We start from the raw sequence: 112,449 nt of genomic DNA, 5'->3' as shown, positions 1-112,449 counted from the left end.
CCACGCCGCTGTTTCTCGCCCTGCTGCTGATCGAGCTGGCCGACCTGGTGTTCGCCGTGGACAGCGTGCCGGCGGTATTCGCCATCACCCAGGACCCGTTCATCGTCTACACCTCGAACATCTTCGCCATCCTCGGCCTGCGCTCGCTGTATTTCGCCCTGGCGGCGCTGATGCACCGCTTCATCTACCTGAAATACGCCCTGGCGCTGGTGCTGATCTTCATCGGCGGGAAGATTTTCCTGCACGGCCTGATCGGCAAGATTCCCGCCCTGCTCTCCCTTGGCGTAACCTTTGGCCTGCTGGCGGGCGGCGTGCTGCTGTCATTGCTGAAAACCCGCGACCGGCCAGAGGATCAGGAGAGTGAACGCTGATGGCGGATGTACGTATCGAAACCCTGCAACACCAGGGCCGCACGCTGTGGCAGGTACAGGTCGGGCGCCGTGCCCTGACCTTCCACGAGGAATTGGCGGCGCGCACCTTCGCCGCCCAGTTGCACCAGCGCCTGCAGTGGCTGGGCCAGCTCGCCGTCAGCGACGGCCAGGACAGCCGCCCCCGCTAGCCGAGCGGCGTTGACGCGGGAGCGATTCTGCAACGACCCGCTAGCAGCCGGCGAGAAAGGTGTCCAACGGCAGCGGCATCTGCACGCCGTAGCCCTGCACATAGTCGATGCCCAGTGCCGCCAGGCGCTGGCGGATGCTGTGACTCTCGACGTACTCGGCAATGGTCTTGCGCCCCAGCACATGGGCGATCTCGTTGATCGACTTGACCATGGCCAGATCGCTGGGCGAGCGCTCGATTTCCTTGACGAAGCTGCCGTCGATCTTCACGTAATCCACCGGCAGGCGCTTGAGGTACTCGTAGGACGAGAAGCCCGTGCCGAAATCGTCGATGGAGAAGGTGCAGCCGAAGCGCTGCAGGTAGCGCACCAGGTCGGCGGTCTTGGTCAGGTTGGCCACGGCGGCGGTTTCGGTCAGCTCGAAGCAGATCTTGTGCGCCGGTACCGCATAGTCCTCGAACAGGGCCTCGATGAACTCGAGCATCTTGTCGTCATTCAGGCTGCTGCCGGACAGGTTGACCGACACCCCGCTGCAGCGCGCCCAGATCCCCGGATGCTGCGCCAGCTCGGTGAACACCCGCTTGAGCACCCAGCGATCGACCTTGGTCATGCGGTTGTAGCGCTCGGCGGCGCTGATGAAGTCCAGCAGCTTGAGTTCGTTCTCCATCACCAGCAGCACTTCATAGTGCGGCAGCTGCGTATCGCTCACGGCGGCCGGGGCGATCTGCTGCACGCGCAGGCTGAGTTCGCCGCGTTCGACTATGTCGTCCACCCGCCCGGCGATGGCCATCAGGCCCGTGCGGGCGCCGTCGATCTCGTCGGTGTAGATGTGCGTGCGGTTGCGGCCGAACTCCTTGGCGGTATTGCAGGCGATCTGCAGGTCGCGGAACAGGTTGATGACATCGTGGCATTCGCTGGTCAGCACGATGCCCAAACTCATGGTCACCCCGTGCGAATGGCCCTGCCACTCCAGCGGGTTGGCCTCGATGGCGGCGCGCAGCTGCTCGGCCAGCTGGCTGGCCCGTGCCTGGTCGGCCTGCGGCACGACCACGGCGAAATCCACCCCGCCGACACGGGCCAGGGTCGCCGTCGCGGGCAGCTGCTCGGCCAGCAGGCTGGCGGTCTGCTTGAGGTAGGTGTCGCCGGCCAGCGGGCCGAAGCTGGAGTTGAGCACGCTGAACTGGTCGATATGGCCGTAGATGAAGGCGCAGGGCTCATTGCTGGCCAGGGCCTGCGCCACCGTCGCCTCGAAGCTGCTGCGATTGAGCAGGCCGGTCAGTTCGTCGTGGCTGCGGGCATAGGCGATATCGCGGTACAGCTTGCCGACGATATTCTCCAGGTGATCCTGGATCACCCCCTGGCCTTCGGGCGCGGAGCTGCCGATCCAGCCGGCGGCCAGCTGCTTGGTCAGCTCGTGGGCGGTGAAGCTGCCGGCTTCGCGCCCTTGGCGGTCGACCAGCACATAGTGATCGCTGGCCGCATTGGCCCACACCAGCTGCAGGTGCTGCCCGCGCTGGGTCACCAGCCAGTCGCCTTCGCCGAGCTGCTGCACCCGCTCGCGCCAGCGCTGCAAGGCCGGATCCGGGCTCTGCGGCGTCGGCTCGGGCGCCGGCTCGGCCAGGCCAACCAGTTCAACCGCCTGCTCGCCCGCCAGCTGCCGCTGCAGCTGCTTGAGCACCGGCGTATGCCGGTACTGGCCCGGCTGGAAGTTCTCCATGCGCTGGCGCAGTTGCTCCAGCAGCGGGGCCGATTCGCCGCCCTTGGCAGGCGCGCGCAGGCTGTCATTGAGCTGGCGGATCAGCGCCAGGTCGTCCCGCCATTCGGCGCCGTCCTGGCCATGGCGGATCAGTTCATGCACCAGCAGGTCGCGCCAGCCCGCCTCCAGCCAGTCGAGCAGCACCTGGGGCGCCTGCTCGCCGAACAGCCCCGCCAGCTCGCGCCCCACCTGCTCCCGCGCCTGCTGCAAGGCATCGCGGCCACGGTTGTACTGGCGCACGCGCTCGGCGTTGTTGTGGTAGGCGCGCTGCTGCACGGCCAGCAGCTGTTCAAGCTCGTCGTGGCAGCGGTTGAACACCGCGCTGTCGCCCTGGTAATCCTCGACGATCCCCTCGATCAGCTGCTGTACGCGCTGCTCCAGGGCGTGATTGGGCGGATCGGAGAACTCGCAGAGGCGGATCAACTTGTCCAGGGTCGCCCGCACCGGATGGGTGGCATCGGCAAAGGCGGCGGGTTCGAGCATGGCCGCCTGGGCGACGGGCGCCATCAGGCGACGCAGCGCCGGCTTGATCTCTGCGGCGATGCCCTGCTCCTGCTCGATATGCTGGAACAGCTCGGCCACCACCCCGGCGTCGTCGCGCTGGCGGGGTGACAGCGCGGCCCCGGCGGCGCCCAGTTCGTGCAGAAAATCCTCGGCCGACCAGCCTTGCGGCGGGAGACTGAGGCCTTTGACCTGGGCCATCGCCTGTTGCAGCAAGGCGCCATCCAGCGCCGGCAGCGCCACCGCAGCGTTCGCCGCCGGCGCTGCGGCCGCGCCGCCCGTGCCGGTGCCCACCGCGCGCAGCTGCTGGATCGCCTGATAGGGGGCGTCCGGCGCCTTGTTTTGGGGGCGCGAACGTTGTCGTTCCTCGGCGGGATGCACGGCCGGGTCGATCCACGGCTCGATCTGGAATTCGCTGAAAACCGTATCCAGCTGCTTGAAATAGGCGTGCAGCACGTGTCCCAGTTCCTTCGCCGCCACCGCATAGAACAGCTCGCGCACGGCCGGCAACTGCTCGCGCAAGTGCAGCTGCGCCTGCAGTTCGCGCACCATGAACTCCAGCGACAGCGGGCTTTCGCGGTCCTTGGCCGCCGCCCCGGTCAGGCTGTTCAGCCTGGCGCAGCTGCGCCACTCCATGACACCCAGGGACTCGCGCAGCTGGCGCACCAGGCGGCGCGCCTCGAGCATTTCCTCCACCTCGGCATCATCGACCAGGTGCCACTCGCTCTCGTTGGTGGGCGCCACGGCCTGGGGCGTGATGCCTGCGGGCAGCAGCGCCAGGATGGCCTCGACGGTTTCCAGGATGACACGCTCGCGCAGCGCGCCGCACAGGCGCAGGAGATCCTCGCAGCCCTGGGCCTCATAGTTGCTGCGCGCCGCCAGGCGCTGTTCTTTCAGTGCTCGAATAGAGGCATCGATCAAGGCCTCCAGGCAGGGGGCCAGATGAGTATTCACCGCTTGGCACAAAGCACTCATGACTGCAGTGCGCTGTTGCATCAACATACGCCCCCTACATCCTGTAATGACTCTGCTACTGCTCTACCACTATAGCCAGCAGTTGGAATTACGCAGGCGGTCCAGGCATTGTGTCTGCAGCAGAAACACCAAGGCCCGCAGTGGCGGGCCTTGGCGTGTGCGGTCAGGGTGCGGCGCGGCCGGCTCAGCGGCTGCTTTTCATCGCCTCGCGCGGCACGTACTTGCCGATCTCGAACTTGCCGATGGCCATGCGGTGCACTTCGTCCGGGCCGTCGGCCAGGCGCAGGGTGCGCTGCATGGCGTACCAGTAGGCCAGCGGGAAGTCGTTGGAGACGCCGGCACCGCCGTGGATCTGGATGGCGCGGTCGATCACCTTGAGCGCCACGTTCGGCGCCACCACCTTGATCTGGGCGATTTCACTGGCGGCGACCTTGTTGCCCACGGTGTCCATCATGTACGCGGCGTTGAGGGTCAGCAGACGCGCCATGTTGATTTCCATGCGCGAGTCGGCGATGTGGTCGATGTTGCCACCCAGGCGCGCCAGCGGCTTGCCGAAGGCGGTGCGGCTGACGGCACGCTTGCACATCAGTTCCAGGGCGCGCTCGGCCATGCCGATGGAGCGCATGCAGTGGTGGATGCGGCCTGGGCCGAGGCGGCCCTGGGCGATCTCGAAGCCGCGGCCCTCGCCATAAATCACGTTTTCATAGGGCACCCGCACGTTGTCGAACAGCACTTCGGCGTGGCCGTGCGGGGCGTCGTCGTAGCCGAATACCGGCAGCGGGCGCAGCATGGTCACCCCCGGCGCATCCATCGGCACCAGGATCATCGAGTGCTGCTGGTGGCGCGGCGCGTCCGGGTTGGTCAGGCCCATGAAGATCATCACCTTGCAGCGCGGGTCGCAGGCGCCGGAGGTCCACCACTTGCGGCCGTTGATCACCCACTCGTCACCTTCGCGGCGGGCGTTGGCTTCCATGTTGGTGGCGTCGGATGAGGCCACGCCCGGCTCGGTCATGGCGAAGGCGGAACGGATGCTGCCGTCCAGCAGCGGCTTGAGCCACTGTTCCTTCTGCGCCTCGCTGCCGTAGCGCACCAGCACTTCCATGTTGCCGGTGTCAGGCGCGGCGCAGTTGAACGGCTCCGGGCCGATCAGTGAGCGGCCCATGATCTCGGCCAGCGGCGCGTATTCGGTGTTGGTCAGGCCGGCGCCCAGCTCGGAGTCCGGCAGGAACAGGTTCCACAGGCCTTCGGCCTTGGCCTTGGTCTTCAGCTCTTCCATGATCGCGGTGGGCTGCCAGCGATCGCCCTGGCTGACCTGCTGTTCGAACACGGCCTCGGCCGGATAGACATGGGCTTCCATGAACGCGGTGACACGTTCACGCAGTTCCTGGACTTTGGGGGAGTAGGCGAAATCCATGGGCAGCTACCTTTTGACGGTACGGGGCAAGGGTGTGGTTTCAATCTGCAAATGATGCTAGAACAGGGTCCTGGATTTATCTAACCTATTTTCATGGCTTATTAACATTCATCACCGATATATGATCCGGCGCCCTGGATCGGCATGACGAGAGCCCGCAATGAATCTGAACAAGGTCGACCTCAACCTGTTTATCGTCTTCGACGCCATCTACACTGAAGCCAACCTGACCCGCGCCGGGCAGATCGTCGGCATCACCCAGCCGGCGGTATCCAACGCCCTCGCCCGCCTGCGCGAAACCTTCAACGACCCGCTGTTCGTGCGCACCGCCCAGGGCATGGTGCCCACGCCCATGGCGCAGAACATCATCGGCCCGGTGCGCAACGCCCTGCAGCAGCTGCGCGTGTCGGTGCAGGAAAGCCGCACCTTCACCCCGCAGCAGGCCAGCAAGACCTACCGCATCAGCATGACCGACCTCACCGAGGCGGTGATCCTGCCGCCGCTGTTCCAGCGCCTGCGCCGCCTGGCGCCGAACGTGCAGATCGAGAGCTTCCTGTCCAAGCGCCGGGAAACCACCAAGGAGCTGGCCGCCGGCCGCCTGGATTTCGCCGTCGATGCGCCGCTCAACACCGACCCGCAGGTGCGCCACGTCAAGCTGATGGAAGACCGCTACGTCTGCGCCCTGCGCCAGGGCCACCCGCTGGCCAAGGACAAGCTCAGCCTGGACGAATACCTGTCGCTGACCCATATCCAGATCTCCAGCCGGCGCAGCGGCCTCGGCTATGTCGACCTGTCGTTGGGCAAGATGGGCCTGCAACGCAAGGTCGCCCTGCGTTCGCAGCACTACATGATGGCCTCCACCGTGCTGCAGAACACCGACATGGCGATGACCGTGCCCGAGCGCTTCGCCCGCCGCCACGGCCTGCACTACGGGCAACTGCCGGTCAACGATGTGCCGTCCCTGGAAACCCACCTGTACTGGCACGAAAGCACCGACCAGGACCCGGCCAACCGCTGGATGCGCGAGCAGATCATCGAGATCGCCCAGCAGATCAGCACTCAGGAGAAGAAGCTCGAGAGCGAAGCCAAAGCCTGAGCAAAGTCTGCTAACCGATTGAATTTAAAGCCCTGCATTCGCAGGGCTTGTTGTTTACGGCAGCCATGCACAATTTTACGTTGACGTTAACGTCAACCAGCCTTACGTTTACGTAAAGCCACCTGCGCAGAGCCCATTGCATGGCCGCCAACTACAGTATTTCCGACCTGGCCCGCGAGCTGGACATCACCACCCGTGCCATCCGCTTCTACGAGGAGCAGGGCATGCTCGCCCCCGAGCGCCGTGGCCAGGAACGCGTCTACAGTGCCAAGGACAAGGTCACTCTCAAGCTGATCCTGCGCGGCAAGCGCATCGGCTTCTCCCTGGCCGAGTGCAAGGAGCTGATCGAGCTGTACGACCCGAGCGGCGGCAACCGCAAGCAGCTGGAGACCTTCATGGCCAAGATCAGCGAGCGCCGAACCCAGCTCGAACAACAGCTGCTGGACATCCAGCAGATGCAGCTGGAGCTGGATACCGCCGAGGAGCGCTGCCTCGCCGCGCTCGAACAAACTCAAGCCTGAACAAGCAGTTATCTACCAAACCTAATAAAGACAATCACAGGTGGAACCATGAGCTACCCCTCCCTGAACTTCGGCCTCGGCGAAACCATCGACATGCTGCGCGACGCGGTCCACCAGTTCGCCCAGGCCGAGCTGGCCCCGCGCGCGGCGCAGATCGACCGCGACAACGCATTCCCCATGGACATGTGGCGCAAGTTCGGTGACATGGGCCTGCTCGGCATGACCGTGGCCGAAGAGTACGGCGGCACCGACATGGGCTACCTGGCTCACGTGGTGGCCATGGAGGAAATCAGCCGCGCCTCGGCGTCGGTCGGCCTGTCCTACGGCGCCCACTCCAACCTGTGCGTCAACCAGATCCACAAGAACGGCACGCACGAACAGAAGGCCAAGTACCTGCCCAAGCTGTGTTCCGGCGAGCACATCGGCGCCCTGGCCATGAGCGAGCCGAATGCCGGCTCCGACGTGGTGTCGATGAAGCTGCGCGCCGACAAGCGCGGCGACCACTACGTGCTCAACGGCAACAAGATGTGGATCACCAACGGCCCGGACGCCCACACCTACGTGATCTATGCCAAGACCGACGTCGCCGCCGGCTCCAAGGGCATGACCGCCTTCATCGTCGAGCGCGACTTCAAGGGTTTCTCCCGCCACCAGAAGCTCGACAAGCTGGGCATGCGCGGCTCCAACACCTGCGAACTGGTGTTCGAGGACGTGGAAGTGCCGGCGGAAAACATCCTCGGCGCCGAAGGCCGTGGCGTGGCGGTGCTGATGAGCGGCCTGGACTTCGAACGCACCGTGCTCTCCGGCGGCCCCACCGGGATCATGCAGGCCTGCATGGACGTGGTGGTGCCCTACGTGCACGAACGCAAGCAGTTCAACCAGTCGATCGGCGAATTCCAGCTGATCCAGGGCAAGCTGGCCGACATGTACGCCGGCATGAATGCCTCCAAGTCCTACCTGTACAACGTGGCCAAGGCCTGCGACCGCGGCGAGGAGTCGCGCAAGGACGCCGCCGCGGTGATCCTCTATACGGCCGAGATGGCCACCAAGATGGCCCTGGATACCATCCAGATCCTCGGCGGCAACGGCTACACCAACGAGTACCCGGCCGGCCGCCTGCTGCGCGACGCCAAGCTCTACGAGATCGGCGCCGGCACCAGCGAGATCCGCCGCATGCTGATCGGCCGCGAGCTGTTCAACGAGACCAAGTAAGACTGTCGCCTGACGTAGGGTGGAAAACCGCGAAGCGTTTTCCACCAAAGCCGGTGGATCGGGAAAGCGCCCGCTACGCGCCCCGCTCCATCCTACGGATCGAACCGGAGCCAATTCGATGGCCATCCTGCATACCCAGATCAACCCCCGCTCGCCGGAGTTCGCCGCCAACAGCGCGGCCATGCTCGAACAGGTCGACGCCCTGCGCGCCCTGCTCGCCCAGGTCCACGAAGGCGGGGGCGCCAAGGCCCAGCAACGCCACACCTCGCGCGGCAAGCTGCTGCCGCGCGAACGCATCAACCGCCTGCTCGACATCGGCTCGCCGTTCCTCGAAATCAGCCAGCTGGCCGCCCATGGCGTGTACGGCGAGGACGTGCCGGCCGCCGGGGTGGTCGCCGGCATCGGCCGGGTCGAAGGCGTCGAGTGCATGATCGTGGCCAACGACGCCACGGTGAAAGGCGGCAGCTACTACCCGCTGACCGTGAAGAAGCACCTGCGCGCGCAGACCATCGCCCAGCAGAACCGCCTGCCGTGCATCTACCTGGTCGACTCCGGCGGCGCCAACCTGCCGCGCCAGGACGAGGTGTTCCCGGACCGCGAGCACTTCGGGCGGATCTTCTTCAACCAGGCCAACATGAGCGCCATGGGCATCCCGCAGATTGCCGTGGTGATGGGTTCCTGCACCGCCGGCGGCGCCTATGTGCCGGCGATGAGCGACGAGACCATCATGGTGCGTAACCAGGCCACCATCTTCCTCGCCGGCCCGCCGCTGGTGAAGGCCGCCACCGGCGAAGTGGTGAGTGCCGAGGAACTGGGCGGCGCCGATGTGCACTGCAAGACCAGCGGCGTGGCCGACCACTACGCCGAGGACGACGAACACGCCCTGGCCATCGCCCGGCGCAGCATCGCCAACCTCAACTGGCGCAAGCAGGGCGTGCTCAACAGCCGCGCACCGATCCAGCCGCTGCACGCGGGCGAGGAGCTGTACGGGGTGATCCCGGCCGACGCCAAGCAGCCGTTCGACGTGCGCGAGGTGATCGCACGGATCGTCGACGGCAGCGAGTTCGATGAATTCAAGGCGTTGTTCGGCACCACCCTGGTCTGCGGCTTCGCCCACCTGCATGGCTACCCCATCGCCATCCTGGCCAACAACGGCATCTTGTTCGCCGAAGCGGCGCAAAAAGGCGCGCACTTCATCGAGCTGGCCTGCCAGCGCGGCATCCCGCTGCTGTTTTTGCAGAACATCACCGGCTTCATGGTCGGCAAGAAGTACGAAGAAGGCGGCATCGCCAAGCACGGCGCCAAGCTGGTCACCGCCGTGGCCTGCGCCAGGGTGCCGAAGTTCACCGTGATCATCGGCGGCAGCTTCGGCGCCGGCAACTACGGCATGTGCGGCCGTGCCTTTGAGCCGCGTTTCCTGTGGATGTGGCCCAACGCGCGGATCGGCGTGATGGGCGCCGAGCAGGCTGCCGGCGTGCTGGTGCAGGTCAAACGCGAGCAGAGCGAGCGGGCCGGCCAGCCGTTCAGCGCCGAGGAAGAGGCGCGCATCAAGCAGCCGATCCTCGCCCAGTACGAACAGCAGGGCCATCCCTACTACTCCAGCGCCCGGCTGTGGGACGACGGCGTCATCGACCCGGCGCAGACCCGTGACGTGCTCGGCCTGGCCCTGTCCGCCGCGCTCAACGCGCCGATCGAGCCGACCCAGTTCGGCGTGTTCCGCATGTAACTCATTACCGTGGGAGCGGCTTCAGCCGCGATGCCTTTCGCGGCTGAAGCCGCTCCCACGAAGAACGGATAACTGCCATGACCGACTTCACTACCGTACAGCTGGAACAAGACCCGCGCGGCTTCGCCACCCTGTGGCTGAATCGCCCGGAGAAGAACAACGCCTTCAATGCGGCGATGATCCGCGAGCTGATCCGCGCCCTCGAAGTGATCGCCGCCGACCGGAACCTGCGCTTCCTCCTGCTGCGCGGGCGCGGCAGGCACTTCAGCGCCGGTGCCGACCTGGCCTGGATGCAGCACTCGGCGACCCTCGACTACGACGCCAATCGGAGTGATGCCCACGAGCTGGCCGAGCTGATGTACAGCCTGCATGCCCTGCAGATCCCCACCCTGGCCGTAGTCCAGGGCGCGGCCTTCGGTGGCGCGGTCGGTTTGGTCAGTTGCTGCGACATGGCCATCGGCGCAGATGACGCGCTGTTCTCCCTGTCCGAAGTACGCATCGGCCTGGCTCCGGCGGTGATCAGTCCCTTCGTGGTGCAGGCCATAGGCGAGCGCGCCGCACGCCGCTACGCGCTGACCGCCGAGCGTTTCGACGGTGCCCGCGCCCGTGAACTGGGCCTGCTCGCCGAGTGCTACCCGGCCGCCGAGCTGGACGCCCAGGTGGACAGCTGGGTGGGCAACCTGCTGCTCAACAGCCCGCAGGCCATGCTCGCCAGCAAGGACCTGCTGCGCGAAGTCGCCAGCGGCGTGCTCAGCCCGGCCCTGCGTACTTACACCGAGAACGCCATCGCGCGCATCCGCGTCAGCGCCGAAGGCCAGGAAGGCCTGAATGCCTTCTTGCAGAAACGCACCCCGGCCTGGCAGGAGCCCCAAGCATGAGCCACCAGCAGATCACCACCCTCCTCGTCGCCAACCGCGGCGAGATCGCCTGCCGGGTGATGCGCACCGCCAAGGCCCTGGGCCTGAAGACCGTGGCCGTGCACAGCGCCATCGACCGTAACGCCCGCCATGTCCGCGAAGCCGATCTGGCCGTCGACCTGGGCGGGGCCAAACCGGCCGACAGCTACCTGCTTATCGATAAGATCATCGCCGCGGCCAAGGCCAGCGGCGCCCAGGCCATCCACCCGGGCTATGGCTTCCTCTCCGAGAACGCCGGCTTCGCCCGCGCCATCGAGGCCGCCGGGCTGGTGTTCCTCGGCCCGCCGGCCAGCGCCATCGACGCCATGGGCAGCAAGTCGGCGGCCAAGGCGCTGATGGAAAACGCTGGCGTGCCGCTGGTGCCCGGCTACCACGGCGAGGCCCAGGATCTGGCGACCTTCCGCGGCGCGGCCGACACCATCGGCTACCCGGTGCTGCTCAAGGCCGCCGCCGGCGGTGGCGGCAAGGGCATGAAGGTGGTCGAGCGCGAAGCCGAGCTGGCCGAGGCCCTGCAGTCGGCCCAGCGCGAGGCGCAGTCGGCCTTCGGCGACTCGCGCATGCTGGTGGAAAAGTACGTGCTGCAGCCGCGCCACGTGGAGATCCAGGTGTTCGCCGACCAGCACGGCAACTGCCTGTACCTCAACGAGCGCGACTGCTCGATCCAGCGCCGCCACCAGAAGGTGGTCGAGGAAGCCCCGGCCCCGAGCCTGACGCCCGAACTGCGCCGCGCCATGGGCGAGGCGGCGGTCAAGGCCGCCCAGGCCATCGGCTATGTCGGCGCCGGCACCGTGGAGTTCCTGCTGGACGCCCGCGGCCAGTTCTTCTTCATGGAAATGAATACGCGGCTCCAGGTCGAGCACCCGGTCACCGAGGCCATCACCGGTCTCGACCTGGTGGCCTGGCAAATCCGCGTGGCCCGCGGCGAGGCGCTGCCTATTACCCAAGCCGAAGTGCCGCTGAATGGCCACGCCATCGAGGTGCGCCTGTACGCCGAGGACACCGAGCAAGACTTCCTCCCCGCCTCCGGCGACCTGCTCCTGTACCGCGAGCCGGCGGCCGGGCCCGGACGCCGGGTCGACAGCGGCGTAGCCGAAGGCGACAGCGTGTCGCCGTTCTACGACCCCATGCTGGCCAAGCTGATCGCCTGGGGCGAGGACCGCGAGCAGGCCCGCCTGCGCCTGCTGGCCATGCTCGAGGAAACCGCGGTGGGCGGCTTCAAGACCAACCTGGCCTTCCTCCGTCGCATCCTCGCCCACCCAGCCTTTGCCGACGCCGAGCTGGACACCGGCTTCATCGGCCGCCACCAGGCCGAGCTGTTGCCGGCCGCCGGCGAACTGCCCGAGCGTTTCTGGCAACTGGCCGCCGCGGCCTGGGTGCAGAGCGAGCCGCTGCGCCCGCGCCACGACGACTATCATTCGCCGTGGAGCGCCCGCAGCGGCTGGCGCGCCGGCCTGCCGGCGGAAACCGAGCTGCACCTGTGCAGCGGTGCGACTGAGCACAAGGCTCGCCCCTGCGCCAATGCGCGGCTGCAAGGCCAGAGCCTGGTGTACCGTGACGGCGAGCTGCAGCGCCGCCTGCAGGCCATCCGCCAGGGCGACAGCCTGTACCTGGAATGGCACGGCGAGCTGCACCCGGTCAGCCGCTTCGACCCGATTGCCGCCGCCGAAGCCAGCCACAGCCACCATGGCGGCCTGACCGCCCCCATGAACGGCAGCATCGTCCGCGTGCTGGTCGAACCCGGCCAGGCCGTCGAGGCCGGCACCGCCCTGGTGGTGCTGGAGGCGATGAAGATGGAGCACAGCATCCGCGCGCCGCAGGCCGGCACGGTCAAGGCGCTGTACTGCGGCGAAGGCGATATGGTCAGCGAAGGCGCGGCGCTGGTGGAGCTGGAGTAAACCGCTCCTCGCGGCGTAGCCTATGCCCTAGCGTAGGGTGCGCGGGGCCGCCTAGGCCGTGCGCACCACTGAACACCACGGTGCGCACGGCGCACCCTACGGAGCAGCAGTAATGAACTTACCCAAACACGTGCGCCTGGTCGAAGTCGGCCCGCGCGACGGTTTGCAGAACGAGAAACAGCCGATCAGCGTGGCCGACAAGGTGCGCCTGGTCGATGAACTGAGCGCCGCCGGCCTCGGCTATATCGAGGTCGGCAGCTTCGTCTCGCCCAAATGGGTGCCGCAGATGGCCGGCAGCGCCGAAGTGTTCGCCCAGATCCAGCGCAAAACCGGCGTGATCTACGGCGCGCTGACGCCCAACATGCAGGGCTTCGAGGCCGCCGTGGCCGCCGGGGTCAGGGAAGTCGCGGTATTCGCCGCCGCCAGCGAGGCCTTCTCGCAGAAGAACATCAACTGCTCGATCAGCGACAGCCTGCAGCGCTTCGTGCCGGTCATGGAGGCCGCCCGCCAGCACGGCATCAGCGTGCGCGGCTATGTCTCCTGCGTGCTCGGCTGCCCCTACGAGGGCGACGTGGCACCGCAGCAGGTGGCCAGCGTGGCCGCCGAGCTGTTTGCCATGGGCTGCTATGAAGTGTCCCTGGGCGACACCATCGGCACCGGCACCGCAGGCGCCACCCGCCGCCTGTTCGAGGTCTGCGCCGGCAAGATCCCGCGCGACAAGCTTGGCGGGCACTTCCACGACACCTATGGCCAGGCCCTGGCCAATGTCTACGCCAGCCTGCTGGAAGGCATCAGCGTATTCGACAGCTCGGTCGCCGGCCTCGGCGGCTGCCCCTACGCCAAGGGTGCCACCGGCAACGTCGCCACCGAAGACGTGCTCTACCTGCTCAATGGCCTGGGCATCGACACCGGCATCGACATGCACCGGCTGATCGCCGCCGGCCAGCGCATCTGCGACGTGCTCGGCCGGGCGAATGGCTCGCGGGTGGCGCGCGCCACCCTGGCCAGCCGCTGACCACTAGCCGAAAGCCAGGTACCAGGCGCGCCCGGCTAGCGGTTAAGCTGCCCTCCTCCCTATCGTCGAGAACGCCGATGAAAGACGCCAACACCCTGAGCGACTACCAGCACGTACGCCTGCTGGCGATCCGCTCACTGTTCGAGATCATCGAGCAGTCCAGCGAAGGCACGGTGATAGTCGACAAGGACGCGCGCATCGTCTGGATGAACGAGCGCTACGCCCGTCGCTATGGCCTGGAGGATGCCGCCCAGGCCATCGGCCTGGAGGTGGAGAAGGTCATTCCGTCCAGCCTGCTGCGCCAGGTGGTGGAGACCGGCCAGCCGATCCTGCTGGACATGCTCGACACCCCAGGCGGCCCGCTGGTGGTGATGCGCCTGCCGGTGCACGACGACGCCGGCGCGGTGATCGGCGCCATCGGCTTCGCCCTGTTCGATCAGTTGCAGAACCTGGCTCCGCTGGTGACTCGCTTCACCCAGATCCAGAAGGAGCTGGCCTCGACGCGCTCGCTGCTGCAGGCACGCCAGGCCAAGTACAACTTCGCTCACTTCATCGGCGCCAGCGCCGCCAGCCTGGAGGTCAAGCGCCGTGCCCGGCGTGGCGCGGCCAGCGAGTCGCCGGTGCTGCTGCTCGGCGAGACCGGTACCGGCAAGGAGCTGCTGGCCCACGCCATCCACAGCGCCTCGCCACGGGCCCACAAGCCCTTCGTCAGTGTCAACTGCGCGGCCATTCCGGAGACCCTGCTGGAGGCCGAATTCTTCGGCACCGCGCCGGGTGCCTTTACCGGCGCCGACCGCAAGGGCCGTCCCGGCAAGCTGCAGATCGCCCAGGGCGGCACGCTGTTCCTCGACGAAATCGGCGACATGCCGCTGACCCTGCAGAGCAAGCTGCTGCGCGTGCTGCAGGAAAAGGAGTTCGAACCGGTCGGTTCCAACGAGGTACGCCGCAGTGACGTGCGCCTGATCGCCGCCACCTCGCTGGACCTGGAAGCCGCGGTGCAGGAAGGCCACTTCCGCGCCGACCTGTACTACCGACTGAACGTGCTGCCAATCCAGCTGCCGCCGCTGCGCGAACGCCTGGACGACCTGCCGGCGCTGTGCGAGGCAATCCTCGACGAACTGCCCGGCCACCACGAACTGGACACCGAAGCGCGCGCCCTGCTGGCCAGCCATGCCTGGCCCGGCAATATCCGCGAGCTGCGCAATGTGCTGGAACGCGCCGCCCTGCTCGGCGATGAGCCGCTGCTGGGCGCCGCCGCGCTGCGTTCGGCCATCGGCCGCCTGTGCCCGCTGCCCAGCTCCGTCGTGTCCGCAGCCCTGCCGACAGTGACTGGCGACTTCCATAGCGCCCGCGAAGCCTTCGAGCGCCAGTTGATCCAGGCGGCGCTGGCCGAGCAAGCCGGCAATGTGCTCGAAGCCGCCAAACGCCTGGGGCTGGGCCGCTCGACCTTGTACAAGAAGATGGTCGCCCTGGGCCTTTCGTCTTGATTTATAGACAAGTCTCTATTCTGAGACCTTCCAAGAAGCCCAGGAATCCTGGGCTTTCGGCTCGAAAAACGATACTGCCAGTCTCCAACGAGAGACTGAGGCATTGGCAAAGCACCGTCTTTTTACCAATAAATCCTTATAAATCAATCTCTTGTGTTGTTGGCATGGAACTGGCTAAAGGCCTTGCGCGGCCAGACCGCAGCCGAAATAACAACAATACCGCTGCACGTAGCGCGAACTTTGCTCCTGGGACGCCCCGGCACCGTCCTCGTTCGCCACGGCGCCGCGCCAGGAGACACCCGATGAGCCAATCGCTCAGCCATGCCGTCGCTCTAGCCGCCCTCGGCGGTGCCGTTTGCCTGCCTAGCCAGGCAGCCTTCCTCGAAGATGGCAAGGCCACTCTGGAACTGCGCAACTTCTACTTCAATCGCGATTTTCGCCAGGCCGACGCCAGCCAGTCGAAGCAGGAGGAATGGGCCCAAGGCTTCCTTCTGCGCTACGAGTCCGGCTTCACCGAAGGCACCATCGGCGTCGGCATGGATGCCCTCGGCATGCTCGGCGTCAAGCTCGACTCCAGCCCGGAACGTGCCGGCTCCGGCCTGCTGCCGCGCGACAAGGAGAAGGTCGACGGCGCTCAGGACGAATACGGCGAGCAGGGCCTAACCGCCAAGTTCAAGGCCGGCGCCAGCGTGCTCAAGGTCGGCACCCTGCTGCCCAAGCTGCCCACCGTGCTGGCCAACGACTCGCGCCTGCAGCCACAGACCTTTCGCGGCGCCCACCTGAACTCCACCGATATTGCCGGTCTGACCATCGATGCCGGCCAGTTGCGCCAGGTCAGCCAGCGTGACTCCTCGGACAGCGAGGACATGGGCCTGACCACCGGCGGCGCCAAGGGCATAGTCGCCAGCGCCAGCAGCGACCGTTTCGACTTTGCCAGCCTGGCCTACAAGTGGAGCGACCAGCTCAGCAGCTCGTACAACTACGCCAAGCTCGACCGCCTGTACGACCAGCACATCGTCAACCTGACCCACCTGTTGCCGCTCGGCGCGGGCCAGTCGCTGAAGAGCGATCTGCGCTTCGCCCGCTCCGACGACGACGGCCGCAGCAACGTCGATAACCGCGCGCTCGGCGCCATGTTCACCTACGGCCTCGGCGGCCATGCCTTTGGCCTCGGCTACCAGCACATGAGCGGCGACACCGGTTTCGCCTATATCGGCGGCACCGACGCCTTCCTGGTCAACTTTGTGCAGATCGGCGACTTCGCCAACGCCGAGGAGCGCTCCTGGCAGGCGCGCTACGACTACAACTTCGCCGCCGTCGGCATCCCCGGCCTGACCTTCATGACCCGCTACCTGTCCGGCGACAACATCGATCTGGGCGTCGGCAAGCCCGACGGCAAGGAGTGGGAGCGCAACACCGATATCGCCTACGTGTTCCAGGACGGTCCATTGAAGAACCTCGGGGTCAAATGGCGCAACGCCACGCTGCGTTCCAGCCACTTTGGCAACGACCTGGACGAGAACCGCCTGATCCTCAGCTACGTGCTGCCGCTCTGGTAATGAACCGGACCGCCCACCACCTGGCCAACAACAATATCGCTGCGCGTGGCCGCGCCTCCCGCCACGCCGCAGTACAGGAGATAGCTCAATGAGCGTAATCATCGCCCTCGCGGCCCTTGCCCTGCTGATGCTCGCCGCCTACCGCGGCTACAGCGTCATCCTCTTCGCCCCGATCGCCGCCCTCGGCGCCGTGCTGCTCACCGACCCGTCCGCCGTGGCGCCCGCCTTCACCGGCGTGTTCATGGAGAAGATGGTCGGCTTCATTAAGCTGTACTTCCCGGTGTTCCTGCTCGGCGCCGTGTTCGGCAAGCTGATCGAGCTGTCCGGCTTCTCGCGTTCCATCGTCGCGGCGGCCATCCACCTGCTCGGCACCCGCCAGGCCATGCTGGTGATCGTGCTGGTGTGCGCCCTGCTCACCTACGGCGGCGTATCGCTGTTCGTGGTGGTGTTCGCCGTGTACCCCTTCGCCGCCGAGATGTTCCGCCAGAGCGATATTCCCAAGCGCCTGATCCCGGCCACCATCGCCCTCGGCGCGTTCAGCTTCACCATGGACGCCCTGCCCGGTACCCCGCAGATCCAGAACATCATCCCCACCACCTTCTTCGGCACCACCTCCTGGGCGGCGCCGTGGCTGGGGGTGATCGGCACCCTGTTCGTGTTCAGCGTCGGCATGCTCTACCTCAGCCGCCAGTTGAAGAAGGCCCAGCGCAGCGGCGAAGGCTACGGCACCGAGCTGCGCAACGAGCCGGAAACCGCCGAGGACATCGCCCTGCCCAACCCCTGGTTGGCGCTGTCGCCGCTGGTGCTGGTGGGCGTGGCCAACCTGCTGTTCACCCGCTGGATTCCCGAGCTGTACGGCAAGACCCACAGCCTGCAGCTGGCCGGCATGGCGCAGCCGGTGACCAGTGAAGTGGCCAAGCTGACCGGCATCTGGGCGGTGCAGGCCGCGCTGCTGCTGGGCATCTTGCTGGTGCTGATCTGCGGCTTCCGTGCGATCAAGGCCAAACTGGCCGAAGGCACCAGGACCGCGGTCGGTGGCGCCCTGCTGGCGTCGATGAACACCGCCTCGGAATACGGCTTCGGCGCGGTGATTGCCTCGCTGCCCGGCTTTCTGGTGCTGGCCGATGCGCTGAAAAGCATCCCCAACCCGCTGGTCAACGAGGCGGTCACCGTAACCCTGCTGGCCGGCATCACCGGCTCGGCCTCGGGCGGCATGAGCATCGCCTTGGCGGCCATGTCCGACACCTTCATCGCCGCCGCCAATGCCGCCAACATCCCGCTGGAAGTGCTGCACCGGGTGGCCTCGATGGCCTCCGGCGGCATGGACACCCTGCCGCACAACGGTGCGGTGATCACCCTGCTGGCGGTCACCGGCCTAACCCACCGCGAGGCCTATAAGGACATTTTCGGCATCACCCTGATCAAGACCCTGGCAGTGTTCGTGGTGATCGGCACCTTCTACGCTACCGGCATCGTCTGACCCTGAGGCGGGCGCAACCCCAGCTACGGCTGCGCCCACCCTATCAAGGTCGCCCAGGCGGCCCACGCAACAGGAGAATTCCATGAATCTGCAAGGCAAGACAGCACTGGTCACCGGCTCCACCAGCGGCATCGGTTTAGGCATAGCCCTCAAGCTGGCCGAGGCCGGCGCCAACCTGATCCTCAACGGCTTCGGCGAAGTCGACGCAGCCCTGGCCGCCGTCCGAGCCAAGGGCGTCAAGGCCGGCCACCACCTGGCCGACGTGGGCAAGCCCGAGGAAATCGCGACGATGATCGCCTACGCCGAGGAACAGTTCGGCGGCGTCGATATCCTGGTCAACAACGCCGGCATCCAGCACGTGGCACCGGTGGAGGAATTCCCGGTGGAACGCTGGGACGCAATCATCGCCATCAACCTGTCCTCGGTGTTCCACGCCACCCGCCTGGCCCTGCCCGGCATGCGTCAACGCGGCTGGGGGCGGATCGTCAACATCGCCTCGGTGCACGGCCTGGTCGGCTCGGTGCAGAAAGCCGCCTACGTGGCCGCCAAGCACGGCGTGGTCGGCCTGACCAAGGTGGTGGCGCTGGAAACCGCGCAAAGCAACATCACCTGCAACGCCCTGTGCCCGGGCTGGGTGCTGACTCCGCTGATCCAGAAACAGATCGAGCTGCGCGCCACCGATGGCGACTTCGACCGCGCCCGCCGCGAGCTGCTGGCGGAGAAACAGCCGTCGCAGGACTTCGTCACCCCCGAGCAGCTCGGCGAGCTGGTGCTGTTCCTTAGCAGCCAGGCCGCCAGCCAGGTACGCGGCGTGGCCTGGACCGTGGACGGCGGCTGGACCGCCCAGTGAACCCTACAATCAACAAGAAACCGCACTCTCAGGATGTCGTCATGAATCAACCGCTCTGGGCCCCTTCCGCCGACCGCATCGCCGCCACCCGCATGGATGCCTTCCGCCGCTACGTCAACCAGCGCCATACCCTGCAGCTGGCCGACTACCCGGCCCTGCACGCCTGGAGCGTGGCTGATCGTGAAGCCTTCTGGCAGGCCATCGTCGACTTCTTCGAGATCCGTTTCAGCCAGCAGCCCGCGTGCGTGCTGCGCGAAGGCAGCGCCATGCCCAGCGCCCACTGGTTCCCCGGCGCCACCCTGAACTTCGCCGAGCACCTGCTGCGCCGCCGCGACGATCACCCGGCCCTGGTCGCCATCGGCGAAGACGGCAACCGCGAACAGCTGAGCTACGCCGAGCTGGCCGCCCAGGTCGCCGGCCTGCAACGCAGCCTCAAGGCCGCTGGAGTCGGTGTCGGCGACCGCGTGGCCGCCTTCATGCCCAACACCTGGCAGACCGTGGTCGGCATGCTCGCCAGCGCCAGCCTCGGCGCCACCTGGTCGAGCTGCTCGCCGGACTTCGGCACCCAGGGCGTGATCGACCGCTTCGGCCAGATCGAACCCAAGGTGCTGATCGCCGCCGCCGGCTACCGCTACGCCGGCAAGAACCTCGACCTGACCGCCAAGCTCAACGAAATCCTCGAACGCCTGCCCACCCTGCAGCAACTGGTGGTGGTGCCCTACTCCAACCCCGACGCCAAAGCTGGCGACTTCAAGACACCGGCCCAGGTCGCGCTGTGGGGCGACTTCTACCAGGCCGGCGGCGAGCCCGTGTTCACTCCGGTGCCTTTCGAGCAGCCGCTGTACATCCTCTATTCCAGCGGCACCACCGGCGTGCCCAAGTGCATCGTCCATGGCGTCGGCGGCACCCTGCTGCAGCATGTCAAGGAACTCGGCCTGCACACCGACCTGACGGCCGACGACAGCCTGTTCTACTACACCACCTGCGGCTGGATGATGTGGAACTGGCTGGTCTCGGGCCTGGCCCTGGGCGCCACCTTGGTGCTGTTCGACGGCTCGCCCTTCCACCCCGGCGCCGAACGCCTGATCGACCTGATCGACGCTGAGAACATCAGCCTCTTCGGCACCAGCGCCAAGTACCTCGCCGCCCTGGAAAAGGCCGGCGCCAAGCCCGGCAAGACGCACAGACTGCAACGCCTGAAGGCCATCCTCTCGACAGGCTCACCGCTGGCCCACGAGGGCTTCGAGTACGTCTACCGCGACATCAAGGCCGACCTGTGCCTGTCCTCCATCTCCGGCGGCACCGACATCGTCTCCTGCTTCGCCCTCGGCAACCCGGTGCTGCCGGTGTGGCGCGGCGAGCTGCAATGCAAGGGCCTGGGCATGGATGTGCAGGTGTGGAACGACGCCGGCCAGGCGGTGCGCGGCGAGAAAGGCGAACTGGTCTGCGCCCGCCACTTCCCCAGCATGCCGGTCGGTTTCTGGAACGACCCGCAGGGCGAGAAGTTCCAGGCCGCCTACTTCGACACCTTCCCCGGCATCTGGGCCCACGGCGACTACGCGGAAATCACCGAACACGGCGGCCTGGTCATCCACGGCCGCTCGGACGCCGTGCTCAACCCAGGAGGCGTGCGCATCGGCACCGCCGAGATCTACCGCCAGGTGGAAAAGGTGCCGCAGGTACTGGAATCCATCGCCATCGGCCAGGACTGGGACGGCGACGTGCGCGTGGTGCTGTTCGTGCGCCTGCGCGAGGGCGTAACGCTGACCGACGAGCTGCAGGCGCAGATCCGCCAGGTGATCCGCGCCAACACCACCCCGCGCCACGTGCCGGCCAAGATCATCGCCGTGACCGACATCCCGCGCACCATCAGCGGCAAGATCGTCGAACTGGCGGTACGCAACGTGGTGCACGGCAAACCGGTGAAGAACACCGACGCCCTGGCCAATCCGCAAGCATTGGAGCTGTACCGCGACCTGCCACAACTGCAGGACTGACACGCGCCATCAACGGCCAACACCGCAAAAACCGCAAAAACCGGCACCATATTGAGCAATGTGCCGGCATTGGGGCAGACTGCTGACCGGGCACTCTGCCCTTCTTGCCCAGGTGACGATATGGACGTTGTCAAAACCCTCAAACCCGGTAGCAACGGCACCAAACGCCTGGTGCAACGCTATGGCGAGCAACTCCTTGCCGTGCGCTACCGCCTCGACCGCGAAAAGCAGCTCAGCTACACCACGGTTGAACTGATCATCGAGACAAAACCAGCCCCGACTCAGGGCCTGAACCTCACCGCCGACCGCCTTCAGCAAAACCGCCAACAGATTGCCCTGCGCATCCACCACGAAGAGCGGGATCTACAACGCCTGGTCAAAGCAGCAGGCGGCAAATGGGACGTTGACCACAAGATCTGGCGCATCAGTTACGGCGAGGCCATCAGGCTCGGCTTGAAAGAACGGATCATCGAAAAATGATGGTCAGATATAGACACCTGATGCCTACATATGGAGACATGTATCCAGATATGGGAACATTCCCAGATGTAGGCATGTCGCCTATTTATAGTTAGGCAGCCTCCGGAAATTCATCTCTGATTTGTTTTAATCGCAACACCGCGTCGCCTGTAGGTCGCCATAGTTATTGGCATTATCAAAGGGAATTGGTTTATGCCGGGCACCGTAACAATTAACTTACCGCGCTCCCCTTCCAATCCGGCGGCGTCAGCCTTTTCTTTCTGCGTTGCGGCGGCTACCGTGTCGGACCAGAAAGGCCTAACAACTGCTTCAAGTCGTTCGCTGCGCTCACTTGGACGGGCTAAAGCCCGCCCCTTAACCAAACGTTATGCCCCACTACATTATCCGGTGAAAATTTGTGAAAGATGAGTTGAGCGATTTCAGAACTTCTATTGACAATGATGAGGGCCTGCAATCCAAACGGAAGCTTTTAGTTATGGCTTGCATAATATTCCTGGCTTTAAACTTAACCGGAGCAACTCTTGAAGAAGCCAACACATTCTTATTCAAAATAAAATTCACGAATTACGTCGGACTAAGCTACTTATTTTTGGCTGCAATAATTTTTCTAACAATACGGTATTACTCATACGCTCAAGAACACCACTCAAAACTGTATAACTATTGGAGTCAGCGACTGATAGATAACTACAGAATCCTGTATTACAGTCACGAAGATGATGATCCGAAAGGATTACTGGGAAAAGCCATTGATGTCTATATTCGCGACGAGCCAGGTATCAGCAAGGCTAAGTACTGCGTGAGCGGGATATTTAAAAGATCAATTTCATACACAAGCCCGGGCTTTGATGAAACAGGTGTACAGTGCTATTTCACAAAATATATACCCCTAACAAACTTTGGGGAAAAATGGAAGCTCCGCCACTATCTATGGTTGTTGTGGTACGAACTTGCATATCAGTCAGAGGCTACCTTTAAATACCGAGAAAACCTTGATTTACTAGCCCCATACCTTTTAAGCACCATCGCTATTTCGTCATTTATCTTTAAATTTGAAATATTGAATCTCTTGCAACATGGCACATAACTAGTGGTTCAAGTCGTTCGCTTCGCTCACTCGGGACCGGCTAAAGCCGGCCCCTTAACCAAACGTTAGCAACCCGCCTAGGTCGGCGCCAAATGAACATTGATCCCGAAGCAAAAAATATCTTACTGTCAGTATTATTTATACTTTCAATTTTCACATTGTTTGTCTTGTACGTGGTAGAGGCAATTCAGGCATCGCAGTTTACAAAATCCAAGGGAATATTCTTTTATGATGCAACTTGGTTTCTAAGTCCAAAAAAATTCCCAGGCGGCGAGCGGCACTGCAAAAACGCATTAATCTATTCAATTTTGATGGCTGCGCTAATCGGATCACTATATTTTCTCTAAGCACGTTAGGGCTGCTAACAACTGGTTCAAGCCGTTCGCTCCGCTCACTCGGGACCGGCTAAAGCCGGCCCCTTAACCAAACGTTATACGTAGTTCGCGCACAGGAGCTATGAAGTGAGAAGGAATACATTGAAACAATATGCAATGTGGATATTATTCGCCGCTTCAATAGCGCTTATAACCCCAACAAGCTTAACCTATATCCCTGCCTCGCTATATCTTCTCATGGGGATACCTGAAGCTCCCGGCTTAGCTTTATTTATACCACTCGCAGGTTATGGGATTTATTGCTCATGGTGCATCGCGCTGAACCTAGAAGATTACACTCAATACGGAGCACCATTCCACGTATACATGGGAATTGCAGCAGGAACTATTGCATTACTCATAATCACCAGTATGTTCGGCATCCACAAATCAATAGAACAAATAATGGAGCGACCACTTTCAGCAATAATTATCGGCTTCGGCCCTCTTATTTCCTCGTACACATCACTTATAGTTATTTTTATCATTCGACTCAGCGTTATCAACCACTCAGAGCAGGTATAACAATAGGTTCAAACCGTTCGCTTCGCTCACTGGGACCGGCTAAAGCCGGCCCCTTAACCAAACGTTATACCCCGGAGGAAACTTGTCGAATACCATACAAAACCCGACTCCGGAATTTATTCGCCAGTATTTAAGCGAAAACTCCACAGAGGAGTTTTTTGGCGCAGAGTCTGCACTAGGGAAACTATTCAAAATGTTTCCATCAAACAAAAACTTCGATGAAGTACTTCTTAAAGTCACGTGCCTTAACGACCTTTACCAAACCAACGTTTACGCAACCTATCGATTAGCCAAGAATATTCACGGAATGAACATAGACTCTAGGTTGAAGAAAGGTGATTTATCACTAGTCACAGACATAGAGAAAAATGGCTTAGGCAATCGGCGCGTATATTCATTCGCCACAAAATATTGCAGCTGGCACAATCAAGACGCATACCCAATATACGATAAATACGCAGCAAATCTTCTGCACTATTACTTGAAATCTGTTACCGCAAACAGAGCCACAAAGAAAAGCCTTCTCAATTACCCCGATTATGTATCAGGAATACTGGCGCTTAAAGAACACTACCGACTCAAAAAAATAAGCATTAAGAAGCTCGATAAATTCCTCTGGCTGTATGGAAAGCAGAGTTTCCCGTAGCACGTAGGTATAACAATTGGTTCAAATCGCTCGCTTCGCTCACTGGGACCGGCTAAAGCCGGCCCCTTAACCAAACGTTAGCCATCATGAAAAAAACTCTACTGCTAGCCCTCATTATCTCCACTGCGGCTTCTGCACAAGATGAGCAGAATTTAGGCCCGGACAAATGGCCCACGACAGTGGAAGCAACTGTCGCAGATATTCTGGCTTCCCTATCTGCCGAGGACAAAGAGATGCTGCGTAAAAACAAGAAAGATGAATTAATTATGTACCACCATGGCTGGGGAACCGGAATTCGTAACTACTATGGTTTATGGAGAGGCAACGAAAAACTCATCGAGTCCGCATGCGGAAAAGGGTGCCATCCAGATGAAGCCTCCATGGTAATAATCAAAGCAGTCTGGTCATCCCTGCAACACGAAGGCTAACAATGCGCTCAACTACCGCTCACTTCGTTCGCTGGACGTCCAAAAGCTGCGCTTTTGGCCGCCCGTTAGCTTAATCGTTAGAAACCATCATGGATAACTGGTACAACACCATCGAATACCAAACCCATGTAGCCGAAAAACTAGAGGCACTTGGAGAAACAAAGTACGACCGCGAGGCTTATGAATTCGCGCTAGAGGCATACCAGTATGCGCCTGAATATCATGAAAATATTCCCACGCCGCCTCCCAATCTTGGGCTCGCGTACCATGTAAGCGCCTTCAACTTTGCACACTGCTATGTACTTCACGCTAAAGAAGTGTTTGAAGCTCCAAAAGACACACTGAGCTCCTGGGGCGTATTTTCCTCAACGGACATTGGTGAAATTGTTTATGGTTTAGTCCGTATTGGCTTGCTGGACCAAGGCCCCGAAGACAAAAAAGAGCAGTTTGAAGGGTTGTTTTTAATCACCGACGTGCTGTGATGTCTTCTAACTACTGGTTCAAGTCGTTCGCTTCGCTCACTCGGGACCGGCTAAAGCCGGCCCCTTAACCAAACGTTAGATTTTTATGCCAACCCAGAAGAAACTTGATTCATATAAAGGCAAATTATCTGCATCAGAAATTGCAGCCGGCATGAACGCAGCCAACGCAAACGCCATGCGTTTAGCTAACGATGCTCAGAAGCTGCTGGAGACAGGAAGCTTTCCAACTGCGGCATCGCTCGCAGCCCTATCGATTGAGGAGTCCGGAAAGGTTTCAATCCTACGTCAACTCTCAACGGCCAGTACCGCAGAAGAAATCAAAGAAAGTTGGAAAAACTATCGCTCTCATACCAGCAAGAATGCGCAGTGGTTACTTCCTGAGCTTGCAATAAAAGGGGCAAGGAAACTAGAAGACCTTCGCCCTCTCTTCGATGAAGATGCAGAGCATCCCTTCATCCTTGATCAGCTAAAGCAATTGGGCTTTTATACGGATTGCCTAGGAAATAAAAACTGGTCAATACCTACTGTTGTCGTCAACGAAGAGCTCTCCAAATCACTTGTTCAAACAGCAAAACTCCTTGCAGGCAAGAGCGAAGTTACTACAAAAGAAATTGAGTTATGGATTGAACATGTCGGCAAAGCTTCGAAAACCGACTTTAATGCCATGAAAGAGGCCTTGATCACATGGTATGCAGCAATGCAGGATGCTGGGCTTAAAGAAGGCGGGGGCAATTCAATGAAAAATTTTATTGATAACGGCGTAGCATTCCCAAAAATCTAACAAGTGGTTCAAATCACTCGCTTCGCTCGCTGGGACGGGCTAAAGCCCGCCCCTTAACCAAACGTTAGCGCCATGATGAAATCAAAATTCAGCATATACGCATTATTAGCAGCACTTATTTTCTTCAGCCATAAGGCATTAGCAGAGAAGCAGCCCTCCGAAAAGGTTGCACTAAAGTCTTTTGAGTTCCTTGGCTGCAGTGGCGACTGGACAGAAGAAAACCATCAGCCTGAAATCTGGAAAATGGGTTCTGATAACGGATTAACATTTCTAGTTCGCCACCCATCATCTTGCGGATCAGACGCAGGCAGAAATCCATCTTTCAACATTGAGTCTGGCAATTTAAATTTAGCTTACGAACCATATTCAACCATCGACATGTACGCTTTTTGCGAGTGTGAATTCTGGGCCAAGTTCACGTTCGCAGAAAACTTACCCACAGTGAAGTCAGCCACTTTCAAAAATGAAAAATCACGCCTTAAAGGCGAGTGGCCTGAACGCTAACAAACGGTTCAAGCCGTTCGCTACGCTCACTCGGGACGGGCTAAAGCCCGCCCCTTAACCAAACGTTAGAGCTCACAACTTAATCGCTCCAAATTTTGACATTAAAACTACGAAGCTACTTTTCAGTAAAATTGCTAGAGACTCATGACATGGCAAGCGATCTATCGTTGGACCTCTCAAGGTACCTCAGCCAAAGTGCAGCAACTGAATTGCTTTCCCCAGAGACGACTAGCGCTGATTGGATGCTCTGGGTTACCGCAGGAATGCTTTTCGTTGCTGTAATTCAAGCAGGCTTCTTTTTCATACAACTCCAACTCATGAAGCGCTCAATGCGAGTGGCGGAAACAGCCACAACCGCCACAGAAAATAGCGTTAATATCATGCGCGATACGGCAGCCCGACAACTTAGAGCATATATTGCAGTTGAGCGAGCCTGGATTGAATTCCCCGAACCAGGCATACCCAAAGTAACAGTCATTGTAAAGAATGCAGGACAAACTCCAGCACACAATTTACGGCACTGGATTCACCAATGGATCGAGAGATATCCGTTATCAATTGAGCTGCCCGAGCCTCCTGAGGATTTTGTTATGTCCTCAAGCATACTCGGCTCTGGCGCCACGCATGAGATGCAAATAACCCACCCGCAACAGATAATCAACCCATGCTGTATTCATGAGATTGGCACCCCAGAGGGTACTATTTACGTTTATGGCGCAGTAACCTATCAAGATATTTATGGAAACGAACATTTTATGAAATATCGCCTTATGCATGGAGGCAGCACTCAGGCTCGTCCAGGTTATCTTTCACCATGCGAGGCAGGAAATGAGGCTTCATAGCCTCCTGCCAACAGGCTCTAACAACTGGTTCAAGTCGTTCGCTTCGCTCACTCGGGACCGGCTAAAGCCGGCACCTTAACCAAACGTTAGGCGGCCAGGCAAACGCCACATCAACTCCGGAAGCAGATTAAATGTTTAATAAGCCACTGATAACTCTTTTGCTCTGCATTCCCTTAACTAGCCAAGCCGCCCCAGACTCTACTGAAGGAGAAACCACACTTTATGCTGCGATACATAATCACCTAATTCAGTCTAGCCTCTGCGCAAACCATAGAGAGTGTAATAAAATTGCTCCCATGTATGGTCGCAACGAAAAAACTGTCGAGTTAAACTTATACTCGGCAACAGACCCAAAGGTGGTAAGTGCAGTATTTGGCTTCGTTGCTGCAAACGGGCTTCAAATAACAAAGGGAAAGCCCGTTGCTCTTGGTGCTTTTCCTAAGCCGAAAGAAGCATATGTAAATAGTATCAGCGGATTTATTGCCAATAGAAAGCCTATTGCGTCGCTTCGCTTGGAATCTCCGTAACGCCTAACAAGTGGTTCAAGTCGTTCGCTACGCTCACTCGGGACCGGCTAAAGCCGGCCCCTTAACCAAACGTTAGGTAACACAAGGAGGTTATGTGCCGGCGTACCAAGGAAGCTGCCACTGCGGCGCAATAAAATTTCAGTTTGAAGCCCCTGTTATTGAAAGCGGCTTACGCTGCAACTGCTCCATCTGCCAAAGAAAGGGAGCATTGATGAGTGCATTTACAGTGGCTCCGTCTGAGCTAGCCATCACCGCCACTCCCGGCGCGCTATCAACATATGAATTCGGCAGTTGTGTTGCAAAGCACCACTTCTGCAGCAAATGTGGAATCTATCCATTTCATCAAACGGTGAAAAAGCCAGGTCATTACCGCATCAACCTTGGCTGCCTCGAAGGCATCGATACATCCTTGGTCCCGTTTGAAGTATTTAATGGCGCAGCTATCGAGGTGTAACCTAACAATTGGTTCAAGTCGTTCGCTTCGCTCACTCGGGACCGGCTAAAGCCGGCCCCTTAACCAAACGTTAGGCATCAGGAAGGTTTATGCCAAGCCGATACATAATCGATACCAGCGTTCTGCTCCAACACCCACAGATATTGTCTAGGGCTGGAAATCGGAAGATTGTTATTCCAAGAGCAGTAATGGAAGAGCTTTCCCACAGAGGAAAAGGAAGCAAATGGGCAGATATCGCTGAGCTAGTAAATTCATCTATTTCGTCCGGGGTGAAAATAGCCGATGCTCCTGCAAAACTTAAAAACGACCTTATTCAATCAGACAGAAACGCTCAGCGCCTAAGTGGCGCGGATTTTGACATTGCACGAATAGCTATTGCTTATGCTGAGCAACAGGGTGCGGATGCGCCCTGTGTGGTAACAAATGATAAATCCTTGGCTTATTTTTTATCTAGCCGAAACATAAAATCCATCACTGGCACTGAATTTATCGGCGAAAGCAAAGGTGATTCTTTAAATAAGGATATTGAAGATAAGGCCGAGAAGGTTGTTTCCTCTCAGAAACGTTACCTTATCACCAGCTTTGCTCTTGGCGCGCTCGCTTCTGCTGCCGGCAACATCATCTATTCCAATATAAATCTGCTCGTTTCAACAATCACTGTTTGGGGAACAATGATTGGACTGCCTGCTTTAGGTCTAGCGCTGTTCTGGTACAGAGAGAATTTTCGTCTTTCGTACGGTTCTTTCGAGTTTTGCGTCGGAGTAATCATGTCTTACTACGTCTTCTTTCCGACTTTTAGTTATTCTGGCCTCGGAGTTACCGAGGGGATCCAAGTCCTAGGCGGTTTATATGTCATGGTTCGTGGTCTAGATAATATTGGCAAAGGTGTAATCGGCACGAGACTTGAGGCGCTATGGGCAAAATTGTTTAGCGCCAAAAATGCCTAACAACTGGTTCAAACCATTCGCTTCGCTCACTGGGACGGGCTAAAGCCCGCCCCTTAACCAAACGTTAGGGATCAACATGGTTCGTGCTCTCAGCATAATTCTCTTACTGATCAGTCATGCCGCGCTAGCTGATGAGCCGCAGTATCTATGCAAAGACGATGAAAACCTTATTTTCGGGTGTGAGATAAAAGGCAAATTCATATCTATATGCTCATCTAAAAATCTCAGCAAGACAGTTGGATATACACAGTACCGTTTCGGAAAACCTGACAAAGTCGAATTCCTATATCCAGCATCAAAAAAACCACCAGAAGGTATATTTTTCCTGGGGAGCACTGGCTATTCGGGCGGCGGAGCAAACATAGTGCGCTTCAATAACTCTGGTTACGAGTACCTAGTTTTTGACAGCATGATAAGAACTAATTTTGCACCAGGCGAGCCAAACAACCCGGAGTTCAAAGCTGGCATAGTTACGCGGCACAACGGGAAAATAACTTCCACTCGTTTGTGCACAGATAATGCGGCAAGTATACGAGCCTCAGCATTCGAAGCATTTGAGAGAGAGGGTTTTGACTATGAAGTTATACCCTAACTAGTGGTTCAAGTCGTTCGCTGCGCTCACTCGGGACCGGCTAAAGCCGGCCCCTTAACCACACGGGGTCCAGCCAGCTCTTCGACGCGATCAAAGACATGAGATCCAGGTTCCTGCCGCGGTAAATTACTTCACACTTTATTTCACATTCAAAAATAATGGAACACTGCGTGGATAAAGGCTTCCACTAACAAAATGGAACGCAATACAGCCGGCTAGCTTCACATTTATTTTCACATTCTCTGCGGCGCCATCAGTTCGCCGCACGTGGGCATGCAGGACATGCCGGTGCTGGCGAATCAGGCTGGCAATACCAGCCCCCGTTGTTTACTGTCCCCGGCGGAGCCCCGCGCCTTCTGCCGGGGCCGGTAGCCAGCCACGCTACGCTGACTGGAGCCTGACAGCGGCCAGTTCAGGGGCTCTCTTGATAGAGCCTCAGGCCTGCTCAGCAGCCTTGCTAAACCGTCGTCATGAAAGGAACTCAGCCATGCAGCAGCCTGCCCGCATCCTCATCGCCACCGCCCTGCTCGCCCTCTGCGCCCCGCTCACCCAGGCCGCCAGCGTTGCCGAAGTGTTCAACGGCGACATGCTGGGCACCAACCAGCGCTACTTCGAGTCCATCGCCGGGATTCCACGCGAGTCTTCTGGCAACCAGCACCTGTTCCGCGTCAGTGGCTGCAACATCACCGCCACCATCCAGAACAACAGCGTCACCGCCCTGCGCCTGGAGCTGACACCCAGTTGCCAGGCCGACCTGACCAGCTTCCTCGGTGAATCCTTCGCCCCGCCAGCCGGCCAGCCGCTCACTGTCGGCGGCTTCCAGCAGGCCGCCGGCGACCTGAGCTTCTACTCCGACTGCCTGACCCTGTGCGGCAATGCGGCCGACCCTTCTGCCTACGCCCACTGGGAAGGCCCGCATGCGGTGAACTTCCGCGAAGTCATGCTGGAAGTGGTGCTGGCCGGCGATGCCGCCCTCGAAGCCTCCAACCGCTGGCAACAGCAGATGACCGCCGCCAAGGGCGAAGACTGGGTGATGGCAACCCGCTTCAACTGCGAGCGCGACTTCGACGGCCAGGCGCAGCAGAGCTTTGCCGCTGTTGCGGTGGATGCCATCAGCATCGGCAGCGGGCTGGTCAAACCCGGCTGCTAAGCCAGCTTGAAGCAGGGCCTGAGCCGGCGCCTCGGCACGGCACGACCGAGGCGCTGGGTATCGACGCCCGCGCCACTTCACTGACCTGGCGCAAGCCGGCGTGACAAATTGCGCCGGGGCGCTTGGCAAGGCCGCGAGGAAGCGGGTACATAAAGGCATGTTCCCAGCGAAGCAGCCCCATGAGCCTCTCTTCCGACGCCACCGCCACCGAGAAACCGCCCGTGCGTCTGAAGCTGCGCCGGGTCGCCATCGACACCTACCGGGAAAACGTCGCCTACCTGCACCGTGACTGCGCGGCCTGCCGCGCCGAGGGGTTCCAGGCCCTGGCCAAGGTGGAGATCCGCGTCAACGGCAAGCGCATCCTGGCCAGCCTCAACCTGGCCGATGACCCGGCGATTGTCGGCTGCGACGAGCTGGGTCTGTCCGAAGACGCCTTCGCCCAGCTCGGCGCCGAGGCCGGCGAGCTGGCCTCGATTGCCCAGGCCGAACCGGCCGCGTCGATCCCCGCCCTGCACCGCAAGATCGCCGGCGAGCGCCTGCAGCGCGAGGACTTCCAGGCCATCGTGCGCGATATCGCCGAGCACCGTTATTCGAAGATCGAGCTGACCGCCTTCGTGGTGGCCTGCAACCAGGGCGAGCTGGACCGCGAGGAGGTGTACTTCCTCACCGACGCCATGGCCCATGTCGGCCGGCGCCTGGACTGGCGCGAGCACCCGGTGGTGGACAAGCACTGCATCGGCGGCATCCCCGGCAACCGCACCTCGATGCTGGTGGTGCCGATCGTCGCCGCCCACGGCATGCTCTGCCCGAAGACCTCCTCGCGGGCGATCACCTCGCCCTCCGGCACCGCCGACACCATGGAGGTGCTGGCCAATGTCGAGCTGCCCTTCGAGCGCCTGTGCGAGATGGTCCGCGAACAGCGCGGCTGCCTGGCCTGGGGCGGCGCCAGTGACCTGTCGCCGGCCGACGACGTGCTGATCTCGGTGGAGCGGCCGCTGTCCATCGACTCGCCGGGGCAGATGGTCGCCTCGATCCTGTCGAAGAAGATCGCCGCCGGCTCCACCCACCTGCTGCTCGACATCCCCATCGGCCCCACCGCCAAGGTGCGCTCCATGGCCGAGGCGCAGCGCCTGCGCAAGCTGTTCGAGTTCGTCGCCTCGCGCCTGGGGCTGACCATCGACGTGGTGATCACCGATGGCCGCCAGCCGGTCGGCAACGGCATCGGCCCGGTGCTGGAGGCACGCGACGTGATGCAGGTGCTGCAGAACGACCCGCGCGCGCCCAATGACCTGCGCCAGAAGGCCCTGCGCCTGGCCGGGCGCATGCTCGAATTCGACCCGGACGTGCGCGGCGGCGACGGTTATGCGATTGCCCGCGACATCCTCGATTCCGGCCGCGCGCTGAACAAGATGCAGGCGATCATCCAGGCCCAGGGCGCCAAGGCCTTCGACCTCAACCAGCCGACGCTGGCGGCGCTGACCTTCGAGGTGCTGGCCGAGCACGACGCGGTGGTGACCGGCATCGACAACCTGCAGCTGGCGCGCATTGCCCGCCTGGCCGGCGCGCCCAAGGTGCAGGGCGCCGGCGTCGACCTGCTGCGCAAGCTCGGCGAGGCGGTCAAGGCCGGCGATTGCCTGTACCGCGTGCACGCCGACTTCCCCGCCGACCTCAGTTTCGCCCGCCAGGCCTGCGAGCGGGCCAACGGTTTCAGCCTCGGTCGCCCGGACCAGGTGCCCAATGTATTCGTGGAGTTCTGATGCAAAGCCTGCTGCTGTATTTCGATGATGAACGCGCCGCCGCCCTGCGCCTGGCCGCGGCCTGTGGCCTGGAGGCCGCCGCCATCGAGCGCCACCGCTTCCCCGACGACGAGTTGCGCCTGCGCCTGCCGCTGGATAGCGCGGCGCGCCTGCCCGAGCAACTGGTGATCTACCGTGGCCTCGACCACCCCAACGAGCGCCTGGTCGAGCTTCTGCTGCTGGCCGGGGAAGCCCGCGCCCTGGGCGCCCGGCGCCTGCTGCTGGTGAGCCCGTACCTGGCCTACATGCGCCAGGACATCGCCTTCAACCCCGGCGAGGTGGTCAGCCAGCGCATCATCGGCCGCTTCCTCGCCGAGCATTTCGACGGCCTGATCACCGTCGACCCGCACCTGCACCGGGTCGCCAGCCTGAATGAAGCGGTGCCGCTGGCCGATGCCGTGACCCTGTCCGGCGCCCCGGCCCTGGCCGAGCTGATCGCCCGGCAGCGGCCGCAGGCGGTGCTGATCGGCCCGGACGCCGAATCCGTGCAGTGGATCGAAGTGGCTGCCGGCAGCCATGGCTTCGCCCACGGCGTGTGCCAGAAGGTGCGCCACGGCGACCGCGACGTCACCATCGAGTTGCCCGACATGCCGCTGGCCGGCCGTCAGGTGGTGCTGCTCGACGATATCGCCAGCTCCGGGCATACCCTGGCCCAGGCCTGTCGCCAACTGCTGGCCGCCGGCGTCCGCTCGGTGGACGTGGCGGTGACCCACGCGCTGTTCGCCGGCGACGCCCTTGAGACCATCCGCGCCGCGGGAGTCGAGCAGGTGTGGAGCACCGACTGCATCGCCCATCCGAGCAACGCCGTGTACATGGCGCCCTACCTGGCCGCGGCCCTCAAGCCGCTGCTGCGCTGAACCGGGGCAGCGATCCTTAGAATCTGTTTAGGAGCTTTTGAGCTAGAGCCAGGCAAGGCGAAATTGGGCGAGGACGCGGAGTTTACGAGGTGTAAATGAGCAGTCCGAGCCCGATTTCAACGCAGCATGGCCGACGATCAAGAGATCCGAGACAGGTTCTTAGCTCAGGCGACCCGGATCCTCTGCCGGCTCATCCTCGGGCAAGGCTTCCAGTTTCAACTCCCAGCTGCCGGCGGCGGCTGGCGCGGCGGCAACCGGAGCTGGCGCGGCGGCCGCTGCGGCCGTGGCGTTGGCCGGGTTCTCGCGGTGCAGCTTGAGCTTGAGGCGCACGTTGTTCGCCGAGTCGGCGTTCTTCACCGCCTCCTCCTCGCTGATGCTGCCTTCGTGGACCAGGTCGATCAGGGCCATGTCGAAGGTCTGCATGCCGAGGTTCTTCGACTTCTCCATGGTCTCCTTGATCTCGGAGAAGTCGTTGCGCTTGATCTGGTCGCGGATGGTCGGGGTGCCGAGCAGCACCTCAACCGCCGCGCGGCGCTTGCCGTCGACGGTCTTGACCAGGCGCTGGGAGACGAAGGCCTTGAGGTTGTTGCCCAGGTCGTTGAGCAGCTGTGGCCGGCGCTCTTCGGGGAAGAAGTTGATGATGCGGTCCAGCGCCTGGTTGGCGTTGTTGGCGTGCAGGGTGGAGATGGCCAGGTGCCCGGTATCGGCGAAGGCCAGGGCATGCTCCATGGTCTCGCGGTCGCGGATCTCGCCGATCAGGATCACGTCCGGCGCCTGGCGCAGGGTGTTCTTCAGCGCGGCGTGGAAGCTGCGGGTATCCACGCCGACCTCGCGCTGGTTGATGATCGACTTCTTGTGCCGGTGCACGTACTCCACCGGGTCCTCGATGGTGATGATGTGGCCGCCGCTGTTGCGGTTGCGGTAGTCGATCAGCGCCGCCAGGGAGGTCGACTTGCCCGAGCCTGTGCCACCGACGAACAGCACCAGGCCGCGCTTCTCCATCACGCTCTTGAGCAGCACCTCGGGCAGCTTGAGGTCTTCGAACTTGGGGATTTCCATCTTGATATTGCGCGCGACGATGGAGACTTCGTTGCGCTGCTTGAAGATGTTGATGCGGAAGCGGCCGATGTTCGGCAGGGAGATCGCCAGGTTCATCTCCAGCTCGCGGTCGAAGTCGGCGCGCTGCTCGGCGTCCATCACGCCGGCGGCAATCGCGGCCACGTCGCCCGGTTTCAGCGGCTCGTTGCTGAGCGGCTTGAGTACGCCGTTGAACTTGGCACAAGGCGGCGCCCCCGTGGACAGGTAGAGGTCGGAGCCATCCTGGGTCGCCAGGATTTTCAGCATTGCGGAGAGGTCCATGGGTAGCGCTTCCGTCGGTGAAGACTTAATAAGGTAGGCCAAGATCGGCGCGGCAATTGCCAGGCGAAAGGCCTGGAAACTGGCGTCATTCTGCTGGCGCAGCAAATACTGGCACAATAGCGGCCCAAGCAAAATGAGGACCCCGTCATGGCAAAGGCAATGGCCCGCCATATTCTGGTCAAGACCGAGGCCGAAGCGGCCGCCCTGAAGAAGCGTATCGCCGCCGGCGAAGCCTTCGACGTACTGGCCCGCAAGTATTCGACCTGCCCGTCGGGCAAGCGCGGCGGCGACCTGGGCGAGGTGCGCCCCGGGCAGATGGTGCGCGCCATCGACCAGGTGATCTTCAAGAAGGAGCTGCGCACCGTGCATGGCCCGGTGAAGAGCCAGTTCGGCTACCATCTGGTCCAGGTCTTCTTCCGCGAGTGACGCCCAGATGACGCCCGAACAGATCGCCGCCTTCTGCCTGAGCCTGCCGGGCGCCCGCGAGGACATCAAATGGGGCGGCGTGCGGGTGTTCTCGGTGGCGCAGAACAAGATGTTCGCCCTCTTCCACCTGAGCAGCCGCGACGGCCTGGCCTTCAAGGTCGACAGCGACCTGTTCCTCGGTTACTGCGATCGCCCCGGTATCCGCCCCGCGCCGTACCTGGCCCGCGCCCACTGGATCAGCATGGCGCAGCCCTGCCCGCTGGGCGACGCCGAGCTGCGCGAGCTGCTGACCCGCTCGCACCAGCTGGTGGTGAGCAAGCTGCCCAAGCGCCTGAAGCTCGGCCTGCTGCTCTAGCTAGCCGGCGCGCAAAGCGCCCCATCCGTCCCGCCGACTGCCTTTCTAGCGCCTAAACCGCTACAATCGCGCCCTTTTGCGCATCCGCGCCCTCGCTCTTCGGGATTCCAGTCGTGATTTCTACCGCCAACATCACCATGCAGTTCGGCGCCAAGCCGCTGTTCGAGAACGTTTCCGTCAAGTTCGGCAACGGCAACCGCTACGGCCTGATCGGTGCCAACGGCTGTGGCAAGTCGACCTTCATGAAGATCCTCGGCGGCGATCTGGAGCCTTCCGGCGGCCAGGTGATGCTCGAGCCGAACGTGCGCCTGGGCAAGCTGCGCCAGGACCAGTTCGCCTACGAAGAATTCAACGTGATCGACACCGTGATCATGGGCCACGAGGAGCTGTGGAAGGTCAAGGCCGAGCGCGACCGCATCTACTCGCTGGCGGAGATGAGCGAAGAAGACGGCATGAAGGTTGGCGAGCTGGAAGGTGAGTTCGCCGAGATGGACGGCTACACCGCCGAATCGCGCGCCGGCGAGCTGCTGCTCGGCCTGGGTATCCCGCTGGAGCAGCATTTCGGCCCGATGAGCGAAGTGGCGCCGGGCTGGAAGCTGCGCGTGCTGCTGGCCCAGGCGCTGTTCTCCGATCCGGAAGTGCTGCTGCTGGACGAGCCGACCAACCACCTGGACATCAACACCATCCGCTGGCTGGAAAACATCCTCACGGTGCGTAACAGCACCATGATCATCATTTCCCACGACCGCCACTTCCTCAACAGCGTGTGCACGCACATGGCAGACCTGGACTACGGCGAGCTGCGCCTGTTCCCCGGCAACTACGACGAGTACATGACCGCCGCCACCCAGTCGCGTGAGCAGCTGCTGTCGGACAACGCCAAGAAGAAGGCGCAGATCGCCGAGCTGCAGACCTTCGTCAGCCGCTTCTCGGCCAACGCCTCGAAAGCCAAGCAGGCCACCAGCCGCGCCAAGCAGATCGACAAGATCCAGCTGGCCGAGGTCAAGCCGTCCAGCCGGGTCAGCCCGTTCATCCGCTTCGAGCAGACCAAGAAGCTGCACCGCCAGGCGGTGACCGTGGAGCACATGTCCAAGGGTTTCGACGGCAAGACCCTGTTCAAGAACTTCAGCTTCACCGTCGAAGCCGGCGAGCGCGTGGCCATCATCGGCCCCAACGGCATCGGCAAGACCACCCTGCTGCGCACCCTGGTCGGCGAACTGGCGCCGGATGCCGGCGCGGTGAAATGGACGGAAAGCGCGGAAGTCGGCTACTACGCCCAGGACCACGCCCACGACTTCGAGGACGACGTCAGCCTGTTCGACTGGATGGGCCAGTGGACCCAGGGCGAGCAGGTCATTCGCGGCACCCTGGGGCGCATGCTGTTTTCCAACGACGAGATCCTCAAGTCGGTCAAGGTCATCTCCGGTGGCGAACAGGGCCGCATGCTGTTCGGCAAGCTGATCCTGCAGAAGCCCAACGTGCTGGTGATGGACGAACCGACCAACCACCTGGACATGGAATCCATCGAGGCGCTCAACCTGGCGCTGGAGAACTACCCGGGCACGCTGATCTTCGTCAGCCACGACCGCGAGTTCGTCGGCTCCCTGGCCACCCGTATCATCGAGCTGAGCGACAACGGCGTGACCGACTTCAGCGGTACCTACGACGACTACCTGCGCAGCCAGGGCGTCATCGTATAGTGCACGGATTCGCTGCGCGTCGGCCAGGCGTTGTTGGCCAAGGGCCTCGGAAAGTCGCTTGCGACTAACGCACGTTAGGGCGGCCCGAAGGGCGAGCAGAGCGAGTACTGCTCATTTACGGTATGTAAACTCCGCGCCCTCGGCCCTTGTCCGCCTAGCCTGACTCTAGCTCGCGATATCCCTAAGCTTCGGCGAAAACCAAAAGGCATCCCTCGGGATGCCTTTTTCGTTTCACTCACAGGCTCAATGCCCGCCGAGATAGGCGTTGCGCACCTCCTGGTTGCCCAGCAGTTCCTCGCCGGTGCCGCTCAGGCGGATCTCGCCGGTGACCATCACGTAGGCACGATCGGACAGGCGCAGCGCGTGGTTGGCGTTCTGTTCCACCAGGAAGATGGTCATGCCGGTGGCGGCCAGCTCGCGCAGGGTCTGGAAGATCTGCTTGACCACGATCGGCGCCAGGCCCAGCGACGGTTCGTCGAGCAGCAACAGCTTGGGCCGGCTCATCAGCGCGCGGGCGATGGCGAGCATCTGCTGCTCGCCGCCGGACATGGTCATGGCGCGCTGGTTGCGCCGCTCCTTGAGGCGCGGGAACAGCTCGAACATGCGCTGCATGTCCTCGTCGGCGTGCGCCGTGCCGATCGGAATGGTGCCCATCAACAGATTCTCTTCCACGCTCATGTCGGGGAACACCCGGCGCCCTTCCGGCGCCTGGGCCACGCCGTTGGAGGCCACGTAGTGCGAGGACTTGTGGGTGATGTCGGTGCCGCGAAACAGGATCTGCCCGGCCGAGGCCCGCGGCTGGCCGAAGATCGACATCAGCAGCGTGGACTTGCCCGCGCCGTTGGAGCCGATCAGGCTCACCGTCTCGCCCTCGTCGATGTGCAGGCTGACCTTCTTCAGCGCCTGGATCACCCCGTAGTGGACGTCGACGTCCTTCAGTTCGAGGATCGGCTCGCTCATGCCAGCTCCTCCTCGTCCGCGCCCAGGTAGGCGGCGATCACTTTCGGGTCGTGGCGGATCTGCGCCGGCCCGCCCTCGGCGATCACCACGCCGTGGTCGAGCACGACGATGTGGTCGGAAATGCTCATCACCATGCCCATGTCGTGTTCGATCAGCAGGACGGTCATCTCGTGCTGGTCGCGCAGCTTGCGGATGATCGCGCTCAAGGCCTCGGTTTCCGCCGGGTTGAGGCCGGCGGCCGGTTCGTCCAGGCAGATCAGCTGCGGCCGCGTGCACATGGCCCGGGCGATCTCCAGGCGGCGCTGCTGGCCGTAGGACAGCTCGCCGGCCAGGCGGTTGGCGCAGTCCACCAGATCGACCACCTCCAGCCAGTAGAAAGCATGGTTGAGGGCGTCGTCCTCGGCCCGGCGATAGCCGCGGGTATTGAACACGCCGGCCAGCAGGTTGCGGTTGACCCACATGTGCTGGGCCACCAGCAGGTTCTCCACCACCGACATTTCCTTGAACAGGCGGATGTTCTGGAAGGTGCGCGCCAGCCCGGCGCGGTTGACCAGGTGGGTGCCGCCGAACATCTTGTACCAGAGGCGGCTGGCCAGGGTGGCCGGCGCCACGAAGTCGCCGGGCCGGAACGGCTCGCCGAGCACCTGGATCACGTCGGTGACGGTGCCGCGGGCATGCAGGCGGATGCTGCCGCCGGTGGCCTGGTAGAAGCCGGTCAGGCAGTTGAACACCGTGGTCTTGCCGGCACCGTTGGGCCCGATCAGCGCCGAGATGGAGTGGCGCCGCACCTGCAGGCTGACGTCGTTGAGGGCCTTGATGCCGCCGAAGTGCATCATCAGGTTGTCGACCCTGAGAATCATCTCGTCGCTCATGGCGCCACCCCCTTGCGCGGCGTGACCCCGGTGCGGCTGATGCGGATCAGCCCGCGCGGGCGCCAGATCATCATCAGCACCATGAGCATGCCGAACAGCAGCACGCGGTAGTCGGCGAAGCTGCGCAGCAGCTCCGGCGCCACGGTCAGCACGAAGGCGGCGATCACCACGCCCACGGTCGAGCCCATGCCACCGAGCACGACGATGGCGAGGATCAGCGCCGACTCGAAGAAGGTGAACGACGACGGGTTGACGAAGCCCTGGTAGCTGGCGAAGAACACCCCGGCCAGGCCGGCGGTGGAGGCGCCGATCATGAACGCCGAGAGCTTCACCAGCACATGGTTGAGGCCCATGGCGCGGCAGGCGATCTCGTCTTCGCGCAACGCTTCCCAGGCGCGGCCGACCGGCATGCGGGTCAGGCGGTGCTTGATGTACAGCACCAGCATCACCACCAGGAACAGCACCGCGTAGATGAACAGGAACTTCAGGTTGGGGTTGTAGGCCATGCCGAAGAACTCGTGGAACGGCACCCCGCCGTCCTTGGCGCGGCGGCCGAACTCCAGGCCGAACAAGGTCGGCGCCGGCACCGACATGCCGTTCGGCCCGCCGGTGAAGCTCAGCCAGTTGTTGAGGATCAGGCGGATGATCTCGCCGAAGCCGAGGGTGACGATGGCCAGGTAGTCGCCGTGCATGCGCAGCACCGGGAAGCCCAGCAGCGCCCCGGCCAGCGCCGCCAGCAGCGCCGCCAGCGGCAGCACCGTCCAGAAGCCCAGGCCGAGGTACTGGTAGCCCAGCGCCAGGCCGTAGGCGCCGATGGCGTAGAAGGCCACGTAGCCGAGGTCGAGCAGGCCGGCCAGGCCGACCACGATGTTCAGGCCCAGGCCCAGCAGCACGTAGATCAGACCGAGGATGACCACGGTGAGCAGGTACTTGCTGGCGAAGAACGGGAAGATCAGCGCCACCACCAGCAGCAGCGGAATGATCCAGCGCAGCCGCGACCGGTAGTCCGGCGGCCGCACATGCACGCCCGAGGCGTTGCTCTCGAAGCGTGCCAGCAGCGCGACCCCGCTGCCGCTCTGCAGGTACAGGCTGAGCAGCAGGCGGCCGAGCATGACCACGCCGATCACGGCGCCCAGGCGCTGGGGCTGCAGGTTGAAGCTGTAGCCGTCGAGCACCACGCCGACTATGGGGCCGAACACGATCAGCGCGATCAGCCCGGCGAGCAGCGCATCCAGCAGGATTTTCTTCAGGTCCAGGCCTTGTTTGACTGCGGACATGCTCACACCTTCGCGACCTGGGGACGCCCCAGGAGCCCTTGCGGCCGGAAAATCAGGATCAGCACCAGCAGCGAGAAGCTGAACACATCCTTGTAGTCGGTGTTGACCATGCCGGAGAACTGCGCCTCGGCCACGCCGAGAATCAAGCCGCCGAGCATCGCCCCCGGCAGCGAGCCGATGCCGCCGAGCACCGCCGCGGTGAAGGCCTTGATGCCGATGACGAAGCCGGCATAGAAGTCGAAGGTGCCGTAGTTCATGGTGATCAGCACGCCGGCCAGCGCGGCCATCGCGGCGCCGATGACGAACACGTAGGAGATCACCCGGTCGGTGTTGATGCCGAGGATCGAGGCCATCTTGCGATCCTGCTGGGTGGCACGGCACATGCGCCCGAGCCGGGTGTGCTGGATCACGTAGGTGAGCACGCCCATGCCGACGAAGGCGGCGATGAGGATGAACACCTTGGTGTAGGTGAGCTGGACGAACCCCTCTCCGATAGGGAAGCGGAACGCGCCGTCGAGCAGGGTCGGCACGCCCTGCTGGCGCGCGCCCTGGCTGATCTGCACGTAGTTCTGCAGGATCAGCGACATGCCGATGGCGCTGATCAGCGGCGCCAGGCGCGTGGAGTTGCGCAGCGGCTTGTAGGCGATACGCTCGATCACCCAGCCGTACATGCCGGTGACGAAGATGGTGAACAACAGCGTGCCGAGGATCAGCAGCGGAAAGGATTCCAGGCCGAAGAAGGCCAGCAGGGCCAGGGTGATGGCCGACAGGTAGGCGGAGATCATGTACACCTCGCCGTGGGCGAAGTTGATCATGCCGATGATGCCGTAGACCATGGTGTAGCCGATGGCGATCAGGCCATAGACCGCGCCGAGGGTCAGGCCGTTGATCAGTTGCTGCAGGAAGATGCCGTCCATGAATAAGTCTCGTAGCCGTGGACAAGGGCGACCGCCACGCGAGGCCGCGGTCGGGCAGGTGCAGCGCCCCGCCCGCCCGGCGGATCGGGGCGTGCGCAGCGATTACTGCTGGTGGTACTTGCCCTTGTCGTCCCACTCGTACATGACGTAGTCGGAGACCTTCAGGTCGCCCTTGCCGTCCCAGGACTTCTTGCCCATCACGGTATCGACGGTGTTGGCCTTCAGCCACTCGCTGGACTTGGCTCCCTCGGTGCTGCCGGCGCCCTTGAAGGCCGCCGTCAGGGCCTGGACCGAGGCATAGGCATACAGGGTGTACCCCTCGGGTTCGAAGCCGTTGGCGCGGAACTTCTCGATCACCGCCTTGCCTTCCGGCAGCTGGCGCGGGTCGGCGCCGAAGGTCATCAGCACGCCCTTGGTGTACTGCGGGCCGCCGGCGGTGGTGACCATCTCGTCGGTCACCACGCAGTCGCCGGAAACGAAGGCGGCGGTCACGCCCTGCTCACGCATCTGCCGTACCAGCGGGCCGGCTTCCGGGTGGCAACCACCGAAATATACCACCTCGGCACCGGCCGAGCGGATCTTGGTAACCAGGGCGTTGAAGTCCTTCTCGCCGCGGGTCAGGCCCTCGTACAGCACCGGCTCGATGCCGCGCTTGGCCAAGTGCGCCTTGGTCGCGTCGGCCAGGCCCTGGCCGTAGGTGTCCTTGTCGTGGATCACCGCGATCTTCTTGGCCTTGAGCTTGTCCACCAGGTAGTCGGCGGCCACCACGCCCTGCTGGTCGTCGCGGCCGCACATGCGGAACATGCCGGGCAGGCCGCGCTCGGTCACCTGCGGGTTGGTCGAGGCCGGGGTGATGGCGATGATCCCGGCTTCGTCGTAGACCTCCGAGGCCGGCATGGTCGAGGAGGAACAGAAGTGGCCGATCACGCCGACTGCCTTGTCCGAGTCCACCAGGCGGTTGGCCACCGACACGGCCTGCTTCGGCTCGCAGGCGTCGTCGGCCTTGACCAGTTTGATCATCTCGCCGTTCACCCCGCCCGCGGCGTTGATGTCCTCGGCGGCCTGGCTGGCGCCCCGCCAGTACTGCTCGCCGAACGAGGCGTTGGGGCCGGTGTGCGGGCCCGCCACGCCGATGACCACATCGGCCAGGGTGAAGGAAGAAGCGCCCATCGCGGTGCTGACAGCGAGAGCCAGAAAGCCTTTTCTGAAAATCTTCTGCGACATGGTAACTCCTGAGGTTTTAGGTAGTGGCAACCTGCGACAGCAAGGCTTGTGCCAGTGCAGTCCTCAAAAATCCAAGCAGAAAATTCGGAGAAACGTTAATAAACAAGCAGGGTTTTATGAAAAAAATTTCGCAGCGCTGGCAGCGCTTGCGCTTTGTGGGAAAGCGCAGCCGCCGTTTCGCCGGGCCGCGCTTTACTTTCGGTAACGATGCCTGGCGGCGCAGCTGGCCGCCCGATTTCAGTGCGGCGAATCCACCCATGCGCACCAGCAACCGACAGCCGCCGAATACTTCCATCTATCGCCACGGCGACGTGGCGGCACACCGTCAGACTCGGCCCAGGTAATCCATCTTGCCGATCTCCAGGCCATTGTGGCGGAGGATGGCGTAGGCGGTGGTCAGGTGGAAATAGAAGTTCGGCAGGACGAAATGCAGCAGGTAGTCCTGGCCGCTGAACTTCAGCTCGGCGCCGGGAAAACGCATCACCACCTCGCGCTCCTCGCTGCCGTCGATCTGCGCGGGGCTGAAGCCCTGGATGAAGTCCAGGGTCTTCTGGATCCGCACCTGCAGCTCGGCAAAGCTGCCCTCGGTATCGGCGAAGCCGGGAATCTCCACCCCGGCCAGGCGCGCCGCGCAGCCCTTGGCCGCATCGCTGGCGATCTGCACCTGGCGGGTCAGGGGGTGCATGTCCGGCGCCAGGCGCGCATTGAGCAGCACCGCCGGGTCGATCTTCTTCGCGTCGGCATACACCGCCGCCTTGTCGAGGATGGCTGCCAGATTGCCGAACATGCGCACGAAGACCGGGATGGAAGCCTGATACATGGAAAGAGACATCGGGGGAGCTCCTGAGCCAAGGGTTGAGTCTGCCCTGCCAGGTTAGCCGTGGATTCGCCACTCGTGCCAGTTGCCCGGCTAGCGCAGCAGCAACGGCAGCCAGGTCTGCAGGTGGGCCGCCAGGAAGCGCCCGTCCAGCACCAGCCGGTCCAACCAGAACGCCTGGTGCAGCAGGACGATCGCCCAGAACACCAGCTGGAACGAGAGCTTGCGCGTCTTGTGGCGAAACAGCTGCTGCGCCAGCAGGGCACCCGGCCAGCCGCCGAGCAGTTCGGCGACGTGCAGGTACTTCTCCGGGGTGCGCCAGCGCCCCGCTTGCGCGCTGCGCTTGTCGTTCCAGTACTGGGCGAAGCTGATCAGGCTGAGCAGCGGGTAGGCGCCCAGCGCCCAGAGGGCACCGGAGCCGAGGAACAGCTGCAGGGCACCGACGGCCGGCAGGCCGCACAGGGCGCTGAACAGCAGCAGCTTGAGCGGCAGCTGGCGCATCGCCGGCCCTGGTCCGCGCGCCGCGGTAGCGGCGCGGACGGCCGGCTGGCGCGGCTTGCGGCGGATGGCCGGGCGATCCAGGCTGAGCCTCTCGAAGCGCATGTGCTCGGCGCGCAGGCGTCCCTGGGCATCCTTGCCCGGCACGAACAGCACCGTCTCGCCGGGCTGCGGGCGGCGCTCGCCCCGCAGCGCCGAGATATGCACGAACAACTGTTCGCCGCCCTGCTCCGCCTGGATGAAACCGAAGCCCTTGGCATCGTTCCAGCTTTTCAGGGTGCCGCGCCGCTCCGTCGCCAGCATGCGGTCAGTTGGCCTGCACCGTGGACCAGTCGATCAGGCCGAACAGCCAGGTGGCCAGGATCAGCAGGCCGAAGCCGATGCGGTACCAGGCGAACACCGCGTAGCTGTGGTTGGCGATGAACTTGAGCAGCGCGCGCACGGCGATCATGGCGAACACGAAGGACACCACGAAGCCCAGAGCGAACACCGGCAGGTCGCCGGGCTGGAACAGCTCGCGGTACTTGTAGCCGGAATAGACCGCCGCGCCGACCATGGTCGGCATGGCCAGGAAGAAGGAGAACTCGGTGGCAGCGCGGCGCGACAGGCCGAACAGCAGGCCGCCGATGATGGTCGAGGCCGAGCGCGAGGTGCCGGGGATCATCGCCAGGCACTGGGCGCAGCCGATCTTCAGGGCTTCCTTCCAGGTCATGTCGTCGACTTCCTCGACCGTCACCTCATGCTGGCGCTGCTCGGCCCAGAGAATGATCACGCCGCCGACCACCAGGGCCGCCGCCACCGTGATCGGGTTGAACAGGTAGTGGTGGATCTGGTCGGAAAAGGCCACGCCAAGCACCACCGCCGGCATGAAGGCGATCAGCAGGTTGGCGGTGAAGCGCTGCGCCTGCGCCTGCTTGGGGACATTGAACACCACCTCGAGGATCTTGCGCCGGTACTCCCAGACCACCGCGAGGATGGCGCCGAGCTGGATGATGATGTTGAAGGCCTTGGCCCGATCGCCGCCGAAGCCGATCAGATCGGCGACGATGATCTGGTGGCCGGTGCTGGAAATCGGCAGGAACTCGGTCAAGCCTTCGACGATGCCCAGAATCAGTGCCTGAAAGGCGACCCACAAATCCATGAAGTCCTCGCACTACCCGCCGGCATGGCAGGCCATGAAAAATTAATGTTGCCGAACAATCGGCCGAAAAAAAGGCAGCGCATCCTACCAGAGGCGACCACGCAGTGCCGCCCTTGCCAACAGCTAATTGAACAGCTTCTAGACTCAGTGTCTGCTGAGCGCCGAAGCCTGCCATAAGAAGAAGTGGAGTCACCTGCCCATGAACAGTCTGCGCCGCCTGCCGATCAATCGCCGCCTGTGGCTGATCCTGCTCAGTTCCATCCTCATGCTGCTGGCCCTGACGGCGCTGATGCTGAAGCAGACCTACGACGACCTGTACGCGGCCAAGGCCCTGAAAACCCGCGAGGTGGTGGAAACCGCCAGCGGTATCCTGCGCCACTTCCAGGCCCTGGAAAGCGCCGGCAGCCTGCCACGGGCCGATGCGCAGCAGCAGGCCATGCAGCTGGTGCGCGGCCTGCGCTATGACCAGGACGATTATTTCTGGATCAACGACCTGACCCCGCAGATGATCATGCACCCGGCCAATCCCAAGCTCGAAGGGCAGAACCTGTCGAACATGAAGGACCCGGACGGAAAGTTCCTGTTCAACGACATGGTCGCCGTGGCAAAACGCCAGGGCGCCGGCCTGGTCGACTACCGCTGGCCCAAGCCGGGCGCCGCCGAGCCGCTGCCCAAGGTGTCCTATGTCCAGCTGTTCGAGCCCTGGGGCTGGATCATCGGCTCCGGCATCTACCTCGACGACATGCAGGCCGAGTTCCGCCAGCAGGCCCTGCGCGCCCTGGGCGTGCTGCTGCTGATCAGCGTGCTGCTCGGCGCCCTGGTCATCCTCATCGTGCGCAGCATCGCCCGGCCGCTGGAGGAAGCGGTCGACGCCATGGCCAACATCGCCAGCGGCGAAGCCGATCTGACCCGCAGCATGGACCACAGCGGCGGCGACGAGCTGACCGCCCTGGGCAGCCACTTCAACGCCTTCACCGGCAAGCTGCGCGGCGTCATCAGCCAGTCGCTGCAGGCCGCCGGCGCCCTCGACCAGGCCTCGCAGTCGCTGGGCGAGGTGGCCAGCAGCGCCCAGCAGCACAGCCAGCAGCAGTCGCAGCAGATGGAGCTGGTGGCGACCGCGATCAACGAGGTGTCCTACGCCGTGCAGGACGTGGCGAAGAACGCCGAGCACGCGGCCGGCGAGGTGCGCCTGGCGGAGGAGCAGGCCCAGCAGGGCCAGCAGAATATCGCCAGCAGCCTGCGCCAGATCGACCAGCTGTCCAGCACCATCGACCAGGCAGTCAAGGTGATCAGCACCCTAGCCGCCGAGAGCACGCAGATCGGCAGCGTGCTGGAAGTCATCCGCTCGATTGCCGAGCAGACCAACCTGCTGGCCCTCAACGCCGCCATCGAGGCCGCCCGCGCCGGCGAGCAGGGCCGCGGTTTTGCCGTGGTCGCCGACGAGGTACGCCTGCTGGCCCAGCGCACCCAGCAGTCCACCGCCGAGATCCAGAGCATGATCGAGCGCCTGCAGGGCAACTCGGAAGCCGCGGTCAAGGTGATCAATGCCAGCAGCCAGGCCTCCCAGCAAACGGTCGAGCAAGCGCGCCAGGCCGGCGAGAGCCTGAGCCAGATCGCCAGCTCATTGCGTAACCTCACGGGCTTGAATGCTTCGATCGCTAGTGCCACCCTGCAACAGTCGCACGTGGTCGAAGATATCAACCACAATGTCACCCAGGCAGCTTCGCTGGCGCATGAGAATGCCCTGGCCGCAGATCAATCCAGCCAGGCCAGCCAGCATCTGGGCCAGCTGGCAGGGCAACTGAGCCAGTTGCTGGGACAATTTCGTGTATGAGGGCTGAATGAGCAGCATGGAACACCAAGAAGTCGATCTGAATCGACCGCAGAACCAGGACCTGATCTGGGACATGGACAGCATGGCCCGGCGCGAGCTGGCCGAGCGCTTCATCAAGCTGTTCGAGAACCGCCTGTGCGTCTATTCCGAGTCCGTGCGCCAGCTGTACACCAACTACAACCTGCACTTCCCCAGCGACCAGGGGCGCAAGATGGTGGTGCTGCCCAACCCCTATGCCTTCCACGACACCCTGCACGGCATCGAAATCGCCGCCGTGCGCCAGACCGGCCTGTGCGTGCTGCCCGGCGTGGTCCTGGGCAAGCCGGGGCTGTTGCTGGCCACGCAGATGAAGGACGGCGGCCCCGCGCCCAAGACCATGCCATTCAAGCAGGCCCTGGCGCAGATCATCAGCAACCAGAAGAAGATCGGCGATGTATTCCTGCCGATCATGATGAAGGGCGACCTGCGCGAGTTCGACCAGCAGATGCCCTACATCCACCTGCACCGCCTGCAGGTGCAGAAGCTCACCCGGCTGTCGAGCTTCGAGCGCGACGACATCCAGCAAACCATCACCCGCAAGCTGCTCGGCCTCTACCGCCAGGCGGACAGCCTGGGCTGCTGAGGCACAGGGTTCAGGCCAGCACCACGCCGAACCAGGCCAGCAGCAGGCTCAGGCCTACCACCAGGGTCAGCGGCAGACGCAGCGCCGGGTACCAGCGCGGCGCCAGGCCCAGCGCCACCGCCCGCAGATCGGCCAGGTAGAGGCCGACGAAGCAGCCAAGCAGGGTCGGCAAGGCCAGCGCATAGGGCAGCTCGGCGGCAATCACCAGCCAGCCCAGCAGCGCCGGAATGACCGACAGCCCCAGCTGCAGCAGGGCCTGCTCGTCCCCCTCCTGCGCGCGCATGGCCAGCCCCCAGTGGATCGCCCCCATGAACGCCAGGATCACCGCGGCATAGTCGAGCAGCGCATCGAGCACCTGCGGCCGCCAGCCCGGCGGAGTCAGCCAGACGCCGAGGGCCGCGCAGACGAAGGGCAGCAACCCGGCATAGCCGAGCAGGCTGGCAAGGCGTGGTGGCCGGAGCGAGTCGAAAGCATGCATGGGGCGATCCTCTGCTGTATTCACCGGCAAGTTAGCAGGCTTTAGCGCCGATTCGCAGGGCGGCGCCGCCATCTGCGTGTTTTGGCTGTGCCTGATGCACCCTAGGGACAGCGGCGCCAGCAACTCGAGTTTGGAATGAACACTTGCTGTCGGCCTCGGCTATTGGCATAAACGTACCCCATAAAAACACCGCCACACGGAAGTTCCCGCCATGCGAATCCTGCGCCGCGCCCTGTACCTGATCGTGCTGCTGGCCCTGAGCGCCGGCGCGGTGCTGCTCTACTACGTCGCCAAGCCCAATCTGCCGCCGTTCGCCAAGCCCAGCCAGGTGCACTACCTCGACCAGTGGGACGAGCAGGCGCGCCAGACCTACTACTACACACCCCAGGGCACCCAGGTCAAAGGCCTGCGCTACGACTGGTTCACCGCCCTGGAACTGCCCTTCTCCACCGATAAATTCGCCGCCCCGGACTACCTGGCGCGCTTCGGTTTCCTCACCGACCCGCAGCAGCACGCCAGCGCGCGCAACCCGGGCAACCTGCCGGTCGGCTTCGCCCGCCACCAGGACGTGGAAAGCGGCGCACAATTTCTCGATATCACCTGCGCCGCCTGCCACACCGGCGAGCTGCGCTACCGGGGCCAGGCCATCCGCATCGACGGCGGCGCCGCCCTGCACTCCCTGGCCTCCACCGTGCCCACGCTCAAGGGCGGCAGCTTCGGCCAGGCGCTGGGCATGAGCATGGCCTTCACCTACTACAACCCGATCAAGTTCAAGCGCTTCGCCAAGACCGTGCTAGGCGACAACTACGAGCAGGGCAAACAACAGCTGCGCGCGGACTTCAAGGACGTGCTCGACCGCCTGCTCGGCACCGCCATGAACGACTGGCACCGCGGCCTCTACCCCACCGAGGAAGGCTTCGGCCGCACCGATGCCTTCGGCCGCATCGCCAACAGCGTGTTCGGCGATGCCATCGACGCCAGCAACTACCGGGTGGCCAACGCCCCGGTCAGCTACCCGCAGGTGTGGGACATCTGGAAGTTCGACTGGGTGCAGTGGAACGGCTCGGCCATGCAGCCGATGGCGCGCAATATCGGCGAGGCCCTCGGCGTCGGCGCCACCCTGCACCTGTTCGACGAGAACGGCGGCCCGCTGGCGGAGGCCGAGCGCTACCCGTCCAGCGTGCGCCTGCGCGACCTGCATACCCTGGAAGAAACCCTCAAGCAGCTCAAGCCGCCGACCTGGCCGGAAGCGGTGCTGGGCAAGGTCGACCTCGAACTGGCCAGCCAGGGTCGCGCCCTGTTCAGCGAGAACTGCGCCTACTGCCACGCCCCCGACCCCAAGCCGCGCGACGAGCGCCTGGCCGCCGCGCGCGACCCGGAATGGCGCATGCGCATCGTGCCGACGCGGATCATCGGCACCGACCCGACCACCGCCGACAACATCGCCGACCACCGCTTCGACATCCGCAAGCTGGGCTGGAACAAGGACGAACTGGGCAAGCTCGACGTCAAGCTGTTCGGCACCAGCCTGGATGAAGTCGACTTCGCCAGCATCTCCAGCGCCAAGGGCCTGGCCTATGTCACCGCCTACGTGGAAGACCGCGCCTACCGGGACGCAGGCATCCAGCCGCGCGAACGCTGGCGCATGGACGGCTACGGCCTGGCCATCGGCGTGCAGGAGAAACGCGGCTACAAGGCGCGCCCGCTGCACGGCATCTGGGCCACCCCGCCGTTCCTGCACAACGGCTCGGTGCCCAACCTGTTCCAGCTGCTGTCGCCGGTCTCCGAGCGCGACAAGCAGTTCTGGGTCGGCAACTTCGAATACGACCCCAAGCGCGCCGGTTTCCTCACCGAGCCATTCGCCGGCGGCTTCCTGTTCGATACCGCGGTCACCGGCAACGGCAACCGCGGCCACGAATTCCGTGACGGCTGCCGGGTCGACGGGGTGATCGGCCGCGCCCTGGCGCCCGAGGAACGCTGGGCGCTGATCGAGTACCTCAAGGTGATGGGTGACGCGCCGCTGGAACGCCAGCTGCAACCCGTCGAAGCCAAGGCCTGGACGCCCGGCCCCAATTGCCAGCTCTGACAAGGAAGAACCCCATGCTCAAAGGTTTCTGGCTGTGGCTGGGCGCGCTGCTCGGCAAACTGCTCCTGCTGCTGGCGGCCGTCGGCCTGCTCGGCTGGGGCATCGGCACGGCGTATTACGCCTGGAAGTTCTCCGGCCCGGTATCGGCCGAGGAGCAGGTCCCGGCCAACGAGGCGGCCCTGACCCAGGGCATCATCGAGGACGCCATCCGCATCGTCGAGCAGCACCGCGACAACACCCGGGTACTGCGCGACGCCCACGCCAAGGCCCACGGCTGCGTCAAGGCGCAGTTCAGCGTGCTGCCCGAGCTGGACCCGGCCCTGCGCCACGGCGTGCTCAGCGAGCCGGGCAAGACCTGGCAGGCCTGGATGCGCCTGTCCAACGGAAACGCCTACCCGCAGTTCGACAGCGTCCGCGACGCCCGCGGCATGGGCATCAAGCTGCTCGACGTGCCCGGCGACAAGCTGCTCAGCAGCCCGGCCACGGCCGGCAACCAGGACTTCGTGATGTTCAACCATCCGCTGTTCTTCGTCCGCGACGTGGCCGAGTACCAACAGAATTTCGCCGCCCAGGCCAGCGGCCAGAAGGTGCTGGCCTTCTTCCCCAGCTGGGACCCGCGCAGCTGGGAGATCCGCCACCTGATCATCGCCCTGCAGACCCTGGCGCCGGCGCCGGCCAGCCCGGTGGCCAGCACCTACAGCTCGGTCGCGCCGTTCAAGCTCGGCCCGCACAACATCAAGTACCGGGTCATCCCCGACCCGGCCAGCTGCCCGCCCTACGAACTTCCCGAGCAGAACAGCGCGCTGCCCAACTTCCTGCGCAACGCCCTGTACCAGCAGCTATCGCTGGACCGGGTGCCGGCCTGCTTCGCCCTGCAGGTGCAGCGGCAGAATCCCGAGCACTACATGCCCATCGAGGACACCAGCGTGGCGTGGAGCGAGGACATCGCCCCGTTCGAGACGGTGGCGACGATCAAGGTGCCGGCCCAAGACTTCGATAGCCGCGAGCAGAACCTGTTCTGCGACAACCTGTCGTTCAACCCCTGGCACGCCCTGCCCGAACACCGCCCCATCGGTGGCATCAACCGCCTGCGCAAGGCGGTGTACGAGGCGGTCAGCGTGTACCGGCATCAGCGGAACGGCGCGCCACAAGCGCACTGAAGCAACAAGGCCGCCCGAGGGCGGCCTTGTTCATCTGGACAGACTTGATCCCGTAGCCCGGATTGCATCCGGCTACGACTAGAAACGACTCAGATCGATGACCGCGAAACTGGCCACCGTTTCGTGGCCTGGCAGCTCGCCGCCGTCGCGGGCCAGGCCGATGGTCTGCATGCCCGCCTGCTGGGCGGCATCCAGCTCCTCGACGATGTCGGAGAGAAACAGAATCTCCTCGGCCGGCAGGCCAATGCTCCCGGTGATGTTCTGATAGGACGCAGTCTCGCGCTTGGGCCCGCTGGTGGTGTCGAAGTAGCCGCTGAACAGCGGCGTCAGGTCGCCGGCCTCGGAGCAGCCGAAAATCAGCTTCTGCGCCTGGATCGAGCCGGACGAGTAGACGTACAGCCCGTAGCCCTCGGCCTTCCAGCGTTGCAGGGCCTCCACCGCATCCGGGTAGACATGCCCCTTGAGCTGCCCGGCCAGATAGCCCTCGGCCCAGATCATCCCCTGCAGGGCCTTGAGCGGGGTGGCCTTGCGGTCCTCGGCGATCCAGCCGAGGAGAATCTCGATGACCCGGACCAAGTCGGCATCGGCCTCGCCGCTTTCGGCCCGCACCGCGTCCAGCTGCTCGATCAGCAGCGGCTCGTCGGCATGCTTGAGCACGAAGTCTGGCAGATGGCGGGCGGCATAGGGGAACAGCACGTCGAAGACGAAGCTCACCGAACTGGTGGTGCCTTCGATATCGGTGAGGATGGCTTTGATCGGCATGGCGTCAGTCTTCCAGGCGCGGGAAACGGCTGGCGATCTGGTCGCCGGTGAAAGTGGCCACCCAGCCCTCGGGATTGTTGAACAGGCGAATGGCCACGAAATGCGGGAACTCACCCATGTCGAACCAGTGGCGGGTGCCGGCCGGCACCGAGATCAGGTCACCCTTCTCGCACAGCACCGCGTACACATAATCGTCGATATGCAGGCAGAACAGGCCGCGGCCGGCGACGAAGAAACGCACCTCGTCCTCGCCATGGCGGTGCTCGTCGAGGAACTTGGCGCGCAGCTCGTCCTTCTGCGGATGGTCCTTGTCCAGGCTGACCACATCGACGGTGACATAGCCCTGCTCGGCCATCAGCTGGTCGATCTGCGGCCGGTAGGCGGCGATCACCTGCTCCTGGGTCGCGCCCGGCTGGATCGGCGCGCCGGCCTGCCAGCGCGCGAAGCGCACGCCGACCCCGGCCAGGGTGCTGGCGATATCCTCGGTATGGGTCAGTAGCTTGTTCGGCAGGTCCGGGCTGGACTGGTGGTAGACGGTCAGGCTGCTCATGGTCGATCTCCGGCCCCGTCGGGCTCTCATGTTGCGTAGGGGGCGCCTCAGCGCTGCAGGGCGCGGACCTTCAGCTCGCACTCGAAGAGGAACTCGAAGGCTTCGATCTGGCGCAGCGCGTCGCTCATCTGCGCGCCCCAGGTGTACAGGCCGTGGCCGCGGATCAGGTAGCCGACGCAGTCCGGATGCTGGTCCAGCCAGGGCTGGATGCGCGCGGCCAGGCGGGCGATATCCTGGTCGTTGGCGAAGATCGGCACCTCGACCTGGCACTCGTGGCTGCTGATGCCGGCGAAGGCCTTCTGCAGTTCGTAGTCGGCGAACACCAGCGAATCGCTCAGGGCCAGGCGCGACAGCACCGTGGCATTGACCGAATGGGTGTGCAGCACCGCGCCGATTTCGGGCTTCCAGCGGTACAGCTGGGTGTGCAGCAGGGTCTCGGCCGAGGGCTTCTTGCCCGGTTCCAGGCTGTTGCCGTCGAGGTCGGTGGCCAGCACGTCGTCCAGCCCCAGCTGGCCCTTGTGCTTGCCGGAGACGGTGAGCAGCGCCTGCTCGGCACCCAGGCGCACGGAATAGTTGCTGCTGGTGGCCGGCGACCAGCCACGGCCATAGAGAAATTGCCCGGCTTCGACGATCTGCCGGGCCAGTTGTTCGCGGTTCATGGCCGCTCCTCGTGTACGTGGGTGGCCATGATAACGGCTGCGGCGAGCGCCGCCAGACTGGCCAGGGTGAAAGTCCAGCCGGGGCCCAGGGCCTTCCAGCTGTAACCGGCATACAGCGCCCCCAGCGCGCCGCCAACCCCGGCCAGGGCGGCGTACAGCGCCTGCCCCTGCCCCTGCTGCCGGGCGCCGAAACTGCGCTGGACGAAATGGATGGCGGCGGCATGGAAGCTGCCGAAGGTGGCCGCATGCAGCAGCTGGGCGAACAGCAGCACGGCCAGGCTGTCGGCCAGGTAGCCGAGCAGCAGCCAGCGCCCGGCGGCGATCAGGAAGCTGGCCAGCAGCACCTGGCGCAGGCTGAAGCGCTCCAGCAGCCGGGCCATGAGCATGAACAGCAGGACCTCGGCGATCACCCCCAGGGCCCACAGCACGCCGATCACCCCGCGGGCATAGCCGAGGTGCTCCAGGTGGATGCTGAGAAAGGTGTAGTACGGCCCGTGGGACAGCTGCATCAGCCCCACGCACAGGTAGAAGGCCAGCACGCCCGGCTGGCGCAGCTGGAACAGGAAGCCCGCCCCGGGCGCCACCGCACTGGCCACATGGGGCGTGGCATCCGGCACCCAGAAGCTGCTCAGGACGATGGCGCCGATGATCAGCAGCAGCGCCCAGGGATAGGCATCCAGGCTGTACCGATCGAACAGCTTGCCCAGGGCGACCACCGCGAGAATGAAGCCGATCGAGCCCCACAGGCGGATCTGCGTGTAGCGCGCCGCCTGCTCGCGCAGGTGGGCCAGGGTGATCACCTCGAACTGCGGCAGCACCGCGTGCCAGAAGAAGGCATGCAGGGCCATCACCAGGGCCAGCCAGGCGTAGCTCTGGCTGACGAAGATCAGGCTCAGGCTGAGCAGGGTGCACAGCGCGCCGAGACGCACGATCAGCAGGCGGCGGCCCGTGTGGTCGCCCAGCCAGCCCCACAGGTTGGGCGCCACGCAGCGCATCAGCATGGGTATCGCCACCAGCTCGCCGATGCGCGCCGGGGAGAAGCCCAGGTGGGCGAAGTACAGGCCGAGAAACGGCGCCGTGGCGCCGAGCAGGGCGAAATAGAACAGGTAGAAGCCGGACAGGCGCCAGTACGGCAGCGCGGCTGTCGTCACAGCTGGCCGAGTACCGGCGTGTTGACCTGCACGCCTGCATTCTGCGCGCGGTGGCGCAGCAGGTGGTCGAGCAGGACGATGGCCATCATCGCCTCGGCGATCGGCGTGGCGCGGATGCCCACGCAGGGGTCGTGACGGCCCTTGGTGATCACCTCCACCGGGTTGCCGTCGACATCGATGGAACGGCCCGGGGTGGTGATGCTGGAGGTCGGCTTGAGCGCCAGGTGGGCGACGATCGGCTGGCCGGAGGAAATCCCGCCGAGGATGCCGCCGGCGTTATTGGAGAGGAAACCCTCGGGCGTCAGTTCGTCGCGGTGCTCGGTGCCGCGCTGGGCCACCGAGGCGAAACCGGCGCCGATCTCCACGCCCTTGACCGCGTTGATGCTCATCAGGGCATGGGCCAGCTCGGCGTCCAGGCGATCGAAGATCGGCTCGCCGAGGCCCGGCATCACCCCTTCGGCCACCACGGTGATCTTCGCCCCGACCGAGTCCTGGTCGCGGCGCAGCTGGTCCATGTAGGCCTCCAGCTCCGGCACCTTGTCCGGGTCGGGGCAGAAGAAGGCGTTCTGTTCGACGCTGTCCCAGGTCTTGAACGGGATCTCGATCGGGCCGAGCTGGCTCATGTAGCCGCGCACGCTGATGCCAAAGGCGGCCAGCACCTTCTTGGCGATGGCGCCGGCGGCCACGCGCATGGCGGTTTCGCGCGCCGAGCTGCGGCCGCCGCCACGGTAGTCGCGGATGCCGTACTTGTGGTGGTAGGTGTAGTCGGCGTGGGCCGGGCGGAACAGATCCTTGATCGCCGAGTAGTCCTTGGACTTCTGGTCGGTGTTGCGGATCAGCAGGCCGATGGCGCAGCCGGTGGTCTTGCCCTCGAAGACGCCGGCGAGGATCTCCACGACGTCGTCTTCCTGGCGCTGGGTGGTGTGGCGACTGGTGCCGGGCTTGCGCCGGTCCAGGTCGCGCTGCATGTCCTCCAGGGACAGCTCGATGCCCGGCGGGCAACCGTCGACGATGGCGACCAGCGCCGGACCATGGCTTTCGCCTGCGGTGGTGACGGTGAACAGCTTGCCGTAGGTATTGCCGGACATGCAGAAAGCTCCGCGAAGGCCTGAACGAGGGGGCGCCAGTATACCCGCGGTGCCCGGCCAGTTCACCTGCATGGCAGACTGCCGGCCTCCAGAATTGCGCAAAACAGCCGATAATCCGGATGCCAGTGCGCCGTCAGCCTGGTCCAAGGACGCCCGAGATGAACGATACCGACGCCCAGCAACCCGAGAACGAAGCCGCCACGGCCGCGCAACCGCACCCCTGGCAGGACCTGCCGGCGGAGCAGTTTCGCCTGTTGCGCCTGGCCCCGCTGCCCACCGACCGGCACACCGGCGCCCGCCCGCTGCGCTTCGTCCAGCTCGGCCGCGTCGAGCGCCACAGCCCGGAGCAGAGCCTGCTGCGCCTGAGCATCGAGCTGCCCGGCCAGCGTGTGCGGCGCGAACAGAACGTGCTGGAGGTGTGGGCCGACCACCGCAGCCGCGAGGTGCGCTTCGGCACCGACCAGGGCTTGCAGATCGAACCGGCCAACCGCGGCATCGGTCGTTTCCTGGTCGCCCAGGGCGTGCTCTGGGCCCGCCAGCGCTGGGCCAACTACCAGGTCGAGGGTGGCGCCCTGGCGCTCAAGGACATCCCCAGCGAAGAGGCCCGCCAGCGTCGCGACCACTTCCTGCGCGCCCAGGGCTTCGCGGTCGAGTACCAGGACCTGCTGCAGATGAAGGCCAGCTACGGGGCCGAAAGCATCAGCGCCCTGCTCGGCGAGTGGAACAGCGAACGCCTGCAGCCGGTGGCGATCATCGAGGCCGCCGCCATGCTGCAGCAGGCCGACCAGAAGCTGCACGAGCAGGAGGTCGCGCTGCGCAAGCTGGAGCAGAAGAACAAGCTGCTCAGGCACGAGGACAGCAGCCTGCGCTTCACCATCATGTGCCTGGTGGCGCTGGCCCTGTTCCAGGCCGGCCTGCTGATCTGGATCGCCACCCGCTGATCAGCCGGGGCGTGCCTGCGCAGGCGCGGCTTCAGCCGCGAAGCCTTCGCTCAGTTTTTCTAGGGGGGATAAGGCTGTGTCGATCCAGCCTGAGCATACCCGCCGTTTGCCGACTCAGCCCTTCAGCCGCGAGCAGAACAGCGCCTGATGCTCGCGGCACTGCTTGGCCGCCAGCAGGAACACGCCATGGCCGCCCTGCTCGAACTCCAGCCAGGTAAAGTCGACTTCCGGGTACAGCGCCTCGACATGCACCTGGCTGTTGCCCACCTCGACGATCAGGATGCCCTGCTCGTTCAGGTGGTCGGCCGCCTCGGCCAGCATGCGCCGCACCAGGTCCAGGCCATCGTCGCCACAGGCCAGGCCCAGCTCCGGTTCGTGCTGGTATTCGGCCGGCATGTCGGCGAAGTCTTCGGCATCCACATAGGGCGGGTTGGAGACGATCAGGTCGAAGCGCTGGCCCGGCAGGCCGGCGAAACCGTCGCCCTGCACGGTGTACACGCGCTCTTCCAGGGCATGCCGCTCGATGTTCTGGTTGGCCACTTCCAGGGCCTCGAAGGACAGGTCGGCCAGCACCACTTCGGCCTGCGGGAAGGCATAGGCGCAGGCGATGCCGATGCAGCCGGAGCCGGTGCACAGGTCGAGGATGCGCGCCGGCTCGCCGCTCAGCCAGGGCGCGAAGTGCTGGCCGATCAGCTCGGCGATCGGCGAGCGCGGCACCAGCACGCGCTCGTCGACGATGAAAGGCAGGCCGCAGAACCAGGCCTCGCCCAGCAGGTAGGCGGTCGGCACACGCTCGTCGATGCGCCGTTTGAGCAGCGCCAGCAGATGCTCCTGCTCGTCCTCCTCCAGGCGGCAATCGAGGTAGCTGTCGGCGACTTCCCAGGGCAGGTGCAGGGCGCCGAGCACCAGCTGGCGGGCCTCGTCCCAGGCGTTATCGGTGCCATGGCCGAAGAACAGCTGCTCGGCGTGGAAACGGCTGACAGCCCAGCGAATATGGTCGCGCAGGGTGCGCAGGCGGGATTGGGACACGGGACAGACCTCCAGAACGGGTGCGCGATTCTAGCCGCAAGTGCGGCATTTTACCGGGCCGGCGCCCTCTGGCGCACAAGGAAAACCGCGCAAGAGGTTCACAGATGCACCTGGCAGGCAGAGAATAGAGGCATCGCCGCATCAGGAGCCCGCGCCATGTCCGATCCCAAGACCCTGTTCCAGCTGACTGGCCGTGGTTACGCCCCAGCCACCTTGAGCAAGGCGACCCTGCTGATCATCGACGCCCAGGAGGAATACCGCAGCGGCGTCCTGCAGCTGCCGGACGTCGACGCCACCTGCGCCCAGATCGGTACCCTGCTGCACGCCGCGCGCAACCTCGGCACCCCGGTGGTACACGTACGCCACCTCGGCATCCCCGGCGGCTTGCTCGACCCGCAGGGCCCGCGCGGACACTTCATCGCCGGCCTGGAGCCGCAGGCCGGCGAGCTGGTGATCGAGAAGCGCCTGCCCAACGCCTTCGCCGGCACCGCGCTGCACGATGGCCTGCAGCAGCTCGGCCACCTCGACCTGATCGTCTGCGGCTTCATGACCCATTCGAGCATCAGCACCACCGTGCGCGCCGCCAAGGACTACGGCTACCGCTGCACCCTGGTCGACAGCGCCTGCGCCACCCGCGACCTGCCCTATGCCGGCGAACTGATCGACGCCCGCCAGCTGCACCGCATCGAGATGGCGGCCCTGGCCGACAACTACGCGATTGTCGTGCCGCAGGCCCAGGCGCTGATCTAGCCCTCCGCCGATTGACCGGAACCCTGCTGCCCAGCGCCGGTCATAGCGCCGATACCTTATGAGGAAGTCGGCATGAAACAGTCCAATGGTTTTGATGCCCGCCGCCTGCGCCCTAGAGGCCCGGCGAGCTGGCGCTGGCGTTTTCTCGCGGCACTGGCCGCCCTGTTTGCCGGCCTCGGCGTGCTGCTGTTCCTCGCCGGCAGCGCCGCCCTGCTCGGCCGACCGCCGGCGCTGGGGCCGTTGAACGACAGCATCGGCGCGGCCATCAGCCTGCTGCTGTTCGGCCTGTTCCTGCTGTGGGGCGGGATCGGTGTCTGGCGTCGCTGCCGCCGGCGTCTGAGCGGTCGCACGGGCAACGCGCTGAGCCTGTCGCCACGCCTGCTGAAAAAACGCGGCTGATCCCGGTAAACTGCCCTCCTGAGTGGAGGCGCCAGGGTCTGTTCCCGTTTCGTTCGCGAACCGCGTTGCTGCGCAAAATCGCGCCAGGCTAGGCGTGGGACGCAGGCAATGGTCATTCCCTTGGCAAGTCCCGCAACGACGCATGGCGCGATTTTGCGCGCAACCCGCAGGGACGGGCCCGTTTTTGCGCGGAACGTCGTTACTCGACGGCTCATTTGGACGACCAAACCTCGCGTCTCGCGCCTAGCTCCGTGCAAAAACGGGCGGCGTCGCGGCCGTGAACGAAACGGGAACAGACCCTATGCAAGACGACGATTTCTCCCTGTTCCAATCCGCGGTGCGTGGCGTCAAACCGATCAGCCATGACCGCGCCGACACCGGCAAAGCCAAGACCGACCGCCAGCGCATCAGCACCCTGCGCCAGGCCGCCACGCTGAAGACCGACAGCATCACGGTTGACGGCCTCTCCGACCTGTTCGTCATCGACGTCGGCGCCGAGGACGAGCTGTACTGGGCCCGCGACGGCGTGCAGGACAGCCAGCTGCGCAAGCTCAAGGCCGGCCAGGTGCCTTTCGAAGGCAGCCTCGACCTGCACGGCATGAGCGTGGAAAAAGCCCGTGAAATCCTCTGGGACTTCTTTGCCGAAGCCGCCAAGATGGAAGTGCGCTGCGTGCGCGTGACCCACGGCAAGGCTGCGCGCAAGGATGGCAAGCGTCCGCTGATCAAGAGCCACGTCAACACCTGGCTGCGCCAGCACCCGCAAGTGCTCGGTTTCACCTCCTGCCTGCCCAGGCATGGCGGCGCCGGGGCAGTCTACGTACTGCTCAAGCGCACCATGCTGGATGGCCGCGACGAGTAACCCTCAAGTCGGGAAGCGCGGCGCGTGGGCCTCATATTCCACGCGCAAGCCGTTCACCACAAACGACACCGCGTGATAGAAACCGACTAGCAGCAGGCACTCGATCAACTGCTCGGTGCTGAAATGCTGCTCCAGGCGCAACCACAGCTCATCGTCCACCTGCGCCTGCTCGTGCAGACCGTCGGCCAACGCCAGCAATGCCTGCTCGGCAGGACTCCACAAGGCTGGATCAATCGGCGTATTGCAGGTATCGGCAATCTGTTGCGGGCTGAATCCAGCCTTGCCGGCAAAACCCGCCACATGCACACCCCACTCATACTCCGCCCCGCACAGCGCCGTCGCCCGCAGGATCAGCAGTTCGCGCTGGCGCAGCTCGATGCTGCCGCGATCGAGCAAACCACCGGCGATCATGCGCTGCAGCACCCGCGGGTTGTGCGCCATGCTGCGAAACAGTTTCAGTGGCGGCATGCCCGGCGGCATGACCCGCTCGAAGGCGGCCTGAACCTCGGCGGCATAGGGCGGTTGCAGCGGCTGTACACGGGGCATGGACATGGGCAAAGCTCCTGTTCGACTGGTATGCTACGAAATAAGTAGCAAACAGAACCTAACCCGCTACTAAAAAAGAAGCAAGGAGCTGCAATGAGCTTTCCTCAGCCCGGCGATGCAGTCCGCGGCTCGACCACGGGTCGCCCAATCATGGCCCTGCTAGACCTGCTCGGCCGCCGTTGGAGCCTGCGTGTGCTCTGGGAGCTACACCAGGCCCCAGCCAGTTTTCGCGATCTTCAGGCGCGCTGCGAAGGAGTCTCGCCCTCGGTGCTGAATACCCGCCTGGGTGAATTGCGTGAGGCACAGTTGCTGGAGAACGGTGAGCGCGGCTATCAGCTCTCCGCCCTTGGTCGGGAGCTGGTGCAGCAGTGCCTGCCACTGGCGCTGTGGGCCGACAACTGGGCCGCGCAACTGGCACCGCGGCCCTAAATTCCAGCCGATCTGGAGTAGAGTGCCCTTGCCAGCCCGCCAGCGGCACCCTACCCTGCGCCTCTGCGTATCCCGATAGTCCCCACAGGAAGATCCATGTCCCTGGAACAGCATTACACCGCGATTCTCGGCCAGCTCGGCGAGGACGCCTCCCGCGAAGGCCTGCTCGACACCCCGAAACGTGCCGCCAAGGCCATGCAGTACCTCTGCAAGGGCTACCAGCAGACGCTGGAAGAAGTCACCAACGATGCCCTGTTCAGCTCCGACAACAGCGAAATGGTGCTGGTGAAGAACATCGAGCTGTATTCGCTGTGCGAGCACCACCTGCTGCCGTTCATCGGCAAGGCCCATGTGGCCTACATTCCCAACGGCAAGGTGCTCGGCCTGTCCAAGGTGGCGCGCATCGTCGACATGTACGCGCGGCGCCTGCAGATCCAGGAAAACCTCAGCCGGCAGATCGCCGAGGCGATCCAGCAGGTCACCGGCGCGCTCGGCGTGGCCGTGGTCATCGAAGCCCAGCACATGTGCATGATGATGCGCGGCGTGGAGAAGCAGAACTCGTCGATGGTCACCTCGGTGATGCTCGGCGAATTCCGCGAGAACGCCGCCACCCGCAGCGAGTTCCTCAGCCTGATCCGCTGATTGCCGCCCGGCCTACCCGGCTCCAGCGGGAGCGACGGGGGCGGCGGCTGGCGCGCGCGACAGAGAACCGGCCCGCGGGCCGGTTTTTCTTGGGCGGCGTTGCGGGCCGAGGCGAAATCCGGTGCAGCCAAGCCCGGTCAACTCCGGTACCCTGCCGGCCCTTTCAGTCACCTCTTCAGGAATATTCGGCGATGCTTCTCAAAGCGCTGCGAATCGGCCTCGGCCAGCTCATCATCCTCATCGATTTCCTCACCCGCCCGCGCAAGCTCAAGCGCAGCGCCGAGGCGCAGGCCCGGGTCGAGCGGGAGGCCGCCGGCCTGGCGCTGTACCAGTTCCATGCCTGCCCGTTCTGCGTGAAGACCCGGCGTACCCTGCACCGCCTGAATGTGCCGCTGGCACTGCGCGATGCGAAGAACGACAGCAGCCACCGCCAGGCCCTGCTGGAGCAAGGCGGCAAGCTGCAGGTGCCCTGCCTGCGCATCGAGGAACAGGGCGAGAGCCGCTGGCTGTACGAATCCAAGGCGATCAGCGCCTACCTGAACGAGCGCTTCGCCGCCCAGTGAGGCATGGCCCGGAGCCGCTTCGGCCCCGGGTTGCTCACTCTCAGCCCTGCATGCCGACATGCCGCGGCTGGCTGGTCACCCGCGCCAGCCAGGCGTTGATCGCCGGGAAGCCGGACAGGTCGAAGCCGCCTTCGTGGGCCACGTGGGTGTAGGCATACAGGGCGATGTCGGCGATCGAATAGTGCTCGCCGACCAGGTAAGGCGTGCGACTGAGCTGCTGTTCCATCACCTTGAGCGCCTTGTAGCCGCGCACCTGGCAGACCTTGAACTCCTCCTCGCGCTCGGCCGGGCGACCCTGGTACAGCTGGATGAAGCGCGCCACGGCGATGTACGGCTCATGGCTGTACTGCTCGAAGAACTGCCACTGCAGCACCTGGGTGCGCAGGCGCGGCTCGCCGGGGAGGAACTCGCTGCCATCGGCGAGGAAATTGAGGATGGCATTGGACTCCCACAGGCAGGTGCCGTCTTCCAGCTCCAGCACCGGGATCTTGCCGTTCGGGTTTTTGGCCAGGAACTCCGGCGTCTGCGTGTCGCCCTTGAGGATGTCGACCGGCACCCACTCGTACTCGCGACCGAGCAGGTGCAGCATCAGTTTGATCTTGTAGCAGTTGCCGGAACGGTAATCGCCGTAAACCTTGAGCATGTCTATTTACTCCCCTGGGCCTCACGCACCACCGCGGCCAGGCGGCGCAGGCCTTCGCCCAGGCGCGCCGGCTCGACGTGGCTGAAGTTCAGGCGCAGGTAGCCCGGGTTGGCATCCGGCTCGGTGAAGAACGGCTCGCCGGGCATGAACGCCACGTTCTGCGCCATGGCCGGCTGCAGCAGGGTGCGGGTGTCCAGCGGCTGCTTGAGAGTCAGCCAGAAAAACAGGCCGCCCTGCGGCACCTGCCAGTCGGCCAGGTCGCTGAAGTGCTCCTCCAGGGCCGCCTGCATGGCATCGCGGCGCTGGCGGTAGAAGTCGCGCAGCTCGGCCAGGTGCGCATGGTACTGCTCGGTGCCCAGCCACTGCAGGGCCTGCCACTGGCCGATGCGGTTGGTGTGCAGGTCGGCCGACTGCTTCAGGCGCAGCAGGTGCGGGAACAGGTCGGGCGTGGCGATCAGGTAACCGACGCGCAGGCCCGGCAGCAGGGTCTTGGACATGGTCCCGGTGTAGATCCAGCTGGCGCGCTTGAGGCGGCTGACGATGGGCGTGGCGCTGCCGGCATCGAACACCAGGTCGCGGTAGGGTTCGTCCTCGATCAGGGTGACGTTGAACTCATCGAGCAGGGCCGCCACCGCATCGCGCTTGGCCTCGCTGTAGCGCACCGCCGAAGGGTTCTGGAAGGTCGGGATGAGGTAGGCGAAGGCCGGCTTGTGCTGCTGCAGGCGCTCGCGCAGGGCTTCCAGCTGCGGGCCGTCGGCCTCCTGGGGCACGGTGATGCAGTTGGCGCCGAACAGCTGGAAGGACTGCAGCGCGGCCAGGTAGGTCGGCGCCTCCACCAGGATCTCGGTGCCCGGATCGATGAACAGCTTGCTGGCCAGGTCGAGGGTCTGCTGCGATCCGCTGACCACCAGCACCTGGCTGGCCTCGCACGGCACGCCGAGCAGGCGCGCTTCGGCGGCGATGCGCTCGCGCAGTTCCGGCTCGCCTTCGCTCATGCCGTACTGGCTGATGCCGGCCGGCATTCCGCTCCAGTCCACCTTCGGCAGCATCGGTTCGGCCGGCAGGCCGCCGGCGAAGGACATCACCTCCGGACGCTGCGCCGCAGCGAGGATTTCACGGATCAGGGAGCTTTTCAGGCGGGCAACGCGTTCGGAGAAGGCCATGACAAATCACCAGTAGCAAAGGCAGGACAAATTGGGTCAAACTCGTTGACCGAAACTACGCCGCCTCGAATCGATACGTCAATATGTTTGACCTGAAAAAGCCGACCGGCCAGCTGACCGCCATGGAAGCCTTCTTCTTCGGCTACCAGGCTTTCACCGCCAAACCGGACGAAATCCTCGCCCGCCGCGGCCTGTCGCGGGTGCATCACCGCATCCTGTTCTTCATCGCCCGCTATCCGGGGCTGAGCGTCAAGCAGCTGCTCGGCTACCTCGGGGTGAGCAAGCAGGCGCTCAACACGCCGCTGCGCCAGCTGCTGGAAATGCACCTGGTGGAGAGCGTGGCGGCGCAGGACGACAAGCGCAAACGCCTGCTGGCGCTGACCGCCGACGGCGCCAAGCTGGAGCAGGCCCTGCGCCGCGAGCAGACCCGACTGCTCGAGCGGGTTCTGGGCGAGGCCGGGGAAGCCAGCATGAACAACTGGCTGGCGGTCAACCAGCTGCTCGGCAAGACCCGCCAGGCCGGCGCCGAGGACTGAGCCGCCGGTTCAGGCCGACTGGCCGCGCAGCTCGGCGGCGGCGCGGAAGAACACCAGCATCATGCACAGCGAGCCGCCCAGCAGCGGCAGGATGGCCAGCACCATCAGCAGCACCGAGGCCAGCATGCCGCCACCGACTATGTCCATCCAGGCCATCACGCGGAACACCGGGTAGGCGCCGGGCGTTCTCAGCAGGCGGATGCCCAGCCACAGGGTGGCGATGCCGAGCAGCACCAGCACGGCGAAGTAGAGGATGGTTTTCCCGTCGATGCGGTTGAACAGGCCGTCGCCCCAGAGCAGGTCCAGGCCTTCCAGCAGCAGACCGAGCAGCACCATCGCCCACACCGGAAAGGCCAGGCCGCAGGCCTGGAAGCGCTGTTCGGCAAAGGCCTTCAGGCGCAGCAACAGGTAGCTGCCGAGCAGCACGGTGGCCAGGCTCAGGGCATCCATGGCGCGCCGCAGCGCCAGATCGACCTGCTCGTCGACCAGCAGCACCAGCCCGGTGACCACCAGGCTGCCGAGCAGCGAGACCAACGACAGCCAACCGAGCAGTTGCAGCTGCCCGACACTCCAGCCGCTCAGCGGCCGGGGCGCCGGCGCATCGACCAGCGCCACCTGCGGCGCGGCATAGGGATTTTCCGGTTGCATAGAACGTCCTTGATGGATGGAACAGTGGTGAGCAATCCACGGCAAGGCGAAAACTGTACCGCCCATTGACACTTTCGCTGTACCGCGACGCCCAGCCTAACAGCGCATAGGCTGCCAGCAACCCCGGAGAGCCGCCATGACCGCCGAACTGCTGATCGCCTTTATCGCCTTTGCCTTCGTCACCTCGGTGACACCGGGCCCGAACAACATGATGCTGCTGGCCTCCGGGGTGAACTTCGGCGTGCGCCGCAGCGTGCCGCACATGCTCGGCATCAGCCTGGGCTTCATGCTCCTGGTGATCGCCGTGGGCCTCGGCCTGGGGCAGCTGTTCGAGCTGTACCCGGCGCTGTACAGCATCCTGCGCTACGCCGGCGGCGCCTACCTGCTGTACCTGGCCTGGAAGATCGCCGGTTCCGGCGCGCCGGACACCAGCGGCCGGGCACACGGCAAGCCCTTCACCTTCATCCAGGCGGCGGCCTTCCAGTGGGTCAACCCCAAGGCCTGGATCATGGCCATCGGCGCCATCACCACCTATACCCCGCAGGACGGCTTCCTGGTCAACGTGCTGCTGATCGCCGCCCTGTTCGCCGCGGTCAACTGTCCCAGCGTCGGCCTCTGGACCGTGGCCGGCAGCCTGCTGCGCCGCTGGCTGGATGAGCCGCGCGTGCTGCGCGTGTTCAATATCGGCATGGCCCTGCTGCTGGTGGCCTCGCTCTACCCCATCCTTGTCGACCTCTAGGAAGCGCCGATGAACCAGGCCGAAACCCTGCCCCTGCGCCCGCTCGCCGACTCCTCGCCCGCCGCCGTGGCCGCGGGTTTCGTCGCCATGCTCACCGGTTACACCAGTTCGCTGGTGCTGATGTTCCAGGCCGGCCAGGCGGCGGGGCTGTCCACTGCGCAGATCTCCTCCTGGCTGTGGGCCCTGTCGATCGGCATGGCCATCTGCACCATCGGCCTGTCGCTGCGCTACCGCGCGCCGATCGTGGTGGCCTGGTCGACGCCGGGCGCCGCGCTGTTGATCACCAGCCTGCCGGGGGTGAGCTACCCCGAGGCCATCGGCGCCTTCGTCATCTGCGCCGTGCTGCTCAGCCTGCTCGGCCTGTGCGGCGCCTTCGAGCGGGTCATGCGCCACCTCCCCGCCTCGCTGGCCGCGGCTCTGCTGGCGGGCATCCTGTTCCGCATCGGCAGCGAGATCTTCATCGCCGCGCAGCACAGCACGGCGCTGGTGCTGGCGATGTTCTTCAGCTTCCTGCTCGGCAAGCGCTTCGTGCCGCGCTACGCGGTGCTCGCCGCGCTGCTGGTCGGCGGCCTGCTCGCCGCCCTGCTCGGCCTCCTGGATTTTCGTGGCTTCGAGCTGCAGGTGGCGCTGCCGGTCTGGACCACGCCGAGCTTCTCGTTCAGCGCCGCCATCAGCATCGGCCTGCCGCTGTTCGTGGTGGCCATGGCCTCGCAGAACATTCCCGGCATTGCCGTGCTGCGCGCCGATGGCTATGACGTACCGCCTTCGCCGCTGATCGCCACCACCGGCCTCGCCTCGCTGCTGCTGGCGCCGTTCGGCTCCCACGGCATCAACCTGGCCGCCATCAGCGCCGCCATCTGCACCGGCGCCGAGGCCCACGAGGACCGGCACAAGCGCTACACCGCGGCGCTCTGGTGCGGCCTGTTCTACGGCATCGCCGGGATCTTCGCCGCCACCCTGGCCGCGCTGTTCGCCGCCCTGCCGGCGGCGCTGGTGCTGTCGATCGCCGCCCTGGCGCTGCTCGGCTCGATCGGCAACGGCCTGGCCCAGGCCATGCTCGAGCCCGGCCAGCGCGATGCGGCGCTGGTCACCTTCATGGTCACCGCCTCGGGCATGACCCTGCTGGGCATCGGCTCGGCCTTCTGGGGGCTGATCGCCGGCGCCCTGACCCTGTACATCCTCAACTGGCGCAAGAGCCGCTAGCTAGCGCTCAGCGTCAGCGGCGATCCACAGGCAGAAAAAAGCCCGGGCAGGCCCGGGCTTTTTTTATCGAAGGCCGACGGCTCAGGCCGCCTGGACCTCTTCCGCCGCCAGCTGCTTGCCGTGGGCGAAGTTCACCCACCAGCCGAACGCCGCCGCGGTGAAGAACATGATGAAGCTGTAGATCGCCGCCGGGATGGCCATGGTCGAGTTGTTCAGCAGCATCGGGCTGAGCGCCAGGGCGATCGCCAGGGTGCCGTTGTGGATGCCGATTTCCATGCCGATCGCCACCGCCTGGCGCAGCGGCAGCTTGAGCAGGCGCGGCACGAAGTAGCCGACGCCCAGGCTGACCAGGTTGAAGGCCAGGGCCGCCATGCCCACCACCGGGGCGTAGTCGACCACGGTCTGCCAGTCCTTGACGAACGCCAGCACGATCACCAGCACCAGGAACAGGGCCGAACCGATCTTCACCGGCTTGTCCATGCGCGCGGCGAAACGGGGGAAGCGGCTGCGCAGGAACATGCCGATGAACACCGGGCCGAGGACGATGGCGAACACCTGCACCACCTTGCCGAACTGCAGCGGCAGGGCCTGGTCGGCGGTCATGAAGTACTGCAGCGACAGGTTGACGATGAACGGCATGGTCAGCACCGCGATCACCGAGTTCACCGCGGTCAGGGTGATGTTCAGCGCCACGTCGCCATGCGCCAGGTGACTGTAGAGGTTGGCCGAGGTGCCGCCGGGCGAGGCCGCCAGCAGCATCAGGCCCACCGCCAGGGCCGGCGCCAGGCCGAAACCCTTGGCGATGAGGAAGCACAGCAGCGGCAGCAGGACGATCTGGCAGCCCAGGCCGATCAGCACCGGCTTGGGAAACTTGGCCACCCGGGCGAAGTCGGCCAGGGTCAGCGACAGCCCCAGGCCGAGCATGATGATGCCCAGGGCGATGGGGAGGAAAGCGGTCAGCAAGGGCGATGCGGTCATTCTTGTTGTTCTCCGAAACGGGGCGCCGATTCTTCACGACGCGCAACAGCGTTGTAACTGGCTTTATGGGCCAAGACTGTTGCAGTGTTGTAACCGAACATGAACGGGGGCGGTTGCGCTTGGCGGATGGCCGCCTGGCCAGGCGCGGGTGGCAGTGGGCAGGCATGAAAAAGGCGCCTTGTCGGCGCCTTTTCGTTGCGGCTCAGATGACGGTCGCGCCGCCATCCACCACCAGGGAATGCCCCGTGGTGAAGCCGGCCGCATCGCTGCACAGGTAGAGCACGGCGCCGGCAATTTCCTCGACCTTGCCGATGCGCCCGACCGGGTGCATCTGGGCGACGAACTCGGCCTTCTTCGGGTCGGCCTCGGCGGCGCGGCGGAACATGTCGGTATCGATCACCGCCGGGCAGACTGCGTTGACGCGGATTTTCTTCTTCGCGTATTCGATCGCGGCGGACTTGGTCAGGCCGATCACCGCATGCTTGGAGGCGGCGTAGATGCTCATCTTCGGCGCCGCCAGCACACCGGCCACCGAGGCGGTGTTGACGATCGCGCCGCCGCCCTGGGCCAGCATCACCGGCAGCTGGTGCTTCATGCACAGCCACACGCCCTTGACGTTGACGCCCATGATGGCGTCGAACTCGGCCTCGCTACCCTCGGCCAGGCGGCCCTTCTCGATCTCGATGCCGGCGTTGTTGAAGGCGTAGTCCAGGCGGCCATAGGCGGCCAGGGTACGCTCCACCAGCGTCTTGACCTCGGCCTCGCGGGCCACGTCGCAACGCACGAAGGTAGCCTCGCCGCCGGCCTCGCGGATCAGCGCAACGGTGGCTTCACCGCCGGCCACATCCACATCGGAAACCACCACCTGCAGGCCCTCGGCCGCGAAGGCCAGGGCGGTGGCACGACCGATACCGGCGGCACCGCCGGTGACCAAGGCTACTTTGCCGGAAAAATGCATGCTCATTGCTACGTCCTCGCGAGGCGTTGAAGTTGCGCGGAGTCTAGCCAGCCCGGCCGGCGCCGAGCAGCACTATCAGATCGCTGTAGGGGCTGCCATGCAGGCAAATGATGGCGCTAGACTGCACGCTCATCCAAGGAGGCGACATGACACCGGCAGACTATCGATACACCCTGGGGCCCGATGCTGAAGCCATGGAGCAGGTACGCGTGGGGTTGGAGGCCTTCAACCAGGCGCAGATCGGCGACTACGCCTATCTCGACTTCGAACTCTATGCCCGCGACAACGACAACCAGGTCGTGGGCGGCATGTTCGGCCACTCCGGCATGGGCTGGCTGTACATCGACTACCTGTGGCTGGCCGACAGCCAGCGCGGCAATGGCCTGGGCGCCCACCTGCTGGAGCTGGCCGAGGAGGAAGCGCGCCGGCGCGGCTGCACCGGCGTATTTCTCTATACCTACAGTTTCCAGGCTCCCGGCTTCTACCGGAAACAGGGCTACGAGCAGATGGGCGTACTGGAGGATTGTCCGCCGGGGCACCAGCGCTTCTACCTGAAGAAGCGCCTGTTGCCCGCCTGATCAGGCGCCCCGCAGCTCGGCCACCACAGCAGCCAGCGCCTGGGCCGGATCGGCGGCCTGGCTGATCGGCCGGCCGATCACCAGGTAGTCGGAGCCTGCCTTGATAGCATCGGCCGGAGTGAGGATGCGCCGCTGGTCATCGGCCGCACTGCCCGCCGGGCGGATGCCCGGGGTGACCAGTTGCAGGGCCGGCTGCGCGGCCTTCAGCGCCGGCGCCTCCTGGGCCGAGCAGACCAGGCCGTCCATCCCGGCCTGGGCCGCCAGGCCGGCCAGGCGCAGCACCTGCTGCTGCGGCTCGATGTCCAGGCCGATGCCGGCCAGGTCCTCGCGCTCCATGCTGGTCAGCACGGTCACGCCGATCAGCAGCGGCTTGGCGCCGCTCAGCTTGTCCAGCTCGTTGCGGCAGGCCGCCATCATGCGCAGGCCGCCGGAGCAGTGCACGTTGACCATCCACACGCCCAGCTCGGCAGCGGCCTTGACCGCCATGGCCGTGGTGTTGGGGATGTCGTGGAATTTCAGGTCGAGGAACACCTCGAAGCCCCTGGCCTGCAGGGTCTCGACCACCGCCGGGCCGCTGCGGGTGAACAGTTCCTTGCCCACCTTGAGCCGGCACTGCGCCGGGTCGAGCCGTTCGGCCAGGGCCAGGGCGGCATCGCGGGAGGGAAAGTCGAGGGCAACGATAATCGGGGACTGGCAGGACATGACGGGCTCGCTGGCAAATCGGAACGCCGCGCATTGTAGCGCAGGGCGCCGGCAGCGTCAGAGCCGACTAGCCATCCAGGGCCAGGGCGGTCATGAAACCGGCCAGGGTGATCAGCCCGGTCAGCGCATGGGTGCTGGAAAAGGCCTCGGGAATCAGCGTATCGACCAGCATGCACATGACCGCGCCGGCGGAAAAACTCAGGGCTACCCCCAGCCACAACGGCGGCATCCCGGCGAACAGCGCCGGGCCGGCCATGGCCGCCAGCCCGGAGAGCAGCACGATGGCGCCCCACAGGCCGAAGATGTAGGCCCTGCTGTGCCCTTCGGCGCGCAGGCCGTTGGCGCTGGCCAGGCTTTCCGGCAGGTTGGAGAGGAAGATCGCCACCAGCAGCATCTGGCTCACCGAGCCGCCATCGAGCAGGCCCAGGCCCAGGCCGAGGGATTCCGGAATGCCGTCGAGAAAGGCCCCGGCGGCAATCAGCAGGCCGAGCATGGAGGTACGCCGGCCCACCCGCCGGCGGTGCTGGTACTCGATGCGGTCCAGCCACTCGTTGATCACCACGAACAGCGCGCCGCCGCAGAGCAGGCCCAGCAGGGTTGCCGCCAGGCCGCCCAGGCGCCGCGCCTCGGGGATCTGCTCGAAGCACATGGCGCCGATCAGTACGCCGCTGCCATAGGCCATGATGGTCGCCACCACGCGCTTCGACAGGCTCAGGTAAACCCCTAGCCAGGCGCCGAGCAACAGGCTGCTGGCCGCCACCAGGCCCCACAGGCCGGCTTGCATCGTCATGTCGCTTGGCACGTCTTGCTCCCTTCGCTGCACGGCCAGCTTAACCCTAGCGGCAACGCCCGACACTGCGCCAGATCAGCCGGGCGCGGTTAGACTGTGCGCCCCGTTCCCACGCAGCATGCCCCATGGCCCGTCTCACCCTCGATTTTTCCCGGCAGAGCTTCTGCTACAGCAGCCACATGACCGTGCGCAGCACCGATATCAACGCCGCCAACCACCTCAGCAACGACTCGATGATCTCGATGATCTCCGAGGCGCGGGCGCGTTTCCTGTTCGACTTCGGCATCCGCGAAACCTCCGCCAGCGGCCCCGGCATCATCGTCACCGACCTGGCCACCATGTACCGCGCCGAGGCCCATGCCCGCGACCAGCTGCTGTTCGAGGTTGGGGTGATGGACTTCAACCGCTACGGCGGCGACATCATCTTCCGCATCACTCGCCCGGCCGACGGCACGCTGATCGCCCTGGCCAAATCCGGCTTCGTGTTCTTCGACTACAGCCTGGGCAAGGTGGTCGAGATGCCCGCGGATTTTCGCGCCACCTTTCCCACGGTCAACTGGCTGGCGTGACGCTGGCGAACCTTTGGTGAACGCTCTAGGGTTAAAACCGCACTGCCCGCCTAGAGGCATTCACCGAGGAGCCCGACCGTGCCCAACCTTTCCCCAGCCCGTACCCTCCTGCTCTGCTGCCTGGCCGGCCTGCCCCTGGCCAGCCAGGCCGAGCCCTCCGCCGAGCGCGGCCGCTACCTGGTCCAGGTCGCCGGCTGCAACGACTGCCACACCGCCGGCTACATCCTGGCGCCGGACAAGGTGCCGGAAAGCGCCTGGCTGCTCGGCGACAGCCTCGGCTGGAGCGGCCCCTGGGGCACCACCTACGCCAGCAACCTGCGCCTGGTGCTGCCCAAGCTGAGCGAGGAGCAGTGGCTGCAGGTGGCGCGCAATGCCAGCTACCGCCCGCCGATGCCCAGCCACGCCCTGCGCATCATGGAAGAAGACGATCTGCGCAGCATCCACCGCTTCGCCAAGCAGCTCGGTGAGGCCGGCCAGCCCGCGCCAGCCGCCCTGCCGCCGGGGCAGGCCGCCGCAGGGCCGGCGGTGCAGTTCCCCATGCCGCCGGCGCAGTAACCTGGACGCGGTTTCGGTGGCGCTGCGCCTGGCTGGAGTCGCGCCGCCCAGCGCCGCGTGCGCCAGGTTGCAGGCTGCAAGAGTGCGCCCCTCGCCTCAATAAGGTGCGCAGCGCAGGCAATCCGCACCGGATTGAGCCAGGCGGCAGCGCACAATCCGCCGAAGTCCCCGGTTTCAAGGCGTTTCGCCAGCTTGGCCCAGCTCTTGCTGTAGGACTGCCATAGGCATCCAACGGCGGCTGCCCTACTTACGACAAAGGCGTCGCACCACCCCGCTTCCGGCGACCAGGTGGTGCGGCGCCTTTTGCGTTTCAGCCCCAACGCCTGGGGTGGGTCGACGGGCCGCGATCCGGACGTCGACCGGTAACTCTCTCAATCTGGCTGCGGCTTCGGCCTCAGGGCCGGGCGTCACAAGCGCCCGGCTTCGCCCGGCGGCTGCCGGCGATGTGCCCACGATCACATCGACCGACAGCCGACCGGGACTCTCATTTGCTGACGAGGTGTTGGATGAATACAAGTTTCTGGAAAGCCGGCCACGCACCGACGCTGTTCGCCGCCTTCCTCTATTTCGACCTGAGCTTCATGGTCTGGTACGTGCTCGGCCCGCTGGGCGTGCAGATCGCCACCGACCTGGGCCTGACCACCCAGCAACGCGCCATGATGGTCGCCACGCCGATCCTGGCCGGCGCCGTGCTGCGCTTCCTGATGGGCCTGCTGGCCGACCGCACCTCGCCGAAAACCGCCGGCCTGATCGGCCAGGTGATCGTCATCGCCGCCCTCACGGTGGCCTGGCTGCACGGCGTGCACAACTACGAACAGGCGCTGCTGCTCGGCCTGTTCCTCGGCTTCGCCGGCGCCTCCTTCGCCGTCGCCCTGCCGCTGGCCTCGCAGTGGTACCCGCCGCAGCACCAGGGCAAGGCCATGGGCATCGCCGGCGCCGGCAACTCCGGCACCGTGCTGGCCGCCCTGTTCGCCCCCGGCCTGGCCGCCCTGTTCGGCTGGAGCAACGTGTTCGGCCTGGCGCTGATCCCGCTGGTGCTGGTGCTGGTCATCTTCGCCACGGTGGCGCGCAACGCCCCGGAGCGGCCGCCGGTGAAATCCATGGCCGACTACCTCAAGGCCCTGGGCGACCGTGACAGCTGGTGGTTCATGTTCTTCTACAGCGTGACCTTCGGCGGCTTCCTCGGCCTGGCCAGCACCCTGCCCGGCTACTTCCACGACCAGTACGGCTTCGACCCGGTCAAGGCCGGCTACTACACCGCCGCCTGCGTGTTCGCCGGCAGCCTGATGCGCCCCCTCGGCGGCGCCCTGGCCGACCGCATCGGCGGCATCCGCTCGCTGCTGGTGATGTACACCTGCGCCTCGATCTGCATCGCCGTGGTCGGTTTCAACCTGCCCAGCTCGCTGGCCGCCCTGGCCCTGTTCGTGGTCGCCATGCTCAGCCTGGGTGCCGGCAACGGCGCGGTGTTCCAGCTGGTGCCGCAGCGTTTTCGCAAGGAGATCGGCGTGATGACCGGCTTGATCGGCATGGCCGGCGGCATCGGCGGCTTCTGCCTGACCGCCGGGCTCGGCGCCATCAAGCAGTCCACCGGTTCCTACCAGCTCGGCCTGTGGCTGTTCGCCAGCCTGGGCATCCTCGCCTGGGTCGGCCTGTACGGCGTCAAGCAGCGCTGGCGCACCACCTGGGGCTCGGCCGCCGTCACCGCGGCGCGGGTCTGAGAACCTGCTTAGGGTCTGCTGCGCGTCGGCCATACCGCGTTAAAAATGGCCTCGGGATGCTCATTTACAGCTCGTAAACTCCGCTCCCTCGGCCATTTTTGCCTTGTCTGCCTCTAGCTCGCGAGACCGTAAACAGATTCTGCGTAAGCATCGCGGATGCGCTCCGCGACAGTACAACAGGTCGGTTGCGACAAAGGCGGGCCCGGTCCAGCCTCCTCGCACTGGTCAGGAAAGGTGGCAAGGCACCGGTCACGGCGCCTTGCCAGGGAGGCCGCGCCGGCTTCGCCTTTGTCTCAACCGACCTGCGCACTACCCTTGAGGGCGATCTCCATCGCCCTTTTGCACGTCCGCCCACACGAGACCCCCAGATGGCCCTGCAACTGACCTTCGGTGAAGCCACCGCCACCGGCCCCCGGGCGGAAAACCAGGATGCCATCCGCGTGGTCACCCCGACGCCGGCCCTGGCGGCGAGCAAGGGCTTTCTGTTCGCCCTGGCCGACGGCGTCAGCCAGTGTGCCGACGGCGGCCTGGCCGCCCGCGCCACCCTGCAGGCCCTGGCCCTCGACTACTACGCCACCCCGGAAACCTGGGCCGTGGCGCAATCGCTGGATCGCCTGCTGGTCGCCCACAACCGCTGGCTGCAGGCCAACGGCGGCGGCCAGCCGCTGCTGACCACCCTCACCGCCCTGGTCCTGCGCGGCCGCCGCTTCACCCTCGCGCATGTCGGCGATTGCCGCGCCTACCGCTGGCTGGACGGGCAGATCGAGCGCCTCAGCGAAGACCACGTGTGGGAACAGCCGGGCATGCAGCACGTGCTCAAGCGCGCCATGGGCCTGGACCAGCACCTGGTGGTGGACTACCTGGAAGGCGAACTGCGCGAGGGCGAAAGCTTCCTGCTGGTCAGCGACGGCGTCTGGTCGACCCTCGGCGACCACGGCGTGCACAGCATGCTCAAGGACGAGAGCGACCCGGCCGCGGCCTGCCGCGCCCTGGTCAGCGCCGCCCACCTGGCCGGCAGCCAGGACAATGCCAGCGCCCTGCTGGTGCAGGTGCAGGGCCTGCCGGACAACGACCTGGCCGACACCCTGGCGCAGATCCAGCACTGGCCGCTGCCGCCCAAGCTGCGCGACGGCCAGAGCTTCGAGGGCTGGCAGATCGAGCGCCTGCTCGCCGAGTCGCGCCAGTCGCTGGTCTACCGGGTGCGCGACAACCAGTCGCGGCGCTGGCTGCTGAAGACCCTGCCGGCCAGCCGGCATGACGAGGAACAGGCCGGCCCGGCCCTGCTGCTCGAGGAATGGTTCCTGCGCCGCGTGGCCGGGCGCCACTTTGCCGAAGTCCACCCGCTGCCGCAGCGCCAGCATCTGTACTACGTGCAGCGCGAGCACCAGGGCCAGACCCTTGCCGAACACCTGCGTCTGTCCGGCCCGCTGGGCCTGCCGGAATGGCTGGAGCTGGCGCCGCGCCTGCTCAAGGCCCTCGGCATGCTGCACCGGCGCAACCTGCTGCACCGCGACATCAAGCCGGAAAACCTGCTGTGGTGCGACGACGGCGAGCTGCGCGTGCTGGATTTCGGCCTGGCCTACTGCCCCGGCCTGTCCCGCGACGAGGCCCATGCCCTGCCCGGCACGCCCAGCTATATTGCCCCGGAGGCCTTCAGCGGCGGCAAGCCCAGCGCCCAGCAGGACCTCTACGCCGCCGGCGTGACCCTCTATCACCTGCTCACCGGGCACTACCCCTACGGCGAGATCGAGGCCTTCCAGCATCCGCGCTTCGGCAAGCCGACCGCACCCAGCCGCTACCGCCCCGACCTGCCCAGCTGGCTCGACGACTGCCTGCTGCGCGCGGTGGCGGTCAACCCGGCCGAGCGCTTCGAAACCGCCGAGGAATGGCTGCTGGCCCTCGAACAGGGCGAACGCCAGGCCCTAGTGCTGCGCCCGCGCCCGCTGCTGGAACGCGAGCCGCTGAAAGTCTGGCGCGGCGTGGCCCTGGTTTCCCTGCTGCTCAACCTGGCCCTGCTGGTGCTGCTGCTCAAGTAGGGGCGCGGCGCACCACAACGGCGCAAGAGGCCTTAAACAGGTGCGTCGACGGCCCGTGAAAAATCCGCAAAACCCCGCGCCAACCCGCTAAAAACCAGGCTTTCGCAAAGTTGGCACGCTGCCTGCTTTACAGACATCGACATTACATAAAGGCATCGCCCTCAACGACGAGCGCAGTGCCTCCCGACAGATCGGGACAAGGACAAAGGCGTCCTCGCTAGGTGACTAGCGGGACGCCTTTTTTGTTTTCCGATTTTCGGTATCCGTGACGGAGAGGAACCATGAAAAAACTCAAACTGGTAATGGTCGGCAACGGCATGGCCGGGGTCAGAACCCTGGAAGAGCTGCTCAAGCTCGCCCCCGACCTGTATGACATCACCGTCTTCGGTGCCGAACCGCACCCCAACTACAACCGCATCCTGCTGTCGCCGGTGCTGGCGGGCGAGCAGACCTTCGACGAGATCGTCCTCAACGACCTCAACTGGTACGCCGAGAACAACGTCAAGCTGATGCTCAACCGCAAGGTGGTCGATATCGACCGCAAGAAGCGCATCGTCATCGCCGAAGACGGCAGCACCGCCGAATACGACCGCCTGCTCATCGCCACCGGCTCCAACCCGTTCATCCTGCCGATTCCCGGCAACAAGCTGCAGGGCGTGATCGGCTACCGCGACATCGCCGACACCGAAATGATGATGGCCACCGCCAAGACCCACAGCCACGCGGTGGTGATCGGCGGCGGCCTGCTCGGCCTGGAGGCGGCCAACGGCCTCAAGCTGCGCGGCATGGACGTGACCGTGGTGCACCTGTCCGACTGGCTGCTCGAACGCCAGCTCGACAAGACCGCCGGCAAGCTGCTGCAGAGCGCCCTGGAGGCCCGCGGCATCCACTTCCGCCTCAACGAGCAGACCGAAGAACTGATGGACAACGGCGAAGGCCGGGTCTGCGCCGTGCAGTTCAAGGGTGGCGACGTGATCCCCGCCGACCTGGTGGTGATGGCCGCCGGTATCCGCCCCAACACCGAGCTGGCGGAGAAGGCCGGCATCCCGTGCAACCGCGGCATCCTGGTCAACGACACCATGCAGACCTACGACCCGCGCGTGTACTCGATCGGCGAATGCGCCAACCACCGCGGCATCGCCTACGGCCTGGTCGCGCCGCTGTTCGAACAGGCCAAGGTCTGCGCCAACCACCTGGCCCAGCTCGGCTTCGCCCGCTACCAGGGCTCGGTGACCTCGACCAAGTTGAAAGTCACCGGCATCGACCTGTTCTCCGCCGGCGACTTCATGGGCAGCGACGGAACCGAGACCATCACCCTCTCCGACCCCATCGGCGGCGTGTACAAGAAGCTGGTGATCAAGGACGACGTGCTGGTAGGCGCCTGCCTGTATGGCGACACCGCCGACGGCGGCTGGTACTTCCGCCAGGTCAAGGAGAACGCCAACATCAGCCAGATCCGCGATCACCTGATGTTCGGCGAGAGCGCCCTGGGTGACGTCGGCCACCAGGGCCAGAGCAGCGCGGCGAGCATGCCCGACAGCATGGAAGTGTGCGGCTGCAACGGCGTGTGCAAGGGCACCATCGTCAAGGCGATCCAGGAAAACGGCCTGTTCAGCGTCGACGACGTGAAGAAGCACACCAAGGCCGCCAGTTCCTGCGGCTCCTGCGCCGGCCTGGTCGAGCAGATCCTGATCAGCACCGTCGGCGGCGCCGCCGACGTCAAGCCGAAGAGCGAAAAAGCCATCTGCGGCTGCAGCGAGATGAACCACGGGCAGATCCGCAAGGCGATCCGCGAGCAGCACCTGACCAGCATGGCGCAGACCATGGAGTACCTGAACTGGATGACGCCCAACGGCTGCGCCACCTGCCGCCCGGCACTCAACTACTACCTGATCTCCACCTGGCCGGGCGAGGCCAAGGACGACCCGCAGTCGCGCCTGATCAACGAACGCGCCCACGCCAACATCCAGAAGGACGGCACCTACTCGGTGGTACCGCGCATGTGGGGCGGCGTGACCAACCCGTCCGAGCTGCGCCGCATCGCCGACGTGGCAGACAAGTACAACGTGCCGATGGTCAAGGTCACCGGCGGCCAGCGCATCGACCTGCTGGGGATCAAGAAGGAAGACCTGCCGGCCGTGTGGAAAGACCTCGACATGGCCTCCGGCCACGCCTACGGCAAGTCCATCCGCACCGTGAAGACCTGCGTCGGCAGCGAGTTCTGCCGCTTCGGCACGCAGAACTCGACCCAGCTGGGCATCGACCTGGAACACGACCTGTTCAACATGTGGTCGCCGCACAAGGTCAAGCTGGCCGTCTCCGGCTGCCCGCGCAACTGCGCCGAGGCCGGCATCAAGGACGTCGGCATCATCGGCGTGGATTCCGGCTTCGAGATGTACATCGGCGGCAACGGCGGGATCAAGACCGAGGTCGCCGAGTTCTTCGTCAAGGTGAAAACCGCCGAAGAGGTGCGCGAATACAACGGCGCCTTCCTCCAGCTGTACCGCGAGGAAGCCTTCTACCTGGAGCGCACCGTGCACTACATGCAGCGCGTGGGCATGGAACACATCAAGAAGGCCGTGCTGGAGGACGAAGGCAACCGCAAGGCGCTCAACGCGCGCCTGCAGTACGCGCTGTCGTTCGAGCAGGACCCGTGGAAAGAACGCATCGAAACCCCGCAGCTGAAGAAAGAATTCGACCGTATCCCCGTCGTAGCCGTTGAGGAGGCCACCGCATGAACTGGCTGGATATCTGTGCCCTGGAAGAGATCAATGTGCTGGGTTCCCGAATTGTCAGCGGGCCGAAAGGCGACATCGCGATTTTCAGAACTTCCGCAGATGAGGTGTTCGCCCTCGACGACCGCTGCCCGCACAAGGGCGGGCCGCTGTCCCAGGGGCTGATCTACGGCAAGCGCGTGGCCTGCCCGCTGCACAACTGGCAGATCGAACTGGAAAGCGGCGTGGCCGTGGCCCCGGACGAAGGCTGCGCGCACCGTCACGACGTGAAGGTGGTCGATGGCCGCGTGCTGCTCGCCCTGCACAACGCGGCCACCGCGGCCGCCTGTGCTTGAAGCCAGCCCTTCGCCTCTACGGAATCACACGCCATGTCTCTAACCGCTGAAACAACAGTCACCGCCTCGACCTGCTGCTACTGCGGCGTGGGTTGCGGCGTGCTGATCGAGCATGACGGCGAGAAGATCACCGGCGTGCAAGGCGACCCCAGCCACCCGGCGAACTTCGGCAAGCTGTGCAGCAAGGGTTCGACCCTGCACCTGACCGGCGACCTCGACGCCCGCGGCCTGTACCCCGAGCTGCGCCTGGGCAAGGGCCTGGCGCGCTCGCGCACCGACTGGGATAACGCCCTCGATCACGCCGCCAATCGGTTCGCCGAAACCATCCGCGAGCACGGCCCGGACAGCGTGGCCTTCTACATCTCCGGCCAGCTGCTGACCGAGGACTACTACGCCTTCAACAAGCTGGCCCGCGCCCTGGTCGGCACCAACAATATCGACAGCAACTCGCGCCTGTGCATGAGCTCGGCCGTGGTCGGCTACAAGCGCAGCCTGGGTGCCGACGCGCCGCCGTGCAGCTACGAAGACATCGAGCTGAGCGACTGCCTGCTGATCGCCGGCTCCAACATGGCCTACGCCCACCCGGTGCTGTTCCGCCGCCTGGAAGAAGCCAAGGCGCGCCGGCCAGAGATGAAGGTCATCGTGGTCGACCCGCGGCGCACCGACACCTGCGAGCTGGCCGACCTGCACCTGGCGATCCTGCCGGGTACCGACGTCGCCCTGTTCCACGGCATCCTGCACATCCTCATGTGGGAAGGCTGGATCGACCGCGCCTACATCGATGCCCACACCGAAGGCTTCGACGCCCTGAAGACCCTGGTGCGCGACTTCACCCCGGGGATAGTCGCCGATACCTGCGGCATCTCGGTGGAAAACCTGCAGGCCTGCGCCGAGCTGATCGGCAAGGCGCCGAGCTTCCTCTCGCTGTGGTGCATGGGCCTCAACCAGTCCAGCGCAGGCAGCGCCAAGAACAGCGCGCTGATCAACCTGCACCTGGCCACCGGGCAGATCGGCAAGCCCGGCGCCGGCCCCTTCTCCCTCACCGGCCAGCCCAACGCCATGGGCGGCCGCGAAACCGGCAGCCTGAGCAACCTGCTGCCGGGCCACCGCGAGGCCGGCAATGCCGAGCACCGCGCCGAGGTCGCCCGCTACTGGGGCGTCGACAGCCTGCCGGAAACCCCCGGGCTGACCGCCATCGAACTGTTCGATGCGGTGCGCGAGGGCAAGATCAAGGCCCTGTGGATCGCCTGCACCAACCCGGCGCAATCGCTGCCCAACCAGAACAAGGTGCACGAGGCCCTGGCCGCCTGCCCGTTTGTGGTGGTGCAGGAAGCCTTCTTCACCACCGAGACCTGCCATTACGCCGACCTGCTGCTCCCGGCCGCCAGCTGGGGCGAAAAAGAAGGCAGCGTGACCAATTCCGAGCGACGCATCAGCCATGTGCGCCGCGCCGTGCCAGCGCCCGCAGAGGCGCGGCCGGACTGGGCGATCACCAGTGATTTCGCCCGCCGCCTGGAACAACTGCTCCGCCCCGGCCTGCCCAGCCTGTTCACCTTCCTCGACAGCGAATCGCTGTTCGAGGAATACAAACACCTGACCCGCAACCGCGATCTCGACCTGTCCGGTCTGAGCTACGCGCTGCTGGATAACCAAGGTCCCCAGCAATGGCCGTTCCCGGCCGGCGCTACCCGGGGCACCCCGCGCCTGTATGGCGACGGTCGCTTCCCCACCCCAAACGGTCGTGCGCAGTTCCTCGCCGATCCCTACCGCGCCCCCCAGGAAAAGCGCGAGGCGCGCTTCCCGCTGACCCTCAACACCGGCCGCCTGCGCGACCAGTGGCATGGCATGAGCCGGACCGGCACCGCCGCACGGCTGTTCGGCCATGCCGAGGAAGCCGTGCTCAGCCTGCACCCGGACGAGCTGCGCCGGCGCCGTCTGCAGGCCGGCGACCTGGTCAAGGTGCGCAGCCGCCGCGGCAGCCTGATCGTGCCGGTACAGGCCGACGACGGCGTGCGCTCCGGCCAGGCCTACCTGCCGATGCACTGGGGCAACCGCTTCCTCAAGGGCCTGGGCACCAACGTGCTGACCCAGCCGGCGTTCGATCCGCTGTCCAAGCAGCCGGAGCTGAAGCAGGCAGGGGTCGAGGTGGAGAAAGTCGAGCTGCCCTGGCAGCTGTTCGCCCTGGTGGAAGGCAACGTGCAGCAGCGCTTCAACGCCCTGCGCCCGCTGTTCGAGGAGTTCGCCTACGCCAACCTGACCCTCACCGGTCGCGAGCGCCCGGCCCTGCTGATCCGCGCCGCCAGTGCGGTGGCCCCCGAAGCCGGGCTGCTGGCGCAGATCGACGCCCTGCTCGGCGTCGATGAAGGTCCGGTGCTGGCCTACGACGACCCGCGCAGAACCGTCGGCAAGCGCGTGCGCATCGAGGACGGGCGCATCGTCAGCATCCGCCTGGCTGGCGAAACCGCCGCCCGCGACTGGCTCAAGGGCCTGTGGAGCGAGGGCAAGGCCGACGCCGACCTGCGCCGCTGGCTGCTCGCGCCGCTGTCCACCCCGCCTGGCAGCAGCGGCAAGAAGGCCGGCAAGACCCTGTGCAACTGCCTGAACGTCGGCGAGGACGCGGTGTGCGCCGGCATCGCCCGCGGCCTCGACCTGGATGGCCTCAAGCAGGAGCTGAAATGCGGCACCAGCTGCGGCTCCTGCGTCCCGGAAATCAAACGCCTGCTGGCGACACAACCCCTGTCCGCCGCGGCGAACGCCTGAGGAGATGACCATGAGCGCAAAAGTCTGGCTGGTAGGCGCAGGCCCGGGCGATCCGGAACTGCTGACCCTCAAGGCGGTGAAAGCCCTCAACCGGGCCGACATCGTGATGATCGACGATCTGGTCAACCCGGCCGTGTTGGAGCACTGCCCCGCCGCCAGGATCGTCCCGGTGGGCAAGCGCGGCGGCTGCCGCTCCACCCCGCAGGAATTCATCCACCGCCTGATGCTGCGCTACGCACGCCAGGGTAAGTGCGTGGTGCGCCTGAAAGGCGGCGACCCGTGCATCTTCGGCCGCGGCAGCGAGGAAGCCGACTGGCTGGCCGAGCACGGCATCGAGGTGGAGATGGTCAACGGCATCACCGCCGGCCTGGCCGGCGCCACCAACTGCGGCATCCCCCTGACCCTGCGTGGCATCGCCCGCGGCGTGACCCTGGTCACCGCCCACACCCAGGACGACAGCAGCCTCAACTGGCCGGCCCTGGCACAGAGCGGCACCACCCTGGTGGTGTACATGGGCGTGGCAAAACTCCCAGAGGTGCGCGACAGCCTGCTGGCCGGCGGCATGCGCGCCGATATGCCGGTGGCGATGATCGAAAACGCCTCGCTGCCCCACCAGCGCGAGTGCCGCAGCACCCTGGCCGGCATGCAACAGGCCGCCCACGACTTCCAGCTGAAAAGCCCGGCGATCCTGGTGATCGGCGAAGTGGCCGCGCAGCAACAGCTTCACGCTTTGGCAGAGATTGCCTGATCCCCTTCGCTCCTGCGGAGAAATGCTTTGCCCGGCCTTTTGGCCGGGCTTTTTTTTGCAACGACGGAAGTGGTTGCTGACCCGTGAGAAACGCCCCAAGCATTGCAGCAGGACTTCCGCCCGCGCCTACTCCTGCCAGAACACCTCGCCGGAGCGACTGCCCCAGGCCTGGAAGTGCGGGCTGTAGGCGCCCTCGACGATGGCGCGCTTGATCTTCAGGGTCGGGGTGAGGAAGCCGTTGTCGACCGCCCAGACCTCAGGCACCAGCACCAGGCTGTGCAGGCGCTCGTGCTTGTCGAGTTCCTGGTTGATCTCGTCGAGCAGGCGCTTGAGGCTGCCTTCCAGCTGCTCACGCGGCTGCTTGCGCCCGGTTTCGGAGAGCACGCACAGGGCCAGAGGCTGCGGCAGGCCATCGCCGACCACGCAGACCTGCTCGATATGCGAGTGCACCGCCAGGCGGTTCTCGATCGGCGCCGGGGCCACGTACTTGCCCTTGCTGGTCTTGAAGATCTCCTTGATCCGCCCGGTCAGGCGCAGGTTGCCTTCGGCATCCTGCTCGCCCTTGTCGCCGGTACGCAGGAAGCCATCCTCGGTCATCGCCTCGGCGGTCTTGCCCGGCTCCTTGAAGTAGCCCTGCATGGTCGCGCCGCTGCGCACCAGCACCTCGCCCTCCTCGCTGATGCGCACCTCGACGCCGGGGTTGTTCTGGCCGATCCAGCCCTGCTTGAACTTGCCCGGCCGGCAGACGTGGGAATAGCCGCAGTTCTCGGTCATGCCATAGACCTCCTGCAACTCCAGGCCCAGGCGGCGATACCAGCTGAGCAGGGTTTCCGGCACCGGCGCGGCGCCGGACAGGCCATAGCGCACCGCATCCAGGCCCAGGCCGTGCAGCACCTTGCGCCCCACCAGGCGACCGATCAGCGGGATGGACAGGAGCAGATCCAGTCGCTTCGCCGGCATCTTCGAGTAGACGCCCATCTGGAACTTGGTCCAGATCCGCGGCACGCCGAACAGCACCGTGGGGCGCGCGCGGCGCAGGTCGGCGAGAAAGGTGTCGAGGCTCTCGGCGAAGTACACGCTCAGGCCGCTGTACAGCGAATTCAGCTCGACGAACATGCGCTCGGCCACATGGCACAGCGGCAGGTAGGACAACACCCGATCGCTCTGATCGACGCCGAACAGCTCGGTGGCATGGCTGGCGGTGAAGCCGAAGTTGCCGAAGCTGTGCATCACGCCCTTGGGCATGCCGGTGGTGCCGGAGGTGTAGATGATGGTCGCCAGCTGTTCGGCCGCCGGGCGCGGGGTGTCCTGGATCGGTGCACAGGCCTGCAGGTCCTGCCAGGTGCGGTCGAAGCGGCCGTGCGGGTGTAGCGGCAGGCACACGCTGACCACGCCCTCGGGCACGCCCGGGGCCATCGCCGGCCAGTCGTCGAGCTTGCCGATGAAGGCCACGCGGGCTTCGGCATGCTGCAGGACCTGACGGACGGAATCGCCAGTGAGATTGGGATACAGCGGCACGGACACGTGGCCGGCCATCCAGATGGCCAGGTCGGTGACGATCCAGTGGGCACAGTTCTTCGAGACGATGGCGATGCGGCTGCCCGGTTCCAGCTCCAGGCTGCGCAGCCAGCTGGCGGCACGACGCGCCTGCTCGCCGACGTCGGACCAGGTCAGCTGCTCGATCTGGCCATTGCCCAGGGGCTGGGTCATGTAGACCTTGTTCGGGTGGAGCGACTCACGCGCGAAGAACGCTTCGAGCGGTAAACGGACTGCACTGGCCACGCGGCCTCCTTGTTTTTTGTTATTGTCACAGGGAGCAACCAAGCACTTGCTTGGTTGAATATTCCACGGGCAAGGAGGGAGTGCAAGTTAAGAAATGTTTCAGCGCACGCAGCGCTGCTAGGGGCTGTTCCCGTTTCGTTCGCGGCCACGCCGGAGCCTGTTTTTGCGCGGGGCTAGGCGCGAGACGCGAGGTTTGGTCGTCCAAATGAGCCGTCGAGTAACGACGTTCCGCGCAAAAACGGGCCCGTCCCTGCGGGTTGCGCGCAAAATCGCGCCATGCGTCGTTGCGGGACTTGCCAAGGGAATGACCATTGCCTGCGTCCCACGCCTAGCCTGGCGCGATTTTGTGCAGCAACGCGGTTCGCGAACGAAACGGGAACAGCCCCTAATGCGGGTGATACAGGGCGTCGACGGTCATCGCGCCGGCCAGCGGGAACTCGCCACCCAGGCAGATCAGGCTGGCGGTGTGCAGGGTGAAGGGCTGTTGCAGGTGGCCATGCACCAGCAGCCCGGCCAGCGCGCCGAGCAGCGGGTTGTGGCTGACGATAAGCAATTCCTCGGCGGTGAATTCATCCAGCCGGCGCAGCACCTGGCGCGGGTCGTCATCCGGGGTCAGCCAGTCGAGGGTGGTCAGCGGCAGCTGCAGGCCGAGCTTCTCGCGCACCAGTTCGGCGGTCTGTTGGGCGCGCCGATAGGGGCTGACCAGGATCTGCTCCAGCGGCCGCTCGCGCAGGTGCTTGGCCGCATGCCGTACCTCCTTGCGCCCATGCTCGGTCAGCACGCGCTCGGCATCGCTGCGCGCGCGCGGCTCTGCCTCGCCGTGACGCAGCAGCCACAGCTTCACAGCTTGGGCTCTTCGTCCACCACTGGGTGCGCCGCGGGCGGAATGCTGTGCGGTTGGTTGTCCTGCGGCGCACGCGGGGTCGGCCAGTCGGCGAAGGGCCAGGGCTTATCTTCACTGTTGAAGGTGCCGAAGCGGCCGATCTGCTGCAGGTACTGGCTGAGGCTGTCGCCAAAGCCCTGCAGGCTGCCGTTGGGCGCGCCGTAGAACAGGCGATAACCCAGCTGCAGCAGCACCACGCCGCCCAGGATGATTTCCGCCAGCTGCCAGACGATGACGAAGATCACCATCCACAGGATGCGCAGCAGGATGGATTCCCGTTCCAGTTCTTTGCTTGGTTCAGTCATGTCGTTCTCCCGATCTCGGTCAGAAACCGCTGGTGGAAATGAAGTCGACGTCGGTCTTCGGTTCGCCGCGCATCAGCGCCTCGATCACCTGGGCCAGGGTACGCCCTTCGAACAGGATTGCATGCAAGCCGGCTACCAGCGGCATATAGACCTGCAGTTCCTCGGCCTTGCTCTTCAGCACCTTGATCGTGTTGACGCCCTCGGCCACTTCGCCCAGGCGGGCCACGGCCTCCTCCAGGCTCAAACCCTCGCCCAGGGCGAAACCGACCTGGTAGTTGCGGCTCTTGGGCGAGGAGCAGGTGACGATCAGGTCGCCCACCCCGGCCAGGCCGAGGAAGGTCATGGGATTGGCGCCGAGCTTGACCGCGAAACGGGTCATTTCCGCCAGGGCGCGGGTGATCAGCATGCTCTTGGTATTCTCGCCCATGCCCAGGGACACGGCCATGCCGGCGATGATCGCGTAGACGTTCTTCAGCGCGCCGCCGAGCTCCACGCCGAAGCGGTCGCGGCTGGCATACACGCGGAAGGTGCGCCCGTGCAGGGCCTGCTGCACGCGCGTGCACAGTTCTTCGTCCTCGCTGGCGATCACCGTGGCGGTCAGTGCCTGTTCAGCGATCTCCCGCGCCAGGTTGGGCCCGGAGAGCACGCCGATGCGCGCCTGCGGCGCCACTTCCTCGAGGATCTGGCTCATCAGCTTGAAGCTCTGCGCCTCGATGCCCTTGGTGGTGCTGACCAGCAGCTTGCCCGCCAGCGCCCCCGCCACCGGCTGCAGGGCCTGGCGCAGCGCCGAGGACGGCAAGGCGACGAACACCAGCTCGCAGGCGGCCAGGGTCGCGTTGAGGTCGGTTACCGGTTCAACCCCGGGGTGCAGTTTCACGCCTTTCAGGTAGCGCGGGTTCTCCCGCTGGCTGCGCATGGCGGCCGCCTGCTCCGGGTCACGCATCCACTGGCGAACGCGTTGGCCATTCTGGGCCAGCAGGTTGGCGATGGCCGTGCCAAAGCTGCCGCCGCCCAGCACTGCGACTGGTTGTTGCTCGGTCATGATGTATCCATACGAAGCCATCTGGATGGCGAATGTGCAGCATTATTGCGGAGCCTCGGGCGGGCGGCCAGCCCTTGTTGCAGATGCCGCCGTGCGCTGGCAAAGCGGCGCATCTCGGTTAACATGCGCGGAACCCGCCCCGAACAAGGCCGTTTTGTGCGCTGCGCAGCATTCCCCCCAGGCTCTCTCCCCTCCCGCATCGACGCCCCAGTGCCCGCAGGTGGCATCCCGGGCTGCCCGGCCGGCTTGCCTTGTGCCGCCGAGGCGGGCACGCCATGAACTGTCGCGGCAACTGGAGCATCCACACCCGCACCCAGCTGGTCAGCGTGGGCCCGGCCCTGCTGCTGACCCTGCTGCTGGCCGGTTTCTTCACCCAGGCCCGCCTGCAGGATCTGCGCGAGGAACTCAACCATACCGGCCAGCTGATCGCCAGCCAGCTGGCTCCGGCGGTCGAGTACGGGGTCGTCACGGAAAACCCGGCAATCCTCGAAAGCCTGCTGCGCGCCACCCTGCAAACCCCCAACGTGCGCTTCCTCGAGGTGCGCGACCGGGCGGAGAACATCCTGGTCTATGTCGAGCGCCAGGACAGCGAGGGCAGTGCCGCCGTTGAGGTGTTCAAGGCGCCCATCCGCCCGCAGCAGAGCGCCCTGGCGAGCGGTCGCCCGCTGCCGAGCGAGCAGTACGCCGCCGACAACCTCGGCCAGGTGGTGGTCGGCATGTCCGGCGACGCCTTTTCCAGCCGGCAGCAGGCGATCCTGCTCAAGGCCGCCGTGCTCAGCCTGGTCGCCCTGCTGCTGACCTTCCTGCTGGCGCGCCAGCTGGCGCTGCGCCTGGCCCGCCCGATCAGCAACATGGGCCGCGCCCTGAAAGCCTTGCAGCAAGGCCAGTACCAGACGCCCCTGGCGGAAACCGCCAACGGTGAGCTGGGCGCGCTGGCACGTCACATCAACAACCTGGCCGCCAGCCTGGCCAGCGCCAGCCGCGAGCAGCAGCTGGCCATGACGCAACTGATCAAGACCCGCGAGGAAGCCGAGCAGGCCAACCGGGCCAAGTCCGACTTCCTGGCGATGATGAGCCACGAGCTGCGCACGCCGATGAACGGGGTACTGGGCATGCTGCAGCTGCTGGAAACCACCCCGATGAACGACGAGCAGGCCGAATACGCGGCCCTGGCCACCGAGTCGACGGAGCATCTGCTCAAGGTCATCAACGACATCCTCGACTTCTCCCGCATCGAGCGCGACGCCCTCGAACTGGAACGGATCCCGTTCAACCTGCTGGAACTGCTGCAGGGCTCGATCCAGGTGTTCCAGCACAGCGCCCAGCAGCATGGCCTGCACCTGCGCCTGGAGAGCCAGCCGGGCCTTGAGCAGTTCGAGGTACAGGGCGACCCCACGCGAATCCGCCAGATCCTGGTCAACCTGCTGGGCAATGCACTGAAATTCACCGAGGAAGGCGGCATCCGCATCGAAACCCGCTGGCAACCGCTGGATGAGCAGGTGCTGTGGTTCACCTGCGCGGTGCACGACAGCGGCATCGGCATCGCCCCGCAGCGCCTGGAGCGCATGTTCGATGCCTTCCAGCAGGCCGACACCTCGATTTCCCGGCGTTATGGCGGCACCGGCCTGGGCCTGTCGATCGCCCGCACCCTGGCCGAGCGCATGGGCGGCACGCTGCATGCGCACAGCAGCGAAGGCGTGGGCTCGGTCTTCACCCTGGAGATCCCCCTGCCCTTCAGCCTGCGCTCGAGCATCGAGCCGCTGGGCAACCAGCCGCTCGGCTTTCGCGGCGACGGCGAGGAAGTGCTGCTGGTGGAAGACAACCCGGTCAACCAGACCGTGATCGAGGCCATGCTGCGCAGCCTCGGCTACCAGGTCAGCCTGGTCGCCGATGGCGTACAGGCCGTGCACAGCGCCAGCCAGCATCACTATGCGGCCGTCCTGATGGATTGCCGCCTGCCGGTCATGGATGGTTACGAAGCCACCCGACGGATTCGTCAGCTGCACGCTTATGCCACTACGCCGATCATCGCCCTCACGGCCAATGCCCTGCAGGGCGATCGCGAAGCCTGTCTGCAGGCCGGAATGAACGATTATCTGGCCAAACCCTTCAAGCGTGCCGACCTGGAGCGCATATTGCTTCGCTGGCTACACAAAAACAGTCATCGAGAGTGCTAATGTCAACCTTGTCGGGCGTCATGGCGCCAGAGGGCAATCGAGGTTACAAGTGTTCACATCGAACTGTGACTTTCACCACGACGCAACAGTCTATGACTACGCTGCCGACAGATGCCCACGGCCTGCGGCAACCAGGATGTATCGCTTAGCCCCGTGCGGCGGGGCCATTGAGGAGCTCGCATGACCAAGCAAAACGCCTTCACCCGGGAAGACCTGCTGCGCTGTAGCCGTGGCGAGCTGTTCGGCCCGGGTAATGCGCAACTGCCCGCCCCCAACATGCTGATGATCGACCGCATCGTTCACATCAGCGACACCGGCGGCAAGTATGGCAAGGGCGAAATCGTCGCCGAGCTCGATATCAACCCGGACCTGTGGTTCTTCGCCTGCCACTTCGAGGGCGACCCGGTGATGCCGGGCTGCCTGGGCCTCGACGCCATGTGGCAGCTGGTCGGATTCTACCTCGGCTGGCAGGGCAATCCGGGCCGCGGTCGCGCCCTGGGTTCCGGCGAAGTGAAATTCTTCGGCCAGGTACTGCCCACCGCCAAGAAGATCACCTACAACATTCACATCAAGCGCACCATCAGCCGCTCGCTGGTCCTCGGCATCGCCGATGGCACCGTTAGCGTCGATGGCCGCGAGATCTACAGTGCCGAAGGCTTGCGCGTCGGCCTGTTCACCTCTACCGACAGTTTCTGAAGGACTTTTCGCCATGCGCCGCGTCGTGATCACCGGTCTGGGCATCGTTTCCTGCCTGGGCAATGACAAAGACACCGTTTCCGCCAGCCTGCGTGCCAGCAAGGCGGGTATCCGCTTCAATCCGGCCTACGCTGAACACGGTCTGCGTAGCCAGGTATCCGGCTCGGTCGATCTCAACCTCGAGGAACTGATCGACCGCAAGATCCTGCGCTTCATGGGCGATGCCGCGGCCTACGCCTACCTGTCGATGGAACAGGCGATCAAGGATTCCGGGCTCACTCCCGAGCAGGTCTCCAACCCGCGCACCGGCCTGATCGCCGGCTCCGGCGGGGCTTCGACCCTGAACCAGATGGAAGCCATCGATACCCTGCGCGAGAAAGGCGTCAAGCGTATCGGCCCATACCGCGTCACACGCACCATGGGCAGCACGGTGTCGGCCTGCCTGGCCACGCCGTTCCAGATCAAGGGCGTGAACTTCTCCATCTCCTCGGCCTGCGCCACCAGCGCGCATTGCATCGGCCAGGCCATGGAGCAGATCCAGCTGGGCAAGCAGGACATCGTCTTCGCCGGTGGCGGTGAAGAAGAACACTGGAGCCAGAGCTGCCTGTTCGACGCCATGGGCGCCCTCTCCACCCAGTACAACGACACCCCGGAGAAGGCCTCGCGCGCCTACGACGCCAAGCGTGACGGTTTCGTCATCGCCGGTGGCGGCGGCATGGTGGTGGTCGAGGAACTGGAGCACGCCCTCAAGCGCGGCGCCAAGATCTACGCGGAAATCGTCGGTTACGGCGCCACCAGCGACGGCTACGACATGGTCGCGCCGAGCGGCGAAGGCGCGGTGCGCTGCATGCGCCAGGCCCTGGCCACCGTCAACGGCCCGATCGACTACCTGAACACCCACGGCACCTCCACCCCGGTGGGCGATGTCGCGGAAATCCGCGGCGTACGCGAGGTGTTCGGCGACAAGGCGCCGCCGATCAGCTCGACCAAGAGCCTGTCCGGTCACTCGCTGGGCGCCGCCGGCGTGCAGGAAGCGATCTACTGCCTGCTGATGATGGAAGGCAAGTTCATCGCCGGCTCGGCCAACATCGACGAACTGGACCCGGAAGTGGCCGACATGCCGATCCTGCGCCAGACCCGCGAGAATGCCGAGCTGAACACCGTGATGAGCAACAGCTTCGGCTTTGGCGGCACCAACGCCACCCTGGTGATGCAGCGCTACAAAGGCTGAGTGATTCACCACAGATGAAAACGGCGCCTCAGGGCGCCGTTTTCATTGGTGCTGCATCAGCACACGGGGTTTGGCGGGAGCGGGTTTATCCAGGCATCCGGGGATCTTTCGCGGCTAGAGCCGCTCCCACAGAATGGCGGCCTGCATCGAACATCAAGGGGCCGCAGCGTCTGTTCATGGGCTGCCGCTCGCTGCAACGAGCCCGTGAACCAACATCGCCCGGTTCCCGCCTGCACAAACGGTCGCGGCCCGCTGCAAACATGCCAGCAGGCCGGACACCACGCCTCAGATGCGGAAGCGCGCCACCAAGTTGTTCATGTCGATTGCCAGCCGCGACAGCTCCTGGCTCGCCGCACTGGTCTGGTTGGCGCCGGCCGAGGTCTGCAGCGACAGGTCGCGGATGTTCACCAGGTTGCGGTCGACCTCGCGGGCGACCTGGGCCTGCTCTTCCGAGGCACTGGCGATCACCAGGTTGCGCTCGTTGATCGAGGCGATGGCCTGGGTGATGTTCTCCAGCGCCACCCCGGCTTCGCGGGCGACTTCCAGGGTCGAGCGCGCGCGCAGATTGCTGTTCTGCATGGAGGTCACCGAGCGCTCGGTGCCCTGCTGGATGCCGCCGATCATCTGTTCGATTTCCTGGGTCGACTGCTGCGTGCGATGGGCCAGGGCACGCACCTCGTCGGCCACCACGGCAAAGCCGCGGCCGGCATCACCGGCACGGGCCGCCTCGATCGCCGCGTTGAGGGCGAGCAGGTTGGTCTGTTCGGCGATGGAGCGGATCACGTCGAGAACCTGGCTGATGTCGCGCACCCGGCTGGCCAATTGCTCGACCTCGTCGGCCGTGGCCGTCACATCCGCGGCCAGGTGGCTGATCGAATCGACGGTCTGGCGCACCTGCTCGCGGCCCTGCTGGGCGGTCTGATCGGTCTCCTTGGAGGCTTCCGAGGTGCTCACCGCATTGCGCGCCACCTCTTCCACCGCCGCGGTCATCTCGTTGACCGCGGTCGCCGCCTGCTCGATTTCGTTGTTCTGCTGGTGCAGGCCGCGGGTGGAGTCCTCGGTCACCGCATGCAGCTCTTCCGAGGCCGAGGCCAACTGGTTGGACGAATCGGAAATGCTCTGGATGGTGGTTCGCAGGCTCTGCTGCATGCTGCGCAGGGCGGTCAGCAGCTGCGCGGGCTCATCTTCGCCCTCGATCTGGATGGTCTGGCTCAGGTCGCCGGAGGCCACCACGTTGGCCACCTCCACCGCCTGGGTCAGCGGCCGGACGATGCTGCGGGTGAGCATCAGGGCCAGGAAGATGGTGGCGGCAATCGCACCCACGAGCAGCAGAATCACCAGTTGGGTGGCGCTGTTGAACACCGCTTCGGTCTGCTTGGCGGCGGCGGTGACGCCGTCGGTGTTCAGCTTGGTCAGCACCACCAGCTCGCGGGCGACCTGGTCGGCATGCTGGTTGAGTTCCCCGCCGGCGACGGCCAGCGCCTCGTCCAGCATGTCCTTGCGCGAATAATCCATGATGCGCATCTGCTCGCGCATATACAGATCCTTTGCCGTCTTGAACTTCTCGTAGGCCACCCGCTCTTCCGGCAAGGTGATCAAGGCTTCGTAGCGGACTTGCGCCGCATCCATGGCCTGCTTCATTTCCTCCACGCGCTGCTCATTGGCATGCATGGCCTGCTCATCGCGGATCAGCAACAGACGCAGGGTCAAGGCGCGAACCCGCAGAAAATCCTGGCTCATCTCATCCAGCGCGAGAATGGCGGGAACCCAGATTTCGTTGACTTCGCTGGACTGCTTGTTCATGCGATTCATCTGCATCAGCGAGAAACCACCGACAACCAGAACCAGCAAGGCAAGGACTGCGAAACCTAACCCGGAACGAGTTGCGATTTTCATATTTCTCAAAGACATGGGCGTGCACCTGGAGACTAATTGCGAGTGAGGAAAGATAGGCGTCGATTCTTAAGATCAACTTAAATGGAGTCGCGCTCGACTTCTATTCAACTTATCGACTAGTGCACCCGGGGCTTGAATGAGCCACGCATAAAAAAACCCGGGCACTGCCATGCCCGGGTTCTGTTGATGGCAACTAATCTCAACGCACTTGGAAGCGTTGTTCGACCAGCTTGCGATCGCCCTGGAACACCATGAACTGCCACTCGCCGGGCACCGCTTCGTAGCGCTCGGTGAACTCGTAGGCCATCACGTCCTGCTCGGCACCGGCGGCCAGTTTCTGCACCACTTCGATCTTGTCCTGGCGACGCCCGTCCGGCCCAATCAGGCCCGGGGTGAAATACATCAGTGTCAGCGGTTCGCCGGTTTCCGTCTTGCCGGACAGGCGATAACGCACGCCGAACTTGGTACCGAGGCGGGCCGGCACCTCATCGGTCTGTTCGATCTGCTGGTTGGCCCGGGTCAGCACCCGCTCCCCCGGCTGCGTGTCCTTGAACTGGGTGGCGAACACACCGTACTCGATCGGTCCTTCGACACGCACATCGGCCAGCGCCAGGCTGGAAGCCAGGCCCAGTGCCAATGCCGTCAGGCTGAACACTTTCATTTCGCGCTCCTTGATTGGGATGGCGCGAGCCTATGACGGATGCATGACAGGCTGATGACAACTGCGCAGCCGACTGTTGCTGCCCGGCCACAAGCCGAGGCCTGGCACAGGCAGTGGGCGGCCTTCATGCATGCACTCGCCAGCGCCATGGAGCGCCCGATCTCGTCCTGCTCATGCTACTGAGCAACGCCGCGCTGCCGGCGGGCGAACGCCTGGTGATACCGCTGAAGAACCTCCATCTGTCGATGCTGACGCCCTTCTCGCGCGGAGAACCGTGGCACCAGCCGGTCGCACCAAAATAGAACAGCATCAAGCAGTTGCACCAACCCAAGGCAATCGATCAGGCGGATTTTCGGCGCCAACCTTGTGACAGGCTTCGCAGATAGTGGCACCGTGCTTGCACAGCTCCCTGCAGACCATTCAGGGAGATCATCATGCTGCAGTTACTGCGCAAACCCGCTCAGCGCCTTCGCGACGAAGAAGCCCTCAGCGCACTGTTCAACCAGCACGACCTGACCAGCCGCCTGGCGGAGAGCCAGGCCTGGATGGGGCGCCTCAATCGCTTCAGCGATGGCCTGCACCAGCGCATCCGCACCAGCCTCGGCGCCGCCGTCGGCATCGCCGCCCATGCCCCGCAGCTGGCCAGCATCGCCAGCGCCAACCAGGAGAGCGGACAGAGCCTGGCGCAATCCTCGGAGCTGATCGCCAGCGCCAGCGAGCAGGTCACCACCACCCTGGATGCCGAACTGGTACCCGGCACCGTGGAAGTCGCCCGGCTCTCCGGCGAGGTGTCCAGCACCCTGCGCCAGTGCCAGCAGAGCGGCCAGGACGTGCTGCGCCAGGTCGAGGCCATCGGCCTGTGCGAGACCGACCTGAGCCAGGTGATCGGCAACCTCGGCGCGCAGCTGGAGGAAGTCAGCAAGGTCATCGGCGTGATCGCCAGCATCTCCCAGCAGACCAACCTGCTCGCCCTCAATGCCGCCATCGAGGCCGCGCGCGCCGGCGAGCACGGCCGCGGCTTCGCCGTGGTGGCCGAGGAAGTGCGGCGCCTGGCCGGCCACACCACCGAGGCCACCGGCCAGGTCAGCAGCATCATCGAGCGTTTCCATGCCGGCATGCAGCAGCTGAGCAATGCCGGCGAGCGCATGCACCAGGCCGTCGACGATGGCCGCCAGGGCATGCTGCAGGTCGGCGCCGGCCTGGACAGCACGCGCCAGGCCATGGACCGTCTCGACGAGCGGGTCGGCCATATCGCCACCGGCACCGAGCAGATCGGCCAGGCCGTGCGCTCGATCAATGGCGACGTGCAGCAGATCGCCCAGGTCGCCGGCGACCTGCTCGGCAAGGCCGACCAGGTGCTGCGCCACAGCCAGGCCGTGCGCGAGGACGGCGACCGCCTGCTGCAGGGGCTCGGCGACTTCCGCCTGGAACTGCACCGCGCGGTGCAGGCCAGCGTCGAGCAGCTGGCCGGCCACGGCCAGCTCGGCGGCGACATCGGCGCGGCCGAGCGCCTGCTCGCCGACACCCTGCGCCGCGATCCGCGCTTCGAGCTGTTCTACCTGGTCGACGGCAACGGCGTGCAGCTTTCGGAGAACATCTTCGCCAGCGACATGCCGCATCAGGACACGGCGTCCTGCCGCGGGCGCAACTGGAGCCAGCGCCCCTGGTTCCGCGCGGTGGCCGAAAACCTGCGCAGCCATATCACCCCGGTCTACCGCTCCTCGGCCACCGACGAGTTCTGCTTCACCGTGTCGGTGCCCATTCTCGGCCCGGATGGCCGCCTGCAGCGGGTACTCGGTGCCGACGTGCGCCTTTCCGTGCTGGTCTGACGGCCCACGCCTGGGCTAGGCTGGTGGCTTCGACCCGTCAGCCCAGGAATAGCCATGATCCGCATCCGCACAGAGAACGGCCTGCGTCACAGCATCGAAATCGGTGAGCACCTGCTGCACAGCGACGTCCCCGTCGAGCTGGGCGGCGATGCCTCCGCCCCGGAACCCCACGACCTGTTCGATGCCGCCATCGGCGCGTGCAAGGCGCTGACCCTGATGCTCTATGCCAGGCAGAAAGGCCTGCCGCTGGAGAGCCTGGAGGTACAGGTCAGCCGCGACGACAGCGAGGAGCGCCAGGGCCGCTATCGCCTGGCCGTGCAACTGGACCTGCACGGCGCCCTGGATGATGCGCAGCGCCAGCAGCTGCTGCGCATCGCCGACAAGTGCCCGGTGCAAAAGCTGGTGACCAGCAGCGAGGTGCAGATCACCACCCGCCTCGGCGAGGCCTGAGATGGCCGGCCTGCTGCTGATCCAGCCACGCGCGGAAGACATCGCAGGGCAACCGATCCTGCGCCCCCTGCCCTCGGCCAGATGCCGCAGCGTCGGGCCCTTCGTATTCTTCGACCATATGCTGGAGAAGGACTACCCGGCCGGCAGTGGGATGAACATCAACCAGCACCCGCATATCGGCCTGTCCACCCTCACCTACCTGTTCGAGGGCGAGCTGCAGCACAAGGACAGCCTCGGCTCGGACCAGCGCGTGCAGCCCGGCGATGTCAGCTGGATGACCGCCGGCCGCGCCGTGGCGCATGTCGAACGCACGCCCGAAGCGCTGCGCCAGAGCGGTTCGCGCCTGCACGGCCTGCAGGTATGGCTGGCCCTGCCGCAGGTCGAGGAACAGGGCGAACCGAGCTACAGCCATCACCCCGCCGCCAGCCTGCCGCGCAGCGAAGCCATGGGCGTGCAGATCACCCTGATCGCCGGCAGCGGCTTCTGCCTGCAGTCGCCGGTCCCGGTGCGCTCGCCCACCCTCTACGCCGAACTCAAGCTGCAGGCCGGCGCCAGCCTGCTGATCCCGGCCGAGCAGCGCGAGCGGGCGCTGTACCTGATCGACGGCGAGGCCAGGCTGGAGGATGACGAGCTGCCGCTGCGCGGCCTGGCCGTGCTGCCCGAAGGCGAGGAACTGCTGCTGAGCGCCTGCGGCGAATGCCACCTGGCGCTGATCGGCGGCGAACCGCTGGGGCCACGGCGCATGTACTGGAACTTCATCGCCGGCGACCCGGCGCTGCTGGAACAGGCCAAGCAGCGCTGGGCCAGCGGCGACTGGCCGCAGGTGCCCGGCGAAACCGCACGCATCGAGTTGCCGAGCTAGCGCGTGAACCAGGCCGGCCGGTAGCGTCAGCCCGCATAAACAACAAGGCCCGCTGCTGCGGGCCTTGTCTTCACACGGCAAGCATCAGGCGGAAAGTTCCACCAGCAGCTTGTTCAGGCGCTGCACGTAGGCAGCCGGGTCCTTCAGGCTGTCGCCGGCGGCCAGGGCGGCCTGGTCGAAGAGGATGTGCGACAGGTCGGCGAAACGCTCTTCGTCCGGCTCGCCGTCCAGTTTCTCGATCAGCGGGTGGGCCGGGTTGATCTCGAAGATCGGCTTGGACTCCGGCACCTTCTGCCCGCTGGCTTCGAGGATCTGGCGCATCTGCAGGCCGAGATCCTGCTCGCCGATGGCGAGGATCGCCGGCGAGTCGGTCAGGCGATGGGACACGCGCACCTGCGCCACCTGCTCGCCGAGGGCGCTCTTGAGGCGCTCGACCAGGCCTTCCTTGGTCTTGGCGATTTCTTCCTGGGCCTTCTTGTCCTCTTCCGAGTCCAGCTTGCCGAGGTCGAGGTCGCCGCGGGCCACATCGACGAAGCTCTTGCCGTCGAACTCGCTCAGGTAGCTCATCAGCCACTCGTCGATGCGGTCGGTGAGCAGCAGCACTTCGATGCCTTTCTTGCGGAACACTTCCAGGTGCGGGCTGTTCTTCACCTGGGCATGGGTTTCGCCGGTGAGGAAGTAGATCTTGTCCTGGCCTTCCTTGGCACGGGCCAGGTAGTCGGCCAGGGCCACGGACTGCTCGCCGGAGTCGTCGCCGGTGGAGGCGAAACGCAGCAGGCTGGCGATCTTCTCCTTGTTGGCGAAGTCTTCCGCCGGGCCTTCCTTGAGCACCTGGCCGAAGTTCTTCCAGAAGGTCTTGTACTGCTCGGGCTCGTTCTTCGCCAGCTTCTCCAGCATGTCCAGCACGCGCTTGGTCAGCGCCGACTTCATCGAGTCGATGACCGGGTCTTTCTGCAGAATCTCGCGGGACACGTTGAGCGACAGGTCGTTGGAATCGACCACGCCCTTGATGAAGCGCAGATACAGCGGCAGGAACTCGTCGGCCTGGTCCATGATGAACACGCGCTGCACGTACAGCTTGAGGCCGCGCGGCGCTTCGCGCTGGTACAGGTCGAACGGCGCACGGCCCGGCACGTAGAGCAAGGATGTGTATTCCAGCTTGCCTTCGACCTTGTTGTGGCTCCAGCTCAGCGGGTTTTCGAAGTCGTGGGCGACGTGCTTGTAGAACTCCTGGTACTCCTCGTCCTTGACCTCGGTGCGGCCACGGGTCCACAGCGCGCTGGCGCGGTTGACGGTTTCCCACTCGACCTCGGTCGGCTTGTCCTTCTCTTCGCCGTGGAACTCCTTGGGCAGTTCGATCGGCAGGGCGATATGGTCGGAGTACTTCTTGACGATGTTGCGCAGGCGCCAGCCGTCGGCGAACTCTTCCTCGCCGGCCTTCAGGTGCAGAACGATGCGGGTGCCGCGCTCGGCCTTCTCGACGGTGGCGACTTCGAAGTCACCCTCGCCTTTCGACGACCAGTGCACGCCTTCGCTGGCGGCCAGGCCGGCGCGACGGCTGTATACGTCAACCTTGTCGGCGACGATGAAGGCGCTGTAGAAACCCACGCCGAACTGACCGATCAGGTGCGAGTCCTTCTTCTGGTCGCCGGTGAGGTGTTTCATGAAGTCGGCGGTGCCGGACTTGGCGATGGTACCGAGGTGGGCGATGGCCTCCTCGCGGCTCAGGCCGATGCCGTTGTCTTCGAGGGTGACGGTCTTGGCGTCCTTGTCGAAGGTCAGGCGGATCTTCAACTCGGCGCCGCCCTCGAGCAGCTCCGGTTTGGCCAGTGCCTCGAAGCGCAGCTTGTCGGCGGCATCCGAGGCGTTGGAAATCAGCTCGCGAAGGAAGATTTCCTTGTTCGAATACAGCGAATGGATCATCAGGTGCAGCAGCTGCTTCACCTCGGTCTGGAAGCCCAGGGTTTCTTTTTGAGTTTCCACACTCATGGTCGTCTAACTCCACATGCAGGACAGGCCGCAAACGCGGCGGATGTCATGCAGATGGGGACTTCAGAATGAATTTCAAGGGCTTGGGGCAAAGCCGGGTCAGGGTTCGAGCAGCTCGACCCGGCTGATTTCATCCGGATGCAGGGTGAAGGTGGCCTGCCCGGCACCGCCGCGCTGCTGGCTCAGGCGGATGCTGCCATCCTCGCCCAGGCCGGCGAAGCGCCCTTCGGCCGAGCCCCCGCTGAGTTTGGTGATGCGCATGTTGAGATTCTGGTACTGCTGCGGCGCACTCAGCAGGCGTAGCAGGGAGAAACGCTGGCGGCGATCCACCTGAACCTGGCTCGGCTCGCTCGCAGGCGCTGTGCTCACCGCCGCGGGGGCGGCCTGCGCCGTGCTGGGCTGCGGCAACGCCGGATAGCGATCGCCGTCGACCTGCCAGCCACGTGCGCCCTTCACCAGCACCAGCTGCAGGCGCTGTTCCTGGCCATTGATCGTGGCCGTCAGGCTCAGCGGCGCACGCTCGAGCGGAAAGCTCACCAGCGGCACCTCGGACAACTGCACCAGGCGGGTCACGAAGCGCCGCTGCAGGTAGTCCTCGATCACCCGGGCCAGGGTTTCCTGCGAATCGAACGAGGTATCCAGCCGGCCATCGCGGTAGCGCAGACGGTCGCTGAACAGCTCCAGGCGGCCACTCAGGGTGGTGGCGTACTGCGGCGGCAGCACCAGGTGGAAATCGCCATTGAGCTTGTTGGGCGGCAGTGCCTGCAGGTCCAGGTGCAGGGTGTAGCCCTTGCTCAGGCGGCGCGCCTCGGGCAGATCCTGTTCGGGCAGCAGCCAGCTGACTTCCACCTCGGGCAGGCTGCCCTGGTCCGCCGGCAGTACGTCCAGGCGAATGGGCGCCACGAGCCCTTGCGGCAGGCGAATCTTCACTTCGCGGCTGGCGAAGAAGTCCTCGCCCTCGCGCAGGCTGAGCACGCCATCGATCAGCTCGGCATGTTGCGGCAGGAATGGCTGGCCGTTCAGTTCGCCATGCAGGCGGATATCCAGTTCAGCCGGCGCGCGCTGCTCGGCTTTCAGCCAGTCGAGGCTGAGGATCGCCTCCAAGCGCGCCGCATCCTTGCTGGCCAGCAGCACCAGGCCCACCACCAGCGGGATGCAGCCCAGGGCCAGCAGCCCCACGGCGCCGCGGGCAACCCGCCAGTGACGCAGCACATAGACCAGCGTCAGTGGCGGCAACAGGCTGCCCCAGCCCCACAGCAGGCTGGTGCCGAAGGCCCGCATGACCAGCCAGACCAGGCCGGTGAGCATCAGCAGCAGGCCGCCGAGGATCAGCAACGCATCCATTGAGGATTCCTTATTCTTCTAGGTGCCCGCGCCCACTCAGGGCTCGTCGACCTTGAAGTGCGCACGAGCGGTGGCAATCGGTTCGGTTTGATTGGTCTGCCAGGCCGTGATCGCGACGTTGGCGACGCGCCGCCCCTGCCGCCAGACCTGGCATTGCACGTAGGTGTCACGATAATGACCGGCACGCAGGTAATCTATCGAGAAGTCGATGATTTTCGGCAAATGTGGAATGCCCATGAACATCAGCAGATGGAGCATGGCGGCATGTTCCATGAAACCGGCGATCACCCCGCCGTGCAGCGCCGGCAGAATCGGGTTGCCGATGTTGTCCTTGTTCGCCGGCAGGCGGAACACCATGTCATCGCCCAGGCGCAGGCATTCGATGCCGATCAGCTTGGCGTAGGGAATCAGGCTGATCAGGCTGTCGTAGTCGTTCTTCTCGTGCGCCTGGCGCACCAGGGTATTGAGGTTCAGCGCGGCCATCAGGCACCTCCCTGGATATTGCGCTTGAGTTCGCTGTCGCCCTGGGCACCCTTGCCCATGCGCATGAACGCGCCCACCACGTGGGCGATCGGCTCGTCCGGGCTGTCCTGATAGGCATAGCCACGGGTGAAGATGATGTTCTCGGTGACCCGGTAGCACTCGGCGAAACCGTAGACATCCTTGTGCGGCTGGGCCGGGCGCATGTAGTCGATGCGCAGGTCCAGGGTCGGGCAGATCTCGAACTCCGGCAGCACGCACACGGTGGAGATGCCGCAGGTGGTATCCATCAGTGTGGTGATGGCCCCGCCGTGGATCACCCCGGTTTCCGGATTGCCGATGATCTGCGTGCTGTAGGGCAAGTGCAGGGTCAGGCCCTCGGGCTTGGCCGCATGCACGGCAATGCCCAGCACCTGGCAATGGCGCAAGGCCGACAGAAAGCGCTGGGCGCGCTCTAGAACAGGGTTATCGCTCACGACAGCACTCCCGGCGATGGCTCGAAAAGGGGCGCATCATACCCGCTCGCCGACGCGGGCACACAGCAATTGAACGTGGATTCAGAGTATGTTTGGCCGGATCCCGCGGAACTTTGGCCACTCCACCACCGTCTTAGCACTGTCACGAGGATAGTCCTCGCCAGGAAAGCCCCTAAGGAGTACCAACCATGTCGAAACCCTTTACCTATGCCCTGCTCCTTGCCGCCATGCTTGGCCTGGCCGCCTGCGAGAAGACCCCGGAAGACAAGATGGAGTCGGCCAAGGAGTCGGCATCCGAAGCCATGGAGTCGCTGGGTGACGCGGCCAAGGACACCGGCGCGGCTATCGAACAGAAAGCCGATCAGGTGATGGGCACCGAGCCCACCACCGGCGAAAAGTTCCAGGACGCGGCCGATGATGCGGCCGAGACCATTCAGGATGCCGGCGACGAAGCCAAGGACGCCGTCGACAACCAGTAAACCCGCTCCACGAAAAAGCCCGCTTGCGCGGGCTTTTTTGTTTCAGCCCAACGCCGGGCTGAGCATCAACAACAGGCTGCAGAGCAGGCCGACCACCCAGACCAGGCTGCGCTGCCAGTGCAGGTCGGCCCAGTACAGCACCAGGTAGAGCACCCGCGCCACCACGAAGGTCACCGCCAGGATATTCACCAGTTGGCCATGGGTCTGGGTGACATGGGCCATCAGCACCCCCACGGCAAACAGCGGAAAGGCCTCGAAGCTGTTCTGGTGCGCCGCCAGTGCGCGCGCCCCGAAGCCGGTCAACCGCGCCTGCTGGGCGCGCGGGTGGTGGTTGTCATAGCCACCCGCGGCATTCATCGCCTTGGCCACCGGGATCTTCGCCAGAAAAATCAGCAGCGCGCTGATCAACACGCACCAGAAAGGCAGGGTCATTCGCTTCTCTCCTTGAGCGACTCCGGCAGCGGAGCCTGGGTGTACAGCATCACATCCAGTACGTCGGAATGGAACTCGCGGTGATAAAGCACCAGCACCACGCCCGCGGTAACCAGCATGAAAAACCAGGGATTGATGAACCAGGCCAGGATCGCCATGCCGAAATAGTAGGCGCGCAGCCCCAGGTTGAACTGATTGGCGGCCATCGACACCACCTGCGCCGCCCGTGTGGCAAATGCCTTGCGCTCCTGTTCGGTGACATCGCGCTCCCCCACCATCGGCGCCGAACCCACCAGAATCGCGGCGAAGTTGTACTGGCGCATGCACCAGCTGAAGGTAAAGAAGGCGTAGACGAATACCATGGCCAGGCACAGCAGCTTGATCTCCGACCACTCGCGACTGACCGGCTGTACCAGCGGCAGATCCTCCAGCAACGAGACCGCCCGATCGGAGGCACCCAGCACGGTGAGGATGCCGGCGAGAATGATCAGGGTACTGGAGGCGAAGAAGGAGGCGTTACGCTCCAGATTGCCGATCACATTGGCATCGGCGATGCGGTTATCGCGCAGCAGCAGGCGCCGCATCCAGTCTTCCCGATACAGGTGCAGGACGCTGGCCAGGCAGGGGGTATCGCGGCCCCTCCAGAGCGCATACTGGGTGTAGCCGCCCCAGCACAGTAGAAACCACAGCACCGCCAGCAGGTGCGGCAAATAAGGCGCGTTGATCTGCATGCCGACTCCTCATGATCCAGCGCCCGATTATAACCAGCGAGTCCGGGGCCGATGGTGACGGCATTCGACGCGGCGCATGGCGGGTTCGCTGGCGTCGCTGGCTCACCTCGCCCGCACAGGGCGTATTGGCGCAGCGATGGCAAAAGACGGCGCACTGCACGAGGCCGGGATTAGCCTGCTGATGACGCGGCGCAGGTATGCACCGCCCGATGCCGCTGCATGGCAAGAACCGGGGGCAGAAACGACTACGCCCGCGCAAGGCGGGCGTAGTGCGGGGAATTCGATGGTGCCCGAAGCCGGACTCGAACCGGCATGCCATTGCTGGCGAGGGATTTTAAGTCCCCTGCGTCTACCGATTTCGCCATTCGGGCGGTAGCGCTGTGAAGCGAGGGCTGGACTATATACAGCCCTCACAGCCCCTGCAAGGCTGCCGGAAGTTAATCGGCAGCAAAGAAAAAGCCCCGTAGATCAGTGATCTACGGGGCTTTCTATACTGGAGGCCGATACCGGAATCGAACCGATGTACGCGGATTTGCAATCCGCTGCATAACCACTCTGCTAATCGGCCTCAAACGAAGACGCCGCAATAAGCGGCGTCAACGTCAACAAACTGGAGCGGGAAACGAGACTCGAACTCGCGACCCCGACCTTGGCAAGGTCGTGCTCTACCAACTGAGCTATTCCCGCGTCTTGGTGACGGGCGCCATTCTATACTTTCAAAACGGGCCGTCAACCCCTTGATTCAAAAAAGTTTATTTCTTTTCGGCAGTGATGCTGAGATGCGGCCAGGCCGCCAGCAGGTATTGCAGCATCGACCACAGGGTCAGGCCCGCAGCGACGATCAGCAGCGCAAAGCCCAGGCCTACCCAGAACGTCAGCAGCGGCGGATTGGCCAGCAGGATGACCAGCGCCACCATCTGCGCCGCCGTCTTCCACTTGCCTAGGTTGGACACCGCCACATGCGCCCGCGCGCCCAGTTCGGCCATCCACTCGCGCAGCGCCGAGACCACGATCTCGCGACCAATGATGATCACCGCCGGCAAAGTCAGCCAGAAGCTGGCGTGTTCCTCCACCAGCAGCACCAACGCCACGGCCACCATCAGCTTGTCGGCCACCGGGTCGAGGAAGGCACCGAACGGCGTGCTCTGCTCCCAGCGCCGCGCCAGGTAGCCATCGAACCAGTCGGTGATCGCCGCCAGGGCGAATACGCCGCTGGCCGCCAGATAGCTCCAGGAGAAGGGTAGATAGAATAGCAGGATGATGACCGGAATCAGCAGGACGCGCAGAACGGTGAGCAGGTTTGGGATATTCATCGGGACCACAGGCCAGCGAGTTGAAGCGGCATTCTACTCGCTGTGCAGGGCCGCATAAATCGACTCGGCGAGCTTTTTGCTGATACCCGGCGCCTTGGCGATTTCCTCGATGCTGGCGCGGTTCAGTTCCTGCAGGCCGCCGAAGTGCTTGAGCAGTTCGCGCCGGCGCTTGGGCCCGATGCCCGCGACATCCTCCAGGCTGGAGGTGCGCCGCGCCTTGCCGCGCCGCGCGCGGTGGCCGGTGATGGCGAAGCGGTGCGCCTCGTCGCGGATCTGCTGGATCAGGTGCAGCGCCGGCGAATCGGCCGGCAGGCTGAATTCGTGGTCGGCATCGTTCAGGTACAGGGTCTCCAGGCCGGGCTTGCGCGTCACGCCCTTGGCCACGCCAAGCAGGATCAGCTCGGGCACTGCCAGTTCCTGCAGCACCTCGCGGGCCATGGCCAGCTGCCCCTTGCCGCCGTCGACCAGGAGGATGTCCGGCAGCTTGCCCTCGCCGTCCTTGAGCTTGCTGAAGCGTCGGGTCAGCGCCTGGTGCATCGCCGCGTAATCGTCGCCGGCCGTCACCCCTTCGATGTTGTAGCGCCGGTAGTCGGACTTGAGCGGTCCCTCGGGGCCGAACACCACGCAGGAGGCCACGGTCGCCTCGCCGCTGGAATGACTGATGTCGTAGCACTCCAGGCGCTGCGGCGGCTCATCCAGGTCGAGCGCCTCGGCCAGGGCCTCGAAGCGCGCCGCCACGTGCTGCCGATTGGCCAGGCGCGCACCCAGGGCCTGCTCGGCATTGGTAACCGCCAGCTGCTGCCAGCGCGCCCGCGTGCCGCGCACCCGGTGGCTGATCGCCAGTTCGCGCCCGCGCAGCTCGGCCAGGGCCGCCGCCAGGGTCGGCAAATCCTCGTGCACCACGTTGACGATCAGTTCGCTGGGCAAATCGCGCTCATGGCTGGACAGGTAGTACTGGGCGAGGAAGGCCGCCAGCACGGCGCCGCTCTCCTCCTCGATGCCCACCTGAGGGAAGAAGTTCTTGCTGCCCAGCACCCGCCCGCCGCGCACGCTGATCAGGTGCACGCAGGCGCCGCCCGGGTTGACCATGGCCGCGACCACATCCACATCGCCGGTGCCGCCCTCCATGCTCTGCTGGTCCTGCACGCGGCGCAGCAGGGCGATCTGGTCGCGCAGCTCGGCGGCACGCTCGAACTCCAGGCTCATCGCCGCCTTCTCCATGGCGGCCGACAGCTCGTCGGTCAGCGCGCTGCTGCGTCCCTCGAGGAACATCACCGAGTGGCGCACGTCCTCGGCATATTCCTCGGGCTCGACCAGCCCGACACAGGGCCCCTTGCAGCGCTTGATCTGGTACTGCAGGCAGGGCCGCGTGCGGTTCCTGAAATAGCTGTCCTCGCACTGGCGCACCAGGAAGGTCTTCTGCAGCAGATTGAGGCTCTCGCGGATCGCCCCGGCGCTGGGGTATGGTCCGAAATAGCGGCCTTTCTCCTTCTTCGCCCCGCGATGGATGCCCAGGCGCGGGAACTCGCCATCGGACAGCAGCACGTAGGGATAGGATTTGTCGTCGCGCAGGAGGATGTTGTACGGCGGCCGCCACTGCTTGATCAGCGTCTGCTCGAGCAGCAGCGCCTCGGTCTCGTTGGCGGTGATGGTGGTTTCGATCTGCGCGATGCGCGCCACCAGGGCCGCCGTCTTCGGCGCCAGGCCGGTCTTGCGGAAATAGCTAGCCAGGCGCTTCTTCAGGTTGGAAGCCTTGCCGACATAGAGCAGCTTGGCCTCGCCGTCGAACATCCGGTACACGCCGGGACGGCCACTGCAGGTGGCGAGGAAGGCACTCGGATCGAAAGGTACGACGGGGCTGGAAGCGGTCATCGGAAGCGGCAGGGGAAATGGCTGGGGATAGACAGTTTACGTCCGCGACGCGCCCTGCCGAAGCCATTTCCGTGCAAGCGATCAGCTGATGGCATCGACCATGCCGTGGCGCACGGCCAGCAGCGCCAGCTCCACATCACTGGTGATGTCGAGCTTCTCGTAGATGCGATAGCGGTAGGTATTCACCGTCTTCGGCGACAGGCACAGCTTGTCGGAGATGGTCTGCACCTTCTGGCAGTTGGCGATCATCAGGGCGATCTGGATTTCCCGCTCGGACAACAGGTCGAACGGCGAACCGCTGTTGTTCGGCTGGAACGACTTCAGCGCCAGCTGCTGGGCGATCTGCGAGCTGATGTAGCGCTGCCCGGCAAAACCCATGCGGATCGCCTGGACCATCTCCTCCAGCGCCGCGCCCTTGGTCAGGTAACCGGCGGCCCCGGCCTGCAGCAGGCGGGTCGGAAACAGGTCGTCCTCGCACGCGGTCACGGCGATGACTTTCAGGTCGGGGTAACTGCGCAGCAGTTTACGAGTGGCTTCGAGGCCGCCGATGCCTGGCATCTTGACGTCCATCAGCACGACATCCGGCTTGAGTTCGCGGACCTTGTGCAGCGCCTCCTCACCGGAGTCCGCCTGCCCGATCACCTGCAGGCCGTCGATATCGGCCAGCATGCGGGTAATGCCCATACGAACCAGATCGTGGTCATCGACCACAAGCACCTTAATCAAGCGACACCTCGCTGTAACCCACTGCCGTACGTGCGACCCATGAAGCTTGGCGCAACTACGTCAGAAAGCAAACGCCAGAAAACCGTGCTTGGCGATGAGCCACGCCACAGCGAATGGATGCAAAATTCACGCGCTGTGCGGGCGCCGGATTCTACTGGAGTCCTTTCCGGCTGTTCCAGTGGCTCGTTGCAAAAAGACCGGAAACGGGCGACCACAGATCATGTAAAGATCCTGAAACAGTCGGAGGGGCAAGGCAAGTGTAGAACTTCAGATATCTTCCGGATGATCGATCAGGCCTTCCAGATCGGCGCGCACCAGCGCGCGCTGGTCGAACCCACCTGCTCAACCAGTTGCAGCAGGCCATGCCGGTGGTCAAGGAGCGCCTGCGCAAGGAAGGTCACCCGTCGGCGCTGACCGTGGCGCAGCAGCTGCGCCCGCTGCTGCCGCGCAACCTGGCCTTGACCCGAAACATGGAACGAAAGACGATCCGCTCGTGTTCTCGCATCGCGCCTGTATCCCGCTGGTTGTTGATGATCCAACAGGGATAAGGCGACCCGCCATGCAGAAAATTAAGGGCTCGCGGCGCCGGGCTCACCCGGGCGCGGGAAAAATCGGGAAACAGAAAAGGCGATCCCTTCGGATCGCCTTCCAAGTACCGCACCAGAGGTTTGGGGGCTAAGAGCCGGGAAGGCTTAAATCCTCAGCGACCCGCCAGCTCGTTTTCCCGAATCAGCTTCTTGTTGATCTTGCCGACGCTGGTTTTCGGAATCTCGGCGACAAACTTGATCTGCTTGGGGATCGCCCACTTGTTGATGTGCCCGCTGTCGACGAACTGCTGCAGATGGCGCTCCAGCTCGGCCTGGTCGATCGCTGTCGCGTGGGCGCAGACCACCATGGCCATGGGCCGCTCGCCCCACTGGTCGTCAGGAATCCCGACCACCGCGACGGAGGTGACCGCCGGGTGTTCGCTGATCATGCTCTCCAGATCCAGGGAGCTGATCCACTCGCCGCCGGTCTTGATCACGTCCTTGATCCGGTCCTTGATTTCCAGGCCGCCGCGGGCATCGATGGAGCCGATGTCGCCGGTGTGCAGCCAGCCGCCCGCCCACAGCTCGGCGCCCTTTTCCGGCTCGTGCAGGTAGCCCTGGGTCAGCCATGGCGCACGCACCACGATCTCGCCCAGTGACTCGCCGTCGTGCGGCACGTCCTGGCCATTGGCATCGATGATGCGCATATCGACCAGCGGCACCGGCACGCCGGCCTTGACCCGCAGGGGCAGTTGCTCGTCCATCGGCAGTTCGAGCTCGGCGGCGCGCAGGTAGGTGGTGCACAGCAGCGGGCAGGTCTCGGACATGCCGTAGCCGGCGTGCACCAGCATGCCGCGATTGGCGGCCTGGTTGGCGATGCCGAGGGCCAGGGCGCTGCCGCCGAGGAGCAGCTTCCAGCCGCTGAAGTCGGTCTGCGCCGCTTCCGGGCAAGCGAGGATCATCTGCAGGATGGTCGGCACGCAGTGGGAGAAGCTGACCTTCTCCTCGCGGTACAGGCGGACCAGGGCATTGGGCTCGTAGCGTCCGGGATAGACCTGCTTGATGCCCATCAGGGTGGCCACGTAGGGCACGCCCCAGGCATGCACGTGGAACATCGGCGTGATCGGCATGTAGACATCGTCGGAGCGCAGCAGCGGCAGGCCGCGATAGGCGCCCAGGGTGCCGACCGCATTGAGGGTGTGCAGCACCAGCTGACGGTGGCTGAAGTACACCCCTTTCGGGTTGCCGGTGGTGCCGGTGGTATAGAAGGTGGTGGCCACCGAATTCTCGTCGAAATCGGGGAAGTCGTAGTGCGTCGAGGCGTCGGCCAGCAGGGCCTCGTACTCGCCCCACACCGCCAGGCTGGTGGTCTTGGCGCAGTCGTCGGTGAGCTGGATGTAGCCCTTGACGGTGGTCAGCTCATTCTGGATCGGTTCCAGCAGCGACAGGAAGTCGTCATGCACCAGGACCAGATCGTCCTCGGCATGGTTCATGGTGTAGAGCACCTGCTCCGGGGACATGCGGATGTTCACCGTGTGCAGCACGGCGCCGATCATCGGCACGGCGAAGAAGCATTCCAGGTAGCGATGGCTGTCCCAGTCCAGCAGCGCCACCGTATCCCCGGCCTTGACCCCGGCTGCGGTCAGGGCATTGGCCAGCTGGCGGATTCGCTGGTTGAGGGTGCGATAGCTGTAGCGCAGCTTGTCGGCGTAGACGATTTCCTGCTCGGCCTCATAGCGCTGGCCCGAGAGCAGCAGGCTCTTGATCAGCAGGGGGTAGCTGTAGGCGCCCGGCGCGGCGGGCATTATTTTTGTTTTCAGCATGGTCGCAGTTCCCGGATGGGTCATATGGAGGTTCGGGCGACGCTGGCGCGCCGGCCCGCAAGGGCGGCCCTGGCGGCAGTTGCCAAGCCAAGGCGCAAGATGTTCGGCACGGCGTGGCGCCCGCCTGGGCGCCTGCGTCAGGCGCGCTCGAAAATGGCGGCAATGCCCTGGCCGCCACCGATGCACATGGTCACCAGGGCGTAACGGCCCTGGATGCGCTGCAGCTCGTGAATGGCCTTGGTGACGATGATCGCCCCGGTCGCCCCGACCGGATGGCCGAGGGAAATACCCGAACCGTTGGGGTTGACCCTGGCCGGATCGAACTCCAGCTCACGGGCCACGGCGCAGGCCTGGGCGGCGAAGGCTTCGTTGGACTCGATCACGTCCAGATCGGCCACCGTCAGGCCCGCGCGCTGCAATGCCAGGCGGGTGGCCGGAATCGGCCCGAGGCCCATCAGCTCCGGCTCGACCCCGGCATGGGCATAGCTGACCAGGCGCGCCAGCGGGCGCAGGTTGTCGTGCTTGACCGCCGCAGCCGTGGCCAGCAGTACGGCCGCCGCGCCGTCGTTGAGCCCCGAGGCATTGCCCGCGGTGACCGTGCCGCCCGGCTTGAACGCGGTCTTCATCGCGGCCAGCTGTTCCAGGGAAACGTCAGCACGCACATGCTCGTCCACCTCGAACAGCTGCACGCCTTTGCGGGTTTTCAGCTCGACCGGCACGATCTGCCCGGCGAAGCGCCCTTCGCCAATGGCACGGGCCGCGCGCTGCTGGCTCTCCAGGGCCAGGGCATCCTGGGCTTCCCGGCTGATGCCCAGGCGCTCGGCGATGTTCTCCGCGGTGATGCCCATGTGGATGCGCTGGAAGGGGTCATGCAGGATGCCGAGCATGTAGTCCACCGCCTGCATGTCGCCCAGGCGGCCGCCCCAACGTGCGCCGGGCAACAGGTAGGCGCCGCGGCTCATGGACTCGGCACCGCCGCCGATGGCGACTTCGCACTCGCCCAGCAGCAGGCTCTGCGCCGCCGAAATGATCGCCTGCAGGCCGGAACCACACAGGCGGTTGACGTTGAACGCCGGGGTTTCCTTGGGGATCCCGGCGTCCATCGCGGCGACCCGCGACAGGTAGGCATCGCGGGTCTCGGTCGGGATCACATTGCCCAGCACCACATGGCCCACGCGCTCGGGCGCACAGCCGCTGCGCTGCAGCGCTGCCTGCACGGCAGTGGTGGCCAGTTGCGCCAGCGGGGTGTCCTTGAGCGCACCACCGAAGGAGCCGATTGCAGTTCGGGCGGCGCTGACGATAAACACTTCGGGCGTAGACATGGGGGACTCCGGTTGGATTCAGTTGCTGCGCCCGGGCCGGTCAGGTTGCCGCCACCGCTTGCGCAAAACGCCCTCAATCTAGGGGCATCCCGCCTCAACGGCTTTTCATTTAGTGACAAACAACAGCCATTTCATGACACATAGGCTTGAGCCGGGCGCATTAGGCCCAATGGCCCTGCAGTTGCCGCAACGCCGCCCCAACGGGCGACGCTTGCCCCTGCAGATTGTCGACAATAGCCATCACCACCTTGCACGGCGCATGACGCCAAGCGCCAGCCGCATTCCCCAACCCCCGCAAACACTGGGGTTTATGCGCACCACAGTGCCGTCATCAGCGGCTGACCCGTGCAACACCTGATGCCGCCCATCAACATTGTCGACAATTTTTCATATTTCAATTGACCAACTGGTTCCGGCTGGGTACTTTTCGAGCAAATTTCGCCATGTGTTGACACCAGGCCGTGTGCACAGGGTCTTCGCGGCAGGGAGCAAGGTGCCTTCGTCCGCGAAACCGGCGCGTGGATCCCATGAGCAAACGCCTGCATCCAGGCATGTACCAGCAGACAACCGAACCCAGAGGGTGAGTCATGAGCCAAGCATTCCAGCCCGATACCCCCGGCCAGCGTTTCCGCGATGCGGTCGCCAGCGAACATCCCCTGCAGGTGGTCGGCGCGATCAATGCCAACCATGCCCTGCTGGCCAAGCGCGCCGGCTTCAAGGCCATCTACCTGTCCGGTGGCGGGGTGGCCGCCGGCTCCCTGGGCCTGCCGGACCTGGGCATCACCGGCCTGGACGACGTACTGACCGACGTACGCCGGATCACCGACGTGTGCGACCTGCCGCTGCTGGTGGATGTCGACACCGGCTTCGGTAGCTCGGCGTTCAACGTGGCCCGTACCGTCAAGTCGATGATCAAGTTCGGCGCCGCCGCCATCCACATCGAGGACCAGGTCGGCGCCAAGCGCTGCGGCCACCGCCCCAATAAAGAAATTGTCTCCCAGCAGGAGATGGTCGACCGCATCAAGGCGGCGGTGGATGCCCGTACCGACCCCAGTTTCGTGATCATGGCGCGCACCGATGCGCTGGCCGTCGAGGGCCTCAACTCGGCCCTGGATCGCGCCGCCGCCTGCATCGAGGCCGGCGCCGACATGATCTTCCCGGAGGCGATCACCGAGCTGGCGATGTACAAGACCTTCGCCGACCGAATCCAGGCGCCGATCCTGGCCAACATCACCGAATTCGGCGCCACGCCGCTGTACACCACCGAAGAGCTGGCCAGTGTCGACGTGTCCCTGGTGCTCTACCCGCTGTCGGCCTTCCGCGCCATGAACAAGGCGGCCGAGAACGTCTACACCGCGCTGCGCCGCGACGGCACGCAGAAGAACGTGATCGACACCATGCAGACCCGCATGGAGCTGTACGAGCGCATCAACTACCACGCCTTCGAGCAGCACCTCGACGCGCTGTTCGCCGCCAAGAAGTAACTGCCCGCCGCTCTCCCTTCCGAGAGCGGGTTAGGGTGGATAACTGTCTCGGAAAGGCGGCCCCTCCCCAGCCCTCTCTCTGAAGGGAGAGCAGCACAGCCGAGTGCCTGGCACGGCCCCCTGCCAGCACTCCGACTCATCGACCCAGGCCCGCCACCACGGGCCTTCCGCCCCGAGGAACACACCGTGCTTGAAGCCTATCGCAACCATGTAGCAGAGCGTGCCGAGCTGGGCCTGCCGCCCCTGGCGCTGAACGCCGAACAAACCGCAAGCCTGGTCGAGCTGCTGCAGAACCCGCCGGCCGGCGAAGCAGCCACCCTGCTCGAACTGATCACCGACCGCGTCCCCGCCGGCGTGGACGAAGCGGCCTACGTCAAGGCCGGTTTCCTCTCTGCCCTGGCCAAGGGCGAAGTCAGCTCCCCGCTGCTCTCCAAGACCCGCGCCGTCGAGCTGCTGGGCACCATGCAGGGCGGCTACAACATCACCACCCTGGTCGAGCTGCTCGATCACGCCGAACTGGCCGCGGTGGCCGCCGAGCAACTCAAGCACACCCTGCTGATGTTCGACGCCTTCCACGACGTCGCCGAGAAGGCCAAGGCCGGCAATGCCAACGCCAAGGCTGTGCTGGCCTCCTGGGCCGCAGGCGAGTGGTTCCAGAACCGCCCGCCGCTGGCCGAGAAGATCACCCTGGCGGTGTTCAAGGTGCCCGGGGAAACCAACACCGACGACCTGTCGCCGGCCACCGAGGCCTGGTCGCGCCCGGATATCCCGCAGCACGCCCTGGCCATGCTGAAGATGGCCCGCGACGGCATCGAACCGCAGCAACCCGGCGCCATCGGCCCGCTGGCGCAGATCGCCGCGGTCAAGGCCAAGGGCTACCCGGTGGCCTACGTGGGTGACGTGGTCGGCACCGGCTCCTCGCGCAAGTCGGCGACCAACTCGGTGCAGTGGTTCTTCGGCGACGACATCCCGAACGTGCCGAACAAGCGCGCCGGCGGCTTCTGCTTCGGCAACAAGATCGCGCCGATCTTCTACAACACCATGGAAGACGCCGGCGCCCTGCCGATCGAGTTCGACGTGGCCAAGCTCAACATGGGCGATCTGATCGACCTCTACCCCTACGCCGGCAAGGTCTGCAAGCATGGCAGCGAGGAAGTGCTGGCCAGCTTCGAGCTGAAGACCGAGGTCCTGCTCGACGAAGTGCGCGCCGGCGGCCGTATTCCGCTGATCGTCGGCCGTGGCCTGACCGAGAAGGCCCGCGCCGAGCTGGGCCTGGCTCCGTCCACGCTGTTCAAGAAGCCGCAAGCCCCGGCCGACAGCGGCAAGGGCTTCACCCTGGCGCAGAAGATGGTTGGCCGCGCCTGTGGCGTCGAGGGCATCCGCCCCGGCACCTACTGCGAACCGAAGATGACCACCGTCGGCTCCCAGGACACCACCGGCCCGATGACCCGTGACGAACTGAAGGACCTGGCGTGCCTGGGCTTCTCCGCCGACCTGGTGATGCAGTCGTTCTGCCACACCGCCGCCTACCCCAAGCCGGTGGATGTGAAGACCCACCACAGCCTGCCCGACTTCATGCGCAACCGCGGCGGCGTGTCGCTCAAGCCCGGCGACGGCATCATCCACAGCTGGCTGAACCGCATGCTGCTGCCGGATACCGTCGGTACCGGTGGCGACTCGCACACCCGCTTCCCGATGGGCATCTCCTTCCCGGCCGGTT

Annotated in this window: 107 protein-coding genes, 3 tRNA genes and 2 pseudogenes (1 of these 112 only partly in view); 65 read left to right on the top strand and 47 right to left on the bottom strand. The window is 64.8% G+C overall.

Annotated elements, in window-relative coordinates; translation table 11 throughout:
* Positions 1–371, top strand: partial view of a TerC family protein gene (locus F3I62_RS15900; RefSeq protein WP_160490622.1) — the 3' end only. The gene continues 628 nt to the left of window position 1, outside the view; 371 of the gene's 999 nt are visible here — the last part of the coding sequence; the start codon falls outside the window, past its left edge; it ends in the stop codon at positions 369–371.
* Positions 371–559, top strand: coding sequence for a hypothetical protein (locus F3I62_RS15895; protein ID WP_160490621.1), 189 nt, complete (start codon positions 371–373; stop codon positions 557–559). The genes F3I62_RS15900 and F3I62_RS15895 overlap by 1 nt, the downstream gene beginning before the upstream one ends.
* 40 nt (positions 560–599) lie before the next feature.
* Here F3I62_RS15895 and F3I62_RS15890 read toward each other — a convergent pair whose 3' ends face one another.
* Complete coding sequence (locus tag F3I62_RS15890; RefSeq protein WP_160490620.1) at positions 600–3,788, bottom strand: DUF1631 family protein; 3,189 nt, start codon at positions 3,786–3,788, stop codon at positions 600–602.
* 184 nt (positions 3,789–3,972) lie between these two features.
* Positions 3,973–5,202, bottom strand: a complete 1,230-nt coding sequence (locus F3I62_RS15885) for an acyl-CoA dehydrogenase (protein WP_160490619.1) — start codon at positions 5,200–5,202, stop codon at positions 3,973–3,975.
* A gap of 160 nt (positions 5,203–5,362) precedes the next feature.
* On the opposite strand from F3I62_RS15885, the gene F3I62_RS15880 reads away from it, so the two are divergent.
* From F3I62_RS15880 to F3I62_RS15755, 26 genes are all read left to right on the top strand, one after another.
* The gene (locus F3I62_RS15880; protein ID WP_160490618.1) at positions 5,363–6,298 is read left to right on the top strand and encodes a LysR family transcriptional regulator; all 936 of its coding nucleotides are present in this window, start codon (positions 5,363–5,365) and stop codon (positions 6,296–6,298) included.
* Between the two features lie 140 nt (positions 6,299–6,438).
* Positions 6,439–6,819 (top strand): MerR family DNA-binding transcriptional regulator, encoded by a 381-nt coding sequence (locus F3I62_RS15875; RefSeq protein WP_160490617.1) that lies wholly within the window; start codon positions 6,439–6,441, stop codon positions 6,817–6,819.
* Positions 6,820–6,867: 48 nt separating this feature from the next.
* On the top strand, positions 6,868–8,031 hold the full coding sequence (locus F3I62_RS15870; protein ID WP_160490616.1) for an isovaleryl-CoA dehydrogenase: 1,164 nt from the start codon (positions 6,868–6,870) through the stop codon (positions 8,029–8,031).
* Between the two features lie 118 nt (positions 8,032–8,149).
* Positions 8,150–9,757, top strand: a complete 1,608-nt coding sequence (locus tag F3I62_RS15865) for a carboxyl transferase domain-containing protein (protein WP_160490615.1) — start codon at positions 8,150–8,152, stop codon at positions 9,755–9,757.
* A 77-nt stretch (positions 9,758–9,834) separates the two neighbouring features.
* Entirely contained in the window at positions 9,835–10,635 is an 801-nt protein-coding gene (locus F3I62_RS15860) for a gamma-carboxygeranoyl-CoA hydratase (protein WP_160490614.1), read from the top strand.
* Complete coding sequence (locus tag F3I62_RS15855; RefSeq protein ID WP_160490613.1) at positions 10,632–12,569, top strand: acetyl/propionyl/methylcrotonyl-CoA carboxylase subunit alpha; 1,938 nt, start codon at positions 10,632–10,634, stop codon at positions 12,567–12,569. Before F3I62_RS15860 ends, F3I62_RS15855 begins: the two co-directional genes overlap by 4 nt.
* A 112-nt stretch (positions 12,570–12,681) precedes the next feature.
* Positions 12,682–13,584, top strand: coding sequence for a hydroxymethylglutaryl-CoA lyase (locus F3I62_RS15850; protein ID WP_160490612.1), 903 nt, complete (start codon positions 12,682–12,684; stop codon positions 13,582–13,584).
* A 77-nt stretch (positions 13,585–13,661) separates the two neighbouring features.
* Positions 13,662–15,071 (top strand): sigma 54-interacting transcriptional regulator, encoded by a 1,410-nt coding sequence (locus tag F3I62_RS15845; RefSeq protein WP_160490611.1) that lies wholly within the window; start codon positions 13,662–13,664, stop codon positions 15,069–15,071.
* 302 nt (positions 15,072–15,373) lie between these two features.
* The gene (locus F3I62_RS15840; protein ID WP_160490610.1) at positions 15,374–16,630 is read left to right on the top strand and encodes an OprD family porin; all 1,257 of its coding nucleotides are present in this window, start codon (positions 15,374–15,376) and stop codon (positions 16,628–16,630) included.
* An 88-nt stretch (positions 16,631–16,718) separates the two neighbouring features.
* Positions 16,719–18,110: a GntP family permease gene (locus F3I62_RS15835; RefSeq protein ID WP_160490609.1), complete on the top strand. Its 1,392-nt coding sequence runs from the start codon at positions 16,719–16,721 to the stop codon at positions 18,108–18,110.
* Positions 18,111–18,192: 82 nt separating this feature from the next.
* A complete protein-coding gene (locus tag F3I62_RS15830) occupies positions 18,193–18,960 on the top strand; it encodes a 3-hydroxybutyrate dehydrogenase (RefSeq protein ID WP_160490608.1) in 768 nt (255 codons plus the stop codon).
* A gap of 41 nt (positions 18,961–19,001) precedes the next feature.
* Positions 19,002–20,957: an acetoacetate--CoA ligase gene (locus F3I62_RS15825; protein WP_160490607.1), complete on the top strand. Its 1,956-nt coding sequence runs from the start codon at positions 19,002–19,004 to the stop codon at positions 20,955–20,957.
* A 120-nt stretch (positions 20,958–21,077) separates the two neighbouring features.
* A complete protein-coding gene (locus F3I62_RS15820; RefSeq protein WP_160490606.1) occupies positions 21,078–21,437 on the top strand; it encodes a hypothetical protein in 360 nt (119 codons plus the stop codon).
* 397 nt (positions 21,438–21,834) lie between these two features.
* Complete coding sequence (locus F3I62_RS15815) at positions 21,835–22,524, top strand: hypothetical protein (RefSeq protein ID WP_160490605.1); 690 nt, start codon at positions 21,835–21,837, stop codon at positions 22,522–22,524.
* Between the two features lie 981 nt (positions 22,525–23,505).
* Positions 23,506–24,069: a hypothetical protein gene (locus F3I62_RS15810; protein ID WP_160490604.1), complete on the top strand. Its 564-nt coding sequence runs from the start codon at positions 23,506–23,508 to the stop codon at positions 24,067–24,069.
* An 86-nt stretch (positions 24,070–24,155) separates the two neighbouring features.
* Positions 24,156–24,497 carry a DUF6794 domain-containing protein gene (locus tag F3I62_RS15805; RefSeq protein WP_160490603.1) on the top strand — a complete coding sequence of 114 codons (342 nt, stop codon included), beginning with the start codon at positions 24,156–24,158 and terminating at the stop codon, positions 24,495–24,497.
* 89 nt (positions 24,498–24,586) lie between these two features.
* Positions 24,587–24,979 carry a hypothetical protein gene (locus F3I62_RS15800; protein WP_160490602.1) on the top strand — a complete coding sequence of 131 codons (393 nt, stop codon included), beginning with the start codon at positions 24,587–24,589 and terminating at the stop codon, positions 24,977–24,979.
* Positions 24,980–25,064: 85 nt separating this feature from the next.
* Entirely contained in the window at positions 25,065–25,760 is a 696-nt protein-coding gene (locus F3I62_RS15795) for an AbiV family abortive infection protein (protein WP_256667787.1), read from the top strand.
* Between the two features lie 72 nt (positions 25,761–25,832).
* A complete protein-coding gene (locus F3I62_RS15790) occupies positions 25,833–26,264 on the top strand; it encodes a hypothetical protein (protein WP_160490601.1) in 432 nt (143 codons plus the stop codon).
* 149 nt (positions 26,265–26,413) lie between these two features.
* Positions 26,414–27,106, top strand: coding sequence for a hypothetical protein (locus F3I62_RS15785; RefSeq protein ID WP_160490600.1), 693 nt, complete (start codon positions 26,414–26,416; stop codon positions 27,104–27,106).
* Between the two features lie 621 nt (positions 27,107–27,727).
* Positions 27,728–28,087 carry a GFA family protein gene (locus tag F3I62_RS15780; RefSeq protein WP_160490599.1) on the top strand — a complete coding sequence of 120 codons (360 nt, stop codon included), beginning with the start codon at positions 27,728–27,730 and terminating at the stop codon, positions 28,085–28,087.
* Positions 28,088–28,176: 89 nt separating this feature from the next.
* Complete coding sequence (locus F3I62_RS15775; RefSeq protein ID WP_160490598.1) at positions 28,177–29,034, top strand: PIN domain-containing protein; 858 nt, start codon at positions 28,177–28,179, stop codon at positions 29,032–29,034.
* Positions 29,035–29,110: 76 nt separating this feature from the next.
* The gene (locus F3I62_RS15770; RefSeq protein ID WP_160490597.1) at positions 29,111–29,626 is read left to right on the top strand and encodes a hypothetical protein; all 516 of its coding nucleotides are present in this window, start codon (positions 29,111–29,113) and stop codon (positions 29,624–29,626) included.
* A gap of 487 nt (positions 29,627–30,113) precedes the next feature.
* Complete coding sequence (locus F3I62_RS15765; RefSeq protein WP_160490596.1) at positions 30,114–30,776, top strand: hypothetical protein; 663 nt, start codon at positions 30,114–30,116, stop codon at positions 30,774–30,776.
* Positions 30,777–30,955: 179 nt separating this feature from the next.
* The gene (locus F3I62_RS15760; protein ID WP_160490595.1) at positions 30,956–32,533 is read left to right on the top strand and encodes a thymidine phosphorylase family protein; all 1,578 of its coding nucleotides are present in this window, start codon (positions 30,956–30,958) and stop codon (positions 32,531–32,533) included.
* Positions 32,533–33,429, top strand: a complete 897-nt coding sequence (locus tag F3I62_RS15755) for a ribose-phosphate diphosphokinase (RefSeq protein ID WP_160490594.1) — start codon at positions 32,533–32,535, stop codon at positions 33,427–33,429. Before F3I62_RS15760 ends, F3I62_RS15755 begins: the two co-directional genes overlap by 1 nt.
* A 159-nt stretch (positions 33,430–33,588) precedes the next feature.
* Here the strand turns inward: F3I62_RS15755 and F3I62_RS15750 are convergent, their stop codons facing one another.
* Positions 33,589–34,788: a PilT/PilU family type 4a pilus ATPase gene (locus F3I62_RS15750; protein ID WP_178122521.1), complete on the bottom strand. Its 1,200-nt coding sequence runs from the start codon at positions 34,786–34,788 to the stop codon at positions 33,589–33,591.
* 147 nt (positions 34,789–34,935) lie between these two features.
* Here F3I62_RS15750 and F3I62_RS15745 point away from each other — a divergent pair, with 147 nt between their 5' ends.
* From F3I62_RS15745 to F3I62_RS15735, 3 genes are all read left to right on the top strand, one after another.
* A complete protein-coding gene (locus tag F3I62_RS15745; RefSeq protein ID WP_160490593.1) occupies positions 34,936–35,214 on the top strand; it encodes a peptidylprolyl isomerase in 279 nt (92 codons plus the stop codon).
* A gap of 7 nt (positions 35,215–35,221) precedes the next feature.
* Positions 35,222–35,569, top strand: coding sequence for an MmcQ/YjbR family DNA-binding protein (locus F3I62_RS15740; protein WP_160490592.1), 348 nt, complete (start codon positions 35,222–35,224; stop codon positions 35,567–35,569).
* Between the two features lie 113 nt (positions 35,570–35,682).
* Positions 35,683–37,269 (top strand): ABC-F family ATPase, encoded by a 1,587-nt coding sequence (locus F3I62_RS15735; RefSeq protein WP_160490591.1) that lies wholly within the window; start codon positions 35,683–35,685, stop codon positions 37,267–37,269.
* 243 nt (positions 37,270–37,512) lie between these two features.
* Here the strand turns inward: F3I62_RS15735 and F3I62_RS15730 are convergent, their stop codons facing one another.
* From F3I62_RS15730 to F3I62_RS15690, 9 genes are all read right to left on the bottom strand, one after another.
* Positions 37,513–38,229: an ABC transporter ATP-binding protein gene (locus F3I62_RS15730; RefSeq protein ID WP_160490590.1), complete on the bottom strand. Its 717-nt coding sequence runs from the start codon at positions 38,227–38,229 to the stop codon at positions 37,513–37,515.
* Positions 38,226–39,101: an ABC transporter ATP-binding protein gene (locus tag F3I62_RS15725; RefSeq protein ID WP_160490589.1), complete on the bottom strand. Its 876-nt coding sequence runs from the start codon at positions 39,099–39,101 to the stop codon at positions 38,226–38,228. Before F3I62_RS15725 ends, F3I62_RS15730 begins: the two co-directional genes overlap by 4 nt.
* Positions 39,098–40,378 carry a high-affinity branched-chain amino acid ABC transporter permease LivM gene (gene livM / locus F3I62_RS15720; RefSeq protein ID WP_160490588.1) on the bottom strand — a complete coding sequence of 427 codons (1,281 nt, stop codon included), beginning with the start codon at positions 40,376–40,378 and terminating at the stop codon, positions 39,098–39,100. Before livM ends, F3I62_RS15725 begins: the two co-directional genes overlap by 4 nt.
* A gap of 2 nt (positions 40,379–40,380) precedes the next feature.
* Positions 40,381–41,295: a branched-chain amino acid ABC transporter permease LivH gene (locus F3I62_RS15715; protein WP_160490587.1), complete on the bottom strand. Its 915-nt coding sequence runs from the start codon at positions 41,293–41,295 to the stop codon at positions 40,381–40,383.
* Positions 41,296–41,397: 102 nt separating this feature from the next.
* A complete protein-coding gene (locus F3I62_RS15710; protein ID WP_160490586.1) occupies positions 41,398–42,519 on the bottom strand; it encodes a branched-chain amino acid ABC transporter substrate-binding protein in 1,122 nt (373 codons plus the stop codon).
* Between the two features lie 16 nt (positions 42,520–42,535).
* Positions 42,536–42,814 (bottom strand): hypothetical protein, encoded by a 279-nt coding sequence (locus tag F3I62_RS15705; protein WP_160490585.1) that lies wholly within the window; start codon positions 42,812–42,814, stop codon positions 42,536–42,538.
* A 30-nt stretch (positions 42,815–42,844) separates the two neighbouring features.
* Positions 42,845–43,351 (bottom strand): DUF1993 family protein, encoded by a 507-nt coding sequence (locus F3I62_RS15700; RefSeq protein WP_160490584.1) that lies wholly within the window; start codon positions 43,349–43,351, stop codon positions 42,845–42,847.
* A 78-nt stretch (positions 43,352–43,429) separates the two neighbouring features.
* Positions 43,430–44,137 (bottom strand): DUF1294 domain-containing protein, encoded by a 708-nt coding sequence (locus F3I62_RS15695; protein ID WP_160490583.1) that lies wholly within the window; start codon positions 44,135–44,137, stop codon positions 43,430–43,432.
* Between the two features lie 4 nt (positions 44,138–44,141).
* Positions 44,142–44,975 (bottom strand): undecaprenyl-diphosphate phosphatase, encoded by an 834-nt coding sequence (locus F3I62_RS15690; RefSeq protein ID WP_160490582.1) that lies wholly within the window; start codon positions 44,973–44,975, stop codon positions 44,142–44,144.
* A 199-nt stretch (positions 44,976–45,174) separates the two neighbouring features.
* On the opposite strand from F3I62_RS15690, the pseudogene F3I62_RS20575 reads away from it, so the two are divergent.
* The 3 genes and pseudogenes from F3I62_RS20575 to F3I62_RS15680 form a co-directional block, all read left to right on the top strand.
* Positions 45,175–45,951: pseudogene (locus F3I62_RS20575) on the top strand (cache domain-containing protein); the annotation flags it as partial.
* Between the two features lie 123 nt (positions 45,952–46,074).
* Entirely contained in the window at positions 46,075–46,809 is a 735-nt protein-coding gene (locus F3I62_RS20570; protein ID WP_372240143.1) for a methyl-accepting chemotaxis protein, read from the top strand.
* Positions 46,810–46,825: 16 nt separating this feature from the next.
* Positions 46,826–47,431, top strand: coding sequence for a hypothetical protein (locus F3I62_RS15680; RefSeq protein ID WP_178122520.1), 606 nt, complete (start codon positions 46,826–46,828; stop codon positions 47,429–47,431).
* A 10-nt stretch (positions 47,432–47,441) separates the two neighbouring features.
* On the opposite strand, the gene F3I62_RS15675 is transcribed toward F3I62_RS15680, so the two are convergent.
* A complete protein-coding gene (locus tag F3I62_RS15675) occupies positions 47,442–47,909 on the bottom strand; it encodes a DUF3429 domain-containing protein (RefSeq protein WP_160490579.1) in 468 nt (155 codons plus the stop codon).
* Between the two features lie 211 nt (positions 47,910–48,120).
* Between F3I62_RS15675 and F3I62_RS15670 the strand changes: the two genes are divergently transcribed.
* Both F3I62_RS15670 and F3I62_RS15665 read left to right on the top strand, forming a co-directional pair.
* Positions 48,121–49,995, top strand: coding sequence for a di-heme-cytochrome C peroxidase (locus F3I62_RS15670; RefSeq protein ID WP_160490578.1), 1,875 nt, complete (start codon positions 48,121–48,123; stop codon positions 49,993–49,995).
* Between the two features lie 14 nt (positions 49,996–50,009).
* Complete coding sequence (locus F3I62_RS15665; RefSeq protein ID WP_160490577.1) at positions 50,010–51,155, top strand: catalase family protein; 1,146 nt, start codon at positions 50,010–50,012, stop codon at positions 51,153–51,155.
* Positions 51,156–51,233: 78 nt separating this feature from the next.
* Here F3I62_RS15665 and mtnC read toward each other — a convergent pair whose 3' ends face one another.
* From mtnC to aroC, 5 genes are read right to left on the bottom strand one after another with little or no spacing between them, the layout of a single operon-like run.
* Positions 51,234–51,917, bottom strand: a complete 684-nt coding sequence (gene mtnC, locus F3I62_RS15660) for an acireductone synthase (RefSeq protein ID WP_160490576.1) — start codon at positions 51,915–51,917, stop codon at positions 51,234–51,236.
* 4 nt (positions 51,918–51,921) lie between these two features.
* Complete coding sequence (locus F3I62_RS15655; RefSeq protein WP_160490575.1) at positions 51,922–52,467, bottom strand: acireductone dioxygenase; 546 nt, start codon at positions 52,465–52,467, stop codon at positions 51,922–51,924.
* Between the two features lie 47 nt (positions 52,468–52,514).
* On the bottom strand, positions 52,515–53,126 hold the full coding sequence (locus F3I62_RS15650; RefSeq protein WP_160490574.1) for a methylthioribulose 1-phosphate dehydratase: 612 nt from the start codon (positions 53,124–53,126) through the stop codon (positions 52,515–52,517).
* A complete protein-coding gene (locus tag F3I62_RS15645) occupies positions 53,123–54,277 on the bottom strand; it encodes an MFS transporter (RefSeq protein WP_160490573.1) in 1,155 nt (384 codons plus the stop codon). Before F3I62_RS15645 ends, F3I62_RS15650 begins: the two co-directional genes overlap by 4 nt.
* Complete coding sequence (gene aroC / locus F3I62_RS15640; protein ID WP_160490572.1) at positions 54,274–55,365, bottom strand: chorismate synthase; 1,092 nt, start codon at positions 55,363–55,365, stop codon at positions 54,274–54,276. The genes F3I62_RS15645 and aroC overlap by 4 nt, the downstream gene beginning before the upstream one ends.
* A gap of 158 nt (positions 55,366–55,523) precedes the next feature.
* On the opposite strand from aroC, the gene F3I62_RS15635 reads away from it, so the two are divergent.
* On the top strand, positions 55,524–56,306 hold the full coding sequence (locus F3I62_RS15635; RefSeq protein ID WP_160490571.1) for a hypothetical protein: 783 nt from the start codon (positions 55,524–55,526) through the stop codon (positions 56,304–56,306).
* A 114-nt stretch (positions 56,307–56,420) separates the two neighbouring features.
* Here F3I62_RS15635 and prmB read toward each other — a convergent pair whose 3' ends face one another.
* On the bottom strand, positions 56,421–57,335 hold the full coding sequence (gene prmB, locus F3I62_RS15630) for a 50S ribosomal protein L3 N(5)-glutamine methyltransferase (protein WP_160490570.1): 915 nt from the start codon (positions 57,333–57,335) through the stop codon (positions 56,421–56,423).
* A 156-nt stretch (positions 57,336–57,491) separates the two neighbouring features.
* On the opposite strand from prmB, the gene F3I62_RS15625 reads away from it, so the two are divergent.
* The 3 genes from F3I62_RS15625 to F3I62_RS15615 all read left to right on the top strand — a co-directional run bounded on the left by F3I62_RS15625 (position 57,492) and on the right by F3I62_RS15615 (position 59,343).
* Complete coding sequence (locus F3I62_RS15625) at positions 57,492–58,085, top strand: cysteine hydrolase family protein (RefSeq protein WP_160490569.1); 594 nt, start codon at positions 57,492–57,494, stop codon at positions 58,083–58,085.
* Positions 58,086–58,157: 72 nt separating this feature from the next.
* Positions 58,158–58,484, top strand: coding sequence for a hypothetical protein (locus tag F3I62_RS15620; RefSeq protein WP_160490568.1), 327 nt, complete (start codon positions 58,158–58,160; stop codon positions 58,482–58,484).
* Positions 58,485–58,785: 301 nt separating this feature from the next.
* Positions 58,786–59,343 carry a Smr/MutS family protein gene (locus tag F3I62_RS15615; protein ID WP_160490567.1) on the top strand — a complete coding sequence of 186 codons (558 nt, stop codon included), beginning with the start codon at positions 58,786–58,788 and terminating at the stop codon, positions 59,341–59,343.
* A 3-nt stretch (positions 59,344–59,346) separates the two neighbouring features.
* On the opposite strand, the gene F3I62_RS15610 is transcribed toward F3I62_RS15615, so the two are convergent.
* Entirely contained in the window at positions 59,347–59,895 is a 549-nt protein-coding gene (locus F3I62_RS15610; RefSeq protein ID WP_160490566.1) for a carboxymuconolactone decarboxylase family protein, read from the bottom strand.
* 144 nt (positions 59,896–60,039) lie between these two features.
* Between F3I62_RS15610 and F3I62_RS15605 the strand changes: the two genes are divergently transcribed.
* The 3 genes from F3I62_RS15605 (at position 60,040) to F3I62_RS15595 (ending at position 61,523) form a co-directional block, all read left to right on the top strand.
* Positions 60,040–60,318 carry a helix-turn-helix domain-containing protein gene (locus F3I62_RS15605; RefSeq protein WP_256667786.1) on the top strand — a complete coding sequence of 93 codons (279 nt, stop codon included), beginning with the start codon at positions 60,040–60,042 and terminating at the stop codon, positions 60,316–60,318.
* Positions 60,319–60,414: 96 nt separating this feature from the next.
* On the top strand, positions 60,415–60,960 hold the full coding sequence (folE, locus tag F3I62_RS15600) for a GTP cyclohydrolase I FolE (RefSeq protein ID WP_160080584.1): 546 nt from the start codon (positions 60,415–60,417) through the stop codon (positions 60,958–60,960).
* 191 nt (positions 60,961–61,151) lie between these two features.
* Positions 61,152–61,523, top strand: coding sequence for a glutaredoxin (locus tag F3I62_RS15595; RefSeq protein WP_160490564.1), 372 nt, complete (start codon positions 61,152–61,154; stop codon positions 61,521–61,523).
* 40 nt (positions 61,524–61,563) lie between these two features.
* On the opposite strand, the gene F3I62_RS15590 is transcribed toward F3I62_RS15595, so the two are convergent.
* The gene (locus tag F3I62_RS15590; RefSeq protein ID WP_160490563.1) at positions 61,564–62,166 is read right to left on the bottom strand and encodes a glutathione S-transferase family protein; all 603 of its coding nucleotides are present in this window, start codon (positions 62,164–62,166) and stop codon (positions 61,564–61,566) included.
* A 2-nt stretch (positions 62,167–62,168) separates the two neighbouring features.
* Positions 62,169–63,329 carry a PLP-dependent aminotransferase family protein gene (locus tag F3I62_RS15585; protein WP_160490562.1) on the bottom strand — a complete coding sequence of 387 codons (1,161 nt, stop codon included), beginning with the start codon at positions 63,327–63,329 and terminating at the stop codon, positions 62,169–62,171.
* An 83-nt stretch (positions 63,330–63,412) separates the two neighbouring features.
* On the opposite strand from F3I62_RS15585, the gene F3I62_RS15580 reads away from it, so the two are divergent.
* Positions 63,413–63,865, top strand: a complete 453-nt coding sequence (locus F3I62_RS15580) for a MarR family winged helix-turn-helix transcriptional regulator (RefSeq protein ID WP_160490561.1) — start codon at positions 63,413–63,415, stop codon at positions 63,863–63,865.
* A gap of 9 nt (positions 63,866–63,874) precedes the next feature.
* Here the strand turns inward: F3I62_RS15580 and F3I62_RS15575 are convergent, their stop codons facing one another.
* Positions 63,875–64,513 (bottom strand): hypothetical protein, encoded by a 639-nt coding sequence (locus tag F3I62_RS15575; RefSeq protein ID WP_160490560.1) that lies wholly within the window; start codon positions 64,511–64,513, stop codon positions 63,875–63,877.
* A 136-nt stretch (positions 64,514–64,649) separates the two neighbouring features.
* Between F3I62_RS15575 and F3I62_RS15570 the strand changes: the two genes are divergently transcribed.
* A complete protein-coding gene (locus tag F3I62_RS15570) occupies positions 64,650–65,252 on the top strand; it encodes a LysE family translocator (RefSeq protein WP_160490559.1) in 603 nt (200 codons plus the stop codon).
* Positions 65,253–65,261: 9 nt separating this feature from the next.
* Positions 65,262–66,455: a benzoate/H(+) symporter BenE family transporter gene (locus F3I62_RS15565; RefSeq protein ID WP_160490558.1), complete on the top strand. Its 1,194-nt coding sequence runs from the start codon at positions 65,262–65,264 to the stop codon at positions 66,453–66,455.
* Positions 66,456–66,536: 81 nt separating this feature from the next.
* On the opposite strand, the gene F3I62_RS15560 is transcribed toward F3I62_RS15565, so the two are convergent.
* Together F3I62_RS15560 and F3I62_RS15555 are read right to left on the bottom strand one after the other, a co-directional pair.
* The gene (locus F3I62_RS15560; RefSeq protein ID WP_160490557.1) at positions 66,537–67,433 is read right to left on the bottom strand and encodes a bile acid:sodium symporter family protein; all 897 of its coding nucleotides are present in this window, start codon (positions 67,431–67,433) and stop codon (positions 66,537–66,539) included.
* A 202-nt stretch (positions 67,434–67,635) separates the two neighbouring features.
* Complete coding sequence (locus tag F3I62_RS15555) at positions 67,636–68,397, bottom strand: SDR family oxidoreductase (protein ID WP_160490556.1); 762 nt, start codon at positions 68,395–68,397, stop codon at positions 67,636–67,638.
* A gap of 140 nt (positions 68,398–68,537) precedes the next feature.
* Here F3I62_RS15555 and F3I62_RS15550 point away from each other — a divergent pair, with 140 nt between their 5' ends.
* Positions 68,538–68,969 carry a GNAT family N-acetyltransferase gene (locus tag F3I62_RS15550; protein ID WP_160490555.1) on the top strand — a complete coding sequence of 144 codons (432 nt, stop codon included), beginning with the start codon at positions 68,538–68,540 and terminating at the stop codon, positions 68,967–68,969.
* Here F3I62_RS15550 and pyrF read toward each other — a convergent pair whose 3' ends face one another.
* The gene (gene pyrF / locus F3I62_RS15545; RefSeq protein WP_160490554.1) at positions 68,970–69,671 is read right to left on the bottom strand and encodes an orotidine-5'-phosphate decarboxylase; all 702 of its coding nucleotides are present in this window, start codon (positions 69,669–69,671) and stop codon (positions 68,970–68,972) included.
* A 67-nt stretch (positions 69,672–69,738) separates the two neighbouring features.
* Positions 69,739–70,461: a ZIP family metal transporter gene (locus tag F3I62_RS15540; RefSeq protein WP_218572897.1), complete on the bottom strand. Its 723-nt coding sequence runs from the start codon at positions 70,459–70,461 to the stop codon at positions 69,739–69,741.
* Between the two features lie 125 nt (positions 70,462–70,586).
* Here F3I62_RS15540 and F3I62_RS15535 point away from each other — a divergent pair, with 125 nt between their 5' ends.
* From F3I62_RS15535 to cobA, 8 genes are all read left to right on the top strand, one after another.
* A complete protein-coding gene (locus tag F3I62_RS15535) occupies positions 70,587–71,030 on the top strand; it encodes a thioesterase family protein (protein ID WP_160080611.1) in 444 nt (147 codons plus the stop codon).
* Between the two features lie 78 nt (positions 71,031–71,108).
* Complete coding sequence (locus F3I62_RS15530; protein ID WP_160490552.1) at positions 71,109–71,585, top strand: cytochrome C; 477 nt, start codon at positions 71,109–71,111, stop codon at positions 71,583–71,585.
* A 506-nt stretch (positions 71,586–72,091) separates the two neighbouring features.
* Positions 72,092–73,303, top strand: coding sequence for a nitrate/nitrite transporter (locus F3I62_RS15525; RefSeq protein WP_160490551.1), 1,212 nt, complete (start codon positions 72,092–72,094; stop codon positions 73,301–73,303).
* A 368-nt stretch (positions 73,304–73,671) separates the two neighbouring features.
* A complete protein-coding gene (locus F3I62_RS15520) occupies positions 73,672–75,339 on the top strand; it encodes a bifunctional protein-serine/threonine kinase/phosphatase (protein ID WP_160490550.1) in 1,668 nt (555 codons plus the stop codon).
* Between the two features lie 281 nt (positions 75,340–75,620).
* Positions 75,621–78,077, top strand: coding sequence for a nitrite reductase large subunit NirB (gene nirB / locus F3I62_RS15515; RefSeq protein WP_160490549.1), 2,457 nt, complete (start codon positions 75,621–75,623; stop codon positions 78,075–78,077).
* The gene (nirD, locus tag F3I62_RS15510; protein ID WP_160490548.1) at positions 78,074–78,409 is read left to right on the top strand and encodes a nitrite reductase small subunit NirD; all 336 of its coding nucleotides are present in this window, start codon (positions 78,074–78,076) and stop codon (positions 78,407–78,409) included. The genes nirB and nirD overlap by 4 nt, the downstream gene beginning before the upstream one ends.
* A 33-nt stretch (positions 78,410–78,442) precedes the next feature.
* Positions 78,443–81,169 (top strand): nitrate reductase, encoded by a 2,727-nt coding sequence (locus F3I62_RS15505; protein WP_160490547.1) that lies wholly within the window; start codon positions 78,443–78,445, stop codon positions 81,167–81,169.
* 10 nt (positions 81,170–81,179) lie between these two features.
* Positions 81,180–81,917, top strand: a complete 738-nt coding sequence (gene cobA / locus F3I62_RS15500; protein WP_160490546.1) for a uroporphyrinogen-III C-methyltransferase — start codon at positions 81,180–81,182, stop codon at positions 81,915–81,917.
* A gap of 126 nt (positions 81,918–82,043) precedes the next feature.
* Here the strand turns inward: cobA and F3I62_RS15495 are convergent, their stop codons facing one another.
* The 4 genes from F3I62_RS15495 to F3I62_RS15480 form a co-directional block, all read right to left on the bottom strand.
* Positions 82,044–83,699 carry an AMP-binding protein gene (locus F3I62_RS15495; protein ID WP_160490545.1) on the bottom strand — a complete coding sequence of 552 codons (1,656 nt, stop codon included), beginning with the start codon at positions 83,697–83,699 and terminating at the stop codon, positions 82,044–82,046.
* Positions 83,700–84,084: 385 nt separating this feature from the next.
* Positions 84,085–84,543 carry a phosphohistidine phosphatase SixA gene (gene sixA, locus F3I62_RS15490; protein ID WP_160490544.1) on the bottom strand — a complete coding sequence of 153 codons (459 nt, stop codon included), beginning with the start codon at positions 84,541–84,543 and terminating at the stop codon, positions 84,085–84,087.
* Complete coding sequence (locus F3I62_RS15485) at positions 84,540–84,887, bottom strand: DUF4389 domain-containing protein (protein WP_160490543.1); 348 nt, start codon at positions 84,885–84,887, stop codon at positions 84,540–84,542. The genes sixA and F3I62_RS15485 overlap by 4 nt, the downstream gene beginning before the upstream one ends.
* Positions 84,888–84,906: 19 nt before the next feature.
* Positions 84,907–85,929, bottom strand: coding sequence for an NAD(P)H-dependent glycerol-3-phosphate dehydrogenase (locus F3I62_RS15480; RefSeq protein ID WP_160490542.1), 1,023 nt, complete (start codon positions 85,927–85,929; stop codon positions 84,907–84,909).
* Positions 85,930–86,204: 275 nt separating this feature from the next.
* Between F3I62_RS15480 and F3I62_RS15475 the strand changes: the two genes are divergently transcribed.
* The 3 genes from F3I62_RS15475 to fabB all read left to right on the top strand — a co-directional run bounded on the left by F3I62_RS15475 (position 86,205) and on the right by fabB (position 90,033).
* The gene (locus F3I62_RS15475; RefSeq protein ID WP_160490541.1) at positions 86,205–88,106 is read left to right on the top strand and encodes an ATP-binding protein; all 1,902 of its coding nucleotides are present in this window, start codon (positions 86,205–86,207) and stop codon (positions 88,104–88,106) included.
* Between the two features lie 180 nt (positions 88,107–88,286).
* Positions 88,287–88,802, top strand: a complete 516-nt coding sequence (fabA, locus tag F3I62_RS15470; protein ID WP_160080653.1) for a 3-hydroxyacyl-[acyl-carrier-protein] dehydratase FabA — start codon at positions 88,287–88,289, stop codon at positions 88,800–88,802.
* A gap of 13 nt (positions 88,803–88,815) precedes the next feature.
* Complete coding sequence (gene fabB, locus F3I62_RS15465; protein ID WP_160490540.1) at positions 88,816–90,033, top strand: beta-ketoacyl-ACP synthase I; 1,218 nt, start codon at positions 88,816–88,818, stop codon at positions 90,031–90,033.
* A gap of 285 nt (positions 90,034–90,318) precedes the next feature.
* Here fabB and F3I62_RS15460 read toward each other — a convergent pair whose 3' ends face one another.
* Positions 90,319–91,944, bottom strand: a complete 1,626-nt coding sequence (locus F3I62_RS15460; RefSeq protein ID WP_160490539.1) for a methyl-accepting chemotaxis protein — start codon at positions 91,942–91,944, stop codon at positions 90,319–90,321.
* 184 nt (positions 91,945–92,128) lie between these two features.
* Entirely contained in the window at positions 92,129–92,590 is a 462-nt protein-coding gene (locus tag F3I62_RS15455) for a DUF3859 domain-containing protein (protein WP_160490538.1), read from the bottom strand.
* A 944-nt stretch (positions 92,591–93,534) separates the two neighbouring features.
* Between F3I62_RS15455 and F3I62_RS20565 the strand changes: the two are divergent.
* From F3I62_RS20565 to F3I62_RS15440, 3 genes and pseudogenes are all read left to right on the top strand, one after another.
* Positions 93,535–94,419 (top strand): annotated as a pseudogene (locus tag F3I62_RS20565) (methyl-accepting chemotaxis protein); the annotation flags it as partial.
* 54 nt (positions 94,420–94,473) lie between these two features.
* Positions 94,474–94,869 carry an OsmC family protein gene (locus F3I62_RS15445; RefSeq protein WP_160490536.1) on the top strand — a complete coding sequence of 132 codons (396 nt, stop codon included), beginning with the start codon at positions 94,474–94,476 and terminating at the stop codon, positions 94,867–94,869.
* 1 nt (position 94,870) lies between these two features.
* Positions 94,871–95,731 (top strand): pirin family protein, encoded by an 861-nt coding sequence (locus F3I62_RS15440; RefSeq protein ID WP_160490535.1) that lies wholly within the window; start codon positions 94,871–94,873, stop codon positions 95,729–95,731.
* Positions 95,732–95,815: 84 nt separating this feature from the next.
* Here the strand turns inward: F3I62_RS15440 and htpG are convergent, their stop codons facing one another.
* The 4 genes from htpG to F3I62_RS15420 all read right to left on the bottom strand — a co-directional run bounded on the left by htpG (position 95,816) and on the right by F3I62_RS15420 (position 100,020).
* Complete coding sequence (gene htpG / locus F3I62_RS15435; RefSeq protein ID WP_160490534.1) at positions 95,816–97,720, bottom strand: molecular chaperone HtpG; 1,905 nt, start codon at positions 97,718–97,720, stop codon at positions 95,816–95,818.
* Between the two features lie 99 nt (positions 97,721–97,819).
* A complete protein-coding gene (locus F3I62_RS15430) occupies positions 97,820–99,064 on the bottom strand; it encodes an MFS transporter (protein WP_160490533.1) in 1,245 nt (414 codons plus the stop codon).
* Positions 99,065–99,100: 36 nt separating this feature from the next.
* Positions 99,101–99,547: a PaaI family thioesterase gene (locus F3I62_RS15425; protein ID WP_160490532.1), complete on the bottom strand. Its 447-nt coding sequence runs from the start codon at positions 99,545–99,547 to the stop codon at positions 99,101–99,103.
* Complete coding sequence (locus F3I62_RS15420; protein WP_160490531.1) at positions 99,547–100,020, bottom strand: PaaI family thioesterase; 474 nt, start codon at positions 100,018–100,020, stop codon at positions 99,547–99,549. The genes F3I62_RS15425 and F3I62_RS15420 overlap by 1 nt, the downstream gene beginning before the upstream one ends.
* A 188-nt stretch (positions 100,021–100,208) precedes the next feature.
* Between F3I62_RS15420 and F3I62_RS15415 the strand changes: the two genes are divergently transcribed.
* Positions 100,209–100,499 carry a hypothetical protein gene (locus F3I62_RS15415; protein ID WP_160490530.1) on the top strand — a complete coding sequence of 97 codons (291 nt, stop codon included), beginning with the start codon at positions 100,209–100,211 and terminating at the stop codon, positions 100,497–100,499.
* Between the two features lie 42 nt (positions 100,500–100,541).
* Here F3I62_RS15415 and F3I62_RS15410 read toward each other — a convergent pair whose 3' ends face one another.
* The 8 genes from F3I62_RS15410 to uvrY form a co-directional block, all read right to left on the bottom strand.
* On the bottom strand, positions 100,542–100,931 hold the full coding sequence (locus F3I62_RS15410; protein ID WP_160490529.1) for an MAPEG family protein: 390 nt from the start codon (positions 100,929–100,931) through the stop codon (positions 100,542–100,544).
* Entirely contained in the window at positions 100,928–101,662 is a 735-nt protein-coding gene (locus F3I62_RS15405) for a DUF599 domain-containing protein (protein ID WP_160490528.1), read from the bottom strand. The genes F3I62_RS15410 and F3I62_RS15405 overlap by 4 nt, the downstream gene beginning before the upstream one ends.
* 284 nt (positions 101,663–101,946) lie before the next feature.
* Positions 101,947–102,033, bottom strand: a tRNA-Leu gene (locus F3I62_RS15400).
* Positions 102,034–102,156: 123 nt separating this feature from the next.
* A tRNA-Cys gene (locus F3I62_RS15395) sits at positions 102,157–102,230 on the bottom strand.
* Positions 102,231–102,273: 43 nt separating this feature from the next.
* Positions 102,274–102,349, bottom strand: a tRNA-Gly gene (locus F3I62_RS15390).
* A gap of 65 nt (positions 102,350–102,414) precedes the next feature.
* The gene (gene pgsA, locus F3I62_RS15385) at positions 102,415–102,975 is read right to left on the bottom strand and encodes a CDP-diacylglycerol--glycerol-3-phosphate 3-phosphatidyltransferase (RefSeq protein ID WP_160490527.1); all 561 of its coding nucleotides are present in this window, start codon (positions 102,973–102,975) and stop codon (positions 102,415–102,417) included.
* 33 nt (positions 102,976–103,008) lie between these two features.
* Positions 103,009–104,847, bottom strand: a complete 1,839-nt coding sequence (gene uvrC / locus F3I62_RS15380) for an excinuclease ABC subunit UvrC (RefSeq protein WP_160490526.1) — start codon at positions 104,845–104,847, stop codon at positions 103,009–103,011.
* 81 nt (positions 104,848–104,928) lie between these two features.
* The gene (uvrY, locus tag F3I62_RS15375) at positions 104,929–105,573 is read right to left on the bottom strand and encodes a UvrY/SirA/GacA family response regulator transcription factor (RefSeq protein ID WP_160490525.1); all 645 of its coding nucleotides are present in this window, start codon (positions 105,571–105,573) and stop codon (positions 104,929–104,931) included.
* A 362-nt stretch (positions 105,574–105,935) separates the two neighbouring features.
* Between uvrY and F3I62_RS20170 the strand changes: the two genes are divergently transcribed.
* The gene (locus tag F3I62_RS20170) at positions 105,936–106,121 is read left to right on the top strand and encodes a hypothetical protein (protein WP_178122519.1); all 186 of its coding nucleotides are present in this window, start codon (positions 105,936–105,938) and stop codon (positions 106,119–106,121) included.
* Positions 106,122–106,273: 152 nt separating this feature from the next.
* Here F3I62_RS20170 and F3I62_RS15370 read toward each other — a convergent pair whose 3' ends face one another.
* Complete coding sequence (locus tag F3I62_RS15370) at positions 106,274–107,923, bottom strand: fatty acid--CoA ligase (protein WP_160490524.1); 1,650 nt, start codon at positions 107,921–107,923, stop codon at positions 106,274–106,276.
* 137 nt (positions 107,924–108,060) lie between these two features.
* Positions 108,061–109,245 (bottom strand): acetyl-CoA C-acyltransferase family protein, encoded by a 1,185-nt coding sequence (locus tag F3I62_RS15365; RefSeq protein WP_160490523.1) that lies wholly within the window; start codon positions 109,243–109,245, stop codon positions 108,061–108,063.
* A gap of 587 nt (positions 109,246–109,832) precedes the next feature.
* Between F3I62_RS15365 and prpB the strand changes: the two genes are divergently transcribed.
* Both prpB and F3I62_RS15355 read left to right on the top strand, forming a co-directional pair.
* Positions 109,833–110,729, top strand: coding sequence for a methylisocitrate lyase (gene prpB / locus F3I62_RS15360; protein ID WP_160490522.1), 897 nt, complete (start codon positions 109,833–109,835; stop codon positions 110,727–110,729).
* A 186-nt stretch (positions 110,730–110,915) separates the two neighbouring features.
* Positions 110,916–112,449, top strand: a 1,534-nt coding sequence (locus tag F3I62_RS15355) for a bifunctional aconitate hydratase 2/2-methylisocitrate dehydratase (protein WP_160490521.1), incomplete at its 3' end; no start/stop codon positions are given.

Source organism: Pseudomonas sp. R-28-1W-6 (genome assembly GCF_009799925.1).
Classification (GTDB): domain Bacteria; phylum Pseudomonadota; class Gammaproteobacteria; order Pseudomonadales; family Pseudomonadaceae; genus Aquipseudomonas.
Note: the sequence above shows the minus strand (reverse complement) of the source record. Positions and strands in the feature narration are given on the sequence as shown.

Coding starts and splice junctions, on each gene's coding strand:
- F3I62_RS15880 (WP_160490618.1), top strand. CDS start 5,363: ATGAATCTGAACAAGGTCGACCTCAACCTGTTTATCGTCTTCGACGCC.
- F3I62_RS15790 (WP_160490601.1), top strand. CDS start 25,833: ATGATGAAATCAAAATTCAGCATATACGCATTATTAGCAGCACTTATT.
- F3I62_RS15695 (WP_160490583.1), bottom strand. CDS start 44,137: ATGCTGGCGACGGAGCGGCGCGGCACCCTGAAAAGCTGGAACGATGCC.
- F3I62_RS15875 (WP_160490617.1), top strand. CDS start 6,439: ATGGCCGCCAACTACAGTATTTCCGACCTGGCCCGCGAGCTGGACATC.
- F3I62_RS20170 (WP_178122519.1), top strand. CDS start 105,936: ATGCCGGTGGTCAAGGAGCGCCTGCGCAAGGAAGGTCACCCGTCGGCG.
- F3I62_RS15885 (WP_160490619.1), bottom strand. CDS start 5,202: ATGGATTTCGCCTACTCCCCCAAAGTCCAGGAACTGCGTGAACGTGTC.
- F3I62_RS15535 (WP_160080611.1), top strand. CDS start 70,587: ATGGCCCGTCTCACCCTCGATTTTTCCCGGCAGAGCTTCTGCTACAGC.
- F3I62_RS15865 (WP_160490615.1), top strand. CDS start 8,150: ATGGCCATCCTGCATACCCAGATCAACCCCCGCTCGCCGGAGTTCGCC.
- F3I62_RS15650 (WP_160490574.1), bottom strand. CDS start 53,126: ATGAACCGCGAACAACTGGCCCGGCAGATCGTCGAAGCCGGGCAATTT.
- F3I62_RS15895 (WP_160490621.1), top strand. CDS start 371: ATGGCGGATGTACGTATCGAAACCCTGCAACACCAGGGCCGCACGCTG.
- F3I62_RS15430 (WP_160490533.1), bottom strand. CDS start 99,064: ATGGATGCGTTGCTGATCCTCGGCGGCCTGCTGCTGATGCTCACCGGC.
- F3I62_RS15680 (WP_178122520.1), top strand. CDS start 46,826: ATGGAACACCAAGAAGTCGATCTGAATCGACCGCAGAACCAGGACCTG.
- F3I62_RS15365 (WP_160490523.1), bottom strand. CDS start 109,245: ATGTCTACGCCCGAAGTGTTTATCGTCAGCGCCGCCCGAACTGCAATC.
- F3I62_RS15505 (WP_160490547.1), top strand. CDS start 78,443: ATGTCTCTAACCGCTGAAACAACAGTCACCGCCTCGACCTGCTGCTAC.
- F3I62_RS15595 (WP_160490564.1), top strand. CDS start 61,152: ATGCTTCTCAAAGCGCTGCGAATCGGCCTCGGCCAGCTCATCATCCTC.
- F3I62_RS15445 (WP_160490536.1), top strand. CDS start 94,474: ATGATCCGCATCCGCACAGAGAACGGCCTGCGTCACAGCATCGAAATC.
- F3I62_RS15835 (WP_160490609.1), top strand. CDS start 16,719: ATGAGCGTAATCATCGCCCTCGCGGCCCTTGCCCTGCTGATGCTCGCC.
- F3I62_RS15585 (WP_160490562.1), bottom strand. CDS start 63,329: ATGGCCTTCTCCGAACGCGTTGCCCGCCTGAAAAGCTCCCTGATCCGT.
- F3I62_RS15700 (WP_160490584.1), bottom strand. CDS start 43,351: ATGTCTCTTTCCATGTATCAGGCTTCCATCCCGGTCTTCGTGCGCATG.
- fabB (WP_160490540.1), top strand. CDS start 88,816: ATGCGCCGCGTCGTGATCACCGGTCTGGGCATCGTTTCCTGCCTGGGC.
- folE (WP_160080584.1), top strand. CDS start 60,415: ATGTCCCTGGAACAGCATTACACCGCGATTCTCGGCCAGCTCGGCGAG.
- F3I62_RS15785 (WP_160490600.1), top strand. CDS start 26,414: ATGGCAAGCGATCTATCGTTGGACCTCTCAAGGTACCTCAGCCAAAGT.
- aroC (WP_160490572.1), bottom strand. CDS start 55,365: ATGTCCGGCAATACCTACGGCAAGCTGTTCACCGTCACCACCGCAGGC.
- F3I62_RS15560 (WP_160490557.1), bottom strand. CDS start 67,433: ATGACCGCATCGCCCTTGCTGACCGCTTTCCTCCCCATCGCCCTGGGC.
- F3I62_RS15575 (WP_160490560.1), bottom strand. CDS start 64,513: ATGCAACCGGAAAATCCCTATGCCGCGCCGCAGGTGGCGCTGGTCGAT.
- F3I62_RS15800 (WP_160490602.1), top strand. CDS start 24,587: ATGGATAACTGGTACAACACCATCGAATACCAAACCCATGTAGCCGAA.
- F3I62_RS15855 (WP_160490613.1), top strand. CDS start 10,632: ATGAGCCACCAGCAGATCACCACCCTCCTCGTCGCCAACCGCGGCGAG.
- F3I62_RS15425 (WP_160490532.1), bottom strand. CDS start 99,547: ATGGCCGCGCTGAACCTCAATACCCTGGTGCGCCAGGCGCACGAGAAG.
- F3I62_RS15705 (WP_160490585.1), bottom strand. CDS start 42,814: ATGGAAGTATTCGGCGGCTGTCGGTTGCTGGTGCGCATGGGTGGATTC.
- F3I62_RS15745 (WP_160490593.1), top strand. CDS start 34,936: ATGGCAAAGGCAATGGCCCGCCATATTCTGGTCAAGACCGAGGCCGAA.
- F3I62_RS15775 (WP_160490598.1), top strand. CDS start 28,177: ATGCCAAGCCGATACATAATCGATACCAGCGTTCTGCTCCAACACCCA.
- F3I62_RS15625 (WP_160490569.1), top strand. CDS start 57,492: ATGTCCGATCCCAAGACCCTGTTCCAGCTGACTGGCCGTGGTTACGCC.
- F3I62_RS20570 (WP_372240143.1), top strand. CDS start 46,075: ATGGAGCTGGTGGCGACCGCGATCAACGAGGTGTCCTACGCCGTGCAG.
- F3I62_RS15410 (WP_160490529.1), bottom strand. CDS start 100,931: ATGACCCTGCCTTTCTGGTGCGTGTTGATCAGCGCGCTGCTGATTTTT.
- fabA (WP_160080653.1), top strand. CDS start 88,287: ATGACCAAGCAAAACGCCTTCACCCGGGAAGACCTGCTGCGCTGTAGC.
- prpB (WP_160490522.1), top strand. CDS start 109,833: ATGAGCCAAGCATTCCAGCCCGATACCCCCGGCCAGCGTTTCCGCGAT.
- pyrF (WP_160490554.1), bottom strand. CDS start 69,671: ATGTCCTGCCAGTCCCCGATTATCGTTGCCCTCGACTTTCCCTCCCGC.
- F3I62_RS15570 (WP_160490559.1), top strand. CDS start 64,650: ATGACCGCCGAACTGCTGATCGCCTTTATCGCCTTTGCCTTCGTCACC.
- htpG (WP_160490534.1), bottom strand. CDS start 97,720: ATGAGTGTGGAAACTCAAAAAGAAACCCTGGGCTTCCAGACCGAGGTG.
- F3I62_RS15405 (WP_160490528.1), bottom strand. CDS start 101,662: ATGCAGATCAACGCGCCTTATTTGCCGCACCTGCTGGCGGTGCTGTGG.
- F3I62_RS15520 (WP_160490550.1), top strand. CDS start 73,672: ATGGCCCTGCAACTGACCTTCGGTGAAGCCACCGCCACCGGCCCCCGG.
- pgsA (WP_160490527.1), bottom strand. CDS start 102,975: ATGAATATCCCAAACCTGCTCACCGTTCTGCGCGTCCTGCTGATTCCG.
- mtnC (WP_160490576.1), bottom strand. CDS start 51,917: ATGCCGATCAAAGCCATCCTCACCGATATCGAAGGCACCACCAGTTCG.
- F3I62_RS15765 (WP_160490596.1), top strand. CDS start 30,114: ATGCAGCAGCCTGCCCGCATCCTCATCGCCACCGCCCTGCTCGCCCTC.
- F3I62_RS15670 (WP_160490578.1), top strand. CDS start 48,121: ATGCGAATCCTGCGCCGCGCCCTGTACCTGATCGTGCTGCTGGCCCTG.
- F3I62_RS15415 (WP_160490530.1), top strand. CDS start 100,209: ATGTCGAAACCCTTTACCTATGCCCTGCTCCTTGCCGCCATGCTTGGC.
- F3I62_RS15860 (WP_160490614.1), top strand. CDS start 9,835: ATGACCGACTTCACTACCGTACAGCTGGAACAAGACCCGCGCGGCTTC.
- F3I62_RS15840 (WP_160490610.1), top strand. CDS start 15,374: ATGAGCCAATCGCTCAGCCATGCCGTCGCTCTAGCCGCCCTCGGCGGT.
- F3I62_RS15710 (WP_160490586.1), bottom strand. CDS start 42,519: ATGTCGCAGAAGATTTTCAGAAAAGGCTTTCTGGCTCTCGCTGTCAGC.
- F3I62_RS15750 (WP_178122521.1), bottom strand. CDS start 34,788: ATGGACCTCTCCGCAATGCTGAAAATCCTGGCGACCCAGGATGGCTCC.
- F3I62_RS15825 (WP_160490607.1), top strand. CDS start 19,002: ATGAATCAACCGCTCTGGGCCCCTTCCGCCGACCGCATCGCCGCCACC.
- nirD (WP_160490548.1), top strand. CDS start 78,074: ATGAACTGGCTGGATATCTGTGCCCTGGAAGAGATCAATGTGCTGGGT.
- F3I62_RS15580 (WP_160490561.1), top strand. CDS start 63,413: ATGTTTGACCTGAAAAAGCCGACCGGCCAGCTGACCGCCATGGAAGCC.
- F3I62_RS15740 (WP_160490592.1), top strand. CDS start 35,222: ATGACGCCCGAACAGATCGCCGCCTTCTGCCTGAGCCTGCCGGGCGCC.
- F3I62_RS15485 (WP_160490543.1), bottom strand. CDS start 84,887: ATGACTGAACCAAGCAAAGAACTGGAACGGGAATCCATCCTGCTGCGC.
- nirB (WP_160490549.1), top strand. CDS start 75,621: ATGAAAAAACTCAAACTGGTAATGGTCGGCAACGGCATGGCCGGGGTC.
- F3I62_RS15655 (WP_160490575.1), bottom strand. CDS start 52,467: ATGAGCAGCCTGACCGTCTACCACCAGTCCAGCCCGGACCTGCCGAAC.
- F3I62_RS15830 (WP_160490608.1), top strand. CDS start 18,193: ATGAATCTGCAAGGCAAGACAGCACTGGTCACCGGCTCCACCAGCGGC.
- livM (WP_160490588.1), bottom strand. CDS start 40,378: ATGTCCGCAGTCAAACAAGGCCTGGACCTGAAGAAAATCCTGCTGGAT.
- F3I62_RS15730 (WP_160490590.1), bottom strand. CDS start 38,229: ATGAGCGAGCCGATCCTCGAACTGAAGGACGTCGACGTCCACTACGGG.
- F3I62_RS15850 (WP_160490612.1), top strand. CDS start 12,682: ATGAACTTACCCAAACACGTGCGCCTGGTCGAAGTCGGCCCGCGCGAC.
- F3I62_RS15805 (WP_160490603.1), top strand. CDS start 24,156: ATGAAAAAAACTCTACTGCTAGCCCTCATTATCTCCACTGCGGCTTCT.
- F3I62_RS15690 (WP_160490582.1), bottom strand. CDS start 44,975: ATGGATTTGTGGGTCGCCTTTCAGGCACTGATTCTGGGCATCGTCGAA.
- F3I62_RS15890 (WP_160490620.1), bottom strand. CDS start 3,788: ATGAGTGCTTTGTGCCAAGCGGTGAATACTCATCTGGCCCCCTGCCTG.
- F3I62_RS15760 (WP_160490595.1), top strand. CDS start 30,956: ATGAGCCTCTCTTCCGACGCCACCGCCACCGAGAAACCGCCCGTGCGT.
- F3I62_RS15440 (WP_160490535.1), top strand. CDS start 94,871: ATGGCCGGCCTGCTGCTGATCCAGCCACGCGCGGAAGACATCGCAGGG.
- F3I62_RS15770 (WP_160490597.1), top strand. CDS start 29,111: ATGGTTCGTGCTCTCAGCATAATTCTCTTACTGATCAGTCATGCCGCG.
- F3I62_RS15540 (WP_218572897.1), bottom strand. CDS start 70,461: ATGACGATGCAAGCCGGCCTGTGGGGCCTGGTGGCGGCCAGCAGCCTG.
- cobA (WP_160490546.1), top strand. CDS start 81,180: ATGAGCGCAAAAGTCTGGCTGGTAGGCGCAGGCCCGGGCGATCCGGAA.
- F3I62_RS15755 (WP_160490594.1), top strand. CDS start 32,533: ATGCAAAGCCTGCTGCTGTATTTCGATGATGAACGCGCCGCCGCCCTG.
- F3I62_RS15620 (WP_160490568.1), top strand. CDS start 58,158: ATGAAACAGTCCAATGGTTTTGATGCCCGCCGCCTGCGCCCTAGAGGC.
- F3I62_RS15565 (WP_160490558.1), top strand. CDS start 65,262: ATGAACCAGGCCGAAACCCTGCCCCTGCGCCCGCTCGCCGACTCCTCG.
- F3I62_RS15460 (WP_160490539.1), bottom strand. CDS start 91,944: ATGTCTTTGAGAAATATGAAAATCGCAACTCGTTCCGGGTTAGGTTTC.
- F3I62_RS15480 (WP_160490542.1), bottom strand. CDS start 85,929: ATGACCGAGCAACAACCAGTCGCAGTGCTGGGCGGCGGCAGCTTTGGC.
- F3I62_RS15635 (WP_160490571.1), top strand. CDS start 55,524: ATGAACGATACCGACGCCCAGCAACCCGAGAACGAAGCCGCCACGGCC.
- F3I62_RS15715 (WP_160490587.1), bottom strand. CDS start 41,295: ATGGACGGCATCTTCCTGCAGCAACTGATCAACGGCCTGACCCTCGGC.
- F3I62_RS15675 (WP_160490579.1), bottom strand. CDS start 47,909: ATGCATGCTTTCGACTCGCTCCGGCCACCACGCCTTGCCAGCCTGCTC.
- F3I62_RS15725 (WP_160490589.1), bottom strand. CDS start 39,101: ATGAGCGACGAGATGATTCTCAGGGTCGACAACCTGATGATGCACTTC.
- F3I62_RS15610 (WP_160490566.1), bottom strand. CDS start 59,895: ATGTCCATGCCCCGTGTACAGCCGCTGCAACCGCCCTATGCCGCCGAG.
- uvrC (WP_160490526.1), bottom strand. CDS start 104,847: ATGACCGCTTCCAGCCCCGTCGTACCTTTCGATCCGAGTGCCTTCCTC.
- F3I62_RS15795 (WP_256667787.1), top strand. CDS start 25,065: ATGCCAACCCAGAAGAAACTTGATTCATATAAAGGCAAATTATCTGCA.
- F3I62_RS15590 (WP_160490563.1), bottom strand. CDS start 62,166: ATGCTCAAGGTTTACGGCGATTACCGTTCCGGCAACTGCTACAAGATC.
- F3I62_RS15845 (WP_160490611.1), top strand. CDS start 13,662: ATGAAAGACGCCAACACCCTGAGCGACTACCAGCACGTACGCCTGCTG.
- F3I62_RS15550 (WP_160490555.1), top strand. CDS start 68,538: ATGACACCGGCAGACTATCGATACACCCTGGGGCCCGATGCTGAAGCC.
- F3I62_RS15605 (WP_256667786.1), top strand. CDS start 60,040: ATGGCCCTGCTAGACCTGCTCGGCCGCCGTTGGAGCCTGCGTGTGCTC.
- F3I62_RS15370 (WP_160490524.1), bottom strand. CDS start 107,923: ATGCTGAAAACAAAAATAATGCCCGCCGCGCCGGGCGCCTACAGCTAC.
- F3I62_RS15475 (WP_160490541.1), top strand. CDS start 86,205: ATGAACTGTCGCGGCAACTGGAGCATCCACACCCGCACCCAGCTGGTC.
- F3I62_RS15665 (WP_160490577.1), top strand. CDS start 50,010: ATGCTCAAAGGTTTCTGGCTGTGGCTGGGCGCGCTGCTCGGCAAACTG.
- F3I62_RS15615 (WP_160490567.1), top strand. CDS start 58,786: ATGCAAGACGACGATTTCTCCCTGTTCCAATCCGCGGTGCGTGGCGTC.
- F3I62_RS15525 (WP_160490551.1), top strand. CDS start 72,092: ATGAATACAAGTTTCTGGAAAGCCGGCCACGCACCGACGCTGTTCGCC.
- F3I62_RS15455 (WP_160490538.1), bottom strand. CDS start 92,590: ATGAAAGTGTTCAGCCTGACGGCATTGGCACTGGGCCTGGCTTCCAGC.
- F3I62_RS15870 (WP_160490616.1), top strand. CDS start 6,868: ATGAGCTACCCCTCCCTGAACTTCGGCCTCGGCGAAACCATCGACATG.
- F3I62_RS15555 (WP_160490556.1), bottom strand. CDS start 68,397: ATGAGCATGCATTTTTCCGGCAAAGTAGCCTTGGTCACCGGCGGTGCC.
- F3I62_RS15820 (WP_160490606.1), top strand. CDS start 21,078: ATGGACGTTGTCAAAACCCTCAAACCCGGTAGCAACGGCACCAAACGC.